Raw genomic sequence first — 115,343 nt, 5'->3', positions numbered from 1 at the left:
CCTTGGTAGCGCTCTAGTTTGGCCACAAGATCGTCCAAGCGCAGGCGACCTTGTTCATCAACCTCTATGTAGTCGACAGAAAATTTTTCCCGCCATGGCAGAAGGTTGGAGTGGTGTTCCATCCAAGTCGTCAAAACGACTTCCCGCTTATGCTTATGGTATAAACGATTGGCTAACTTATTAAGTGCCTCGGAAGCATTTTTAACGAAGATCACAACATCGGTTCGAGGATCTCCACCGACAAACTTGAGAACTTCTGTCCGGGCTTGCTCATAAATCTGGGAGGATACAACGGATTTATACCCTGCTCCTCGATGAACTGATCCATACATGGGAGCAAAGCGATTAATTTCTTCCATGACGGATCGGAGCGGCGGGGTGGTCGCCCCGTTATCAAAGTTAATTCCTGTAATTGAACTTCCCGAAGCTAGGGGGACTTGAGTATCTAGACCAAGAAAAAGATGGCCATAGTTCATTCTTTGTGCAAAAGGGAAAAACCGAAAGTTCATCCTTTAACCTCCTAAGTCATAGAATCGAATATTCATACCTTATTTCTACCACTCTAGCATTATATGAAAGTATCAAGCATTGGGTCATTGTCCGTAGAAGAGGGAAAATTATTGGAACAGTGCAGCCGAAAAAGGAAAATACCCAAACAAAAAGAAAAAGGGCAAAAAAGCAAGTTCTTTCTCATACTTGAATGAATTTCGGTACTATTTTCCTATGGTAGATAAAATTGTTCCTTGATATTAGACATGTTCCATGATATTTTGTCATAGTCAGGAGAAATGCCGCGTTTCCCTGATGTTGCGTAATAAATTCCTGGACGCAGGAATTTGTGACCAGTCTACTTCGTTACCCAAACAAGAAGTGGAGTTATGATTTTTCATAACTCCACTTCTTGTTTTTTGAATGATTAGCCCTTCTTTGGGGGAAAATATTCCTTTAAGGAGGGTTATGATGTGCTGAACCGTCGAGAATTTCTTAAGCTGGTCGTCAAAGGAGCCATTCTTGGCAACTTTATCAGCTTAGTAACCCCCGAATTAGAAAAAGCCTTAGCTCAAGGAGATATTAAAAGAAGCTACCCATTCTGATGGTAGAGACGGGAACCTGTACCGGAGATAGTATCTCTTTAGATAATATTTGGACACCGACACTATCCGATATTTTTACCAACATCACTGAATGGCGTTATGACTGGACCATGATGCAAACCCAAGGGGAGTCAGCCTATAAGGTCTTATTGGATATGGAAGAAACTCTAGCCCATGAATTCATACTTATTGTCCAAGGATCTATCGCGCGTAGAGATAATGGTCATTATAATTACGCCGGCCTCGAAAACGGCCAAATGGTCACAGGCCTGGACCTGGTTCGTAGGCTGGGTTTAAAAGCTAAATATATCGTGGCCATAGGTAATTGTGCTACTTATGGGGGGCCTGCCTCTGGGTATCCTAACCCGTCCCAGAGTACCGGTACACAAACGATCCTCCCCGAACGCCGAATTATCAATGTCTCCGGTTGCCCTGCCCATCCGGATTGGATTATGGGTACCCTTCTGCATTTGGCTCTATATGGGGAGCCTGAACTAGAAAAATTCGGCCGTCCCAAAATGTTTTACGGAGAAACCATTCATAACAACTGCCCGCGACGTCGTTACTACGACCAAGGTATCTTTGCTACAGATATCGGTCAGAAGGAATGTCTTTACCGCGTAGGCTGCAAAGGACCCGTCACCTATGCCGACTGCCCTATCCGTCGCTGGAACGACCGCTACAACTGGCCAATCGGCTGTAACTCTCCCTGCATCGGCTGCACCGAGCCCGGGTTTCCTGATCTTATGGAGCCTTTTACCAATCATTTTTCCGACATCACCTTCCCCGGAGGAACCCGCGAAACAACCGATCGAATCGGTAGAGGGGTCTTAGGCTTAGCTACCCTAGGGATTGGCGGACATTTTCTAAGCTCACTTTATAAAGGACGTCTTCATCGGAATCTAATTCAATCGACGAACCAGGTGAAGAAAAAGATCCAGCTGAAGAAAGCCAAGACGTATCATACCTATCGGCCCAAGAAATCTCAGCAATGACCAAAAGTGATGCCGCCAATCGACATGGGCGGTTGATTTTACAAGTGAACGAGGAGTGAGCTTACTGGAGAAGAAGGTTGTTTTTCCGTTTACCCGAATCCACAATCCGATGTTGGTAGAGGCCCATCTAGAAAACGGAGTGATCCAAGACGCCTTGATCGCGGATACCCTCTACCGAGGCTTTGAGCAAATTCTCGAAGGTCGATCCGCTTTTGATATGCCTTATTATACGCAGCGCATCTGCGGCATCTGCTCCTCAGTTCATGGGGTGGCGGCGTCTTATGCAGTGGAGCAAGCCCTGGGGATGGCCGTTCCACCGAACGGATTGGTCCTCCGCAATCTTATTATGGGTAGTGATTTCCTGCAGAATCATCTCCGTCATTTCTACCTTCTGAGCATGCCTGATTATTTCAAAGGCCCCGACATCCCCCCCTTCCTACCTCATTTGGAGGGAGATATTCGCCTTACTCCCCAAGAAGATCAACGTATGACTGATCATTATTTCCAAGCCATCGAAGTTTCTCGGTATGCACATGCGGCGTTCGGAGTTTTCGGGGGCAAGGCTCCCCATGGGCACGGGATTGTACCCGGAGGGTGTACCATGCACGTGGATGCCGATAAAATCAACCGCTATCGCGGTTATCTTATCACTATCCTCGAGTTTATTAATAATGTACCTAAATTCCACGTGTGTTTTTTATTAGCTTCAAAAATCACTATTTCACGAAGAATTTAGACTGCTTCTCACACATTGTAACATTATTTACAACCACCTTTCAATCATTTTTGATAAATCATTGATTTCATCTTTGCTGCAATGATACTTAATAAACTCTGCAAGTTATCCACAGAGCAACACTCAATTTTATTGATGATATTCTTATTATACCAGACATTTTTCATACACTCCCTTGTACGGATAGTTTTCCGACAACTTCATGATTACATATCTTGCGGTTTTGATTATTTTTGCTGCAAGAAATACATACTTCAAACGAAAGGTCTTTATTTGCTGTCTGTATTCTGAAGAGTCCAAGGAATCAAACTTGAACAACAAAAATAGGTTATATGAAAGCATCATCATTTGAAACACGGCTTCATTCGCCCAAAATGACTTTAGCAAGAGATGACCCACCGCCATGTCGTATTTGGCTTCTTTGATATAGTTTTCAGCATTACCACGCTTTTCATAGTATATAACTACTTTTTCAGAAAGCAAGGTAGTATTTGTTACAAAGAAAAAGTAGTCGTATTCGGAACCTTCTAAAAGTGATAATTGTGCTCTTTCTTTTTCTGGTTTCAGTACGCGAGATACGACAAATCTTCTGTCTTTTTCCCATTTAACTAATTTTGTATACAGTTCTGTAGTTTCTCTACCTTCTTCTCCTTTAACGAATACAATTGATGAATTCGTTGCTTGTGAGGTGAGTGTAGAATAACTTTTGGCTTTAATTAAATATTTGCATCCAAGAGATTCTATCGTTTCGATAATTTTTTCATCAAAGTAGCCACTATCCATTCGAAATAAAATTTCTAAATCGTCTGATTTGATGTTAGCAACAATTTCTTTGATCATTTCCGCAGCACCGTTTGCAGTGTAAGTATTGCCACTTCTTACAAATCCGGTAACATATGCTTTTAATTCGTCGCAAAATGCAAATTGGATATTGTAGCATCGGTTTCCCAGTTTCTTAGGATTATATCCTTTTGACGCACCTTCTTGATGACCTTCTACGTTAATTACACTACTATCAATATCAATCGTAATGGATGTCAATTTACTTTTAGTGAGCAGTTTTTTAAAGACTTTAAAATTAATGTCTCTAAACATTTGGGTTGTCTTGAAGTTGAAGTTTCCTAGAAACCGTGACACTGTTTCAGGTTCTTTTACGGAAATATCAAACTCGTTGACGAGGGGATCATTTTGAAGTAGCTTTAGACGTTCTAACTTATCAATGCCAATGAAGTGACCGCAGAGCATGGTCTTTATATGATTCATCTTGATTTTATTTGTTGAGTCATTATCAAATACGAGGTCATTTTCAATAAAATCAAAAATCCCATTGCTTTTTGCATTCTCAAGGAGCAGAAAAAGACCTGCATTTGATGTTAGATTCTTAGCTTTGAAATCAATTTTATTAATCATAATTAGAACCCCTTTTTACTACTTTTCTTACTATTATTTTACCATATATCGAGTCATAAAAGCTGATAATTTAACATATTTTTGAGCACTTTTCTTTCACCCAATGGGTGAAAGCTGAATTTCGAAGGAACGCATATTTATCAAGGCTTTGATTATGCTTTTTGAAGTACTGACGTAGAATCTAGGATGTAATGATTCCGGATGTGGAATTTTTGGCCGAGCGTTATTCAGAATATGTTCATTTAGGCAAAGGAAACGGCAACTTCCTCTCAGTAGGTGGCTACACACAGCCTGATGGTAGTACCTTGTTCCCCCACGGGATCGTCCTTCAAGATAACCATCACCCCTTCGAAGATCATTTTATTACAGAAGAAGTGACGACAGCCTGGTATAAACAAACCGGACCTGTGCATCCTTGGCAGGAAAAAACCGTACCCGACAAGAATCAGCCTCATGGTTACACTTGGATTAAAGCGCCTCGTTACCAAGGACATGCTCTAGAGGTAGGCCCCTTAGCTCGTGCCGTCGTGGCTAAGGAAAAAATCATCGGTTATGGGGCCATTGGACGTCATTGGTCTCGGGCCATGGAGGCCAAGAAGATCGCTGAGGCAGCGATGATCTGGCTAGAACGCTTAGTTCCCGGTGCTGAGACCCTAAACACCAAAGTAGAGCAGGAATCGGGAATGGGTATTGGCTATGTCGAAGCGATGAGAGGCTCCTTGGGTCATTGGGTAAAAATCGAAAAAGGACGCGTCAAACATTACCAAATCATCACGCCCTCTGCTTGGAACTTTAGTTCCCGAGATGAAGCAGGAAATTGCAGTGTCGGAGAATTATCCATTCGCGGGCTCAAGATTGAACATCCGGAATTAAAAGAGGCTGGGAGAGTCATTCGTTCCTTTGATCCTTGCTTCTCCTGTAGTGTCCATTTAATCGATGGCGAGCGTCTGCACACCCTCAACGTTCGAGTATAACAGCCCGGAGGTCAAGCACTTGAATAATAAAAAACATCATGCCTCTCAACCTCAGCTTCGTACACCTGTCCTTAAAGAATTACGCAAAGGAAAGCTGATAGATGCTCTAATCATGGGGTTTCCAGTCACTGTACGGATTTTTCATTGGGGATTTGCCTTTTCCCTTACTGGAATTATTCTTACCGGCCTAATTCTTCATCAACCCTTGCCCTTTCTTGCTCTCCCCTACGGCAAGGTTTTTGTAGTGCACGTGAGCTTTGGCTGGCTGGCTTCAGCCTTCTTTGTCTTTCGTTTGGTGGACATGGTCCTGCGCAAGGATAAAACCCTACTTCTCTCTTGGCAGGATATTAAAACTATCCCTAGTGTTTTTGCCTATTATTTTTATCTTCGTCAGAGCCTTCCACCCCATGGACAGTATAATCCGGGACAAAAGATGATCTTTAGCAGCTGGTTTCTCCTTTTTCCTTTTCTAGTCTTCATCTCCCTGGCTTCCTACTGGGCAGGGGAACGTCTCGACTGGGTTATAAAGCTCTTAGGAGGACTTCAAGTCCTGCGGATGGTCAAATATACGGGGGCGGTCTACTTGACCTCCACCATTCTTCTCCACGTCTACCTCAGCGTCACGCAAGATCTATGCAATCTACAGTCCATGGTTACAGGTTATGAACAGAAAAAACCGTAGGCCTAAAGCATCTATAAACTCGCCAAAAATTTCCGTGTATAAAATGATACATTTTCTGTCGCGATTGGGTATAATGGAATGTAGAGTTCGAAACTGGAAGGGAAGATGTATCTTGCCGTTACATATTCATTTTGTTGGGATTAAAGGAACAGGCATGAGTGCCTTAGCACAAGTTACCGCTCAAATCGAAGGGGCAGAGATCACGGGTTCAGATGTCTCCGAACGCTTCTTCACGGATGCGGTCTTAGAGCGAGCCAATATTTCTGTCCTTCCCTTTGCTGCCGCCAATGTTGAAAAATCAGATTTGGTTGTGGCTTCAGCCGCCTATAATGAAAACCATGAAGAAATTTCCCGCGCTAGGGAATTGAATATCCCTGTTTACTCTTATGCTCAATTTCTGGGTAGACTCATGTCCAAAAAACGTGGCATAGCTGTCTCAGGAACTCATGGTAAGACTACAACCACTGCCATGATCGGACTGACTCTGCTTCAGTCCGGAATTGATCCCACTATCGTCGTGGGTAGCGATGTTCCCAGCATCGGTGGTAACGCTTATTCCGGTCAAGGGGATTTTTTCTTGGCTGAATCCTGTGAATATCGTCGCCATTTCCTTAATTATTCTCCAGAGTACTTAATAATCACCAATATCGAATTTGATCACCCTGATTATTTTCATAACTTAGATGATGTTATCTTGGCTTTTTCGGAAATCGCCCTGAAAATTCCGCCCCAAGGCAAAGTTTTTATTTGGCATGAGGATCCGCACCGGGAGTCCATTCACTCCCAGGCACCCATCATAACCTTTGGCTTCAGCGAGGAAGCGGATATCTACGCGAAGGATATCCAGTTCCATGATGGCGGAAGCTCCATGAAAATCATGGCTCATGGTGCCTACCTTGGGGATCTACACCTCCACGTGAGTGGTAGGCACAATATCTTGAACGCCATGGCTGCCATCGCACTCTGCCTCGAGATCGGAATTCCGCCGGAGCAGATATTAAAGAAGTTGGGCCTCTTTAATGGTACTAAGCGCCGCTTTGAGCATATCGGCATGAATGCGGGCGCTCTGATCGTCGATGATTATGCCCATCACCCCACTGAAATTCGCTCCACTTTGGAGGGTGCAAGACTCTCCTTCCCGGACCGTCGTATTCGAGCTGTGTTCCAGCCCCATACCTATAGTCGTACAGAAAAGCTCCTCCGGGAGTTCTCCGAATCCTTCCAGGCCGCTGATGAAGTAGTCATTGCGGACATCTTTGCCTCTGCGCGGGAAAAAAATCTCAACACTGTCTCTGCTTCCTCCCTAGCTGACTTGATTTGCCAGCAAGGAGGTAATGCCCGCTATATTAGCTCACTTGACGGCATCAGGGACTATCTTGCTCAGACCCTAGCTCCTGAGGATCTTGTCTTAACCTTAGGTGCCGGAGATATCTATAAGGTCGGGCAAAGCCTAGTGGGCTAAAAAACAGGACTTTTTCTCTATACAAGGTATTGCTTTGGAAAACAGCTTTCATTTCTTAGGATACGCCTTGCTATGGTATACTAACCCTATTGAGAGATACTTTCGATATGAGGAGGGGTTAGTATAGCTCAGACCACCCGTGCACAACGTGAAAAAAGGACCGTTGAGGTCATGATTAAGCTCTACTGCAAAGATAACCATAAGATTGAGACTGGACTATGCCCTGAATGCCAGGAGCTCTTAGAGTATTCCCAGAAGCGAGCAGAGAACTGTATGTTTGGGGAAGACAAACCCGTATGCGGGGATTGCACCGTCCATTGTTATAAAAAGGATAGGCGTGAAAAGATTCGCGAAGTCATGCGTTACGCTGGCCCTCGGATGCTTCTCCAACATCCGATAATGGCAATCCAGCATCTAGTGGATAAGAAACACAAACCTCAGAGCAAAGATGAGCAAATCAGCTCTTTAAAGTCCGCTTCGAAATACAATAGGGAACGTTAAAGGGAAGCCAAACGGCTTCCCTTATTTTTATATTGAGGCGGATTTAGGATAGGACGACCTTTCTCTGATTTCTTTTATAATCTCATGCCAATCTTGGCAACGAGTGATTCCCGAGGGTAATTCCCCTTTGTTATAGCTGGCATCCAAAAGGAGCACAGGAATCCCTGCTTCAGAAATTGCCTGGGCATTACCAAGGTAATCTTCCAAGAAAATCTCCAGTTTCCAATGCAAAGCGTATTCTACTTTGCATTGGAAGCTGGTGAAAAGAATGTGCTCATAAGGAATTTTGTATTTTTCCAGCCAACGCACTGTATACTTTTCTTCCTCCAAGGAGCGTGCAGTAACATAGACCACCTCATGGCCTTCCCTGATGAGCTTGTCAATGCCTTCCTTTGCACCAGCCACAGGGTGTGGTATGTCAAATAGATGAGCCACATTATCATCGAAGTACTTGCCCATAGCTTCCCAAGATACCCCAAAATCCAAATGCATATCGTAATTCTTGAGTTCTAGAATATTGGTTCCAAAATGCCCGTTCAGTTCCCTGACCCAAGCCCTATAACTATCAGAAACCACACCATCGATGTCTACTCCGATTCGCAACTACCTTGCCCCCTTTTTTTGCATATCATCATCTATACTATTTAAATCTTAACAAATATGCCACAGGAAACAAGCATTTACCCAAGACCAAGGCTGAAAAACCTAAAGCTCAGTAAGTTTAGGCAAGGCAAGAGCCGGTGGCACCTGTCTCTTATGTTCGCTTCGATGATGCATGTCTTCAATCTTCGTTTGGATAGCCTCGGGAACCTCTTTCCCTAAGAGGTAACGATCGATGAGTTCATAGGTAACTCCCATCTCTTGCTCATCGGTTTGCCCCTCCCATAATCCAGCGGTAGGAACCCGATTGACGATTTTATCCGGTAGCCCTAGCTGAGCTGCCCAGGCTCTCACTTCAGCTTTGGTTAGGGAGGCTAGGGGGAGAATATCAACCCCACCATCACCATATTTCGTGAAATACCCAGTATACGACTCGGGGGCATTGTCCGTTCCGACCACAAGGTAATTAAGGGCATTGGCTACCGTATATAAGGCAGCCATGCGCAAGCGCGCTTTTAAGTTACCCTGACTTAATTTTTCCTCAAATGTATAGCCTTGTACGCTCAGTGCTGCTTTGACTGAGGCTAGGATGTCCTGGTGAGCATGGGTCAGATCCACTTCCATGGTCGGCAAGGACAAGGTCGTCGTTGTCAGGAGGGCATCCTCCCGATCCACAGAGTTCGACCCAGCAGGTAACACTACCCCAACGGAGTTGTCTGGAAAGGCACGCTTACTTAAGCCGGCCACCACAGCCGAATCTACCCCGCCAGAGACACCAATTACCAGACCTTGAGCATGAGCCTCTTGAACACGCTCCCGTAGCCACTCTACAGTCTGATTGATTCGTGCTTCTAATTCTTCAGGACTCCACATAGGTTTTAGCCTCCTCTATGTCATAATACACTTGTAATCCTGATAGCGCTCGCTCTGAGAGCGCTTATTTCATGGTTTTGCTTACCTTTTCCACTGAATTGCTAATCTCCAGCAATAAGGACTGTCTCAGCTCGAAAAGTTTAGGAGATAGGTCTACGATATAGTGATGCGGGTTAACCAAACGCTTTACTTCATCCCACAAGCTATCACATTCCCTTTGAGCATAGGTTTGAATCTCCTTAAGGTTCGGAAGATCGTAGACCCGCTTGCCTCCTCGGAAAACCGGTACCAGAAGCTCTCGAGTCTTAAAATTGGTCAGGGTCTTCCTTTTCCAGGTCTGGATGGGATCAAAGATAGTCAAGGGCTCTTGAAACTGTTCGTCTTCTAAGGCAATGAGATCAGCCATGGCTTTCCCTTGTTGATCGTAAAAACGCACGATCTTCTTAATACCCGGATTGGTAATCTTGCTGATATTCTCAGAGACCTTAAGACGCGGTTCGAATAGTCCATCTTTGCCTTCCGCAGCCAGCTTATACACTCCGCCTAAAGCAGGCGTGTCTTTAGATGTAATCAGATGGGTGCCCACCCCCCAGGAATCGATAGCCGCTCCCTGAGCTCGTATAGCCGTGATGGTGTGTTCATCCAAGTCATTAGAGCCCACAATCTTGGCATGCTTCAAGCCCGCAGCATCAAGCTTCTTGCGGGCTTCGCGGGATAGATAGGTCAAATCACCGCTGTCAATGCGGATACCTAAGAAAGGATGTCCCTCTGCCTCCAGCTCTAAACCCACCTGAATGGCGTTGGGGACCCCCGATTTGAGGACATTATACGTATCGACCAACAGCAGGCACTGATCTGGGAAGGTACGAGCATAGGCACGGAACGCAGCCAATTCACTAGGGAAGCATTGAATCCAACTATGGGCCTGGGTTCCGGAAACGGGTATCCCATACCTCTTTCCTGCTAACACATTGGAAGTCGATTGACACCCTCCGATAAAGGCGGCTCGCGAGCCCATAATTCCTGCGTCAGGTCCTTGGGCACGTCTGAGGCCAAATTCCATGACACTACCCCCTCCGGTGGCAGCCACCACCCGGGAAGCCTTGCTGGCGATCAGGGTCTCAAAATTCACGATGTTTAAGAGCGCCGTCTCAATCAACTGAGCCTCTGAAATCCTCGCTTTCACTCGCAGGATCGGTTCATAGGGAAACACCACCGTACCTTCGGGCACGGCATCGATATCCCCATGAAAGCGGAAGTCCTGTAAGACCTTGAGAAAATCCTCAGCAAATAGATTTAATCCCTTTAGGTAATCCAGATCGTCCACGGAAAACTGCAGACCCTCAATATACTCCACAACCTGCTCTAGTCCGGCAGCGATGGCATAACCGCCGCCGCTTGGAATTTTGCGAAAGTACAGATCAAAAACTGCATCCTTATCCGCATAACCATTTTGGTAATAGCCTTGCATCATAGTCAGTTGATATAGATCTGTTAGCAGCGCTACATCACGCATTTTAATCCTCCCCCTTCCTGAATTCCAACTTTTCTTCTTTTCTACCATTCTTCAATTTATAAAGAAAACACACCTTAAGTCATTATATCTCTCTTCAGTTTGTCCACAGGAAAGAAAAAACTATACAGAATTACCCACTTCAATAGGGAACTTATTCGAAGGTTATCCACAGAATTATCCACACTATGCACAGGGTAATTATGCTCTTTATTTCTTTCGGGGCCTGTACACCTGTTTTTCCAAGAGTTTTTTAATTATTTATATACCCCGTATGGGTATAATTAAGGGTTATCCACAGATTTTTGAGTTATCCACATTATCCACTTAAGAAAACTTACTTCAGCTCTCGACTGAAATCTAACCGGCTTATCCACTGAATGGACAGTTGTGCCAGGGCATCTTCTGTCCAAGCAATGGCTTGAGCGACACGTGTTGGTGAAGGACCGCCGGGAATATTCCGTTGACGAACACAATATTCAATACCGATGCTGGTAAAGAGATCTTCTTCAAACACGGGAGATTGCTCTTGAAGCTCCTCTATGGTTAGATCTTCTAAGCCACAGCTTCGCTTTGAGCAGTATAGAACCAGCTTGCCCACGATTTCATGAGCTTCTCGGAAGGGAACGTTCTTTTTAGCTAAGTAATCGGCTAAATCGGTAGCGTTGGTAAAGCCACCCTTGGCACCCTTTGCCATAGCCTCTTTATTGACCTTTATGGTTCTCAACATGGGTTCGACTACCAGGAGCGACTTTTGCACGGTATCTACAGCGTCAAAGACTTGCTCCTTATCCTCCTGCATGTCTTTATTATAGGCCAAAGGAAGGCCTTTCATGACGGTGAGTAGCGCCATTAGATCCCCGTAGACACGACCTGTCTTGCCGCGGACCAATTCTGCCACATCAGGATTCTTCTTTTGCGGCATAATGCTCGATCCGGTAGAGTAACCATCATCCATGATGACGAATTGAAATTCTCCTGTCGACCAAAGCACCAACTCCTCACAGAGGCGGCTAAGATGCATCATAATGATGGAAGCAGCACTGAGGAATTCCAAAGCAAAGTCCCGATCACTGACTCCATCAAGGGAGTTCCAAGTAATCCCGTCAAAGCCCAGCTCAGCCGCTACCATTTCCCGCTTAAGGGGAAAGGTTGTGCCGGCCAAAGCTCCGGAGCCTAGAGGTGATACGTTGAGGCGTTTACGGGTATCCCGAAGACGACCTAGGTCCCTGAGCAGCATTTGGGCATAAGCCATCATATGGTGAGCAAAGGTAATCGGTTGGGCTTTTTGCATATGAGTATAACCGGGCATCCAGGTCTCTTGGTGTTCCTTGGCTAGGTTAAGGATGGTTCGCAGAAGTGCCACCAGCAAATCCTTGGTGTGATCGATTTCTTCCCTAAGGAAAAGGCGTAGATCAAGAGCCACTTGATCATTACGACTTCTTCCCGTATGCACCTTCTTACCTACGGTGCCTACCCGTTCTGTCAGGAGTTTCTCCACATTCATATGGATGTCTTCAGCACCTATTTCAAATTCGATCGCTCCAGCTTGGATATCCGTTAAGATGCCTTTAAGGCCTTCGATAATCTCCTGCGCTTCTTCCGCGGTCAGGACCCCGATTTCCCCGAGCATCCGTGCATGAGCAATGCTACCCTGTATATCCTGCTTATATAAGCGCTGGTCAAAGGATATGGAAGAATGAAAATCCTCCACCAAAGCATCTGTGGATTTTTCGAAACGGCCACCCCAAAGTTTCATTTCGTATTCCGTCCTTTCTTAATAGGCGTCTCTCTAGTGATATTGTCGCTTGAACGCCTGGCTAACAATAATAAGGTAATGAATAAAGTGTAAAAAGCGCCCAGAGGGCGCTTCATTTCTTGATCTCTGTTATCTCAACCCTGACTTTTTCTCCATAAGTGCTCTGACTTTAAGAGGAAGGCCAAAAAGGTTGATGAAGCCTTCAGCATCCTTTTGATTATAAACGCCATCTCTTCCGAAGGTGGCAAATTCCTCACTATAGAGAGAATAAGGGGACTTAGTTCCGGCTAAGCTGCAGTTTCCTTTGTACAGCTTCAGGCGTACAGTGCCTGTGACATTTTTCTGAGTGACATCGACAAAAGCATCCAAGGCTTCCCGCAAAGGAGAAAACCAAACGCCATCATAAACGAGTTCAGCATATTTCAGGGCAATTTGTTCTTTATAATGTAGGGTTAAACGATCCAGAGTCAAGTGCTCCAAAGCTTGATGCGCAGTGTAAAGGATGGCTCCACCTGGGGTCTCATAAACACCCCGGGACTTCATGCCTACCAGCCGGTTTTCAACCATATCAACAATGCCTATGCCATGCTTGCCACCGATTGCGTTGAGGGCTTCCAACAGCTGAACAGGGCCTAGCTTCTCGCCGTTTAGGGAGACCGGGATACCTTGTTCAAAATCCAGCTCCACATATTCCGCTTGATCCGGTGCATCTTCGGGTGACACTCCAAGAAGATAGAGATCCTTCTTGGGCTCATTCCAGGGATCTTCTAAATCGCCACCTTCATGGCTGAGATGCCAAACATTACGGTCCATGCTGTAAGGGCGATCCTTAGTTACTGGCACGGGAATCCCTCTCTCCACCGCATAATCGATGGCATCTTCCCGTGATTTAATATCCCAAATCCGCCAAGGTGCAATGATTTCCAAATCAGGGTTCAAGGCCTTGACCGCTAGTTCAAAGCGAACTTGGTCATTCCCTTTTCCTGTGGCACCATGAGCGATGGCCACAGCCCCTTCTTTCTCCGCAATCTCCACTAAGCGTTGGGCGATTAAGGGGCGGGCAAAGGAGGTACCTAATAGATATTTTCCTTCATATATTGCTCCGGCCTTTAAGGTCGGATAGATAAAATCAGTAACAAACTCTTCTTGGAGATTCTCAATATATAATTTACTGGCTCCACTCTTAATGGCCTTTTCATGAAGGGGCTCCAGTTCTTCACCTTGTCCGAGATCAGCCGCCATGGCAATTACTTCATAACCATAATTTTCTTTCAACCAAGGGATAATAATCGAGGTATCTAATCCCCCAGAATATGCGAGCACTACCTTTTTCATTGAGGATAACTTCCTTTCTTAACTCAGATATAAAAACACTTAGCAATAGAAACTAGCTTCAGGTGATAATGATTCCAACTGAAGTTTTGTTGCCTTAACCGATATTAATTCTTTGCGAAACTCTAAATTCCTGCATTTAAAGCAATAATGCCATGATTGCTTTATGAGCATGAAGCCTATTTTCCGCTTCATCAAAAACAACGGACTGCGCCCCTTCTAGAACCTCTTCGGTGATTTCCTCACCCCTATGGGCGGGGAGACAATGCATGACAATGGCAGAGGATTTTGCTGCTTTCATGGTTTCACCGTTAATTTGATACCCTTGGAAATCTTTCATGCGGATTTGAGACTCTTCTTCCTGTCCCATACTAGCCCAAACATCCGTATAAAGCACATCCGCTTCCTTGGCTGCGACAAGTGGATCCTCCATCCATTCCACTAGGCCACCGTTCTTCTTGGCATGCTCTTGAGCGGTGGCTACTACTTGGGGATCTGGTTTATAGCCAGGAGGTGATGCAATTACGACATGCATACCCATTTTTCCAGCAAACATTAGAGAATGAGCCATGTTGTTACCGTCTCCAATGTAAGTCATCTTTAGGCCTTCCAGACGACTTTTATGTTCGTGGATGGTGAGCAAATCAGCCAAAACTTGGGTCGGATGGAGAAAATCACTCAAACCATTGATGATGGGAATCTGAGCGTACTGGGCTAACTCAATTACATCTTGATGGCTATGGGTCCGAATCATGATTCCATCCACCATTCGAGATAAAACTCGAGCCGTATCTTTGATAGGTTCCCCACGTCCGATTTGAATATCCCTGTTGCTCAAAAACAAGGCATGCCCTCCCAATTGAATCATACCGGCTTCAAAGGCAACGCGTGTACGTGTCGATGACTTGGTAAAAATCATGGCTAAGGTCTTCCCCTGCAGAACCGGATGGGGAATACCCGCTTTTCTCTCTTCCTTCAATGCTTTAGCTACCTTTAGCATGTGTAAAATCTCTTCTGGAGTAAAATCCTGAAGACAAATAAAATCTCGCCCGACAAAATGCTCCTTATCTAAAACTGGCATTGCATCTCCCACTTCCTAGCTTTATTTAATATGAATTATTATACTAACTAATGTATAAAAATACAATAGTCTTTTTCTTTTCGCTTCTAAACTTTCTTCCAAACTTAATTTCCAAACTAAGTTCCACCCCTTCACTTGGGAAAGTGGAATTTAATTTGGAAAGATTAAAGGGTGGAATTCACTCAGACAAATAGGTTATATTGGGATAGCTGTGTCCCGGTAGAAAGAAAGAGGGACTGACATGGCTAACCAAAAACATTTAACCTTTGATGAACGGGTGACCATCTCTTCGCTTTTGGATAAAACCTACTCTTTTAAGGCAATCGCTAAAGAATTAGATAAGGATTGCACCACCATCTCCAAAGAGGTTCGCCGCCATATCATCTTCAAACGGATAGGCTGTCAAGGCAATGCTTACAATGCTTGCCGCCACCGCTATACTTGCGATCATAGGCTGCTCTGCACACCCTGTCATTATTCGCACCGGCCCAGCTTTTGCCGCCGCTGCAAATTATGCAATGCTATGTGCCCGTCTTTTGAGTGTCAACTCTGCCCACGACATGCCAAACCGCCTTATGTTTGCAACGGATGCGATAAGCTTAATAAGTGCACTTTGGAGAAACGCTTTTACCATGCTGCACCAGCCCATACCGAATATCAGGCAGTTCTTTCCGAAGCCAGACAGGGTATATCTCTCTCGGAAGATGAGGTAAAACACCTCGACTCCATCATTTCCCCTCTCATCAAAAAGGGGCAATCCCTGAATCATATCTGTGCCAACAATAAGGATTCCCTCATGGTTAGCAAAAGCACCCTCTATCGTCTAATTGACTTTAATATTTTCACCGCAAGAAACATCGATATGCCACGGAAAGTACGCTATGCTAAGCGCAAGATAAAAAGACAGCTCAAGGTCGACAAGGCTTGCCGAATCGGTAGAACCTACAATGACTTTCAGCATTTCCTCAACGAGAATCCCCACCTACCTCTTGTGGAAATGGACACCGTAGAAGGTCGTAAAGGGGGCAAGGTTCTTCTTACCCTTCATTTCGTGAAGGCAGAATTCATGCTTGCCTTTTTACGGCAAACCAACGATTCTCAATCCGTCATCACTATCCTGGAAGACCTTCAACTCAACCTTGGCCAAGACATCTTTATGAGGGTTATGCCGATTTTGCTGACGGACAATGGTTCTGAGTTCTCTAACCCAAATGCCTTGGAGTTTGACCAACAACAAAACCGCAGAACTCATCTGTTCTACTGCGATGCCTCTTCACCTGGGCAGAAAGGCTCTGCCGAGAGGAATCACGAGCTGATCCGCTATTTTATTCCTAAAGGCACCCGTATGGATGAGTTTACCCAGGTCGACATCAGCCGCATGATGGACAACATCAATTCCTACAGTCGGCAAAGCTTGGGGAATAAATGCCCTTATGACATGTTGGCTTTCCTCTATGGGGAAGATCTTCTTAAGGCATTGGGGTGTCACAAAATTCCGCCCAATGAGGTCATCATGAATTCCTCTCTTTTTAAGGAGACTGCCGTCCATTGTCTAGGCAATCCATGGGGTTATACCGATGAGTCAGGACGGGAGACCAGTTATCTTGATGCCTATCGGGCTATTGAAGAACAACGCAAAGAAATGACAGAAAAAAATTAACCTCACCCGTTAATTTCTTCCTGTCATGACACTACCGGGAAGCAGCTTCATACCCCATTAAACCGGGTGGAATTTACTATGCGAAAAAGTCTACTAAATTCCACTCGCAGATACCTGCGCCCTTTTTCAGCTGCTTTTACACCGGATTTGGCCCTATTTTAATCCAAAACTGAAAAAAAGTCACCCTTTTCTTTTCTACAAACAAGAATGGGTGACTTTCAGTGGAATTTACCTCGATAAAGTGGAACTTACTTTGAAATTCAACCAACTTTCTTCCAACTTAAATATTCCCAGCTCTTTAATTATAGTATAAGCACCTTCTGAATCACATAAGGTAACGTAAAGTTTCTATAATGTACTATTCAAAATGTCATCCCCCATGTAAAATAATTATAAGTACTTAAAAGGTACCTGAAAGGTGGGGTTTATACTTGACTTGGACTGCCCGTATGAAAAAAACCATCGAAACCTTTAAGAGAATGACTCTCCCTCTTTTTGGCTTCTACATTATTTTTGTGATCACCACCATCCTTATAGCTGCCATATCGGTAGTGGCAGCAGTCATGCCTATCCTCCGTTCAGGTGAATTCAGTTCATCCTTCCCTTCCGACCCCTCCATCCCAGTTCCACCCGACAATGGCTCTATGACAAACTTTGGTTATGGCTCTTTCGGGGAATTAACCCCCTACTTTGAGGAATTGGAACCCTATATGGATATGGCCCCTATGTTATTGCTGGGGATCGCTCTGCTTATTGTGTTAGGGTTGCTTATGTCTTCCATATTCCAAGTCGGAATCTTTCATCTAACAAAAAAAGCCTATGTTGAAAAGGCCCAATTTCGGAATATCCGGCTTCAGGGCTTTGCTCGCCTCTTTGGTTGGTATGTCATTCTCACGATTGTATCGTTTATTGTGATTAGTTCAGGAATAGTGATGGCTATAAATTTTCGGTCCGAGTATGCCATGGCTTTGTTCGGGATCGTCTATGTTTTTGTTTTTGTTGCTCTAGGAGTCTTTCTGGCTCCTTGGGTCCTAGCTGCACCTTATAGAATGTTAACCCAGCTTCACCTTCCCTTTGGGCGAGCCTTTAGAGAAAGCTGGAGCTTCTACCGTCGCCATATGGGACCCTTGTGGGGAGCCTTTTTAACCATAATGGGTCTTCAACTTTTGATTAGCTTGTTTGACAAAAGCTCTCCAGAGATCGGGCTGATTCTCTCCTTCATTGTTACTCCCTTTTTGACGATCCTCCCCATCGTTTGGGTATTTACCCTTGAAGAAGAGGAAAAAGCAAAGCCTATCGGTAATCTATACCACAATCCAACTGCGCCAGTACTGAGACCGGAAACTTCTCCTTTTCCTGTTTCGCCTGATTCACGGTACCATCCAGCTTATGAAGAGAATAAACCTACTGAGTCACCTGCAAATGCTGCACCAGACACACCGCCCAGCCGACCTGAGGCACCCGCAGCTTCCTATCCACCGCCAAGTAATTCTTATATCCCTCCCAAGGACCCATATAGCACACCCGAATCTCCTTATGATTCCCCATACAACCCTTCTCATTCCACTACGACTTCACAGGTCGCATCAAGAGATTCAGCGAACTTCTGTCCTACCTGTGGTCAAAAAACACGCGAAGGGGCCAGCTATTGTTCTCAATGTGGAACAAAGTTATAGTGAACAGGGACACCAAAAGAGCTGCCACGAAGTGGGCAGCCCTTTTTTTATTGCTAACTCCTTGTCATAAAAGGAGCTCCGCTTGTTTGTGGTCTTTTTATGCCTTTCCTTGTTAAGCGCTAGCTTTTCTCGAGGTTTTACTATCAATGAAAACGAAAACAGCCATCAATATACTGGCGACTACTGCTACTAAGAAGGAATCTCTGCCGATTTGGAGGCCGAACAACTTACTGATACCAGCATAGATGTAGGGCTGAAAAAAGCCGCCGATGTTCATGGCGCTAACGCCAATGGATATAGCCAAGGCAACTAAGGGTGGTGGGACCGATACCGAAAGCTTGACCCAACAAGAAGGTACAAAGACACCCATAGATAAACCGATGATCGTGGTTGCGACAAAAAACTGGAGAAGTGTGTAGGAGGTATAGCCAATGCCAAAACCAACTCCGCAGATGAGGTATAGTATAGGAAAGGTGTATTCTTTTAAAATGCGCATGACTTTCCCTGCAAAAAAACCACCGATTAAACCACCAACTGTCATCAGGGTCAAGGCTACGCCAATGGATGCCGCATCGCCCATCTTTTCTCCATCAAGCATGACTGCCGCGTTGTTCATGAGGATAAACAAAATAATTTGAAAGACGAACAAGGAAAAAAAGCTGCTGTACACTCGACTGGGCATTTTCATCTTTTCACCTTGGGGGATGACTTTGCGCTGGGGTTCCGGCAAAGTCAGATGAACGGCAAAGAAGATGATAATACCGATAATATAGGCGTAGAAAGCATAATTCCAGCCATAGGAACCGAGAAAACCTCCCGCCAATTGATACATAATACCGCCGATGCTGGTAAAGGCGGATTGAAAGCCCATCATAGTCTCTCTTTCATGACCATCAAAAAAGTCTGAGATTAAATCTGCTGCCATTGGTAAGAGAAACCCAAGACCCACTCCCAGTAAACAACGCATGGCTAATATAATTGTAAAATTACTCAGGAAAGCCGGCATGATTCCACCCACGGCAAAGCACAGTGTCGCAATGGCGAGAAGAGTTTTCTTAGGTAAGTATTGAGTTAATTTTCCGTAGACCGGTGCGAAAAAAACAACAAACAAGGAGGGCAGACCAGAAATCAACATAATCGTTGTGGGATCGACATCAGGGAAAGCCTTCATAATATCAGCCAAGACTGGATTTGTGACCATGGCGCCCATGCCCATGGCACTTACGGCGAGCACCCCAAATTTCAGCGTTCGTCTACTCATAGCAGCCTCCTCCATAGATGTATGTTATTAATTAAAAAATAATTAATTCACATCGTTTACTATACCATATTTTCTCTCCATTTCCACTATTCACTTTTTATTATCTTCTATATTCAAAAAAGCTATAGCAGAATAATCTAAGGCCCTTCTAATCGACCTCTCTTTACAAATATCCTAGAAATAACTATTGGATATACTATTCGGTTTACTTTTAGATTACCTAGGGTTATTCTGAAGTATATAACCTAATGAGGAGGATATAAAATGATCAGAAAAACGATCGATGAGACAGTTTATAACGCTCGTGGGGGCGAAGGAAGGGTGGTATTCTCTCATATTCTGACTAAAGAAGAGTTAATGGGTCATGGGAATGTCTATGCCAAGGTCACCATTAAACCACATAGCAGTATAGGTTACCATCAGCATGTTGGCAACACCGAGCCTTACTATATTCTTTCCGGTAAAGGTATCTTCACCGATAATGATGGGACGAAAACTGAAGTCGGTGCTGGTGATGTCTGCGTGATTAAAGTGGGAGAACACCATGGCCTAGAGAATCTTACTGATGACGACCTTGTTATGATGGCTCTGATTATCAATGAAGGTTAACGAAGGACGCAACGGCCAAAAGTATAACCCGTGTTCAATCAATGACTCCTCTTCTGAGAAACTTAACGAAAGCCCGGCTTCGCCGGGCTTTTTTTATATACCCATACGTTCCGATCAAACTCTAATTCCCTCTCGTTAGACAAACTGTACTATAACTCGCTAAAATATACCCTAGAAATCTGTTTACATATTACTGCAACAGTGATATCATAGTACTATCGAAATAATATTTGACTTAACGAGTCAAAGGAGGCTATCCACTATGAAAGAAAAAAAAGCTTGGGTCCTCAATGGTTATCTTGCTGTGGTCATCTTTTTGGCCTTACTTGTCGGCGGCATTGCACTTCTATTCCAGATGCAGTTTATCCTGGGAGGCGTTCTGATCCTCATTGGCTTGCTTCTGTCCAGCGGGATTGTTGTGGTCCAGCCCAATAAATCCTATGTCATCACTTTCTTCGGTAGCTACACCGGGACCATTCGTGAACCTGGACTCTGGCTCACCATTCCCCTTTCCATGCGCAAATCTGTCTCATTACGGGTTCGTAACTTCAACAGTAAAACCCTCAAGGTCAATGATATAGAAGGAAACCCGATTGAGATTGCTGCAGTCATCGTTTTTAAGGTCGTGGATACTGCCAAGGCCATTTTTGATGTGGATAAGTATGAGCAGTTTGTCGAGATCCAAAGCGAAACGGCACTCCGCCATGTGACCAGCCGCTACCCCTATGACAATTTCCAAAAAGAAGGCTATTCTCTCCGAGGAAACTCTGAAGAAGTGGCCGGACAGCTCACTATTGAGCTTGAAGAGCGTCTCAAGGTTGCAGGAGTTCAAATTATAGAAGCACGTCTAACTCACTTAGCCTATGCCACCGAAATCGCCGGGGCCATGCTCCAACGTCAACAAGCTAATGCTATTCTGGATGCCCGCCAGATCATTGTCGAAGGGGCTATGGGCATGGTACAAATGGCGGTGGAACGTTTGGAAAAGGATAAGGTGGTTCAGCTCGACGAAGAGCGCAAAGCCGCTATGATTAACAATCTGCTGGTGGCTATTGTCTCAGACCGCTCTGCCCAGCCTGTCATAAACACAGGTTCTCTTTACTGATGAATCTTAGGAAACCGCGGGACAGAACTGCGGTGACAGGTCATTTGATCCCAAAGCAACGCACAATAATATTAAATCAGAGTTAAGAGAGTTTCGAATGTGCAAGTAAAATACAACCTATTGGAGAACTGCAAGTTCTGACGTTCGGCCTCGTACCATTAATTTCTGACCTCTGAGATAAGACAGGTGTTGATGAGTATGCCCAAAAAACAATTCGCCTTACGACTTGACCCTAAACTATATACTGCCCTTGAAAAATGGGCTATCGATGAATTCAGAAGTGTCAATGCTCATATCGAGTTTTTGCTTCGAGAATCCGTCCGTAAAGCGGGACGCCTGAATAAGGATAAAGAAACCGTGACACCTGACGAAGGAGGCGATGGATAATGTTAAGCCTCATGGAAGAAGTTCTTCTCCTCTCCCTCAACGAAGATAAAGGCAATTTTTCTTTTACTGCCAGTACGGTGATGAACTACTGTCTCGCCGGAGCTATCCTTATGGAGCTAGAACTCCATAAGCGCATTGCCGCGGATAAAAAGATTTTGAGCGTTCTTGATTCCAGATCGCTAAATAATTCGCGACTTAATTCAGCCCTCAGTCTACTCCATTCCGGCAAGCGCCAGCGCTCCCCCGAGCATTGGGTAGGAAAACTGAGTGGCTCCTTGAAGGGCTTAAGAAAAGGACTTCTTGAAGAAATGGTGGATAAAGCTCTGGTGCGAGAAGAAGAAAAGCAATTTTTCTTCTTTACCACTACCCGCTATCCCGTCCGAGACCCCCGGACCAAGAAAGACATTGTTGAACGAATTCATCGAGCTCTTATCAGGGGAGAAAAGCCGAGTCAGCGTACTGCAAGACTCATCGGCTTGCTTTATGCCAGTGGTCTCCTCCTTTACCTTTTCGATAAAGAAGATCGCAAAGAAGCAAAACGTCGAGCCAAAGAGATGTCTAAAGAAGATATTCTAGCAAATGCGGTTAAAAAATCAATCCAGCTGCAAAACTCCGCTGGAATTGTAGCTGTAAGCTAAGATCGTGTTACACATAGTTATAAAAAACTACTAGATAATATGGAAAACGCTCCTAGCCTCGGCTGTGGAGCGTTTACATATATGCGAGATATTCACTTCATGGGATTAAGCGAATAATAAGAAACATCCCAGTGATGCCCAGAATGTTTCTTATCGACTATGCCAAAAGTTAAGGCTGAACCCAAGTCGCCCCAACCTCTTGAAGTGCAACCTTATCCAGCTTGCCCGCCATTGCCTGATTAAAGCGTTTAATCGGCTCATCCATGGGCTCCTGGGAAATCTTAAAGGTCCCCCAATGCATGGGTAGGATCTTTTTTGCGCCTATTTCCTCTGCCATCTGAATAGCTTGCTCCGGAGTGGCATGGCGGGCTTCAAAGGATTTAGGGGAATAGGCTCCTATACCCATGATTGCCAGCTCGATATCCACTTCCCTGAGCTGCTGTTGGAACTTTTCGGTGTAGCCTGTGTCCGCACCGAAGAAGATGTTGACGCCGTTTTTCGAAAGAAGGATAGAGTTAGACTCCATTTCTTTGTTCCAAGGTAAACGAGCTCCCCAATGTTCACCCTCGATGGCTTTGACTCGGAGCCCTCCCGCGTAATCCTTTTCGTCACCCCAATTCATCTCAGCGATGCTTTTATATGCCAACCCCTCCCAAAGGGATTGGGTGCCCTTAGCCGTGATAACAGAGGTATTCAAGGACTGCATGTCCCTTATACTTGGATAGTCAAAATGATCCGTATGGGCATGAGAACATATAAGGAGATCCACATGTCCAATCTGCTCTGCCGTGACCGGACTAGCAATGTATCGCTTCATCCCGATGGTGAAGTTACCTACAGGAGTTAAGCCGATTCGCTCATAAAACGCTGGATCAATCAAGATTTTGGTTCCGTAAAAGTTTATTAAAAAACCTGCATGGCCAAGCCACGCTACGGTTAGATCTTGGTCCTTCCATTTCCCGGGGGTCAGGGTAAAAGCAGGTTTCACCATTTTATCCGTTGTATCATCCAGCGATCCCACCTTGGTGGTCAAGGCTACCCCTCCTATTGCTGCAGCCCCAAGGGCAATAAATTTGCGACGACTCATGCGTGGATTTTGAATCTCCATCAATTACCTCAACTATTCTCTGCCACCATAAAGTGTCTTTAACTCTTCTTCGTTCATAGTAAAGCTATGCTGATCAGTAGGGAAAATTCCATTTCTTACTTCGTCGGCATAGGCCTGAATACCTTGCACCATCGCTTCATTCACGCGAGCATACGTTTTGACAAATTTAGAAACCCGTTCTACTCCGTAACCGAGCAGGTCATGATAGACAAGCACTTGCCCATCCACATTGACACCTGCCCCAATCCCAATAGTCGGTATGGCGAGTATCGAGGTAATTTCTTCAGCTAGCTGTTTCGGAACACATTCAAGGACAAGCGCAAAGGCCCCTGCTTCTTGACATTTCCTTGCATCTTCGACTATTTTCCTAGCCGCTTCGGCATCTTTCCCCTGAACCTTATACCCACCGAGGACTGCCGCAGATTGGGGAGTCAGCCCCAGATGGGATACCACAGGTATCCCGGCTCTGACAAGTGCGGAGATATGGGTGAGCACTTCGTCCGCCCCTTCAATCTTCACTGCCTGCGCACCCGTTTCCTGAAGCAGCCTTGCGCCATTAATCAGGGTATCCCTAACGGAGAGATGACAGCTCATGAACGGCATATCAACCACAACAAATGTATTGCCGGCTCCCCGTTTAACCGCCTTCGCATGATGAACCATATCATCCATCGTCACATAGATGGTTGAATCATACCCCAGTACGACATTTCCTAAGGAATCACCTACAAGAATCATATCCACGTTCGCATGCTCCGCTTGCTTAGCCCCAGGATAATCGTAGGCGGTGACCATGACTATCTTTTGCCCTTGCTCTTTCATTGCCAAGAAATCTGTTGTTGTTTTCATCATTTTTCCCCCTTCTTCAGGAGAGGTATAAAACAAAAAAGTCCCTTCACAGAAGGAACTTTAAAAAACTGTTTCATCCCTCTGTCCTATTCCACATGGATACAGGCAGTAATAATTGAATAACTTGGATTCCAAGTAAAAGGTGCAGTTCTAAATGATACTGCCCAAGATGAGTATATCAAATAATACTGAGCTTGACTAGCAAAAGGGGGAGCGCGTAAGTATCATTCCAATAGGCCTTACTCCAATAGGAGTCTAAGCATTTTCTGTGGTTTATTTAAAAAGGTGCGCATGATTTGGACATGTTCCGTTTCCTCATAGCTTACTTCTTCAATTTCATCTTGTATTTGATAGATCGTAGCCTCCGGATAGGCCATGATTATGGGGGAATGGGTGGCAATAATAAACTGAGACCCCTGCTCAACTAGTTCATGCATCCTCGCAAGCATCGACATCTGTCGAGAGGGGGACAAGGCAGCCTCGGGTTCATCCAGAATGTAGAGACCTTCACCACTAAACTTATTAAGAAATACAGCAAAAAAGGATTCTCCGTGGGATTGTTCATGTAAAGAACGACCTCCATAAGAATCGATTAAAGGTGGCCCACACGATAATTCTGAATCTAGGTCATCAATATTCGAAGCGAAATTATAGAAGCTTTCAGCTCGAAAGAAAAAACCTGTGCGAGGCTTGCGGATACCTTTAACGATCTTCATATAGTTATCCAGGTCAGAATGGGTCGCACGGGATGAAAAATTGAAGTTCTTAGTCCCTCCCTCAGCATTAAATCCATAAGCTACCGCTATTGCTTCCAATATTGTCGACTTACCTGAACCATTCTCTCCAACAAAAAATGTGACCTTTGGATGCAACGATAGAGTGTCTAAATTTGTCACAGCCGGTAAATTAAAAGGATACTGAGAAAATGATGGAACCTTATCTCTAGCCAACTCAATCGATCTTATGTACTGACTTATTCTTTTGGATTCCATCACTAATCTCCTTCCAAACGATATCTATGGTTTTATATAAGCGTATCCCTCACTTTGTTTTTCTACAAGTTCAAGAACGCCAGCAGGCACAATATTAATAAAATGAAGCATGTTGTGTTTTTCGATATGATTAGCCGTCAGGGCATTATTGCAGGCAACAAATTCTATCCCTTTATCCTTTAAAACTTCCATAGTACTAATGTCAGTATCTAAATCTTGAGTAGTGTCATAATACTTAACCGCTTCCGCATTCGCCAAAACCTCAATCCGGAACTTCTTGTCTTCTATAGCATTTAATAAATTGCTAACATTTGCTAATAGAAGCTTCCACTTACCAATCTCATCAATATGAAATACAACCTTATATTCTGACACCGAATATCCCTTCTTTCTACGTTTACAATCTTTTCTCTAGTCTATCACATGTTACATTTTTCCAACAGCACCTTTGGGTCATGATGAGCGTCATAAAGGCAACAATGAGTGCAGCGCACCTAAAGCAATTATACTTTTGGAATATATGAATTATACAATACCATAATACCTAGAACAAAAGGGAAATAGGACGGTCTTTAGCCCTATGATATGCTAAAACCCGTCCTATTTTTGTATACTATTTTTCTACTGGTTTACGCTTTTTGGGCTGCGTCCAGTCCGGCGAGGTAGCCGAAAATCACTCCACCAGCGATGGGATTTCCAGGACCATGATAGGTAATTCCAGGTCCACCTAGGCCAGCTGCGTTACCAGCGGCATAGAGGCCAGGGATGACATTACCATAGACGTCGATGACTTGGGCTTTACTATTGATGCGTGCTCCACCGCAAGTTCCGCAGTTAGCCGAGTGAATCTGAATACCGTAGTATGGGCCTTTGGTCAGAGGAGCCAAAGTGCAGGCAGGATTTTCAGGGTCAGCCTGGGCCATAGCATAATCTCCGGAGGCAAAGCGATCGAAATAGCTTTCCCCACGATGGAAGTGAGGATCTGTGGGGGGAGTTTGGGAAGCATGTTTATTGAATTCGGTAACTGTAGCTTCCAAGCCTTTGGCATCAATGCCAAGCTTCTGGGCTAATTCGGCCAAAGTATCGGCTTGGGTGATATGTGCAGGGACATTATCCCCTTTAGCACCAGCAATGCCATATTTGCTCCATTGAACGGAGTCAGCGATGACAAACGCTGGCAGGTTGCGCCAACGGGTTTCACCAAAGGTATCCCGCTCATAGAAGGGATAAGCCGAGGTGTCATAGTCGCAAGCTTCGTTGAGGAAGCGCTTGCCTTCTTTATTGACGACGATGGTACCAGGTTTTCCTCTCCAAAGGAACCAGTCCCCAATAATGGTTTTCCAGGTGCTCTTTTTATAATCTTTGGCATTTTGGCGGTAATTAGCAACTTCCTCTTCCCAACCTGGGAGTAGGTAGACCATCAAACCCCAAGACTCGTTCATGTTGCGGAGATCTGCCCCTGCATCCATGGCCATTCTCAAGCCGTCGCCGCAGCCATAAACTCCGCCGCCACTGCCAGGGTTAAAGGCTACGGAAGCTTCCACTGGACCTCTTTGGAAGGTCTTCAATAAGGATTTGTCCCACTCAAAGCCGCCTGTTGCTAGGATAACACCTTTGTTGGCTTTGACACGGATTTCTTTGCCCTCTTGATGAGCGAAGACCCCAATCACCTTACCGGATTCATCTTTAATCAGTTTCTTGGCATGAGTATTGAGGGCAAATTTAACCCCTTTTGCTAAGGAATAGTCATAAAGAGCAGCCATCAAAGCTTCACCGGAGCCTTTGCCGTCGTAGGCAGGGCTGATACTGCGCCCCAGTCTTTTACCTCCTGCCCATTCAGGGTGATAATCTGGATAGCCGAACTTAAATTCAACACCCAGTTTATTGATTAGAAACTCAACAACGCTCGGTCCATTTTCCAAGTAAGCGTCGATCAGCTCTTCATCAACTTGACCATCGTTTCCCTTCAGGATATATTGACGACCTTCTTCGATGGAATCCGCGATGCCTTCCTTTTTCATCATAGGATTAGCTGGCACCCATAAGGCTCCACCAGAAACCCGCGTCGTTCCACCGGGAATGGCCATCGATTCTAGGACCAATACAGATGCTCCAGCTTCAGCTGCAGACACCGCAGCCCCACCACCAGCACAACCAAATCCAACAACCACAACATCGGCTTCAGCATCCCAAGATCCGGTAGAATCTTGGGGAGCAGGTGCTTTCGTCTCGCTACTACAACCTACGAGACCTATTCCCACTGCTGCTGCAGCAACTGCCGTAGCGAGACCTCCCTTTACGAAATTTCGTCGACTTACATTTGTATTCTCGCTCACTGAGAATTCACTCCCTTATTCAATATTGAAATCTCTTTTACTTAGCAAAAGCTTCGTCATATTTAGCCTCGATTTTCACTGCGGGTTGAGCTTGAACCCAACCAAAGAGATCGTCCCAAGTAGCCACTGGAGCAATGATAAGGTTACCACTCATCGTGCTTTGATACTGGGAGAGAATCGGGTTCTCTGCCTTTGTACCTTCACCTTCTGTTGTTTCGCCACTACCTGTCGCTTCAGGATGGATTTCTCCGCCCTTACCATCCCCTTTACGTCCATCTTCATGGCAGGGTGTACACGTGACCTGATCCTCACTCATAGAGACGAAAGCTTGAGTTTCGCTTGTTGAGCTAACCAAGATGACCAGAGCAAAAGCGACGATTAAAAAAGCACTTTTTATCAGATTCATACCTTTTTTCATGGTTTCACCTCCTCTTTGAATTCACTTTCACATTTCTGAGAGGTCCATTTCCTCCTTTGTCTATAACCCTTATCATTATAAAACAAGCCCATCTGCAGGCGCGCAGATGGGCAAACGGTCAGTATAGTTTATGTCATTAAGAGAGCATAACCCTTGGTATCAATGGATTAAAGCCCTTCTCAAGCACAGATAAGGTAGAGTATCCAGAAGGATAAGGTAGAGTGCAGGACATTATAAGGTAGAGATGATTGAGTCTCTTCAACGAGAAGATTTTTGAAGCCATTGTTCAATCTTCCTGGCAGTCTGAGAATCAGGACTTCTTCGTTCAAGTTCTAGCTTTGAAACGGTAGTCTGGTCAATTCCAATCTCTTCAGCTGCCTGCATCTGAGTCAATCTTCGCCTTAATCGCTCGTTTCTCAATTGAGGCCCAATTCCGAAGAGCATCATCTTATCTGATTGAAGGGTCTTCGCGGGGTACTTGGTTGGTGATTTAATCTTGGCATATTGATCAAAAATGGCCTGGGGAGGCTCCACGACCAGTTTTAAGTCAAGCCAGTCACGTCCATTTTTATAGACCCGATCATATTGCCAATGGGCAATAATCCCCTTATCCTTCAAAACATCCAGCACCTTCTCAAACCGTTCAATGATTTTCGCCGAACGGGATGTTTTATAGTCAAGATGAATAGCTTCGAGAAGAGTAGGGACCCGAATAGGCTTCAAATATTGGGCGCGAGACTGTCTGCTCCGCCATAGCCAAGAAAAATAACGAGAGGCTCGCTTTTCATAAGATTGCCGGTAGGGGTCGAGTTCTAAGACTCTTTTAGAAAGCAAAGCAGTTTGTCGTTTACCTTCCTGCATTTCTCGAATGAGGGGATCCCCAGGTCTCACCTCCCAGGTGTATTCCCCTTGGCTACCGACTTGCTGAAAGTCCTTAAGCTGGGAGAAGATAAAGGCCTTTTCTTCATCAAGAGGTGACCCTTCCTTATCCGGACTAATCCAGAGGTGGTCTAAAATATCCATGTGATTGGCGATGCGCTCCCGCCACTCACTCTTGTAACCTCCCCGCTGGCCTTGACCATTCTTTTGTTTACGCAAGCCACGCAAATCTAAGATATCATCAGCACGAATTAGAATTCTTGTTTGGTGGGACTGTGCTTTCTTGAGCCATAAATGACAGATGGAATCCATAACATCCACCGTTTCATCATTCATACCAAGAGGAAACTTCTCCAGGACGCTCAGATTTTCGTCCCGTCCCACTTTAAGGACTGCCTTCCCCTTAGAGCTACCGCTTTGGGTCTCGAGATTTGCACTTGGCCATATCTTTGAATCGCTATACGGAAAATCCACAATCGCTACAGCCTTGCGCAACTGCTGATACATTGCCTGACTTAGGGTAGTAAGGTAAGTCAATCGGTCATTCTCAATTTTCGGTTGTAGAATAGTCTGTAACCCTCTCGAGGGCGAATTTAAGCCTAAAAGTTCCTCAAAAGTCGTTAACTCAAAACGAGAGGGTTCAAGGTGTTTTTTACCAAAAGATTGCATATACAGGGTAACGAAGTTTTGAGCATAAATATCAAACATGTCATTAAATCGCTCAGAGCCAGCATAACAAAGGGTTTTGGAATAGACCTTCGACCAAGTTTTTTCCGACATACGAGCCTGAGCTCCTAGGCAAAACTCATGGGACATGGCTTCAATCGTCCAGGTCATAGAATTATTCCAATACCATTGAACAGCGTCTTCCCAGATGTTTTCTCGATCAAAAAGATCGATCATATAATTGCGCAGATGTTGATCCACATGGTGACTGACATCAGGACTCAGAGAAAGGTTACGGATATTGCCCTTTTCATCGGTGCAATAAATGAAGTAATACCTGTCAAGTAAGGAGCTATTTAACTCACCTGAGCTTTTGGCCAGATCAATATAGGTATTCAGAAGGGCTGGCTTGAGATGAGAAATAATGAGATACGGGATCTGGGAAAAGCGTATCCCCGTCGTCCAACTTTTCATGTTGCTAGGGTTTAAAGCATATTGGGCTTTCTCAAACCATTCCTGATTGATCCTTGTTTGCCCCTTGCCATAAACCTTGTTAGTATTTGTAAGTTCTTTCATCAACCATCCCTCCAAACAACCTCACTCTAGGCAAGTTCTTTGATTCCTAACGCTAGATAGTAAACAGACCTTATCTGCCGTGGACTAATACTTCTATTCGCCTACGAGACTCTTTGAAGTGCAAAGACCATGTTATGGACCGTATCGGTCATTTCATCAATCATCTCTGCTCTTTCGTTCTTGGACATCATCGAAGAGAACACATCAAGGATGTGTTGTGTTATCGTGTCGCATTTCACTGAAGACCTATTGAACGAATCCAGCCAGAATGTTAATTTAGTAGTAGATAGCCTGTGATAATGATAACAAATCATCAGAACAATAGGAAGGGGGCTAATGATAATTCCATAGATGAATTATAGTATATCTTTAATTCAAATCGACTAGCTCAAGGGAACGAAAAGGACTAAGTGTAAAGGTATTAATGAAATATTCCACATCTTTAGTGGGGAATTTAGTGAAGTGGATAAGCAAAAAGGGACAGGTTGTCTTCGTTCAATACGAAACACCTGTCCCTCTGCATTACGGGAACGCTTTTTGGCACTCTACCAACGTTCGCTAAAAATCTGATCCAAAATAGCTATGGCTTGATTCATCTCTTCAATGGACACATTCAGAGGTGGCAAAAACCTTAAGGCCTTCCCTCCTGCAAAATTAATGAGTAGTCCCTTGGCTCGGGCGGCTTCCACAATCTCTGGTCCTAAGCGGTCAATGGGCCAACCAAGGATAAAGCCCTGCCCGCGAATTCCTTCTCCGGTATGGTATTTGTCCGCTAGCTTTTGCAGCTCGTGCTTAAAATACTGGGCCCGCTTCTGGACATCTTCCATAAACCCTTCCTCGGTGAGAATGTCCATCACCGCACTGCCCACAGCCGTAGACAAGGGATTCCCCCCAAAAGTAGAGGCATGGTCTCCCGGCTTAAAGGTGGAAGCTACCCTGTCTGTGGCCAGCATTGCTCCGATGGGCACTCCACCCCCCAAAGCCTTGGCTAGGGTCATAATATCGGGTGTTACACCAGTCCACTCATAGGCAAAGAGTTTACCCGTTCTCCCCAATCCTACTTGGACTTCGTCGAAGATCAAGAGGGCACCCTGTTGATTGCAAAGTTCGCGGACCCTCTCGATAAACTCCACATCCACGGGAAGTATTCCACCCTCCCCTTGAATGGGCTCCAACATCACGGCGGCTACCTTTTCACTCATTTTCTCTTCCAATTGGACCACATCATTGATAGGAAGATAGGAGAAGCCTTCTGGTAAAGGAGCATAACCTTCTTGATATTTGGTTTGTCCTGTAGCGGTTAAGGTGGCTAAAGTCCGACCGTGGAAGGAATTGACCAGAGTCAGAATTTCATATTTATCCTTACCATAATGCTCTTTGGCATATTTACGGGCTAATTTTATAGCAGCTTCGTTCGCTTCGGCCCCACTGTTGCAGAAAAAGACCTTATCCGCGAAGGAGTTCTCCACTAATTTTTCAGCTAGAGCAATTTGCTTAGGAATCCAATAGAGATTCGATGTATGCAGAATCTCTTCTGCTTGCTTTTGAATGGCTTCAGCAACGACTGGATGGCTATGCCCCAGAGAGCTGACAGCTAACCCGGTCACAAAATCTAGATATTTATTTCCTTCGGCATCCCAGACATAGGTGCCCTTCCCTTTGACAAGGGCCATGGGCAAACGGCCATAGGTATTCATCACAACGGCTTGACCCCGCTGAACAATAGCATTAGTTTCGTTCATCCTTTTTTCCTCCTTCATATCGCTTTTTTGGGTTCATAAAGCTCTTGTTTTAAGGTTGGAACATGGTTCCAATCCCACCATCAGTGAATAGTTCTAAGAGAATAGCATGAGGTATGCGTCCATCTAGAATGTGCACACTTCCAACTCCCCCTTGGAGAGCTTCTTGAGCACACTCTACCTTGGGGATCATCCCCCCACTGATGACACCTTCCTCAACCAATTTAGGAATCTCTTTTTCCTCAATCACGGAAATCAAGGAATCATGGTTTTCAACATCTCGTAAAACTCCAGGCACATCCGTTAGCAAGAGGAATTTATCTGCCTTAAGAGCTTTAGCAATTTCTCCAGCTGCCGTATCCGCGTTGATATTATAAGATTCCCCATCCTCCCCGCCAGCTAGTGGTGAAATAACAGGGACGTAACCTTGTTCAAGAAGAGTGGTGAGAATCCCCGGCCGAACCTGCTCAACTTCACCTACGAAGCCCAAATCCACATCTTCTAATTCCCCTTGGGAATTTTGCATCTGCATGGGCTTCTTCACCGCTTGGAGCAGCTGCGCATCCATTCCTGAAAGTCCAACTGCCTTACCACCGAAACGGTTCAACATCGAGACGATATCTGTGTTGAGCTTGCCCACTAAGACCATGGCTGCAATCTCCATGGTTTCTTTATCGGTAACTCTCAGCCCCCGAATAAAATGGCTTTCTTTGCCGACCTTCGTCAGCATGGAATTGATCTCAGGACCTCCCCCATGAACCACCACCGGACGAATTCCTACGGAATGCAGGAGCAGAAGATCTAGCATTACTTTCTCCTTCAGATCTTGCTCCAGCATAGCGTGGCCTCCATACTTTATGACCACAGTCTTTCCGGCAAACTTTTGAATATAGGGGAGCGCCTCAATCAGCACTCTCGCTTTATCTAAACCTCGATCTAAGGGTGTCATCTTTATAATCTCCTTTTTCAGAAGTCAGAGGCCAGAAGCCAGGGGTCAGATAGTGCTGTCCGTTAATGTTAAGCATTAACTCAACATCCCCTTACTTTTCGATCTCTGTTCCAGGTCTATTCTAAATCTAATCTTATCTTAATCGCTCTAAGACAAAGAACCAGTGACTGTCCCACTCAAGGCATACCTAACCGAATCTAAAAAGTATACCCAAGGATTTTGATTTACAGGAGTGAGCGACTTTTAAGCGAGTGGAAACAAAACTTCGCGAGAAGTACGTAGCGGAGTACTTGAGCGTTAGTTTTGTCCGCGCAGCTTACTGAGCGAACGGCGCAAATCAAAATCCTGGAGACACAGCTTGAAAACTGGGACCTGTCCCCATTTCGCATCTACTCAAGCCTCAAAGCTCGTACACCCGACCTCGCTCATGTTCGATAAGACCCGTTGATGGTGACATATTCATGCGTCAAGTCGCAGCCCCAGGCAGTAGCCTGAGCTTCCCCTTCCTGAAGAACCACCCGGATGCTGATATTCTTTTGGCTGAGGACTTCCTTCGCTTCCTCTTCCGAAAAATTAACCCCTTGACCCTCCTTGGCCACAAGAACATGACCTAGAAAGATATCCACTCGGTCGGGATTAAAGTCAGCTCCGGAATACCCAGCCGCAGCTAGGATTCTCCCCCAGTTGGCATCTTCGCCAAAGACCGCAGTCTTCACCAGACTGGAACCGCAAATACTTTTGGCAATGAGGCGAGCATCTGCTAGGGTATGGGTTCCTTGAACCTTGACTTCCAGGAACTTACTGGCCCCTTCTCCGTCACGAGCGATCTCTTGAGCTAATTTTTTGCAGACTGCGAAAAACATCTCTTGGAACTTTGCCCAATCATCGGGGCCCAACTGGATTCCTGCTTGGCCATTAGCTAGAACCAACACCATATCATTCGTGCTGGTATCCCCATCCACGGTCACCATATTAAAGCTATCTTCCACGGCATTCGTGAGCAAGACTTGAAGGTCGGCAGAAGGGATATCGGCATCGGTGGTGATAAATCCCAGCATGGTGCCCATATTAGGATGAATCATGCCCGATCCTTTGGCCATAGCGCCTAAACGGATCACACCTTGCTCAGTAACGAATTCACAGGACACCTCTTTGACCATGAGGTCTGTCGTCATGATTGCCAAAGCTGCCTGATGTGCAGCTTGTCTGGATTGTTGAAGGTCAGCCTCTTGGGAAACCTCTAAGGATGCTTGCTCAATTCCCTTAAGTACCTGCTCCACAGGCATTTCTACCCCGATTACTCCAGTGGAAGCCACTAATACGTCTTCGGCTTTTATCCCTAAAGCCTGAGCTGTCGTGGTCGCCATTGCCCAAGCCGCCTCGTCGCCGGGCTTGCCCACACAAGCATTGGCATTGCCGCTATTGGCTACCATAGCCTGAGCTATCCCGTTTTCTAAATGCTTTTTCGTCAGGATAAGTGGATGGGCCTTTACTTTATTCCGAGTAAATACCCCAGCCGCTTGGGCGGGCACCTCCGAATAGACCAAGGCTACATCATATTTATCCGGATTTTTAATCTTAGCTTTAACTCCTACCGCCCTAAACCCTTGGGGAACCGCAATCCCGCCTTCAATCCAAGACCATTTGGGTTGAGTTTCTATAGCTTGAGTTAATTCATTCATCTCAATTCGCTCCCTTTTCTTTAAGCCTTATGGCCAAAGCCCTCTCATCTTAAGCCCCATACTCTCCGGCAACCCACAGACGAGATTCATATTCTGGATGGCCTGCCCCGAAGCCCCTTTGACGACATTATCAAGGGCTGAGACCAGAATGGCCCGCCCTGTGCGAGGATCGACCTTTAACTGCAGAAAGACATGGTTGCTCCCTGTGGCAAACTTCGTTTGGGGCCAGGTTCCCTCTGGCAGCACATGGACGAATTCTTCACTCTCGTAGCGTTCATGCCAGCAGGCCTTAAGGTCTTCCTCCGTAACACCAGGTGTAACTTCAGCATAAATAGTGGCTAAAATTCCACGGATCATGGGCACAAGATGAGGGGTAAAGTTAACGAAGAGCTCTGCCCCTGCAGCTTCCGATAATTGCTGCTCAATCTCAGGAGTATGGCGGTGGCTTGCGACTCCATAGGCTTTGAAATTTTCATTCACTTCGCTAAAATGATTCCCTAAGGTAGCACTACGTCCCGCTCCAGAAACTCCCGACTTAGCATCGATAATCAAGCCATCCTTTTGCAGCAGTCCTTTGCCTAGCAAGGGTGCTAGGGCTAAGATCGTGGCTGTGGGATAGCAGCCAGGATTAGCCACGAGAGTCTTACCAACCAACCGATCTCGATACAACTCTGGAAGACCGTAGACTGCTTCGGGAAGAAGCTCTTGGGCAGGATGCTCAGTCTTATACCAAGCTTCATACACTGCGGCATCCTTTAACCGGAAATCCGCTCCTAAATCAATGACCTTGATGCCACGGTTCAGCCACTCGGCTGTACGGCCCGCCGTAAGACCATGGGGAAGAGCACAAAATAAGACATCCAAATCCGGTACCTGCTCGTTTTGAAGTTGTCCTGCTCCTATCCCTGAAAACTGCGGAAACATCTCCTCATACGCCGCTCCGCTATGGCTAGATGATCCTAAATAGGCGAGCTCTATTTCAGGGTGTTGTTGAAGTAAACGCACTAGCTCTTGACCTGTATAGCCTGTTGCTCCGATAATACCGACTTTCACACCCATACCTCCTTGATTATTTATTTTTATAATTATACATCTTAATGCATAAACATTCAACAAGTTTAAAAACTTTTTTCCGGTGGAATTTAGAAAGATTCGAAAGGTCGGGATTCCTTTGGTCTAATCATTCTTAATCATTTGTGTAAAGATTATATGTTTGCTAGGATTAAAGCTAAGTTGTAAAATACTAGGGTAAGCTAATGCATTGTTTTCATCACTTTTTAATCCAATTTTAATTTTCGGCAAATATTCCTTAAAGCTTTTGGGGTTAGAATTTAGTTAATTGATAATCTAACACCAAAACAAGGAGGAACAACTATGACAACCTTAGAAAAAGTAGAAAAACTGTATTCAATGGGCAATATCACCTATGAAGAGGCTAAAACGGCTCTGGATGCAGCTAACGGTGATCTGCTCGACGCCATCATCCATCTCGAAAAACAAGGCAAAATCCATGCCCCTTCCGGTGGCGGTTACTACAGCAGTGAAAAAACTGTTGACGCCGATGTGGTATCCTATCCAGCAAAGGACTGGAAAAATCACCAATATAGCAGCGCTAAGGAGAATCCTTTTATTTCTTTCGGCAAGAATGCTTGGGACGCTTTCTCAAAACTACTTGGTAAGGGCAATGCAAATACCTTTGAAGTGCTTAAGGGAGAGGACGTTAAGGGCTCATTTCCCATCACTGCTCTCGTCATACTCTTAGTCTTCACCTTTTGGGTTGCCATTCCCCTGATGATTATCGGACTGTTCTTCGGCTTTCGCTATCGTTTTGTGGGGCCTGATTTTAAAAGCACCAAAATCAATGACGCAATGGATAGTGCAGCCGATGCCGCTGAAAACCTCAAAACCTCTATGAACAAATAAATTTATCGAAATGGTGGGACGTCTGATGAGCCCAAAAATCCTGATTATTGAGGACGAGGAAAAAATCGCCCGCTTTGTGGAACTTGAACTTAGTTATGAAGGGTACACCGTAGCCAAGGCCTATGATGGGCGAACGGGCCTTGAACTTGCGGAGACGGGTGACTTCGACTTGGTCCTGCTAGATGTTATGCTACCAAAATTAAGCGGTACGGAGGTTCTGCGGAGAATTCGCCGGACCTCTGCCGTCCCCATCATTATGCTAACTGCCCGGGATAGTGTGATGGATAAAGTCTCCGGTCTTGATAGCGGGGCAAATGATTACATCACTAAACCTTTTGCCATTGAGGAACTTCTCGCTCGTATCCGTAACACCCTCAGAACGACCACAACGTTAAGCTCCACAGAGGTGTTATCTGCTTCTGGCCTGAACCTTGATACGGACCGTCATACCGTAACGATGATGGGAAAGGCCATAGATTTAACGAAACGGGAATTTGACCTATTGCACTTCCTCCTCAAAAACAAGGGAATCGTGGTGACACGGGAAGCACTCCTTGAACATGTCTGGGGCTACGACTTCACAGGGGATACCAACTCCGTCGATGTCTACATCCGCTTCCTCCGCGGAAAAATTGACGAGGTATTTGATATTAAGCTCATTCACACCGTCAGAGGAGTAGGATATGTGATTAAAGATGAGAGATAAGGCACGGTCTTCTATCGTATGGAAGCTCAATACGAAGCTCTTCTTGCGGCTGTTGAATATTTTTGTCAATCTCAATTTTTGCCTGGCTTTAGTTTGTGTAGCCGGGCTATTTCTGCATGCAGAGCATATTGCTGGGGATGCAGCCGAGAAATTAGCTAGGACAGGATTACCGTCTCTAGAATCGACCGAGTGGCTTGACCTCAATGGGATCGAGATTTCTCCTCATACGGTCGAACCGGAAGGCTTCCACCTTCCTCTCAGCATACAGCCCTACTTCTCCTCATTAACTGCGGCAGAAATCAGAAGCATCGAATTGCCTGATCCGGGTAATTTGACGATGTTAGAGCGCATAAGAGATGTGACCTATAATGTGACGGTCGAACTGGACAATCGTTCCTATATTATCTCCTATCGTCCTCAAAATACCCTGCAGATTCTTATCACACTGTTTGGAATTATCGTGTTGATCGAATTCATCATGCTGCTCAGCAATATTTCCTCCAATGGGAGAATGATTCGGCAAACACTCCGCCCTATTGAACAATTGGCAGAAGCAACTCGAAGTCTTAGCCACGACGGAACGTTTTCACCTGAACAGCTTAAGGATTTGGCCGGGAAACTGGATGATATCAATGCTACCCGCCTCGACACAAGAATTTCCGTAGGTGAAACCCAAAGCGAACTGAAAAGCCTTGCCTCAGCAATTAATGGGATGCTGGACCGCATCAATGATTCCTACCGTTCTCAGGTGCGTTTTGTTTCTGATGCGTCTCATGAACTTAGGACGCCTATTTCTGTAATTCAAGGATATGCCAATCTTTTAGATCGTTGGGGTAAAAAGGATGAAAAAACCCTTCAGGAATCCATCGATGCCATCAAGCATGAAACAGAGAATATGAAGGGCTTGGTGGAACAGCTTTTGTTTCTCGCGCGGGGAGATAATAACACCACGGCTTTGCAAATGGAGCGTTTCGAATTATCCGCCCTCGCCCATGTAGTTCTACAGGAAACCCAAATGATCGATGGTGGCCATGAGTATGCTTCCACTCTCACTTCCGTTTATATCAATGCGGACAAAGGCCTTATTAAGCAGGCCACGCGGATTCTTATTGACAATGCCATGAAATATACTCCTTCGGGAAAGCGAATTACTCTATCCGTTTCCAGAGAGAAGAACTTTGCCCGCCTCACCGTTCAGGACGAAGGTATCGGCATCGAACCGCAAGCGGTTCCTTTAATTTTCGAGCGATTCTTTCGTACCGACGAGTCCCGAACCCGAACCACTGGCGGCTCAGGATTAGGTCTTTCCATTGCCCAATGGATTACCGAGCGGCATGGCGGACACCTGGAAGTTCTTAGCCGACTAGATGTCGGTACTCGAATTTCTATCATCCTTCCACTTGTCCCCGAAGCTGAAAACCAAACATGAAAGGACCTACAGCATGATTAAGATTTTGTAAATTCCCAAGGACCTGTGCTATCATATTAGCTAGTTAAAACCTTTGACGAGGAGGACCTTTGCATGAACGCAGCCCTTGGAGAGGTTATGGAAGTCTGTCTCCTGGCCGGTAAAATCATGCTGCAAGGCGGTGCAGAAATCTATCGCATCGAAGATACGATGAATCGCATCGCTCGTAGCTGTGCTGTTAAAGAAGCTAACAGTTACGTTACGCCCACAGGAATTTTCCTCTCCCTTCAGGGACAGGAGCGGGATCAGGAGCAGACAAAATTTCTGAGAATCTATGATCGACAAATCGATTTAAATAAAATCGTCAGCGTCAATGATGTCTCACGTAAATTGGGCGACGGTGAGCTTACCCTACAGCAGGCTCATGACGTTCTCTTATCCCTTGAAAAATCCAAATTTCTTTATCCCTTCTGGCTACAACTCTTAGCCGCTGCTCTGACTAGTGGCTTTTTTAGCTTGACCTTCGGGGGAACAGGCATAGACTTTTTACCATCCGTAGCAGCGGGAGGGCTAGGCTTTTTGCTTTACGCCAAAGCTTCACGACGGATTGCCGTAAAGTTCTTCGCCGAAATCTTTGCTGCCTTTACCATCGGCTTTATAGCTTACTTTTTTTATTACCTTGGGCTCCATATTCAGATTGATAAAGTCATTATCGGTTCGGTTATGCCCTTAGTACCCGGGGTGCTCATCACCAATGCAGTCCGTGATCTGATGGCAGGAGATCTGATTGCAGGACTTGCCCGAGGCACCGAGGCCTTCTTAACCGCCTTTGCTATCGGCACCGGAGTTGCAGTGGTCTTAGCTGTGCTCATGTAGGGAAAAGGAAGGGGTAACATTATGAGTTGGACCGCACTTTATGCCAGTTTTTTTGCCACCATGGGTTTCGGAGTGTTATTTAATGTTCCTCGCAAAACCTTGCTCCCGATTGGTCTCGTCGGAATGATAGGTTGGATGATTTATGTAGGACTTACCCTGAATTTGCAGATAAATCTCATCACGGCTACCTTGATTGCATCCTTCAGCATTGCTACTCTTAGCCAAATTCTTGCCCGTCGGTTTAAAATGCCCGTCACGGTGTTTAGTATCGCTGGAATCATACCTCTCGTTCCAGGGGGTATGGCCTATGATACTCTTCGACAATTCATTGAGAATAACTATATGGAAAGCGTTCGCTTGGGTTCCATCACCCTTCTCATTGCTGGTTCAATCGCCTTTGGCTTAATCTTTTCTAGTGTTATTACGGAGACCTTTAGCCAAAGAAAGGTATTCCCTAAATCAGATTGAAAAACGCAAGAGGCCTCGTTTGCGGTACCCTTGGTAGATGAAAATCAATTAACTGACTTCGATGGCTACTTTACTACCGCCTAACCCCGCCTTAGCAGGAGTTACTATGAGTTTGACCGGAACGCGATTCTTGATGGATTCTACATGACTGATGATCCCAATGGATAATTTGTCATGATGGATTCTTTCCAAAGTATCCATCACCACTTCTAAAAGATTGTCATCTAAGGTCCCGAATCCTTCATCTAAAAAGAACAATTCTAAGGGTGCGGTCCCTTTTAATTGAATCTGAGCTGATAACGCCAAGGCTAAAGCTAAGGATGCCAGAAATGTTTCTCCACCGGACAAGGTGCTCGCATCCCGTTGCGCCCCTCCGTTTTTGTAATCTCGGATGATGAATTTGCCATTCTCATCCACTTCCAGCCCATAATTTCCGCCCGTGATCTCTTTTAATTTCTTATCGGCTTCGATGGATACATATTTCAGTTGATGGGCTGCCACATACTCGACGAAGCGCTTGCCTTTAAATAGCTTTTCTAAATCATTTAATAGACCCAGCTGATAATCCAACTTTTCTTGGTCCTTTAACAGTTTGGTCTTTTCGGCATATTTTGCTTTGATGAGGGTGATGCTGGACTCTAGTTTAATTTTGCTTTCCTCTAGGCCTTTAAGAAGGCTATTTTTTTCGTCCTTGCCGGTTTGCAAAACCTGCCACTGCTCTGCGGATAAGCTTTGTCCATCCATTTTGGCTTTTAAGGTTTCGATGGTCCCGGCTAATTTCGTGAGGAGTTCTCGGTATTCCCTGACTTGGGTTTTGAGTCTTTCGATCTCCGCTCGTTCGATTAGGTAGCCTTTGACTTCATCACTATCCTGGAATTTCTCCTCTCTCAGGACCTTAGCTAACGCTTCTTGATTCTTCTTCATTCGCTGTGCTAAATCGCAGAGACTATTTTCGACTGATCGATAATGGGTGTGGCTCTCGTTGTATCGCTGATCAAAGAGCTTCTTCATTTCTTCTGCCTCAAGGTATTCTCGATCTATCTTAATAATTGAATCCGATATTTCCTGCTGGTAGGCCGCTAAATCCTCTACCCCACCTACCTTCGCCTTGATACCGGTTTCCTTCTCTTGAATGCTATTTTCTTTTTCCGCTAGGGTTGCCTGTTTTTCTTTGAAGACCTCCCGTAGCTCTGCTAATTCATTATTGAGAGCTTCTCTTTGCTCCTGAGCACCTTTTAATTGTTCCCTTACTTGCTTTAATTCAAGCTCTAAACTTGCTTTCTGCTTGTCCTTCTGGATCATGTCGTCCTGTTTGCTCTGGAAATCCTCGACACCTAATTCTGCCTGATACTTCATCAGTTCGGCATGAGCTTCTTCGTATTTGACTTGGATGGGGCTTAGATTTTGTTGGCGACTTTCCAGCTGGGCTTTATTCTCACCAGTGATAGTCGATTCCGTATTCAGCTTCATCTTTATTGCATTTTGTTCCTCTTTTAAGAGAATAGTTTTCTGCTCTAAATCACCCTTTTGTGTATGGAAGAGGGTGATTTTTTCTTTTAACTGCTCGAATTGCTTTTGAATTTCCTCTAGGTTGTATGCCTTATACTCTTCTCCTAGCCCCTCGAGTTTCTCTTGATACTCCTTACAAGTGCTTTCTTGGATACGAATACTTTCCTGTCGGGTGGCAACCCGATTGGAACTTAGCTGCTGAGCGGCTTGCTTTTCATGCAATAGTGCACTTAGTTGCCCAAGCTCACGACCGATTAGAGTTCCACCGTCAATCCCCCTGTTGATTGCGCTGTCCATTCCAGAGGGAAATTGTAAAGCTTCCAAAAAATGCTCTTTTGCACCACAAACCGGACAGGCTTCCCCATCTCTGAGCGCTTCTCGCAAAATATGAGCCCTATTTTCGTTTTCAATCGTCTTGATCTCGCTCTCCAGCCTACCGACTTCCAGCCCTAGGGTTTCATTTTCTAGCTTAGACTTTTGCAATTCTTGTTCTTCTTTGGCAATCGTTTCCTGAGCCTTGGCGATGGCACTCGTGTACTCCGTGTGTTTACTCCACTTATCATTAATTTGATTTACCTTATCCTGCAGCGCCATCAAGGTATCTTGATCCCCAGGTGAGGCTGAGATCAGGTTTTGCAAGGCTAGATTATGGTTTTCCACTTCTTCATCTTTCGTTGCTAATTGCACAGCTAGCTCTTCTGCCCTGGTTTGTGCAACTTGGATTGTTGCTTTAATCCGCTCGATGACCTGGCTTTCGTCATTCACTTGCTTCTTCGCATGATTATAAGTATTAAGGACGACAATCGCATCATTGATCTTTTTCTTGTATTCTTGGTCTAGGGTTAGATCCTCCGCCTTCTTCTCCTTAGCTAGAATATCGGCATTCAAGGCCTCCGCTTTTGCCGTGATTTCTTCGGCCTTTTTCCGCTTGTCGACACCTTCTTTAGCTATTCCATCTAAACTTACTTGAAGAGCACTCTTTTCTTGAAGCAAGGTATTTAGCTTCTTCTTCTCCTCTATAGCCTCGGCAACACTCTGTTGGCGAAGCCTTAAAAGTGGAAGTTCCTGATCCTTTTGGAACCGCGCCTTTTCTAAGCGATCTGCTCCCTGCTTTTGACTCTGGGCCAAATCAGTGACGATTTTTTGGAGGTCGTCTACTTGCTTCTGAGTAGTAGCAATGGCACTCAGTGTTTCTTCATAATGATCGAGATAAGGCCTGACTCGAAGAGCACGTTCGCCCTGTTCAGCCTTGTTTTCATTTTCCTTGATTTCATTTTCCCTTTTTTCCAAATCTGCTTTCTGCAAGATGTGTTGCTCTAATTCACTCTGGAGATTCCAAAGCTGCTTCCCCTTGGCGTAATCCTCCTCTGCTTTTTGGGATTCCGCTTGAGATAGGACCAGTTTTTCTGCCAAGTCGCTTAATTCATTCTTTCTCTCTTGCAATAACTCTGCACTGTATTCCTCATAAGTCTTCAACTCGCCCGCCAGGTTCTGGGCTTTGTCCTTCTCTTGCCTAATTCTTCCCGCTAAGCGAATCGACAGGTCATCGCCGTAGCGTTGCAGATTGAACAGCCTCTCGAGCATTTCCCGGCGTTCTTTCCCTTCCAGCTTGAGAAATTCACTGAATTTTCCTTGGGGCAAGACTACGGTCCTCGTGAAATCCTCGAGTTGTAGACCCAAAATCATTTCACATTGCTCGGTAACTTTGGTGGCTTGTTCCTCTAAAACCACCTCACCCTCATCCGTAATATGAACGATTTTGGCTGATTTACTTCTCACATGGCCTGTTTTGGAATCTCTACGGAATTCTCGGTCCACCCTATATCTTCTTGTCTCTTTTTCCGAGATTTGAAACTCATAGCTTACATTCAGTCCATCGCTGTTGGTATTCATGTAATTGGAACTTCCTCTAGCTACGGCACCATAGAGGGCTAAGGTAATGCCATCAAGTATGGTCGATTTGCCGCTACCGGTCGGGCCGAAAATACCAAAGAATCCTTTATCAGTCAGCCTTAAGAAATCAACTTCTTGGAGATCGGTAAAGCTATTTAACCCTCTGATTTTAAGCCTGATGGGTTTCATCGTCCTCTTCCTCCTCCTGTAGTATGGATAACAGAAAATCGATAATCTCTTGCTGAGGTTCCACTTTACGCTCCTTGAGATAAAATTCCTTAAAGATATCCTCAAAGGACCTCTCTGTAAAGCTGTTGACGGCTAGCTCGGCCTCCGTCCCGCTGATAATCGGAGAAATTTCCAGGATATCCTTTTTAATACTTCTCATTTTCTTGATTTCATCTTCACGGATATACCGATCCGTCGACACTTCGAGGTAAACCCAGCATTCCCTATCTTGGTTGGCTTCACAACGCTCGAGGGCCGCTTCGATACTCTCACATTTCCAGACTTCAATCGGCTTATAGACTTTAAAATCTATTTCCTTGATGCTGCATTCTTGTTGGGGTTGCAAGTCGACGAGGAAACATTTCTTGGTATAATTGATTTCTTTTTTATTGTAATGAAGAGGAGATCCGGCATACCTTGCTCTTCTCTCTGTGCCGGGTACAATTTGTGGTTTATGAATATGACCCAAGGCAATATATTGCGCGTTCTCAGGAAAACAGCTGCCATCGACGATAAAGCTTCCTCCTAATTGGATACTTCGTTCGGAGCCTGCTTCTTCACTTCCCATGGCAAATAAATGAGATACGACAATATTGATGGTGTCCTCACAGAACCGTTCACTCAAATTGGTAAATAGCAGATTAATCCGTTCACTGTAGGACTTTAATTTCTCCTCTTCCTCTGCCATGGCATCATAGAGAACTTCATTCAATCTTCTTTCACTGGGATAAGGAACAGTCAGAATGACCGCCTTTTCCCCTTTAATAACTACTTCCACATAACCTTCTCCGGAAGCAACAACCTGATGATGACCATATTGACCTTCGGCAACAACGGTTTTTGGTGTGCCCACCATGATAATGCCATGATCCCTAGCCAGCGGACCTGCTGCAACCAAGCGCTCAGGGTTATCATGATTTCCGGCGATGACTAAGGTGAGTCTTTCGCCATTGGCAGCTAACTTTTTCAAAGTATCATAAAACATTTTCTCGGCTTTAGCCGGTGGATTCGGACTGTCATACACATCACCGGCGATGACGATAAGATCCACCTGATTCTCCTCGACGATTTTGATGAAATCGTTTAAAAATAATTCTTGCTCATCCATACGACTATAGCCCTCTAGGTTCTTGCCTAAATGCCAATCGGCTGTATGTAAAATTCTCACTCGCTCCACCCTTTCGCACTTACATGCCTGACGATTTCTATAGAATCAAACGCTAGGCCTAAACCCCGTCCATTATCTTTTCGCAATTCAATTATAACCTAGAATAGGACAAAAGAGCGCAAAAAAAGGAACAACACAGGAGTTGTCCCTATACATTAAAATGTAAGAAACAGCCCCTGTGCCGCTCCGCAATGATACACCCTACCCGCGGTAGGCTTTCAATTCCCGCTTGGCATGATTCAATAGCACTGGATCACTCAGGATATCCCAACCTGTGAGAGCCAGGGATTGAATGGCCAGCAAAAGCAACCTCTCCCCAGAGGAAGAAAGGCAGGCACGGCTAAATTCCCGAGTATGAGGAATATCCATTCCTTTACCAAGCACTAGATAGGGATGGATGGCCGGGACGACCCGGCTGACGTTGCCCAGATCCACCGATCCCATGGCAGATTGAGGAGGAGATATTGTGTTTACTCCCAACTCACGCAAGTTCTTCTCAAATGCGTTGGCTAAAGTGCGGTTCGTCAACAGCTCATCATAGGAGTGCTCGAAATTGCTCCAGGTAACTTTAGCTGAGACCACCGATGCCGCATCTTGAGCACAGCGTATCACCAGTTTTCGCAAAGCATTGAGCGTTTTACGTTGACGTGCCCTGAGATAGAACCGGGCAACTGCCCGCTCCGGGATCACATTCGGTGATGCTCCACCTTCCGTAATAATCCCATTGATGTATAGATCAGGGTCCATCTTTTTCTTCAAAAGATTGATGCGGTTAAAGAAATCAATGAGGGCATCCAAAGCATTAATACCATGATGAGGAGCAGCAACCGCATGAGCTACCTTGCCCTGAAACACAAACTCCAAAGCATCCAAAGCCAAGGAGGATATCTCTGAGACATTCTGGCTTCCCGGATGAAACATCAAAGCGGCATCCACTTTGTCAAATACCCCATGATTTACCAAAGTCACTTTGCCCCCGCTGGTTTCTTCAGCGGGGCTCCCTACAACCCAGATCTCGCCCGGGAGTTCTAAGCTTTTACTTAAAGCAATCGCTGCGCCCACGCTGGCTGCTCCAATCAGATTATGGCCGCAACCATGTCCGATTCCCGGCAAGGCATCGTATTCGGCAAGAAAAGCTAGGCAGGGACCGGGCTGATGTCCTGTATAGCGAGCAATAAAGGCCGTTTCCAGATCTGCTGCCGGCCGTTCAATCGCAAAGCCATGGTTCTTGAGCAATTGGGTTAAGGTCTCTACCGCAAAATATTCTTGATAACCAAGCTCTGGATTCGTGCCAATCTTATGTGCTGCCTGCCAAGCTTCTTTCCAGACAATCTGAGCTTGATCTCTAAAAAACATCTTAACGGCATCCATTGAAACATCTCCATCTCTTTAGGAATTCTAATCGATCACTCTGTGGTTCAATTTAGAACGCAACCCTTCAAAGAGCACCCACACGAAGAGGATACCCATAATCGAAAAACCATACTGTCCCCACAGAAACTCAAAACCTAATTTAATATTGGCAAGGATTTCTATTGTGTCAATCAGCCAATCCCACCGGCCGAGGAAATATCCTAGGAAGGGAACATTAGCAGTAAGCCACAGCCCGATTGTTTTCAGCCCCTCACTTAGCCAAGGACCAAGGAACCAATTCAGCAGGAAAAGGCTGAACGAAAGGGTGACTACGGTGCCCAGGAAGATGAAGCCCACTTTGCGACGCTGAGCAAGCAAACGCTGTTCTTGAAAATTCATGGGGGCAGCGAGAATCTGATCCATGATACCACTACTCATCCTCTGCAAAGATTCTTGAGCTATTGGCTTATCTTGGAATACTTGCTTGAGCATATCATCCATTTCCTTCATGAATCGTCCTCCTTTCCATGATCTGACGAAGTCTTTCCTTACCCCGATGCAGATGGGTCTTCACCGAACTGATGGGAATATCTAAAACCGTGCTAATCTCCTCATAACTTAGGTCTTGTTGATAACGCAGATAAAGAGCTTGCCGGTATGCCTCTGGCAATTCAGCCATTATGGCTTGAACATCTAAGGCCTGCTCCTTGGCTAACCAAGTGTCCTCAGGTCCCAGCTGCCGGTCAACCAAGTTCTCATCAATCGCTAAAGGAATGACTCGCTTCCTTTTTCGCATCAGGTCGATAGCTTTGTTCTTGGCAATAGCATAGAGCCAAGCCCGAAACGTGTGCGCAGGAGAATAGCGCCAAAGATTACGATAAGCGGCTAAAAAGGCTTCTTGAGCACAGTCAAAAACCTCATCTTCTGTGCCGAGAATTCCACGTAAAAAATGAATCAAGGGTTCTTGATAGCGCTGAACGAGTAAAGAGTACTGTTCACGCTTTCCCATCAGAACCTGCTGAACTAATTCAGCATCTTCCATAATGACAAGCCGCTCCTATCTCTTTGATCTACCTCTCATCATGATTTACGGTTCATCTATCTAAAAAGTTTCAATAATATCATTGTAATTCTTATTAGATTATTCTGCAATCACCAGAGAATACCCTACAATCTTGACCTTCACATTTGTCGCTTCTCCGCTCTTTACTCTTTACACTATAAAAACATTAGTCCGGCACAACAAAGATAGACTTTCTGACACTATAAGCAAAAACAGTCTGTCGGTTTTAGAACGACAGACTGTCACTCGAAGAAGCTCATTGAATAAGCTGATCTAGAATTTCTTCAGTGTTCATTTCCTGACTTAATTCATAACTTCCGGCGCGGAACTTACTAGCAAGACCGCCCTCTTTAACAAGATTGAGAAATTCCTCTTTAGATGCTATCCATCCTTCAGCGAGCAATAGGTCGGCGATTCTATCAGCAGTGGAGCCTGCCGGAATCATGAAGGGTGCCGTAGCATCTTTAGACTCCACCTTCGGGGTATCCTCTGTGGGGGGCTTGGCTGATTCTTCTCCCTCACTTTCCGAGGTATTCTGATCTTGGCTACTTTCAGCACTCGGATTCTCACTCTCTGATACATTTGGGTTGGGATTCGTCGTTTGCTGTGCCGGCGGTGTGTCTTCAGATAAATTAATGCTCAGAGGAGGCATAACCATGGCAATCAAAGCACTTAAAATAAGGCCGGAACCCAGTCCTAAGACATAGGAGCGGGATATTTTCATCGTTCCAGCCCCTTTCCCTTGGAGGCTGTTCTCAAGACCATATTGACTGCATCACGGCTAATGGCTAAATGACCCGCTATATCAGCGACCGACCACCCCTGCTGGTGCAACTCCACGACCCACTGGTATTTTTCCGGGAGCACCTGGGGAGCCAACTCCTCTTTGCTGGGTTGCTCAATAACCCCACAGAAGGGTGTTGTGGTTTGCGGTCTGTTACCTCGTTGGAGAGAGTATTCCTGTGTAAGAGGGGATGGCTGTGCGGCAAGATTACTAATATTAATCTTTTGGGCGTTGACCTCTGTGCGCAGATCGGCTTGAACATTCTCATTGCGCATCAATCTTAATTCGTGGTCCCCCAATTGACTCTCAACTTCGCGGAGACTTCTTTGAGCTTGGCTGATTTCTTTTTTTACCCCGGCAAGTCCTTGCAGGATGGTTAGAATCTCCGGGCTAGATTTACCTGAGGAATTCCCCATTCTCATAGCCCATATAAGACAAATCACTCCTAAGACAAACAAAAGGATGGGTAATAGAGTCATCTGATAATTCCCTCCAAATTCTTAGCACCATGGCCTGTGGATATTCACGAGCCAAAGTAGATTATTCGGGATTATACCCATCATTTCCTTCTTTCTCACTCGGTCATTCCGACAGGAGGCAACCCTTCCTTTTGCAGTTTACGACAATATTCAGAAAGTCCCTGATAAATCGCTACACTCAAATTGTGTTGGTAATCTGTCTCATTAAGTTTTGCTTCTTCTTGGGGATTGGAAAGAAATCCGACTTCAATAGTGACAGCCGCTTGATCTGCCTTTTTCAAGATAAATAGATCTTGATTATCTTTAGCCACTCTTTTAGTGCCGGCGAGCTTATTTAATTCAGCCTGAATCGCTTCGGCCAGCATCTTTCCCCCCGGTAAGTTGGTGTGATAGAAAACCTGGGGTCCCGTTAAAGAATGGTTGGGGGAGCTGTTGACGTGAATACTTAAGTAGACATCTGCTTTGGAATCCTTTGCTAACTGAATTCGCTGGGCTAGATCCTCTCTTTTTCGCTTAGCCAGACCCTGAGAAGTTCCCAGATCGACATCGGTCACACGAACCATGACCGGGTTTCCACCAGCCTGTTGAATCAGGAGTTGTAGATGCTTTGAAATATTCAATGTGATATCCTTTTCCAAACTGATCTTACCCACTGCCCCCGGATCAACCCCACCGTGTCCCGCATCAATCAGGATCACCTGGTTACCAATGCTCCAACTCCAGCTTTTTTCATCCTCTGGACTATACTGCCAAAAAAAGCTGCCAGCGGCAATAATAATCACCACCACTGCTCCAAGCCCAATTTTTATCCATCCTTGACGCTTCCTGCCCCAATCTCGTCGCAATCTCATGGATTTCCTCCCTTCCCGCCCACGGGCAGGATGCTTTCTCTGCCCTCTAAAAACTTTATGGAAGAAAGGCTTGGAATTATTCCTTTAGTACAAGCCTTTTCCAAGAATTCGAAGAAATTATAGATTAGACTAAAATCTCAATAGCTCTCTCCATAATTCCATTCAGATATGCCAAAACAATTCCATAATTGGTGATGGGTATTCCCTTTGTTCTACAGAGTTGGATTCTGGAGTCCATGGTCTTCTTATTCACCATACAGGAACCACAGTGAATCACCAGATCATATTCCTCCAAGTTCTCAGGAAAGTCTTGGCCCATCTTATAATCGAAGCTAAAGGTTTTCCCTAATCTTTTCGTGATAAGGTTAGGGATTTTAATGCGGCCAATATCCTCATGAGAGTGGTTATGAGAACAGCTTTCCATCATGAGAATTTGTGCCCCTTCCTGTAAGCCTGGCAGGCGAGAAGCTCCGCGAATTAACTCCTGCAAATCCCCTTTAAGTCGAGCAAAGAGAATGGAAAAGGAAGTTAACTTGATGGTTGAAGGAACTATCGCACTTACTTGTTTGAAAGCTTGGGAATCTGTAATGACTAAATCCACTTTAGGTAATTCTTGCAAAGCAGACTCCAGTTCCGCATCTCTCACCACATGACATTGGAGGCCATGATCTAAGCAATCCCGAATGACTTGGACTTGGGGCAGAATCAGCCTGGCCTTGGGGGCCGCGGAATCGATGGGAACCACGAGCACTACCGTACTATTATAGGGTAATAAGTCCCCGACGATAGCGGGATCCTGGGCTGAATCCTGAAGAATCTTAATCAATTGCTCGCGTAACTCAACAATACCAGTGCTCTTTAGCGAAGAGACATAAACGGACGAATCTTCATTCTCAACTCCTCGGTCTTTATTGTCCTTAATTTCTCCCAGTCTCTCTTGGCAAACGCTGTCTATCTTATTGATAACTCTTAAATAAGGGGTATTGGTTTTGGTGAAGCTCGCTTTCGCCGCCTCAAAGGAAGGGTCATCCATATCGTTAATATCCGATACATAAATGGCCAAATCGGCTTTCTGCAGGACCTTAAGGGATCGTTTCACTCTGAGTTCACCGAGCTCCCCCTCATCATCCAGACCCGCCGTATCGATAAAAACTACTGGCCCGAAGGGGATTAGCTCCATGGTCTTTTGCACCGGATCCGTGGTTGTCCCTTTAATCGGGGAGACCAGTGCCAAGTCTTGACCCAGCAGAGCATTGAGCAGGGAGGATTTTCCTGCATTCCGATTACCGAAGATGGCTATATGAGGAAGATTCGCTGTAGGAGTCTGGTTCATGCTCATATGTCTCACGACCTTATATTATAAATAGTTTTAGCGGAGGAGCGATACATCAAACTAAGCTTCTATGGGATAGCGACGCAATGGTTCGCTTGCAGAAAGCAGAAGGGTTGTGGCATAGCTCTTGTTAGAAGCGCGTTCGATAGCTCCGGAGCTACCGAGGACGTAAAGTCCGAAGAGGAAGGCCTCCGGTGGATGGTTTCAGGAGTTCACGCCCGAAGGTCCGGTTGCGCGAAAAACTACTGACCCCAGCCGTCTATAAAAACAGATCTCTCTCTCCCTGTCTGATGAGCTCCAGATTCTTGCGCACAAGGGCTTGGATGTCAGAGCGGGCGATCTTCTTCACTTCTCTAGTGATAAGTTTTTCCCCTTGCTCCAAAATTTCTTGATCCCCGTAGTCCTGAATGAATTCCATAAGGGTCATAAGAGCGTTGGGGCCACAGACATTTTGAATCTGTCCTGATTTCGCTAGCTGCATGAAGCGATCCCCTGTTCGTCCTTGCCGGTAACAGGCTGTGCAATAGCTAGGTATAAAATCGTTCTTCATCAGGTCTTTAAGCACTTCCAAAGGAGTTCGGTGATCTCCGACTTCGAACTGAGCTGTCCCTTTGCCCTCCGCCTGTTCTTTATAGCCCCCTACTCCCACCGTAGAACCAGCACTGATTTGGGATACTCCATAATGAATGACTTCTTTGCGCAGCTCGGCGGTTTCCCGAGTGGAAAGGATAAGCCCTGTATAGGGTACGGCTACCCGGAAAATGGCGACAATCTTCTTAAAGGTGGCATCATCCACCAAATGAGGGAATTCTGCCAGATCCATTCCCCCGGCTTTTTTAAGCCGCGGTACAGAAATCGTATGAAAACCCACCTTATACTTCTCTTCCAAATGATCGTTGTGGAGAAGGAGTCCCATGACTTCGTATTTATAATCAGCAAGGCCGAAAAGGATACCGCCCCCCACATCTTCAATCCCGGCCTCCATGGCACGATCAAAAGCGGTGGTATGGTAATCATAATCACCTTTAATGCTTTGGGGATGGACCCTCTCATAGGTGGGGCGATGGTAGGTCTCTTGGAAGAGAATATAGGTGCCAATATTCCTCTCCTTAATCTCACGGTAATTTTCCACCGTGGTGGCCGCGATGTTCACATTGATGCGGCGAATAGCGCCGTTTTTGTTTTCTGTGGTGTATATAGCATCGATGGCCCCTAGGACATAATCCATATCACAATGAAGCGGATCTTCGCCGGCCTCTAAAGCGATCCGTTTATGCCCCATCTTCTCAAGGAGCTTGACTTCCTCTTGGATCTCGGCGATGGACAGCCGACGCCGGGGAAAGGAATTATCCCTGCGGTAGCCGCAATAGACACAATTATTGACACAGTAATCACTGATATAGAGAGGAGCAAATAGTACGATTCGATTGCCGTAAATCTTCTTTTTAATTTCTCCGGCCACTTTGAAGAGCCTTTGTAGAGTGTCTTCACTCTCAATCTGCAATAGACTTGCGACTTCTTGGTGGGTTAAGCCCTTTGCCGCTTGAGCCTTAATCAAGATATCTTCAATCTCTTTAAGACTGGGGGACTTTGTCTGCATCAGCAAAGTCTCAATATATTTCTGATCGATAAAATCTGCCTTTACCTTCTCCACGTTGGATGATCACCCCTTCCCATATTGACCTCAAAGCCTGCACCGATAATGCGCTTTTCAATACACCCTCGGCAATGAGCCGATTCGTCACCGGTCCAGATCTTGCCATCATAGAGCTCATATTTGTCCCTAACTTTAACCGGTGAGAGATTGGGCATGACCACATTGGCCCCGACTTTAATAGCCTTCTCCCATCCCAAAGAATCCAAAGTTCCCATGGCCGTCGTGGAAGGAAGCAAGACCTCCGGCAAAAGCAGCCGAGTTAAAGCAAGCATTATCAAGGTCTTTTCAACTGTCCCGCCCTTAATCCTACCAAGAGGGGTCTGCCCATGGGGTATAAAGGGTCCAATGCCTACCATTTCTGGCTCTAGAACTTTCAAAAACATTAAGTCCTGGACAAGATCTTCGTTGGTCTGGCCCGGCAAACCTACCATAAACCCCGCTCCCACCTGATAACCAATATCCTTTAAATGCTTGAGACATTGGCGACGGTTGTGGAAATTCGAGTCTGGGTGTAAGCGTTGATAAAGACTCTCGGAGGCGGTTTCATGGCGTAATAAATAGCGATTGGCACCTGCCGCAAAAAGTCTTTGATAGCTTTCATAGGGCCTTTCTCCAAGGGATAAGGTAACGGCGGCATCGTGAAACTCGGCTTTAATAGCGGTTATAAGCTCAACTAAGCGTTCATCGGTATAGTAGGGGTCTTCCCCACTCTGAAGGACATAGGTACGATAGCCGAGGATATGCCCCTCCCGACAGCAGTCCAAAATTTCTTCCTGAGTAAGGCGATAACGATCCACCTTTGGGTTATCTCTGCGGATTCCACAATAAAGACAATTACGGATACAGACATTAGAGAACTCGATAAGTCCCCGAAGATAGACTTGCCTTCCGTAGTGCTTTAGACGAGTTTGGTGACTATACGTAGACAAGAGCTCTTGAGCTTCAGAATCCAGATGATCCAGAAGGTAGAGGAGCCCTTCCGGAGAGCTAGTGTTTTTATGGTAAAGCTCATCGAGAATGGGCTTCACTATCGAAATGACTTGTGACGATGTTTTTATAGCCGTAGCGGAGCCCTCCTTACTAAGAATAGCGTTTTGTCTTTATCATTGGGTAAGAGAATGACACTATGCTTGGCTCTGTCTTGCTGAACACAGTAAAATCTGACCCCATTCTATTTTTGCTATCACATAATGAGTATGCAGTTGCTGATGGGAGTGATGACAAGATGGTTCACCATGTAGGCGAAAAAAATTTCTAACCAGCCTAAACTATAGAACTCAGTATTGTTTACTTGAACTTGGGCAATCTAGATGAGGTTGTACATCTTTTATTTCGAGGAGGTTAATCATGACTATTAAAAGAACTGCTCCAGGATTAGAAAGCCTAGTCGGACTGAAAACAGAAATGGAAGTAGCGGAAGAATTAAGCACTCTAAAATCACAGTATGAACAAATGCAACAATCTATTTCTAGCTTGCAGTCCAATCTTAGTTCACAAAATAGCGCTACGGGACAAAGCCAAAACCAAAGCCAGCAACTAACTCAACTGTTTGATCAAATGACTCAGTTTAAAAGTCAATCCAAACAAGAACAATCCCAAAGTTTAAATCAGTTGCAGACAGCCCTACAATCCGCAACTCAATCCATAAATCAGGCAAGTCAAGCGATCCAATCCTCCAAGGCCTTGTCACAAATGAACGATTTCATCGAACAGGCTCAATCTCAACTTCAGAGCATGTCTCCAAGCAGCCAACAGATGTCTCAAGGTTCTCAAATGGGGCAGGGTTCTTCGCTGCAGATGAGCCTGAGCTCTAGTATGGGGCAGGGAACGACCATGGGAGGATCCTCTATGGGAACTTCTATGGGAACTTCCATGGGACAAGGAACTTCCTCGCCGATGGAGCAAAAGATTCAACAAAACGGCCAAGATTCCCAGATGGGTCAAAGCCTCCAGTAGTAATTAAAAATTATTTTAAAAAATCCCCCAGCCGCTGTGTGGGGGATTTTTTAATATAGTCAAAAAACCCCCAAACCATATAGGTTTGAGGGTTCCAATATCTTTGAAAGATTAACGTTTTGAGAACTGTGGAGCTTTACGAGCTTTTTTCAAGCCGTATTTACGACGCTCTTTCATACGTGGGTCACGGGTGAGGAACCCTGCACGTTTCAGAGCTGGGCGCAAGCTGATATCTGCTTTCAGAAGAGCACGAGCAATTCCGTGACGCAGAGCACCTGCCTGTCCTGTGGTACCGCCTCCATGAGCGAGAGCGATGACATCATATTTACCAACAGTATCGGTTATCCCGAACGGTTGTTGAACGATCATTTCTAAAGTTTTCTTGCCGAAGTATTCAGCAAGTTCTCTTTTGTTAACGATAATTTTTCCTTCTCCAGGAATTAAACGAACACGAGCTACCGCATTTTTACGGCGTCCTGTACCTTGATATTGTAATTGTGCAGCCATGATTTAACTTCCTCCTTCCCGTTATTGTTGAATGGTCCAAACTTCGGGTTGTTGCGCTTGATGCGGATGGTTTTCATTACGATACACTTTAAGCTTCGTATACATCTGTGCACCCAGCTTATTATGAGGAAGCATTCCTTTTACGGCATGCTCAACAGCTCTTTCAGGCATGTTTTGCATTAGCTTTCTGTAAGGGGTTTCTTTCAAACCACCAGGATAGCCGGAGTGACGGCGATACATTTTCTGATCTAATTTCTTACCAGTTAAAACAACTTTATCCGCGTTGATGATGATCACATGATCTCCTGTATCAACATTAGGAGTAAAGGTTGGTTTATGTTTACCTCTAAGGATACGAGCAGCTTCAGTAGCCAAACGACCCAAAGAGAGATCTGCAGCGTCAATGACATACCATTTACGCTCCACCGCATTCGCTTTCGCAAAGAACGTGGACATGATATTCCCTCCATCAATTCCGTATTTCAGTCCGATCCGCTTCGTGGGGCTCAGGCACTAGGCAGTTATGCAGATTTATGGGGCTCAGGCACAAATAACAGCATAAAGACTCATATTGGTATTTTATAAAACGTGACAGTAAATGTCAAGGAAATAATGTATTCCAGCAATTTTTTCTAAAAAAGTTTCTCGTCAGAGCATTTGCTGATAAGATTATTTGCTACTCAAAAAGAATAACCTACTCTCTTTAAATTTACAAGGGAACTAGGCACTAAGATAAAGTCAATTTTGCCAAACTTAATTTCCAAACTAAGTTCCACCCCTTCACTTGGGAAAGTGGAATTTAATTTGGAAAGATTAAAGGGTGGAATTCACTCAGACAAATAGGTTATATTGGGATAGCTGTGTCCCGGTAGAAAGAAAGAGGGACTGACATGGCTAACCAAAAACATTTAACCTTTGATGAACGGGTGACCATCTCTTCGCTTTTGGATAAAACCTACTCTTTTAAGGCAATCGCTAAAGAATTAGATAAGGATTGCACCACCATCTCCAAAGAGGTTCGCCGCCATATCATCTTCAAACGGATAGGCTGTCAAGGCAATGCTTACAATGCTTGCCGCCACCGCTATACTTGCGATCATAGGCTGCTCTGCACACCCTGTCATTATTCGCACCGGCCCAGCTTTTGCCGCCGCTGCAAATTATGCAATGCTATGTGCCCGTCTTTTGAGTGTCAACTCTGCCCACGACATGCCAAACCGCCTTATGTTTGCAACGGATGCGATAAGCTTAATAAGTGCACTTTGGAGAAACGCTTTTACCATGCTGCACCAGCCCATACCGAATATCAGGCAGTTCTTTCCGAAGCCAGACAGGGTATATCTCTCTCGGAAGATGAGGTAAAACACCTCGACTCCATCATTTCCCCTCTCATCAAAAAGGGGCAATCCCTGAATCATATCTGTGCCAACAATAAGGATTCCCTCATGGTTAGCAAAAGCACCCTCTATCGTCTAATTGACTTTAATATTTTCACCGCAAGAAACATCGATATGCCACGGAAAGTACGCTATGCTAAGCGCAAGATAAAAAGACAGCTCAAGGTCGACAAGGCTTGCCGAATCGGTAGAACCTACAATGACTTTCAGCATTTCCTCAACGAGAATCCCCACCTACCTCTTGTGGAAATGGACACCGTAGAAGGTCGTAAAGGGGGCAAGGTTCTTCTTACCCTTCATTTCGTGAAGGCAGAATTCATGCTTGCCTTTTTACGGCAAACCAACGATTCTCAATCCGTCATCACTATCCTGGAAGACCTTCAACTCAACCTTGGCCAAGACATCTTTATGAGGGTTATGCCGATTTTGCTGACGGACAATGGTTCTGAGTTCTCTAACCCAAATGCCTTGGAGTTTGACCAACAACAAAACCGCAGAACTCATCTGTTCTACTGCGATGCCTCTTCACCTGGGCAGAAAGGCTCTGCCGAGAGGAATCACGAGCTGATCCGCTATTTTATTCCTAAAGGCACCCGTATGGATGAGTTTACCCAGGTCGACATCAGCCGCATGATGGACAACATCAATTCCTACAGTCGACAAAGCTTGGGGAATAAATGCCCTTATGACATGTTGGCTTTCCTCTATGGGGAAGATCTTCTTAAGGCATTGGGGTGTCACAAAATTCCGCCCAATGAGGTCATCATGAATTCCTCTCTTTTTAAGGAGACTGCCGTCCATTGTCTAGGCAATCCATGGGGTTATACCGATGAGTCAGGACGGGAGACCAGTTATCTTGATGCCTATCGGGCTATTGAAGAACAACGCAAAGAAATGACAGAAAAAAATTAACCTCACCCGTTAATTTCTTCCTGTCATGACACTACCGGGAAGCAGCTTCATACCCCATTAAACCGGGTGGAATTTACTATGCGAAAAAGTCTACTAAATTCCACTCGCAGATACCTGCGCCCTTTTTCAGCTGCTTTTACACCGGATTTGGCCCTATTTTAATCCAAAACTGAAAAAAAGTCACCCTTTTCTTTTCTACAAACAAGAATGGGTGACTTTCAGTGGAATTTACCTCGATAAAGTGGAACTTACTTTGAAATTCAACCTCAATTTTGCCAATAGTATCTAGTTTACTGATAGGGTTTAGTTAGTTCCGTCTTAAAACTAACTAACTTACTCGCTTGCTATGCTGGCTTACAGGATTACGGAGCTCTAAGATATACTCTACAGCGCGTTCTGCTGCATGACCGGGCAATACCCTTGAGGCAGCTATCCGCATCCCTTCCCTTACCTCCAAGTTCTCTAGGAGGATAGCGATGATCCGGTTGAGCTGCTCCTCTGTGTAAGCGATGCGGCCGGCACCCTTTCTCAGCAAAAATTCGGCATTCTCTTCTTCTTGACCCGGTATGGGTTTATAGGTAACGATGGGCAAATGTTTCGTTAAGGCTTCTGTGACCGTTAAGCCCCCGGTTTTGGTAATCACAAGATCGGCCACGGTCATGAGCTCCTCCACATTGCGCACGAAGCCGAAAAGTAGCACTTGATGCTTGGAGGCCGAGGCCAAAGGCTTAAGGGAACGATAAAGCTGTTTATCTTTTCCACAAACAATGATTACCTGGACGGGATTTTCTCTTTGAACGAGCATCTGACAGACACTTACTGCACTGCCCAAAACCCCATAAGCTCCGCCCATAATCAAAACTGTGGGGACCTGTTCATTCAGACTGAATTGCTTCATTAAGGCTTGACGATCCAACTGCTGTTCAAATCTTATACTTACAGGTATTCCCGTAATTTTAATGCAATCCCGATGGATGCCACGGTTGACTAACGCTTCAAGTACTTCTTCTGAACCCACCAGATATAAATCAACGTCCTGATGCACCCATTGACCATGAATGCCATAATCCGTCACCACCGTAGCCAAGGGGACATTAAGCCGCCTTTCTTTTTTAAGCTGGGAAAGAACACCGGCAATGACCGGATAGGTGCAAACGATGAGATCAGGCTGTAGGGAATGAATGTATTTTAAGAATTGACGACGCCCAATACCATTGAGGAAGCGTTGAAACAAGGAACCTTCTGAAATATCAGCGGTCTTATAATAGAATTTCCCCCAGAGCTTGGGGGTGTACTTTATCATATCGATATAAGTAGTTTTAAGGGTTGAGTTCAAAGGCCTATTAATGAATTCGCCAAAATCGACATGAATAACTTCGGCCTCCGGGTTCTTCTGCAAAAATCCTTCGATTACCGCTTCAGCAGCTTTTACATGTCCTGCTCCAAACGCAGCCGAAATGACTAATACCTTTAAGCTCATAACCGGCCTCCTCAAAAAATTATGCTCTTTTGCATCTTTGCTACCCTATTCTATCAAGGAAAAGTTAATATCTTATTTATGAAACGTTAAATTTCTATTAAATTCTTTTTAATTAATGCTTACTACTTGTCTCTACTTTTAGAACCTCGGAAATCAAGCTTTTAGAACCTCGCCTATTAATGAGTAAGGCCTTCCACAAACAGCAGCCTCCTGGATAATCGGCAATCACCATAGTTGGCGAATAATTTACCACAATAATGCAAATCTATAAGGTATTAAACAAAGGCATCATTATTGAAACGAGTCTTGTTCATCAAAGGAGGGTTGCTAATGGCCGAAGATACCTATTATCAATGGGCTCGCCGTAAAGGAATATCCCGTCGTAACTTCTTAAAATTTTGTACGATGACCGCTGCTATGTTGGGCTTAGACTCTACTGCCGTACCCAAAATTATTAAAGCTCTTGAAACTAATCCCCGACTTCCCGTTATCTATTTAAGTCTACAGGAATGCACCTGTTGCGCAGAATCCTTTATCCGCAGTGCACATCCGCTTGTTTCTGATCTAATCTTTGACATGATATCCCTTGACTATATGGAAACCTTGCAAGCAGCCGCGGGGACCCAGGCCGAATCTGTTCGCTTAAAGACCATGAAAGACTATTATGGCAAGTATATTTTAGTCGTCGAAGGAAGTGCTACCTTAGGTGACGGCGGGGTATATTGCACAATTGGCGGAATGACTGCCAATGACCTTTTAAAGGAGTGCGCTGACGGAGCTGCTGCAGTCATCGCCTATGGATCTTGTGCCACCAATGCCTGTATCCAGGGCGCTTATCCCAATCCCACGGAGGCTGTTCCTATCCGGCATATTGTCAAAAACAAACCGATTATCGATGTACCAGGTTGTCCACCCATCGCCGAGGTTATTACCGGAACTATTGTCCATTACATTACCTTCGGAGAGATTCCTGAGCTGACCAGCCTCGGTCGCCCCAAAGCCTTTTATTCCAAGCGTGTTCATGATGGCTGTACTCGACGAGCCTTCTTTGATGCCGGTCAATTCGTCGAGCAATTCGATGATGAAGGAGCAAAGAAAGGTTGGTGTTTATATAAAGTAGGCTGTAAAGGTCCTGTGGCCTACAATGCTTGTGCCGTAACCGAATGGAATAATGGGGTAAGCTTTCCTGTCAAATCGGGTCATCCTTGCATGGCCTGCTCTGAAAACAATTGGTATGCCACGAGTACGCCGTTTTATACTCACCTAGCGGACATTCCCAATAACGCTATAGGCAAAAATCCCGATGAACTGGGCATGGTTGCTGTTGGAGCTGCAGGGGTTGGTGTCGTCGCTCATGCTGTAGCAACAGCTGTCACGAAAAACAGCGAAAAACGCCATAAGGAAGATTAGGGGGAAACACTGAATCTATGGCTAATAGAATTGTTATCGATCCCTTAACTCGGATAGAAGGTCATTTACGCATTGAAGCCGTTGTGGAAGGCACTAAAATTACTGACGCCATGAGTTCGGGTACAGTATTTCGGGGTATTGAGAAAATCGTTGAGAATCGAGATCCCCGTGATGTTTGGTCTTTTGTCCAAAGAATCTGTGGGGTTTGTACTCATATTCATGCCCTAACCTCGATCCGTGCTGTTGAAGATGCCCTGGATTATCGAATTCCCAAAAACGCCAACTTTATCCGCAACATTATGACACTTTCCCAGATGGTTCATGACCATGTGGTGCATTTTTATCACTTACATGGTTTTGACTGGGTCGATGTTCTAAGTGCTCTTAAGGCTGACCCTAAAGCAACCAGCAATTTAGCAATGTCTATCTCCGACTGGCCTAAATCATCCGCAGGTTATTTCCGCGATATCCAAACCAGAGTCAAAGGCCTTGTTGAAAGCGGACAGCTGGGGATTTTCGCCAATGCCTACTGGGGACATCCAGCCTATCGTCTCCCACCCGAAGCCAACTTGATGGCCGTAGCCCACTATATTGAAGCCTTGAATTGGCAAACTGAGATAGTCAAAATCCATACCATTTTTGGTGGAAAAAACCCTCATCCCAATTATCTCGTGGGTGGCCATGCCTCGACTATTAACTTAAATGATGTACATGTCGTCAACATGGAGCGTTTAAACTTAGTAAAAGCGAAAATTGATGAAGCACAGGTTTTTGTGGACAAGGTATTGATTCCAGATGTTATGGCAATCGCCAGCTTCTACAAGGGCGACCTCTGGGGTGGCGGAATCGGCAACTTCCTTTGCTACGGTGGCGTTCCACTTACCGATATTCGCGACTCGGATAGCTTTCTCTTTCCCAAGGGGGCCATTCTAAACGGTGACCTCACCCAGCTCTATGACGTAGATCTTAAAGACCCTGAGCATATAAAAGAGTTTGTCAACCATTCTTGGTATCACTATGCAGATCCCAAGGCTGGCTTACATCCTTGGCAGGGACAAACCGATCCAGCCTATGATGGCCCTCGGCCACCTTATCATAATCTCGATGAAAATAAAAAATACAGTTGGATTAAGACACCCCACTGGAAGGGCCACCCTATGGAAGTGGGACCTCTCGCCCGAGTTATGGTAGCTTATGCCGGAGGCAATCAGGAAATCAAGGGTCTCGTTGATGACGCCTTAAAGCGTTTAGAACTCCCGCCCAAGGCCTTGATTTCAACCCTTGGTCGAACCTTGGCTAGAGCTTTAGAAACCAAATACTCCGTGGATCATCTCGCCGGTTTTTACGCCGACCTCATTGCCAACATTAAGTCAGGTGATACCCAGACCTTTAATCCGGAAAAATGGGATCCCAGCCGTTGGCCGGCAACGGCACAGGGAGTTGGGTTTGCCGAGGCCCCTCGGGGAGCTCTTGCTCATTGGATTAAAATCCGCGATGGCAAAGTTGAAAGCTACCAGGCCGTTGTTCCAACCACTTGGAATGCAGCTCCCCGAGATGAAAAAGGGGGCAAAGGGCCTTACGAAGCCTCTCTCCTAGACACGCCGGTAGCAGTCCAAGATCAGCCCTTAGAGTTATTGCGGACTATTCATTCCTTTGACCCTTGTCTAGCTTGCGCCACCCATCTTATCTCTCCTACAGGGGAGGAATTAGCCAAGGTAAAAGTTCTCTAAAGGATGTGTTTTTGCCTATGAATGAAACATTCAAAAAGCAACCCAGCAGTACGAGGCCTTCAAGCTTGCGCCAACCCACCTATGTATGGCAATTGCCTATACGACTTTTTCATTGGATCAATGCTACTGCCATCGTCATTTTGTTTATTACAGGCATGTATATCGGCAACCCCATCCTCGTGGCACCCGGAGAAGCTGTCGGAAACTTTGTCATGGGTAACATGCGTTACTGGCATGGCATCACAGCCTACATCTTTACCGCCAACCTTCTTTTTCGTTTGTACTGGTTTATAGTGGGTAACGAGTTCGCAAAGATGCGTTTCTGGCGCAAAGAATTTTGGCAGGATGCTGTCGCTACTTTAAAATACTATCTATTTATGACCCATGAGCATACTACTCATGTGGGCCATAATTCGATGGCCCAGCTCATGTACCTTATCTTCATTTGGTTTGCAAGCATGGTTATGATCCTCACCGGTTTTGCTATGAGGGCTACAGCCACTCCCGAGGGTGTACTCGGAGTTTTCTCTTGGGTCATCCCTGCTATGGGCAGTGAAAATCTCGTCCGCATGTTTCATCATCTATTCGCTTGGGGCTACGCAGCATTTCTCCTCGGCCATCTCTATATGGTCTTCCGGCAGGATATCTTAGATGATGACGGCACCGTCTCTTCCATGATCAACGGGTACAAGTACGAGCTGGAGGTCAATATTAAGCCTGATGATCTTGAGAATACATCAGAGAGTAAGAAGAGGTAGGGTACTTGAAGCCTGCAATCGCTGGTTAATCCACTCGCGTCCAACCTGAGCAAGCCACATTTTGAATGGTTCAGCAACGTTTTCCATCTGCAGCTTTCAATTTCAGTTGCTTACAATTTGTAAGCAACTGAAATCCTTCCTCTCGAAATACAAGCCAGTCCCAAATACGAAGGCACATTCGTATTTGGGGCTGGCATTTGTTTTACCGCTAAAGCCACACATAACCATGTGTGGCTCTTCTTTATTCCGATGGACCGTCTTCCTCTTTTATGGCGATGACTTTGATTCCGGGAGACGGCTCTCCAGCCATGAATTCCGCTTCTCCCTCCTGCTGAGCTTTTGAAAGGATATCCATGGCATCAGCGACTTTTGCTGCAAGTTGAAAGTACATCTTTTTATAATCCGGCATCCTGTTCTTTTCCCCCTATCTCAAGCAGCGGCAAGGCTCACGGTAATGGTCCGTCCTGCCGTCTTCTTTTATAGGGGAAATTAAAAAGCGCATGCGAGGCTTTTTCTTCCTACACATGCGCTATGCTTCGTTAATTACTGAAACCTAAAGACCCAACCCCGTCAAGCAGAAACAAACCAACAGTTCCTTTCTTGCCCGGGTCAGGAATAGGCTGAATATCCGGCTGCGTGAAGCCGCACAATCTGCTCCCTGCCAACATCCCATTACATTCGCTCAACCCGCAGCACAGGCGCCTTGCTTGTGCATAAACGGGCAGCATTGTTCGAGGGTTAAGCGTCTGTTAATGAGATTGCCCGTATCATCGCCATAACCACCAGTGTAGAAACGGTATATAAATATTGCATCCGTCATAGCTAATGCACCCGTTATGGTGTCGGCCTCCAAACCGCCCATCGACCCGCTTTGTCGAGTATAAAAATCAGTTCTGTTAACCCTTTTTTCATCGCCACGTTCTCCTTCAAAGTTTTAGTGTGACTTCATTCTAAACTTTTCTGAGGGGCATATGATCGCTTCCAAAGCGACAAATCTCACCTAAAATAATGAGCAACTTCGTAGCCAATATATCTTGAGGCTAACGGCAGACGGGACGGATGGCGAGGATGTCCTTCAACAGTCACACAATTGATTATTTCACCCTCTTCCTTGCCAAATGCAATCCAGCGGCAAGAATATTTAATAGCAAGATCATTTATATCCCCTAAACACTCTACAAGGTATTCCCGCGTCATTATTGGTTTTCCCCAAGCCGCCCACAGACTTAAGTTACCGCACTTCAAAATCGTCGTTATGTGTTGTAGATTTTGAATATGCCACTCTTCGTTTCTTATCTGATCTAAACCATTCGGGTCTGTCGTGCGTTGTGGGTAGATATTTAGCATCAACCACCCATCATAACCATTGAGGTTTGCTATTTTTTCGACCATATGTAGCGTCTTGTCGGCGTATTGGTTATTTGCGGTACTTGGATTTATTCCAAAACAAATAAGTGGATTATTTCCAGATACACCTAAGACAAAACGTTTATGAATATCATCGCCTTCATAGACATTCGTAGTAATGCCCCAGTTGTAGTTTCTCATACCTATCCCTCCAACAGCGGCTGATCGTACTCGATCAGCACTTCATTTATCTCAAAAACGTCGTATTTACCGTTTGTTATAAAATATTCTACATTAACGTCGAACTTGACTGTACGGGAGAGGGCATATATCGCACGCTCCAAAAGGTCGTCGGCTTCTCCAGTGCAATGGCGAGGGCAATCGCAGTGCGCTTACTTGGCACATAGCCTTTGAATTCTTCTAATCTTAGATAACAATTTTCGGTCAAGGTTGGCGCGTTTATAAATTTTGACATCCATCATTTCCTTGGCATCAATAAGACTAAGTAGCATGTGGGGAAACGGCTCGTCAAGTTGCCGACCGAATCATCAAGTGGGACAGGCGCACCAACGGATGGGGCGAGCATATCTTCAAAAATAGACTCGTTGTATTTGCTAACATCCTTGTCAGCTTCGTATAAGGCATCCCGCTCTACATCAAGTAGTTGCCGCCGACGGATATGGTGTTCTGCGACATAATGATCGTACATGTAGCTTTCATCTGCTCCAAGCAGTTCACTGCTGATGGTGAATGCTGACTTGTCAAACACTACAAGAATCACATCAAGGTCGCGGTTTGTAAGTAAATCTTGAATTCCGAGGTAACTTATTTTCAAAGTCTCTTTTCAATGAGTTCATATAGGTGACACGGAGGTGCTGCTCATTCAGCTCCTTGTTCCACTGCCGATGGGCGGGACCAGCAGCGTGGATGACGAAAATTTTGCCGGGAGGTTGAAGCCCAGCGTAATAACAGCTCACCCGTGTTAATCGCGGCTAGTTTATAACAAGCAGCTTGAAGTTGTGCCGCTCCCACCGCTTTAAATATAGCTCCGCAAACCCAATCGCACATTTGCAAATCGGTGTTGGCGGCGTTGACGATGCTGCCAACTTTCATTTTTGTGATGTCCTGTCGGACGATAATAGAGGCATAAAGCCACCTTAAATGTTTTTAACTTGATTCATTGCTTGAATTATTTTTTCTGTAAAAGACCGCGGTGAATTAGCGTAAAAATAGGGACCGTTTCCAAGATACGCTTTTATTTCTCCACCGGCATCCACTACCAGTCTGGCCATGTTGTTTGTTTTCCCGGAAGACGATTTATACCAATACTCCAAAGTGTCACCGTTAATTACCGCTTTCACACCACGGTAAGTATTTTTAACTATATCATCAATGGTACTTTGAGAAACTCCGGCAAACGACCCCTCCGCTTTTTGTGTAACATCAGATACCGTGTTCACAGCATCGACCACCATTTTTGTGGACGGTACAGGGGGTTTTCCCTTAATGAACAAATAACCAAGGATCGATGTTGCCACCGCAGCCGCCGGAATAATAGCTTTAGAAATTTTCATGCCTTTTTCTCCCTTTCAGTTTAATTGAATCATGGTTGACACCTACTTCTCATCGGTTATATCTATAAAACCACCGCCGAATAACCAACTGTGTGTCTCTATAAAACGGATAAACATATAGCAAAACTGATCACACGATATGGCGGGGTGCATCTCAGCGGCTCCATTAATCTCCTCTAAACGACGGTCCGGAATTACATCAGCACACGGCAATGCGTCTGAAGTCGATCGGTAGCTAGTTTGTATCTTTGAATCCGCAATTCATCTTCCTTGCTTGGATTTTGGATACGGTCAAGTCCATATTATCTATTAAATCCGCCAGTTTCACACGTCAAGCGTATTCATTTGGCATAATACGACCATTTGAAATCATCATAAGATTCGCCTTTTCGCTTTGTCAAGCAGTCTAGAGCAGTAATAATCTCATGGCCAAAACCCTCCAATTTTAGATCCTTAAAAGTAATATTTATGTCCTCTATCACATCATGTAGAACAGCACAAACCTTCGCATATTCGCTTCGTAATTTATCATTACTCAAAGCGGATGTAGAATATACGAATTTCCGCCTTGGTCAACCTGACCATCATGTGCTTTCGTGGCGATCACAATCGCTTTGAAGTATCTGTCATATGCTAGTACACAGCCAAGCGATCCCATTAACGCTGTCGATCAGCTTCTCGTGACCGAGCTGGTCGTCCGTGCTGGATCGCATCGAAGTCACGTCGTGTCCAGACACCAGCTCCTTGACGTACATTTTGTCATTCAGGGCATAGGCGAGAGAATATTCATACCTAGATTCTACGTCAGTACTTCAAAAAGCATAATCAAAGCCTTGATAAATATGCGTTCCTTCGAAATTCAGCTTTCACCCATTGGGTGAAAGAAAAGTGCTCAAAAATATGTTAAATTATCAGCTTTTATGACTCGATATATGGTAAAATAATAGTAAGAAAAGTAGTAAAAAGGGGTTCTAATTATGATTAATAAAATTGATTTCAAAGCTAAGAATCTAACATCAAATGCAGGTCTTTTTCTGCTCCTTGAGAATGCAAAAAGCAATGGGATTTTTGATTTTATTGAAAATGACCTCGTATTTGATAATGACTCAACAAATAAAATCAAGATGAATCATATAAAGACCATGCTCTGCGGTCACTTCATTGGCATTGATAAGTTAGAACGTCTAAAGCTACTTCAAAATGATCCCCTCGTCAACGAGTTTGATATTTCCGTAAAAGAACCTGAAACAGTGTCACGGTTTCTAGGAAACTTCAACTTCAAGACAACCCAAATGTTTAGAGACATTAATTTTAAAGTCTTTAAAAAACTGCTCACTAAAAGTAAATTGACATCCATTACGATTGATATTGATAGTAGTGTAATTAACGTAGAAGGTCATCAAGAAGGTGCGTCAAAAGGATATAATCCTAAGAAACTGGGAAACCGATGCTACAATATCCAATTTGCATTTTGCGACGAATTAAAAGCATATGTTACCGGATTTGTAAGAAGTGGCAATACTTACACTGCAAACGGTGCTGCGGAAATGATCAAAGAAATTGTTGCTAACATCAAATCAGACGATTTAGAAATTTTATTTCGAATGGATAGTGGCTACTTTGATGAAAAAATTATCGAAACGATAGAATCTCTTGGATGCAAATATTTAATTAAAGCCAAAAGTTATTCTACACTCACCTCACAAGCAACGAATTCATCAATTGTATTCGTTAAAGGAGAAGAAGGTAGAGAAACTACAGAACTGTATACAAAATTAGTTAAATGGGAAAAAGACAGAAGATTTGTCGTATCTCGCGTACTGAAACCAGAAAAAGAAAGAGCACAATTATCACTTTTAGAAGGTTCCGAATACGACTACTTTTTCTTTGTAACAAATACTACCTTGCTTTCTGAAAAAGTAGTTATATACTATGAAAAGCGTGGTAATGCTGAAAACTATATCAAAGAAGCCAAATACGACATGGCGGTGGGTCATCTCTTGCTAAAGTCATTTTGGGCGAATGAAGCCGTGTTTCAAATGATGATGCTTTCATATAACCTATTTTTGTTGTTCAAGTTTGATTCCTTGGACTCTTCAGAATACAGACAGCAAATAAAGACCTTTCGTTTGAAGTATGTATTTCTTGCAGCAAAAATAATCAAAACCGCAAGATATGTAATCATGAAGTTGTCGGAAAACTATCCGTACAAGGGAGTGTATGAAAAATGTCTGGTATAATAAGAATATCATCAATAAAATTGAGTGTTGCTCTGTGGATAACTTGCAGAGTTTATTAAGTATCATTGCAGCAAAGATGAAATCAATGATTTATCAAAAATGATTGAAAGGTGGTTGTAAATAATGTTACAATGTGTGAGAAGCAGTCTAAATTCTTCGTGAAATAGTGATTTTTGAAGCTAATAAAAAACACACGTGGAATTTAGGTCATATACAACGTTTAAAATTCAACTTTACCCCTACACTGATAGGACAGTCCGTAAATCATCCAGTGATAAACTTCCTTATGGTACTTTTGACTATCCCCAACGCTTTAAACTAGCATCCTCCGGACTGGTGTAAAACGACGTCTGAAATTTGGCGAAAAACTCCGAGGGCACCGTTCCAATATCCACAGTGGAAGACATCGGCAATATTATTTTCTTCGCTCCCGCATCAAAACAAACCTACAAAGTATTTTCCAGTTCCTCAACTTTGCTGATCGTACTACAGATGCTCATATTATGCTTTTATCAGTTTCACACCTTTAACCACGCGTATGTCAAGCAAAAGCCGAAATATTTTGACCTTTGAAGCAAAATCAAATTAATATTTAATGTATCTTTACACATATATGGTAGAGGCATGTGGTTTTACCTGATCGGTTATGGGTTGTTGTCATAAACCTGATGTCGGAGTATGAATAATCCTTATCCGCATTTATATTTGATGAGATAAGCATTACTGGATAGGCATGCTTTCCAGCATGGTCGCAATACTTATCCCAAAAAGAACCAAAATCTTTCACTTTGACATATGACAAGCATACATTAAATGCATTTCCTGCTGTGTCATAAGAATATATTTTGTCAAGATGAGTATCAATGTAACTAGTGTTTAAGCTATCTAAATTGAGAGCTTCGATAAGAGTAAAAGGCATACCGTTTTTTTCAACAAAAATATCAACTTCGCCAGACAATTTTCCAGTGGCAGAACTTCCTCGTCGAGATTGATCTTTTATGCAGTGTCCGCTTGTTTCAAGTAAATCAACAATAAAGTCATTACGCTCATCTTCTGTAACATTCACATAGAGCTTGCGCGCTTGAAGCTTAATACAAGCCAAGTAAAGATCACGAATAAATAAATCGGCTTGTGACTCTGTATTCTGCGTAGGTTTGAAGTAAATGTCGCTTGCAACCTGTTTAACTTTGATTGCATAAATATTTTTGCCATCAATTGTAAGACTCCCGAAGTCTATTCTCGGCTGCTCAGACAATAAGCCTAGTGCCCGCTTGATGGGTTCATCTATCTTAAATTCAGGACTTATTCCATTCACGGAATACTTATCTGCATTTTTGCTTGCTCCGATTACGATATACCCATATTCATCTGTCGTATTTGAGAGCGCAGCAATAAACAAGGCTAAATTTTGTGGTCTGAATTCTAATTCTCTGCAAATAAGGTTTTTTGAAGTTGGCTCCCTCAACAATTGTTGCACTTCGGTAATATCAACCATTCTCTCTTATGCTCCTTAATAGAATTTTGTTAACGCCAGTTAGCTTTAATATTTTGCCAAATGTAATTTTTTGTGGATTGCTTTTCCCATCTTCAACCCATAATTCACAATCTTTCTCGTAATCAAGAAGATCCAACTCAGAATCATAATATAAAATTATTTGTCCATAATCAGATGGGCGCGCAATTATGTAAATTTGAATATCATGCTTTTTGACAATAAAAATCGTTTTACTGATTTCAATGCATTCTGAAACATCGTACTCAGCTTGTTTACTTAAATATTCGATAACATTATTTTTCGAACGTGCGAGAATTTCTTTTACATAGTTAAATATTCCAAAATCAGGTTTAGAGTTATGTATAAAATCTGCGCCGAGTACATTATTAGATAATGCTCTACTTAACTCATCTTCTGTTGCTATTCCCCATTGCGCAAGAAGTTCCTTCGAGATTTCCACCGCTTCTCTTGAATTACATTCAATGGCCGAACGAGACAATATCCTTTCTAATTCTTGCATTCCGGAAACACCATATTTTTTTAACATGTCGTTATATTCATCCACTTTGAACATATTTTCGGCGATATCATTATCGTTATAAAACCAATGTAGATTAGTTAATAATTCTTTAAAACAATTTTTGACTGTTTCATTGGCCAAATTCTCTCTAAGCCAAAGATATGTTTTTTGAAAAACCTCTTTCTCCTCGGAATTGTTCCGCCCTATATTGTTTTTGTTCTCCTTCACATACTTGGTGATCTTCTCGGAAATATCTTCTAAATAAACAGTTCTATTTTTAGGTAGCTTCAAATAAACGTCTTTTAATAACAATGTTTCACGCACATCATATCCGGCATATTTACATGCATCTTTAAGAATTTCTTCAATTTCGCCTGAATCAAGAGACAACTCTGCACACTTCTTAAAACTACCATATTGATCAGGCAATATAGCGATTCTATCAAGTAAATTTTCTTGCTCATATTTAACTAATATTTGAATGAACCTTGACAACCAAGTAACTGCCTTTTGTTCATTAGAAAAACAACTTCGAGAAGTAAAGTTTTCAACGCATTCATACGATCCTATCTGCTTGCTTATTTTCTCTCTCCAAAATTTTAATGCTGCCTTAAGAATCTCCTTTGAATGTTTTGATACTTTATTTCTTTTCCAAGAATCTTTATTAAAGAGGTTCAAAAAATCATCTTGTTCTTCATTTTGTTCAGCTTGCAAGCAAATAATTCTTTTATAAAAATCCTCTGCTTTCGGATTGGGAGTATGTAACTTCTTTTCAATTTCTGAAAAAACATCTTCTAATGTAAAATTCTTAACAATAGGCAAGAATTCATATTTAATACTGCTATCCAATAATTTGCTTTTGAAATCGAGCTCAATAATCTCTGAAATTGTTTTGTAGATTTCATCAATATCGCAATCAAGTGCAATTGCATCTATAGTGCAAAATTTACCATGTTGATTTGGTACAATACATGGGTTTCTAGAAAAACAGTTTTGAAAAGCATTTTCTTTTGTGTAGAATAGCGCCAATAATTCATTTAGCCAATCGCTTACATCATTTATAACATTTTTCGACAACTCATCTATGTTGTCGAACGTTTCTACTCGTTCAATTAAGTCGACTATACTATAGGTGCGACACTCCTCCCATAAAGAATTGTACCAGCACTCTAATTCTTCACGTTTTGTAATCATATGAGGAATGATTTTGCTTGATAGTGCCCACACTTTGTCCCTTACAGTTTTATCTGCATCTTTTGGAATAAGTACGCAGGGGTTGCCCCAGTCATCAAACAGAGTTTTTTTCTCACCACTCTGCGTACACACGAGTGGGATTTCTTTAATGCGGGATTTTAATGAATCGATTACTTCTTGCTCAAACCATTCTTTTGATATCCAATCTTTATCAGGCTGCACAGGAATTTTTACAATGTTGTAAATGCCTTCATAATCTTTTTCCAGAAAATAGTCCAACATCTCAATATAGAGCTTACAAGCTTCCACCAACTTTTGCTTGTTTTCCGTTGTATGTTCATGTTCTATATTCGTTAGATGAATTCCATTTCGAGGTTCTGTTGGATTGAACAGTGAACTGTTTACTACTACCGGAAATGAAAAATCATTCGTTCCCAAAAGTGGAAAGTCACAAAATATTCTTGGTAGCTGAGAATCGTATTTTGCTATGAAATTATATTTTTCATGTGCTTCAACTTCCACAGCGATAGATAAATCATTCGTTCCCAAAACAAAAATATATCTATCTTTATTTTTGCCCTCTGTTGTGATCGTGGTTCTTGTTGCCTTCGCATTTCTGAGATTGGTTTCAATTATCTCTTCCCGGCTAATTTTTTGAACATATTGGCCGCTTGTGACTATTATTGAACTTATTTCGGGAACAAAAGCAAATACATATGGAGCAGAAATAAGTAGGTTTTCCAGCCCTTTTTTTGCGGTTAACACTCCCGATTCATTCAAAACGTAAGTAAAACAAGTATTAAAATCGTTTTCATTTATTTTTTTAGCATTATCAATTAAGGTAGTGCTTTTATCTAACTGAAAACAACTTTCTTGTATCGCATATATTATTGATTGTTTATTCGTACCGGATCGGTCTAAAACAACACTAAAAGAACATGGGGATTCACCAACATCCTGCAAATATCCAGATACCCTTACTTCTTCTGATAGCAAATGCGTAGTTAAGAACCCAGTTCCAAATTTTCCTGTAGTCCTCTTGTTCTTTTCATCAGTTATTGTGCGATCTTTTGTAGAAACTTGCTCTATCAGGAAAACAATATTCTCTGTTGAGAATAGCTTGCCATTATGTTTGAATTCAATCAATTTGTTGCTTTCGTCAAAGTTAATAAAAATGTCAACTTTTCCTCTGGAGTTAACAACATCCTTTGCATTTTGAATGAGTTCCCAAATCCATCGGTAAGAAGTTGTACTATCATTCTTTAATTTCAATTGTATCAACATGTCAATGATTTTATTTGCAGCTTGTGATTCTTGAGCTCTATTCCGCAATTCTTGTATTTTCTTTGAGAATTCCATCTATGTCCCCCTATTTTAATTATTCAACAGCATATGCCATGTTTTTTGTTACAGGATAACAAAAAGTTCTACATTTTGCAGAGTATTTATTCCCTATCACTCATGTTTCCATGATCTAATTGCACTTCGAGGGATTAAAAACTCTATAGCACGAGTCGCTGAAATGTGGAATATAACCCTAAACGGTTTTTACGAATTTTGATGAATAAAAGCATCCTCTCTGCTATTCGTACTCAGAAGTATAACTCATATCCTCCCTCCAATTAAAAATATATGACCCTAAGGGAGCTTGTCCTTCACCCGCTCATAATGGAGAATAAGTTCTTCCTGCTCCATCACGTTTTGCAAACGTATTCTCTCGATCACATCCGGGAAAACTTCCGCCAACTCCGGGTCATCCAAATTATGATGGTTGGAGGCGACATAATCCCCTTTGGCCAAATCCAGTTCACAGGCTGACATCAGAACAGGCTTAACCTCAATATCATACTTCCGCACTTTTTTGATAATATCCAATGTTAACCCCAGCCCGTCCGCATCCAGATCGCTCCATATATATACGGGGATTGGCTTGGCTTGAAGAATCTTATCAATTAGCCGTTTCTTGGGGGAGGATAAGTAACCGGCACCCCACAGAAGCAGCACATCGGGCCTTTCCTGATATTTGCGAACAAAGACTTCCTGAAACACCGCATAATTTTCCACAATAAGCATTTTTTCAGCGCCGACTTGCTTTATTTCCAGCCCTTTTATTGTTCCTTCTGTTAGCACATAGGGACTTCCCGCCATCAACGATGATAAGTATCCCTGAAAGCGGTACGAGACATCTCCATAAACAAATGTTACTTCAGGTATGCTCGTTAGGTTTAAGCGATTAAGGGATTGCCCCGCAACCCGCGCGATATCTTTTTTATACCGGTCAAGTATCTTGCTTTTACCCCAGATTCTTTCTGATAGAACCCGTAGAGGTTCTCTTTTTTCTTGTTCTAATAAAACAATGGCATAGGCCAAAGTCAACGCAACAGATCGAAATTTAACCCAGGCCTTGGTCCCACAAACCACATCCCTATTCGGACTCGTCAAGACTTTTTCATTGAGGCATCGCTGCAGATGGGTTTTGAGTGCGGAAGGCTTGGTCTCCGTAATAAGCTGATCTATTTGGTTTTTCAAATGCTGATATTTCTCTACCAACGGTTCTTCAGTCTGGGAAAAGGTCTCCTGTGCCCGGGGATCAAGAGAGATGATTTGCAAGTCCCATTCCAAATCGCTTTTATTGGGCTTCTTGTTTTTGCTTTTCGTTTGCAAAATACCGTCAATAACTAGGATATCAATTGCTTTGGCAATATCGCTGGAAGAATAGGATTTTGCAAGCTTTCCAGCCAATGGAGTATAACGTTTGGCTCCTTTGCTGACTTCCCTGATTATTTGGGTCATCAAATCCTGAAGACCGTGGGGTTTATTCAGGGTGGACGGAATTCCTCTGAAATTCTGTCCGGATTCAATTTTATAGCTCGGATATCTTTTTTCCGGACTTCTTTCATAGTCTGTTTTCTTGATTCCGCTCATGCAAAACTTCTCCTAGCCCGTTTTTTCAGGATTAACGGATTAGCAAAATCATGATCGGACCGACATGCACTGCAGGTAAAAGCATGGTCGATCCAATCGATGCTCTTCAAGGATTCTCCCTGTTGGTGGGTAATAAAATACTGAATATCCGTAACTTGCAGAAGTTGCCCGATTTCATTGCCGCGATCATCGTCTACCCTCGCCTTAGGTTCATCCAAAAACATAATCGGGGTTGTTTTGCCGTTTTTATTGTCGCCCAAAGCTGCCAGCAAAATCATGAGACTGGTGCTGGCCTTTTGACCGGAACTGAGATGTGGTCCGTCCACTGGGACCGGTTCCTTGCCGTCATAGCCGATATACAACTTTATTTCCCACGTCTCCGGATCCGGTGTGACTTCTACCAATTTCCCTTTGGCTGACGCTTTGAGCAAATCCGCAAAATTCTCGAATTCAGAGATATAATCCTTCATAATTTCCTTGATATGCTCCCGGAATTGAAACAGTAAATCATCACAGGTTCTCTCCAATTCCGTTCTGTCCTCTTTTAAGCTGCGCAGATTTTGGGCCAGCAGTTCCACCTGCCCCTCTTGCGCCTCGACTAAACGAGCAACTTCTTCATTGACCGAAGAGTCATAAAGCTTTTCCTTTTCGGCAAGAAGGGCGTTTAATTTATTGTTCATTTCCTTTGCTGTAGTCCGATTTCCTTGAGAATCTGAAAAAGCGCTGCCTTGCATTTCATAAGAGATAAATTCAATATCATCTTCCGTTAACCCCAGCACTTTTACTTCTTCTATTGCCAGTTTAAAATCTAACCCAAGCCCTTCTTGTTTTTTCTGTAAATCTGAATATTTTCTCGAGAAAATGGTCATGTTTTGTTCAGCTTGTTCTTTGTTTACAATAAATTCTTTTTGGTCCTCTCCTGCACTTCGTTGTAGGCGCCGGACTCCTTCTTTTTTATCCTTTGCTGCTTTTTTCTGTCTTTCTGCTTCGTTGAGTAAGTTGGATAGCTTTCCAGTTTCCTCAAGTAAGGAACTGTAGTTTTGTTCCAGATCAGATAGTTTTGCTAATCGCTCTTGCATTTTAATCGTCTCTTCGGTTTCGTTCACATCTTTTTGGAGCAACTGAACAGCGGCTTGGAGTTTCTGAACCAGGCATTCCTTTTGCGGCAGCATTTCTTTAGTTCGTTTTTTCTCTTCTTGGAGAGCTAGTTTACCGCAGCAGAGCGTATGGTATTTCAAATGAATAGCCCCGTCATTGTCTTGAAGCAAGCCGCCCAGCGTAATGCTCTCAATTCCCCGGGCCTGAAGGGCATGACCTTCTTCGACCGTTTCCACCAGATATACATTGTTCAACTTGTCCAGATATCCCTCAACTTTTTCCCGGTGACTTATATTGATAGCCGAGCGCAAGCTGGGATAGTTTATACCCTCACACGCCAGCAGTTCTTTTCCGGTTTTAGGCAAGGATACCCTAGCTCCATATCTGGCCTTTTCTTGTAATTTCTTGGCCTGAAGGTATTGTCCCTGTTCCACAATCACCCGGTAACGATTATTGCCGATATATGCTTCAATTGCTTCCTGCCATCTGCTCATTTCCGGCTTAACACTAATCGCGTCGGCAAGCATAAGATAGGAAACATGGTTTTCTTCAAGAGCATTTCTGAATCTTTTGGCCTCGTCTTTATAAGGAAGACGATTATTCTCCAGATCAAGAAGCTTTTGCTTCAGCTCATTAAGCGCAGTCTTCGCTTGAACATAATCCTGCTTCTTCTGATCCAAATCATCAGTGAGAATACTTTTGAGTTGTCTTAAATCTTCAATATTTTGCGGTTCTATTTTTTGCAAATTCTCGATTTCTTGAGCCAGTGTTTTAAGTTCGTTATCCTTAAATCTTTTAGTACTTGTAATTTCCGTTTTCTCCTGATTGGCCCTTTCCTCTTCCTCATATAACCTATTGTACTCCGTTTCCAAATGCACAATTTCTGTTTCTTTGGCGGTGATTTTTACCGTAAGTTCATTAACCTTATCCGCTTCTATCCGTCCTTGTTGCTCAACGGAGGTCATTTCTTCTTCCGTAGATTTTAGCATCTCCTGGCATTCGGCGTACTCCAGTTTTTTCAGCTTTACTATAGTACTTTCGACTTCCTTTTCTTTGACCTTATATTGCCGAAATTTCTGGGCTTTTATTTTGGTTTCTTCAAAGCGAATCCGAGCTTGCCCCATTTCTTCCGCCGCGCGTTCAATGGCGATCTCTTGTTCATTCAAGCGCTGCTTGCTCTCATCATAACGTTTTTTATAACCTTTCGCGCCTTTGAGGTCAAAGATCAAATGGAACAGGGTATGAGGTGAAGAGTTAACCACTTCCCTTACTGTATCGGGACTCATAGCCATTAAATTGCGGAATTCTTTGGTTATGCCCAGACATTGCTCCAAAACACCCAGATACTCCCCCACACTTAAAGCCGCTTCGCTATATGCTTTGGTATTAAAATGAAGATCTTTGAGATCATGAAATTCACCATCGAATAAATAATAGTCCCTAGCCCAGGAACTCTGCTCGTTTTTATAAATCCTGCAACAAGCGGTTACTTCGTCCGCAAATTTACGAACATTTTCAAAGGGGCGGACACCATTCACAGGTTTGTTATCAAAGGCGACCCGGACCACCGCCCAGTTGCTTTTTTTATGAACATAAAAGGAAAATGTCCGTTTGCTCTCATAATGACTTGCCCCCAACATCAGCCGCAGTCCGTCCCAGATAGTTGTCTTCCCATGACCGGACGGACCGATGAAAGCATTGACTTTCTCATGAACCTTATAGGGTTCTTTGGTGGACGGTAGGTATCCCCAATATACGGTTGAGAAATCTTTAATCATTGCCATCTTCCTCACTCTCAGTCGTTTCCTCTTCATCAATTTTAGGGATTGCACTTAAATTAGCCGTCAATCCCTGAATGACATAATCGCAGATGTCCATAAGAAGATCGCTGTGGAGCATATACATCGCTGGTCCGACAGTGATCTTGGCCTTGCCTTTTTCAAAAAGAATGTAATGATGTTTTTTCAAGGGCGCCAGCAAGGTTTCTATAGTTTTGCGCGGGTTCTGTTTTCCCTGCTGAAACTTGGCGCCATAGTTATAAACAAGCTCGTCAACTGTCAGACTCAATTCAGTTTCCGGATCCACATGGCGAAGCTCCTTGGGCAGAACAAGATTCGCATAAATAATCGTCAGCAGGGCCATATGCCTCCGGTCTATCCCTTTGACCTTTTTCAGGAAATAATCAAAGGAAGCTGAATCGTATTCTTTCTTTAAACGGATCACATACCATTCAGTTCCAGGTGGGTTCAGCAATTCATAGCCCATCAGCGAAAGATAGGTTTGCACATCCCGAAACAACTTAAGATCCCGTTCAATTGGGCCGGTTTCCTTTTTAGAAACCCAGCCGTAATGAAACATAGAGCATAATTTTTGCGCTTCAGGATTGATCTTGATTCCCTCAATCTGATCCATGACTAACCCTCCTCGTCAAGCAATCTGTGACCAGTTCCACCGGACCTTCCTTCAATTCTTTATAGGAATCGTTGACGATCAATTCAAAGACTTCTTTTCCCTGAACCTCAAGACCCTGATTTCTTAATTCTCCCGTTAACTTAAGCAACTGACCTGTTTTATACAAGGCCTGACCGAATTGTTTAAGATCTTGAAAAAGCAGTTCATCCATAGGGGCATCGTCTTTCCCTTTCATTTTCAGAACAAGTTCCTGATAGAAAAGCTCCATGGGGCTTTGCGTCCGATCCACAATCATTTCTTCTTCCACAATATCAACCGGTTCAGGGGCAGGTGTGGCTATAATTTCTTCTTTCTCATTTTCAAAAAAAGCCTTGCTTCTGCTTCCCAGCACTTCTTCTCTTAGTTGATAGACCTGTTTGGGGGCCGAAAAGTTCTTCTCGGCAAATCCAGCTAATATCTCTTTGCTTGCCTCATGAAGCGCCACCTCAATCATCTCGGGGGAAATAAATTCACCCAGACCTTTTTGGCTTTCCCGCTGGAATTGAATGGCCATGGCTAAGATTTGCGTCGTTAAATCCAAAATACTGCTAGTTACATCGAAAAATTCATCATATTTAGTCCGGGAAAAGAGCTTACGGTTACTGTTAAGCGTCCTCTGCGTTTCTTTGATCACCTTGATTATTCCCTGTGTCTGTTTGCCGATTTCTAAAATTTCCCGCCGCGACTTTTTCTGAATGACACGCTTCAGATATCCTTGCCAAACCGCCAATTCCCGAAATCCCATGTTTTTAATGGACTCAGTTTGTTCTTCATCCATATTGAATTCATCGACAAATTCTGCCAGCATAACGGTGGTTTTGATCTGTTCTTCCATACTAAGATTTTCTTTCGCAAAGGCTAAAAACATGGAAGATAAAAAAGAGCGCACCTTACCGGGGACTTCGTAATCAAATCCGTCAAATACTATCCAGCCTTTTTCCTGCAATTCTCTCAGCACCTTATCCCGGGTTCTTTTGCTCATATAACCCAGATACTTATGGGCTTCTTCCAGAGAAAACCTTCCGGCTTCGCTGGCCAAAGTTTTGGCGCCAGCTAGAATTAAAACAATCATCTGGGAGTTTCTCAACTTAAAGATTTCGAACAGCTTAAGGTGTTTTTCAATATTTCTAACCATTACAATATCTTTATGCGCCAAATCATAATCGTTTTTAGCGCTGCTGATATCGGGAAGATCATTACTAACGGCGAGTTCTACGATGGATGCGGTCCGATAACTGTTTCTTCCACTTAAAGGGTTGCTCAATTATAATCACCCGCTTTCAGGCTGGAAATGGATCAATTACATTTCTCTTTGTAAATTCCAAGTCAGCCTCTTCATTGTTTTTCATCATCTCCTAGTGCTTAGCCAAATGACATAAAAGTTGACCGCAGTTATCTCACTGCGCGTGTTGTAATAAAGCGAACGACTTCCTCCGTTTAATTTCCTTCTCTGTTAAATTATTGATTTCGACAACTTACATCTATTTCCTTTAAAATGCCAATTATTTTAGACTCTCCTAGCCCCTACCTACTTGCATCACCGCCATCCTGATCGATCAGCATTTTACAAGGGCAAGCCAAACAAGCGACGCCCATGGCCCCGCTCACTTGAAGACTAGCATTAATCCTGCCTCCTGCCGGCTTTACATCTGCCCCTTTAACCCGTCTGTCAAGAAATCAACGATCTTCTTCTTATACACTTCATAGGTGTCCGGTTCCTTGTCCTCGAACTCCTTCAGCTCACTAAGCAGGTCCTTGAAATTCCGATCCATACTCTCATATAAAAAAGCAATCCGATTAGCTTTGGCCTTGTGATAGGCTGCTGTAAGGTTGTTGGTCATTCTTGTAAGGGCCTTGGCCGAGGTATTCTGCTTCTGAGATTTCAATTCTAGGCTCAGCCTCTCAGCTTTAGCCATGGCTTCTGCATGAGACTTGCTCAATTCCTGAGCCTTCGACTTCAGACTTGCCAGCTCCTTGGCCATCCTGTCGATCTGCTCCTTCTGATCCTCCAGTGTCATTGAGAGATCTCCTTTTTCCCGCACGGCCAGATCCCGTTCCTCAATCACTTGGCATCGCTCCTGAACTGTTTTTTGCAGTTCACGGGTGGTCATGCTTTCTAGGTCCAGCTCAGCAATGAACTGAGCCCGCTCTTCTTCCGGCACTCCCAAGAGGATAAGCGCTTGGGTATAGTTTAGGATAGGCTGTGCTTGAGCTTGGGCTGTAAGGGCTGATGGCACTACTCTGCGTGAGGCAGTGTTCAGCGAATCCGCGTTGGGGTCCTGAGCGTTCAGAGAGGCCGCGTCGGCAGAAGCGAGCTGTTGGCTCCCATAGGCATCGAAGATGCGTAGCAGCGTCTGGGCCGTTCTTTCTGTATAATTTACGGATTCCTCCAACCAATTCAGCCATTCCCCATGGGGAAGCAGGCCCTTGGCCTCCTTCAAGCGGCGGCCAACCTCTATGGCACTGGTTAAAAGGATTTTTCCAGTTTGATATTTAATGGTATTGATTTCAGACGCGATAACGAGTGGCGTTCGTTCTGTCAGTAATTCACCCATACTTACTTCACACCCTTTTATTGGTGAATTTATTTTCATTATATGGAATCATGTCCACGAGGGTGAAAGCTCGTTTATAATAGCCTGTCCCAAATACGAAGGCGCCTTCGTATTTGGGACAGGCTATACCGAACCGCCGTCTCTAAACCTCCCTATATTTTTCTGACCCCGTTTTTATGGAACCTTAGCCCCCTGCCCGTACATATGATAGACAGACAGGCTATCTAAGGCCACCGTCAATCAATGGGAGAGGAAGTGACGATATGGCAGTTAATGCTACCCCTTTGGGATCCACTGTGGTTATAAAATATCAAGCTGGGGAAACTCCGGCCGGTGCGCCGGTGATCAAGCAGAAGAGCCTAAATGACATTAAAGCTGACGCCTTAGATCAAGACATCTATGATGTAGCGGCCGCTTTATTCAGCTTGAGCATTCATCCTGTGATCCAGACAATCCTTAGGAAAAACTTTGACTTAGTCGAGGAGTAATCCTCCACTTGTATTAAACCTTAGGGAGGTGATACCAATGGCAATCACTACGACGAAAGTGCTTCAGTTGGCGTTTACCACGACCAGTGGGAAAAGCGTCACTATCACCGTGGCCAATCCCAAGGAAGACCTGACGAAAACTGAGGTGGAAGCTGTGATGAACACGATCCTCGCGAAGAATATTTTCATGACTTCCAGTGGCGAGCTAGGCTCCAAACGAGATGCGCTGATCGTAGGCACCTCGACGGAAGACCTTTATGACCCCCCTCTGAACTAGGATGGGCAAAAGAAAAACGAGACTGAGGTCTCGTTTTTCTCACTTTAAAGTTTTGTACTGCCTTGTCGTCATGCCTGCCCATGCTTTATTAATCTCATCTGTGAGGATCCCATTGGACATCGAAGAAAACAAAGAATTTGTTCCCCTATCAAGACACCATGACATCATCTTTAACAACCGGCGCTTCCTTGCCCACCGGTACCTTATTGCCTCGTACCGCTCCCTTATCGCATTTGTTGCCCCAAGCATCAATCAACTCGTCATTCCTATAAACACAGATGACCTCACAGTTATTGGGGCACCCCTGACATTCTACCCCACGAGTATCAAATTGCATCTCGGTCATACTGAAGTTAAAATCCTGCTCTTGGCCGGAGCTTCTAGCAAGCAAGGCGACCCCTAAGGCTCCCATTAAGTGTGCATGCTGATCCACATGGATCGTCTCTCCCGTTGCTTCCTCAAAGGCTTTAATCACCCCGACATTTTTACTGACTCCCCCTTGGAAAACAATCGGGGCTTTGGTGTGTTTGCCCTTGCCCACATTGTTCAGGTAATTGGCCACGACCGCTTTGCACAACCCAGCTACAATATCCTCTTTCTTATGCCCGATCTGAGCCTTGTGCACCATATCGGACTCAGCAAAAACCGTACAGCGGGCCGCAATTTTGGTGGGATTCTGGGAGCGCAAAGCCAACTCGCCAAATTTCTCAACTTCCAGCCCCAGACGCTTGGCTTGAGAGGACAGGAAGGAACCTGTTCCGGCGGCACATAAGGTATTCATGGCATAATCCACCACGATACCGTCTTCAACAAGAATAATCTTAGAATCCTGACCGCCGATTTCAAAAATAGTCCGGACCTCGGGATAGACGGATAAGGTTCCCACAGCATGGGCGGTAATTTCATTTTTAACCACTTGAGCATTGAGTAAAGCACCGACCAAGCGTCGAGCCGATCCGGTGGTGCCCACGGCTTTAACCCGGATATCCTTGCCCTCGATTTGAGTCTGGAGACCCCCGATTACTTCTTTCACAGCCTCCACCGGATTCCCTTCCGTCCATAGGTACTTCTCAGCCAATATCTTATTGTTTTGATCAACGATTACACCCTTTGTAGAAATGGAGCCACTGTCCACTCCTAAATAACATTTTGCCATGTGTTCGCTTCCCTTCTCATCATCAGCATGTCATGGAACGCTTCTAGCCTTGTGTGCACACCGGTTTCCGAAGTCTGGGCATCGAAGCTAAAGTACAGGACCGGCATCTTATAATCATTGCTGATATTCTGCATCATGGGCATGGAGTTGACCTCTGGGGTGCACCCGAAAGGCTTGATATGGATGACTCCATCATACCCGGCTTCAGCCAGCATTTTCGCCCGGGCCACACTATCTGTGCCATCGGCACCGATTTCATACTCTAGGTATTTCCCCGCCCACTTCAGCAAATCACTTGATTTGGGATGATGACGCAGTAAATAGGATACGGTGATGAACCGGGTGACTTGGATGCCTTTTTTAGCCAGTTCCTTTTCGATAAAACAGCTACTGAAAGGCTCCATGAGGGTATAGAGCTCTCCGACGATTCCGACCCTGATGGGATTTGCAGGTTTATTGACCTCCAGCTGGCGGAATAGAGCATGGTAATGGCGATAGATCCTGTCCAAACTTCTGAAGCCATTCACTGAGGGAAGCTTCTGGAGGAATTCCTTTTGCAACTTTTCAAAGCTACCTTCTTGGACCGCAAAACCAATGTTGGCCCGAATAGTGGCATCGATGGTATCCATTGCCTCAATCATTTTAAAGGTCAAGTAAAAGTAGTAAGCGAATCGGGCAAAAGACAGCTGGGGATTCAACCGCTTAAAGCGGCTGAAAAAGGCCAAGGGATTGACATTTTCGTTGTCGATAATGCTAATGAACTCAAAATCATAGCCCAGATCTCTTAAGATCTGTTCCTGGATTTCACCATAATACCCAAATCGGCAGCCACCGCCGGACTGCACCAAGAGATTAGCTCCTCCATCAAGGGCTTCAAGATAGTTGCCCAGGTTATATTTAAAGGGCACACACACAAAATCCGGACTGTGCTTGGCTCCCAGTTCCAGGGTTTTTTTGGTAATGGGGGGCGGGGTTAGAACCTGAATGTTTTCTAAGACATGTCTGATTAGAAATTCGATGGCGATATGATAATTTCCCATATGAGGAAAGCTTATGATCTTTTCCTGGCTAGCCAATGTGCGCTTCCCTCCCGGCTTTTTTCCTCTCCCTGATGATATCGACAAAGCTTTCAATTCTTGTTTGTAAGCCCGCTTCTCCTTGCAGCTCATCCACGATGATATTGGCCATGGGAACTCCTTTAATTTTCCTCAGGCACAATTCATTGACCAGAGAATCAGGACCGCAGGGGAAGGTCGAAATAAAAACTATCCCATCTACTTCCTTCTGATAATGATGGATCGCACCAATGAGCTCCTTGTTGAAGGTCCAGTACAGGGCGTCTGAGATGAACCTTGACTTTAGGGAGGTTTTCTTTTTGTCGGCGGCATTGGCATAGATAGGCACACTGTCCAAGCTTTTAAGGCACTTGATAATAGGATAACCCACCACCTTGTCGTAGGTATTATAATCATGGGAAATGATCAGGATCTTCAGCTTGTCCTCTGTCCGGATTAGGCTCTCCTGCTCAGCAGTCAACTGGTGTTCCTGCTTGGCTTGGATTGCTTTGGCTTTAAGATAGGCCCTTAATACCTGGACAGGGTTTTTGCCCAGTTCCCTGCCCATCTTCATGAAGCCTTTCCATTCACTTTCACGGTTAGCCATATCTACGTTATAGCTGAGCAGGTTTACATCTTTAAAAGTATTTTTGACGATATCGTAGAGAGCATTGAATTTGGTACAAACGACTTCATTTTTGCCAAAGCCGACGATCCGAGGAACCAAGATGTAATCGGCTTTCCCTCTTAGGTAGGAGAGATGGCCCATATAGATCTTCGCGGAAAGGCAGCTTTCGTCGATGGAAGAATCAATGCCGTCTTTCAATATTCTCTTGTTTGTTTCCGGGCTTATAATCACCGGGCAGTTTAATTCTGCAAAAAAAATTTGCCAAAGGTATTGGTATTTAAAGAATAAAAAAGCTCTAGGTATTCCTATGGTGATTTCACCTTTCAATAGTCTGTCACTTCTTTCATGTCTGTTCTATCGGTCCGGGTCATTGCTAGCAAGAGGCGATTATTTACGGTTTTTGCATCTGTAGTCAACTCCCCCATGGTAATTCTAACCATTTACGCAAAGAATTCTACATTTCTCCATGAAACTTGTCCTTTCTAATAAAGAAAACTTGGCTGGCGCCGAAGACACTGTCTTCGACCTTATTAGCCTCTGGCGAAAGCGGCTGCCTAGTTGCACTTATGCAGAAGGAAGGTATGCAACGAAGTTATACTTTCTGACTGAAAAATTAAAAACGCCGGCCAATGCCGACGTTCCTTAAAAGAGTCTTTAGGTTATATTCTATTTAAACTAGGGTATAAATCGGGATATATGTCTCCTGCGGCAACTGGTTTTAAGGAATTTGTAGTGAAGAGGGCTAATGATACAAGGTGAAAAGTTATACTTGCAAAAACTATTGACAAAATAGTAAAAAATGCAGTCTAATTGTTGTATTATTCTGATATGAGGGGGATTCTGAGATGGCTGCTGCAAAGTTATTGATTGTATTCGTAATAATGATGATTCTACTTTGGCGAAAGATTCCTTTAGTTTACGTTGTCATCGGAGCTTCTGCGGTTTTAGCGTTTCTTTTCGGCACTGATTTGCCTGGATTTGCAAAAATTGTGTGGGATGCAACGAAGGATCCATCCACCATAGAAATCGAAGTTATTTTGGCCTTAATTATGATTCTCGAGCTTATTTTACGTCGACAGGGTTATCTAGAACGTATGCTCAATGCTCTAACATCCTTAATAAAGGATCGTCGGATTGTAATGGCTATCATTCCTGCCTTTATCGGACTCATGCCCAGCGCTGGAGGTGCCCTTTTTTCGGCACCCTTAGTCGAACAGTCCGTTGGCAAAAGCGTCTCTGCTGTTGATAAAACCTTCATTAACTTTTATTACCGTCATATCTGGGAGTACTTTCTCCCTATCTATACGGGCGTTCTTCTTGTCTCCAATATTACGGGCATTCCACTCCCTCGTGTACTTTTAGGGCTTATGCCCTTTGGACTCCTCGTCATTCTTCTTGGACTTCCCTTTCTCTTCCGCATCAAGGTTGATGAGGAATTAACAGCGGTTACCGAACCAACTGGTGCGACAACATCTCAAGATGGTGCCAAGGGTAATCGGCAGAAATTAATCAAAGATGTATTCTTTAGCACTCTACCCGTCCTAGCTGTCGTTAGCCTTGTTATGGCAAAAGCACCCATTACCTTAGCCATAGCTTCTGTACTTGTTGTACTCATTCTAAAGCATCGATTTACTTTATCTGAGCTCCTCGAAATAGTTCGCAAAGCAATAGTAATTAAAACTTTGGTTATGATTTGGGGAATTATGCTTTTCAAACAGGTCATGGAAACAGTCGGTTCCTTCGATGAATTGCCGGCCTTATTAGGCACACTTCCTGTGCCGGAATTTCTCATCTTCGCTTTAATTGCTTTTCTCATCGCTTTCTTAACCGGGCAGACCGGCTCTTATATCGGTATCGCTTTTCCGGTTGTGATGGCTGCCGCCGGAGGACAGGTAAGTCTACCGCTGGTAACTCTGGTTTTTATGGCTGGCTCAGCAGGAACGATGTTAAGCCCCATGCACCTCTGCCTATCCCTAACCGTTGATTATTTCAAATCCGATCTAAGCAAAGTTTTGCGTATGCTGATTATCCCCGAGTCCATTATTGTTGGGGTAGCTGTTCTTGCTTATCTCGTTCTAACTTAAAAGCATAACGACTCAGGCTCTTTAGAGGCTCTTATGCACGAATGCATGAATGCACGAATGCATGAATCCATGAAATCTCAGAGTCGAGACTCTATATATTTAGAATATCGTCCCAAATTATTATGTTGACACCTACTTGTACAGGCAGGTACAATGTAAGTAATAACATTCATCCCTGCTAAGGCCTATCAAATGAAGTGCTTATAAGCTCTTTGTAATAATCTACAACAAATAGCCCAGTTCTTTGTAATTTTCTACAAAAGACTGGGCTTTTTCGTTCCGTATAATAGCCTCATATTTGTCTAATCTTGCTTTAATTTCTTTTATCTATTCTTACTAAAAGATCCTTGTCCCCTTTGGCGGATAATAAAAAGTGGAGGGTCTCGTGAGACGCAATGTAGGAGTGGGAGCAGTCAGCCTTAAGAGCTTATCGGTTGGATTGCCATAAATCTCCCGTAGCTGTAGTGCACCCGTCACACAGGCCTGAACACAATGGGGCAGATTTCCCCGATCGATCTGCTCATAGCAAAGCTGGCACTTGCCAGCCTTTTCAGTCTGTGGGTTGATCTGTGGTGCGCCAAAAGGGCAAGAGGCCACGCAGGATTTACAGGAAATGCATTTGTCAGGATAATGCAGCACGATCCCATCACGCCGTTTGGCATAGGCACCGGAAGGACAAACCCTCATGCACTCGGGGTTCGCGCAGTGATTGCAAGATGTGGAGAGGAAAAAATGCGAAATCTGACCCTGGTCAACTTTTGCATCTTCCATTTGCCTTAATTTGCGCCATGTTAAGGGGGTTGGCAAACGGTTAGCACTAGCACAGGCTTTGATGCATGTTCCACAACCCAAACAGCGATTCACATCCAGGAAAAAGCCCAATTGCTTCGCCATATCTCCCCTCCTCATCTCAATGCGGTAATTAAGCCCTGCGAATCCCCACAAAAATATCATTCAAAGCTAATCCATAGGCCCCTGTAGCGTAGTTTCCCATATCCGTTAAGGCTCCAAGGTTGAGAAGGTTTGGATGTGAGGCTTTTACATCACAGAGATTCTCCTGATAGACAATCACAACCCCGGTCGCCATACTCTGCTCTATTTCTATGGCTACGGGTAAAGTCCCCCCTTGATTCCATAAGACTGCCCTATCTCCGCTTTTCAAAGAATACATCCCCGCAGTCCCAGAACTAAGCCTCGCTATCAATGGTGGTTTATCTTCGGCATTGCTTCCCTCGGCGGCGTCAAAGCGATACCCCTGAGAGTTCAGCCCCGAGCTATGATGGGGGGTAAGAAGTCGCAGCGGAGTTTCTAGTGGAGGTTTGCGAGGTAATCGGCAAACGGGTAGAGCCGGTAATCCTTGCTCTTTTGCCTTTTCAGAATAAAACTCATACTTTCCTGAGGGAGTCCGGAACTTCCGCTCCTGCCAAGCTGTCGCCGGAAGGTTTACTCTTAGGGGACCTTTTAGTAGTTCCATAGGAGATTCGAGGTCAAGCATTTCTAGCATCTCTGCCCCTAATGCCTGGAGTACAACCTCTTTTTCCGAGCCTTCTGTAGGGAAAGCTGAGCTTCCTGGGGCAAGCTGGTTAAGCCGTTTGGATAAATCCCAAGCTATTTGCAAATCCGAATGAGCTTCTCCTACGGGTTCAATAGCCGGTTCATTAATTCCGACGTAATAATGCCAGTAGCTTGCATTTAGATCCCAGTGTTCATAATGAGTAGTCACCGGGAGAACTATATCCGCTGCCAAGGTCGTCCGGGTATGAAAGAGGTCACTAACAACCACTAGATCCAGTCCCTCAAGAATCTTCTGCCACTCGGCTTGGTTGCCATCTTGCTGAAGAGGGTTGCGACCGGCAAGCCAGAGCATTTTCACGGGAGGATCAGCCTTTAAGGCAAGTACGGGGAATTGGTTAATATCCAGATTCCGATCCTGAGGATGGCCGCATCGGGCATGGGATAAGGGGCCGGAAAAACGCCAAGTTTCCATTTGCCCATACTGAACTCCACCACCTGAGCAGCCAACATTCCCGGTTAAGGCTCCGAGAGCATCGATGGCCCGAAGATTCTGTCCTCCGTTGGCATAACGTTGGAGCCCAAAACCTACCCAGATGCATACGGGCTTAGTCAATCCATATTCTAAAGCCAATTCTTCGAGAGTGCGTAAAGGGACCCCCGTGATTTGAGAACATTCCTTAATATCTATTTCTTGGTTAAGGTAATCGATAAACTCCTTATGCCCCAAGGAGTATTCCGGCAATGAACGGTCGAGGAGGTCATGGTCAGCTAAAATCTTGGCCATGCCCAAAGCCAGCAGTCCATCCGTTCCGGGATTGACTTGGACAAACTGGTCAACCCGAGCTGCAGTGGCTGTGAAATGAGTGTCGAAGCAAACCACCTTAGCACCTTTGTCCATAGCTCGAAAGACAATGGGCATCTGGTGGACGGCATTCCAAGCTGGGTTTGCTCCCCATATCCAAATCAGTTTTGCCTGTTCCATATCTAGAGGATCCGAGCAAAAAAAGGCACCGAAGTCAAAAGCTTGGGCATCTACTCCTGCCGACCAGCAGGGTGAACCTACCGCTCGTGTCGTAGGACCAAGACCTGTCATAAAAGCCTCTAGAGCATTGTGCATGACTCCAAAGTTGCCAGAGTATTTATTATGGGCAATGGGTAGAGTCGTCCCATAGTCTTCTTTGATGGAGAGAATCTGCTGACTAATGGTATCTAATGCTTCATCCCAGCCAATCCGCTCCCATCGGCCAGAATACCTCTTGCGTTGTCGCAGGGGGTATTTGATCCGGTGAGGGCTATAGACTTTCTGAACTTCATCCATAACCTTCGAACAGAGCTTTCCTCGGGTATAGCCCTGGGCAGGGTTTCCCTCGATCGATACCAGCCGGCCATTGCGGGTTGTACTTATGATGCTGCAGGTATCGTAACAATTTCGGGGACAAATATGATGGTGTAAAAAGTCCATGCTGAATTCCCCCTCATGAAAGCAAAGTCACTCATAACCCTATTTTCGCAAAGGGCAGGAGATTTCCTGCTTTAATAATTCCCATATCACTTCCGCTCATCAGCCAATGGTTCCGCCTCATGCTCACACTTCTTCCCACTCTTCAACGCCTGCAGTTGATACAATTATCCTTCTCCTTTTTATCTATCGGATCATATAACTTGCAATTCAACTGCATCACCGCCTGAGCAATTACCATATTGTAGACAAAGCATACTATATACTATCTTAATGTAAAGACCAGCTAATTAAAGTCAAGGTGTAATGTAAAAAAGATTAGTTTCAAGGTCCAAGAAAAAATGGGTACAGGAAACCAAGCCATTGAAAAATCCGAACAATGACCAAATCGATGTATGAGGGAACGAAACGCTCGGCGCTTGCCAGGCAAACTCTCTTTAATATGGGGTAATACTTTGGGGCTTAAGAGACTTTGCCGTCTTCAAGCTTCTGGTGTTGTTCCGTGTCAATGGGATGATGGCGAGCATATCCTCGGCCTAAGGGCCTCCGGTATTCCTCGCATCACCCTTGACACGGGCAAACTTACAACCATGTAACAAAGAGATGTTTAAGCCGCAGGTGCTTGACTGAGCTTTGTATTTCTCCAGGATTGATGATCCTTAGGTTGCCTGATCTCAAAGGGTTTCTGGTCACGAAGAACAGCAAAGATGTAGTGGAGAAGTTTATGCATTACGGCTACGAGAGCTACCTTTTTCTTCTTGTTAACGCATTTTGCCGCGTAGAATTCTCGCAGAACCGGATTAATCTCATCACCTTTGCGCGTTGTACGAATGGAAGCCATAGCGATGGTAAACAGAATTCTTCTCCCTATCCGTGTGCCACGCTTAGAGATTTTGTTTCTGTCACCTTGGAATTTTCCAGACTGATTGACAGATGGATCAATCCCAAAGAAGGCTGTAAAGGCCTTAGCAGACTTGAAAAGACTGAAGTCTCCCATCTCCGCAATGAGCGTAGCAGCCGTTAGAAAGCCAATACCGGGTATGCCATCAAGAAGCTCAATATTCCGCTTGGCATCAGCAGGAAAGAGCTCAGAGTCTATCATCGCATGAATTTGCTTTACAATCCCGTCTAAACTGGCCTGCATGCTTTTGATCCCATCGATATGGACTTTGATCTTAGCATCCAGCAAAGAGAACTCATGAGGCATGGATGAGGCAAGCTGCGCGCAGTCCTTGAGTAAGTTCACCTTCTTTTCGGCCCAAGCCGTACCCTTACGACTGATTTTCGAAATAAGCGAAGTTAGCGATTCTGTATCAGCCGCCTGAATGGCTCGCGGTGAAGGGAACTTTTTCAGAACGGTTAAAGCTGTTTTGCCAAAGATATTAGAGAACACATCAAGGAATCCTGGGAAAAGAAGATAGAGATCGGTGCATAGCCTATTCTTCATCTCAGTGAGGGTATCCGACAAAGCATAATATTCTCGGGTCATCATGCGTAGAGCCAGAATTTGAGGCTCAGGAACCAGAGAAAACTTAACATCTTGGTATTTAGCAAGCCTAGCAATCGCTTCAGCATCTTTTTGATCATTTTTCACTTTTCTTAAGTCAAAGTTTTTGATAGAATGAACACTCAAGGGGTTGAGCACAAAACCTTGGAGGTCATTCGACCTCAAGAAGAAGAAGAGTGGTAAATGAAAGATACCCGTAGATTCTACGAAGTAGATGGGCTTTCGTTCTAACCGCTCTTCTTCTTTTTTTAGGATATCGAGCAGTTTATGAAAGCCAGCAGGATTATGATCAATCCGAAAAGGTTTGCGGATTAGTTCCCCGGAGGGAGCGAGCATTGCAACGATTGAGAATTCAGAAGAAACATCGATTCCAACAACAAAATCATGAAGAAACTGGGACAAATTAACACAACCTTTCAACAGATGAATCAGAGCATCCACTAAAAAAGAATGTCAACAACCTTGCATTTGAAACGGGTAACACGAGAACGTGACCCAACCAGCTAAACATCGAACCATTCTTGTGGAGTGACACGCTTTTTCACGGATAAGCCTCAAAAGAGGGATCCAGGAGGAACGCACATCTATCTCTCTGACCAAAAATGATTATACCAGAGGTTTAGCGATATTGGTTACGTAGAGTGTCAGCTCATTCATCTGAACAATAAGGATTATGGTTTCAAAGAACGTTCGGGTAGGTTTTATAACCTTAACCCAATATCTATCTTACAAGGAGGACATTCAAATGGTATATGGTGTTGGCTGTGAACGTCATGAAGAGAGATTCGAAGGTATTGCAATAGTAGTTGCAATCATTCTTTTACTCATCGCTATGGGCATCGTGTTCTAAGCTTAACTAAATTAAAAGTTGGTAGGAGGTCATGTTATGTACGGAATGGGTTCTTATGGAATGGGCGGCGGCTGCGGCAGATATGGTAGTTTTGTCGGCGTTGGGATCATTGCAATTGCGATTCTTATCCTGATTGCTCTTGGTGTATCTCAGGAGAAGACATGTACGTTACTCCCTATTACTTTGTCGACTGAAACTGAGAAAGCTTCCCAGATTTGTTTCTCTTCTGCAAGCTGCTTTTGACCTTTACTCGTTATTTTATAATACTTACGTTCTTTGCCTGTCTCGCCTTTAGTCATATACTAGGTGATTAAGCCATTGTTTTCAAGCTTATGGAGCACAGGATAAAGAGTCCCTTCTTTAAATTGAAAGGTTTTATCAGAACGTGCTTCCTGCTCTTTATTAATTTCATAACCATATCGATCCTACTCGCTTAACAACGATAGAAGCAAGAGATTGGTACTCCCACAGATTAAACCTTTATCCATTTTCATAAAGCTACCTCCCTATAAATATACATTGATTTTCAAGGTAAATTAGACATAGAAGATCAAGGTATAACAAGAGATACTTTTGAATATTTCGGAACTCGATGTCTTAACCCACAATCTTATAATACGTCCTCGCCAAGACGTAAAAAACGGCGAAGACCGGGGCCGTTATGGCCGTCCAGAAAGCGAAAAGCGGGATATTAGTGGAGTTACCCATCCTCGCTTACACTTTTTCCGGCAGACTTACATTCTAGTAAGGTTTTTTTGACACAGCTACTCTTGGAACATTGATAAGTACAGGAAGAATGATAAGAGTCAAAATTTCTAGCGCAAAAGCTATTGCGACTGGGCCCAATTCGATGTTACGCTAGCCATAGGGTTCAGTATAATATTTCTAATAATAGTGTGATCTCATAACAAACAAAGAATTCAATTTATATACTTAATTCACAATTTGGGCTATAATCAATTATATTCCACTAAAAACAATTATTTTATCAGTGTTTTACATTCTAGGAGGATGTATATGATTACAATCCAAGATGTCCTTAAGTCTGACGTTTTTCAAAAATATAATATTTTAGCTGGTGAGAATGGTTTGTTACGTGAGGTCACAACGATTACTATCGCAGAAGTTCCTGATTCCGCCAACTGGTTAAGGGGAGGCGAACTCGTCTGTTCAACGGCCTTTTTTATTAGTAACACTGAGTTAGAACAAAATCGGTGGATCGAATCATTAATAGCAAACGGCGCATCTGCTTTGGCTATTAAAACGAGTCGTTTTCTCGGGGTATTGCCAAAAAATATTATTGAATGCGCTAACAAGCATAATTTCCCTATCATTGAACTTGATCATGAAGTTACTTGGCCGGTAATCATTGAATCATTTATGAGTTTCTTAACAGATCAGCGCGTTAAAATAATGGAACTAATTGAAGACATCCAAAGGAATTTAATTAACCTTGTTTTGGAAAACAACACTGTACAAACCCTTGTGAATAAAATCTCTGAATTAGTTGGCAATACTATCATCATAGAGGATGCCAAACTCAACGTAATTGCTTTCGGTAATGTCGAAGGTGATATCCAGTCTCATCTCGACTCCCCTCTTCTCAAGGAACGAATTAGCAATGATTTTAGGCAAAATGTGATGAAATCAAACTTTTATAAAAAAATTAAAAGCGGCGATAAAAAACAAACTCTTGAAACCTATATTGATAGACCTGAATTAGGAAATATCAGAAATTATATGATTCCAATCTTTTCAAACAAAACAATATACGGGTTTATTTCCTTATTAGAAAGTCATCAAATGTATTCAACGAAAGATTTAATGATATTGAAAAACTCTTCAACTGCCATAGCGCTTCAACTAATGAAACAGTATCTCAATCAGCAAACCTATAGAAAAAAGAACTTGGCCCTTATTGAAGACATTATTCACGGACGAATTCACACGCAAATTGTATTCGAATATGATTTTCTTAATGTAAATCTATCGAACCCCATGATTGCCATACTTGTAGATTATACTGAGCCTAATCTTGAAAATAATTATTTTTGGGAACGTTCAGAAGATCTCATAACCATGATCATTAAGAAACACTTAAATAAATACTTTAACCAGGTGCTGATTGGCAACAATGGATCGTTATTCACATTATTAGTTTCTTTTCAGCCCAATCAGATTAAGGGAATAACATCACTAGTCAAACAAACCATGTTTAGCGCCCTGGAAGAATTATCGAATCAATTTGGAGTGAATAAATTTAGCATTGGAATTGGGGGAGCCTTTCCTAGCCTAGAAATGACAGGAAAAAGCTTTAAACAAGCAAGCACTGCTTTGTCTGTAGTGAAAAAATGTTATGGCAGGAGAGGTAACTTACTTCATTTTGAGGAAATTGGTATTCATCGCATTCTTTCCATGATTCAGGATACCACTAAAATTAAGGATTTTTGCGATGATTTCCTCCTTGATCTTAAAAAATATGATGAAGAAAATGGAGATGTATTAATAAACACCCTCCACGAATACCTTATATGCGATTGTGTAGTGAAAGAGACCGCTAAAAAAATGTTTGTCCACCCTAACACTGTAAGTTACCGGATAAAGAAGATTAAAGAACTCATAAAGCATGATCTAGACATCCCAGAGTTCAAGTTTGCCTATTTATTTGCTTTGGAATCCTATGACTTATTAAAATAATTACTTTTTTGAGTGAGACTAAGAACTGCCTTCACATCCAATGTTTACATTGTGAAGGCAGTTCTTGTTTTAATTGTTTTGAGTTAACTTTTCATAATGACCTGGAATCCGATCTAGAACAATATGAGTACCAGGCACTACTGCTTTTAAGCGTGCATTGCAGAAATTACAGTAAGTACCTGTGGCATGAAGCGACTTACCAAGCAAAGTTGATGCAATGATACCTCCTGACGGATCAACGATAAAACTTGCTGCACTTGAAGAATTACCAAGAACGTCGGAATAAACTGCAATAATGAAAATCCGATTCTCCGCGGCCCGAGTCCGAGCTAAAGGGGCGGCCTTTTCAAAGGACATGCCATGCTGCCAAATGACGGCATCGGCCCCACTAAGCATTAAACAACGGGCAGCTTCAGGTAACAACATTTCTTTTTCATGAAGAAAGCCTATATTACCAAAGGGCAGGCTTTGAACTAAAGGAAAACTATTTTCTGGGTTAATAGCATCACTTTGTGGAACTGAATCCATGGTGCCATAGCTACCTAAAACTTCCTTGTTACTGATTAAACAGGTTCTTGTTCTTCCATCGGCAGAGCCGGTCATTATAATATATTGATTATCACTTAATAAACCTTGATAGGAAGTAGTATCATCTTCACCACTAATTGCAGGTAGAACAATGAGATTTGGCTCTTGTTCTAAAAGACGTTTAACATGTCTAACTCTAGCGTCTTTAAAATCAACATTCTTAAAATCATCATTATCGAAAGAACTGCTTACGGTGATGTATGGTGTTAAAAGTTCGGGTACAACAGGTTCTGTCAAGCAGTTGTAAATCGGTAATTTTTTTGTTTCAGTCGTTAATACAGTATATAGATCCGGGCGTCTGAGGGGTAGATCCTCCTCAACAACACATTCAATCTGGCCCTTAGCATCTGTTGGGATCTCTACTGAAACGATCATATTCTGATCTGATGGGGCCTGCGCAACACAGATTCCATCCGGACTATAAACAGCAGAACGGCCTGCATAGGTCACTGTTTCTGCTTCGACACCCCATTTATCGGAAACAGCCAGCCAGACTTTATTTTCACGAGCTCTTGTAGCAAGCATATAGTCGCTCTGAGCATTACTTAGCTTTTTTATCTCTGGTCCAGTTGCCGTAAGGTTTGCCAAGTCAATAACTAGTTTTACATTCTCCAAGGCAACGCACCGCACCAACTCCGGTAAACGTGCATCTGCACAGATAACGATACCTACTTTACCAAATTCAGTATCTGCTGTTACGACTTCAGCCCCTTGACTAAACCATCTCTTATCAAAGTGCCAGAGATTGCTTTTCGATTTTCTGGCAATTTCGTCTCCTTGAGGGTTAATAAGACTAGCTAGGTTTTCATTATTGTAGGCGTAGCCAAAAGCAATATACGTCTTTGTTTGCTTACAGATTTCTTTTATCTCATCCAGAATCGTTTCGATGGTTTCCTCAACTTCCGGCTTTTCATAAGAAGGTAAAAAGTAAGCTGGAAAAACACTTTCTGGAACTATAAGTAGATCATGATTTTGGGAGGCTTCAACGATTAATTTTTTTATTTCAGCCCAGGCTTTTCCAGACTCTTTCCAGTCTTGAGCTTCTACCTGCAAACATGCTAATCTCATACTAACCCACCCTCACTTTATAAATATTTTATTTACTTTACTTTGATATGGTCTTAACTAATCAACTGAATTTTGCGCTCTAAAATAGAATTAATTCCACATCTCACTGATGCAACAGATCGATCTATTAGTTCCCTTTCGTCAGGCAGTAGCTCAATGGATAATATTTTTTCAACTCCATTTTTTCCGATAACAGCAGGAACACTTAGTACCAAATCTTTATACCCTAGTTCTCCTTCTAAGTGTACCACACAAGGCATTACACGATGCTGATCCAACAAAATCGACTCTACTATTGCTGTTAAAGCAGCAGCAGGCGCATAATATGCACTTCCATCGCCTAACAAATTCACAATTTCCGCACCGGCATGACGAGTTCGTTCGATGATTTTTTTAATTTTTTCCTCACTAAGCAATTGCTGAATTGGTATTCCATGGACAGAACAATAGCGTACAAGTGGTACCATGTCATCGCCATGAACCCCTAGAACAAATCCTGTCACATCTTCGGAAGACACTTTAAGCTCATCCGCTACAAAGTACCGAAATCGTGCTGTATCAAGTACACCGGATTGACCGATAACCCGATTCCGAGTAAAACGTGACGCTTTTAGAGCAATGTATGTCATTATATCAACTGGATTACTTAGAATGATAAGAGTGCAATCCGGTGAATAACGTACAACCTGATGAACTACATTTGTGATAATCTCAGCGTTAATATCGCATAGTTCGTCACGAGACATACCTGGCTTACGTGCAATGCCGGCAGTAATAATAACAACATCCGAATCGGCTGTACTTTTATAATTCGAAGTACCTGTTATCTGAACACTAGAATGGATCAAAGGGCTAGCCTCCATTATGTCCAGAGCTTTCCCCTTCGTCGGATTCTCTTTTGACGGCGTATCCAGTAAAACGATATCTCCTAACCCTTTCATGGCGAGCATAAACGCGGTTGTAGTACCGGTGAATCCAGATCCAATTACTGTTATTTTTTTAGTCATGCTTTTCATCCTCCTTATAGATAATACTTCAAACCACCTACCGCTATGGGACGTGGTTTGAAGTGTTATGTCTACTTGAATATTTTAAGCACGCTTCACGTATTTTCCGTCCCCAGGTTTTCCTAGTAATTGACCCTCGGACATAATGACTTGACCTCTTAACAACGTCATGACAGCCTTGCCGATGCATTCAAAACCTTCGAACGGCGTCCATTTAGCTTTAGACTGGATTGAATCCTCTTGAATAGTCCACTGTCTTTCCATATCAACTAAGACTAGGTCCGCATCTGCTCCCACGCGAATACATCCTTTTTTCGGGTATAAACCGAGAGCCTTCGCTGGATTCTCAGAATACATTTGCACAAATCTTTCTAAGGAAAGTTTACCTTTATTAACCGCTGTTAGCATTACTGAACTCGTGGTATCGATACCCGGTAGTCCGAATGGTGTTTTCCATATTGATCCTGAAGTTTTATGCTGTTTTGTTGAAGGAGCATGATCCGAAGCCAGAATATCGAGATCGCCATTACCAACCAGTTCCATTAATTCCTCAGATTCTTGGGCTGAACGTGACGGTGGCGTAAACTTCCCAAAGGATCCCCTCTCTGCAAGAGTATTTTCCTCGAGGTATAAATACTGTGGGCAAATCTCTGAGAGAACATTAGCGCCACTTGCCTTTGCTTGCAGAACTGTACGAACTACATCTGGATGACTCAAATGGGCAATTGTTACACGGGCTCCCGTTTCTTTGGCAATAAAACATACATTGGCTACCGAAACAGCTTCAGCATCTTTGGAGCGCCATTCTTGAATCACATGACCATCTTCACGATTGTTTTCCTTAAGAATTTTTTCGTTTTCTGCAGTTAATGCTTCATCTTCACAATGAACTAAGACGCTCCCACCAAAAGAAGCAACTTTTGAAAAAGCACCATAGATGCTCGCATTATCTTGCCCAGGAACACCATGTGTGGTGCAGGTAAACATCTTAAAATAAGATACTCCTTCCTGCCAGAGCTTTTCTAACTCCTCATACTGACCTGGCCATATATGTGCTGCGAAGCCAAAATCGACTAAAGCCCTTTGCTCAAAATATTCCTTATACTTCGAGAAATCTTCAACTTTAAGGATTGGGCGACTATGAGTATGCTCAATTACCGTTGTCACTCCAGCCATAGCAGCCGCGGTAGTACCATGGATGTAATCTTCACGCTCGCTTTCCCCTAGATCCATAAAATGAACGTGTTGATCAATAAATCCCGGTAAAACGAAAAGTCCTTTAGCATCAATCGTTTCCTTTGCGTTGACGAGAGGCGTAGAGCTTATTGCCTCAATTTTTCCGTTGTTAATCGTTATACAGCCATCAATCTTACCTTGTTCAGTTACAATTTTTGCGTTGACGATCTGAAGGTCGTACATAAGTTACACTCCCTATAAATTATTATCATATCTTTACATCTGAGTTCTTTAAAAAGTTAAATAAACTAGGCCACGTAGAATTCACATAGAGTCCTAATTCTAGGAGTTTCCGAGAATTTTTAGGCACAGCAAAGCAAACGTTTACTAAGGGATATGTTTACCTTTCTGAACCCGAAATTCTTACAGTGGTAAACCTTCCATGTTTAACGTATCAAGATATCCTGGGTTATTTCGCTCCACCTACTAGATGTAATAGGTGGAGCTGTAGAACTTCATTCTTAAATAATTGTTAATCCGCGCGGATGCTTGGTCATACGTTTTGCTCCATCGGCAGTTACCACGAAATTGTCACCAATCTGAACAGAAGCACCCTTAGCCTTTACTGTGGGATGGATAGCAAGATACATGTTTTCTTGGAGCACCATGTCATCAAAGGCATCAAAATAGGGGCGCTCTACCAGCCCGTAACCTTGACCATGTCCGCACAAACGGATTTCAGGATCAAATCCATGCCTGGTAAGCCATTCGTTGCAGGCTGCGAAAACTTCTTTCCCTCTAACACCTGGTCGGCAAAGGTCTGCCAGATAATCCTGAAGTACTTCTCCAGCTGCCATAACCTCCACCATCTCAGGAGCAGGTGTGCCAACATTAAAATAACGATGAAGATCTGCGTAATATCCGACAAGATTAGGTACCTCAAACAATACGTTGAGAGCGTCACCCTCTTGAATAATCTTGTTTTGATAATGAATATGATACATAGGTCCTGCAAGACGTGACGAACAAACGAAAAGGTTGGAAAGGTATTCGTCAGCACCCATTAATAATGCTAGGCGATGAAGGTCGGCACCGAACTCCCGCTCTAAGCGTCCTGCGTACACAAGTGAAGGAATAGCATAAGCCGCAGCATCGTGTAAATCGCAGGCATCCTGCAAGAAGCTCATCTCTTCCTCTGATTTAACAGCAACTAGGTAGTCAAACTCGTCAGTCACATCGACTGTCTCAACTCCTGGAAGTCCCTTAAGTAGGTTATTGTAGAAACCTGCAGTGATAAGGTTCATTCCAATAAATCCAAGCTTTTTGCAGCCTTTCTTTTGGATGACTTCCACAGCTTTTTGAGCGCCAAAGGAATCGGCGTAACATGCATTATTGAAAACAGGGATTGCAATGTTATTGGTTAGACCAACTTCCCATGGTACAGCTTTGCCACCTGTTCCTCCATGACTAATCATGGTCATACCCCCGTCTTTGTCGAAAAGGAGGTAAGTGTAATGAAGAGAACGCACCTCAGCAAACCAGCGGACATATTGGCAGAGCACGCCTTCATTGGCTTGGGTAACAACGTAATCTAATCCGCGCTCTTTCATGAATTCCTTTGCTAGATTCCAACGGCGTTCCATCTCCACCTTGGAAGGCCTACCCTGATAGCGGACGTTATGTTCAATTTTAACCATTTCAATTTCCCCTTTACCTTAAAATTTAACTACTTGCATTGCTTTGAATACTGCTTCAGCCACCTCGAAAGTATTTGCACTTCCTCCAAAATCTTTCGTTTTGGGGCTACCGGTCGTTAAGTTATATTCCACAGCCTTCTGGATGAGTTTGGCACCCATGCGTAAGTTGTCATCGCCACAATCATTACCGATTGTATCCAGCAATAGGCTACCCGTAAGGATGCTAGCAAAGGGATTAGCAAATCCCTTACCCACTGCACGTGGGAATGTGCCATGGTTCGGTCGGAACTGCGGAGTCACCCCTCCAACATCTGCCGTGGGAGTAATACCCATGCCGCCAGTAATATAGGCTCCGATATCACCAATAATATCGCCAATCATATTCTCACAGGCGATGACATCAAATCGATCCGGGTCCTTAATAAGATGCTCCGCCAAAGCATCCACTTGCGTGAAATGCAATTCAATATCTGGATAATTTGCACTGATTTCAGTGAAAATCTTTCGATAGAAGTCGAAACAAGTAACATTTCCATGCTTATTTCCCAAGGTCACCATCCTTTTACCGTCACTACGACGGCCATTGCGTCCACGAGCATACTTAAAACAAGCATCGGCAAATTTTTCTGTGGTGCTACGAGTGACCACGATAGTATCATAAGCAGCATCCTCACCAATCATATGACCGGGTCGAATATAAAAGCCCTCCGCAAGCTGACGAACAAGAAGCACATCAATCTCTTCTTTATTTTTCAGCGGGCAGTCAATGCCTTTTAGTAATTTTAAAGGACGCAAACCAATACTGTTACCCATACCACTGCGTAAAAATTGAAGGACTTGCATTCCAGTCTTGTATCCTGGATATTCAGATTTCGACATTTCTACATCATAGTGACCTGATGAACCACAGAGCATAGCATGTGCCTTAGCAACTTCTTCCCCTAGGTTTTCCTCGCACATCTTGCCGGTTTTGACTGCATACTCGACGCCTGCATCATAATATTGAAAATCCAATTCGAAGCCACTAAGAATTTGCTGTGCCAGTTGCATTGCTTTGGCGCCCAACGGAATCACATCTTTACCGACTCCATCCAAAGGGATTACCGCAATGTTATATTTTTTCATAAAGCTCTCTCCTCTCCTGGTGCTGGATATCTAGAGTTTACCTACTAATTCAACTAAAAAAGCTTCAATAGATTTGGCAACCACATAGCTACTCCTGGTATATATGTGAAAATCAACAAGCTTATCAAACTAAGGATAACAAAGGGCATAAGTGCTCTTACCATAGTAAGATAGCTAACATTGAATTTGCTCACTCCAGCGAAGATGTGAATACCAAAGGGCGGAGTATTGGTTCCAATGGCAGTGTTTAAAACAATCAGCACGCCAAATAGTGATGGATCCATTCCCATTCTTTGAATAACGGGGAAGAGGATAGGCACCATGATGACCATTGCCGAGAAGCCATCAATAAACATACCTAAGACAATAAACACTATGGTAATAATGAGTAAAACCATGGAGTCTGGGACATTTAAGAGCAACTGCCCAACGGTTTGCGGAATCTGCGCAATGGTCATAACCCAAGACATAATTGTTCCGGCAGAGATTAAAACCAAAATCATAGTGCTGGTCTTAGCAGATTGAATAGCAATTCCAAATATCTCTTTAAGCTTAAAGGAGCGATATACAAACACTTCGATGACTAAGGCATATACGACGGCCAAAGCAGCAGCTTCAGTGGGGGTCACAAACCCTCCGTAAATACCACCTAAAATAAGCACTGGTGCCAAAATGGTCCAAAAACCTTCTTTTAAGCTCTTTAAACAAGCCCTGGCGTTAAATTTACCAATGACGGGAATCTTATTTTTAATGGCATAAAAAACACCATAAGCAGCAAGGATGACACCGAAAACTATACCCATACTCAGTCCGACTAAAAACACGTCCTGTACTGATGTTCCAGTAATAGTAGCATATAAAATCATTGCAACTCCGGGGGGAATCAATGAAGATAGACTACTGCTAGTACTGATAAGTCCATACGAAAAAATATCATCATAATTTCCTTGCCGTAAGGCGACCAAAAAAACACTGCCCAAGGCTAACATGGATGCTGTTCCCGACCCTGATATTGCACCAAAAACAAGAGAAGCAAGAACTACTGTTATGGCAATCCCACCTTTAAAATGGCCTACCATATCCTTTGTCATATTGATGATTTTATCGCCCATGACGCCCCTAGCAATAATATCTGCCAAAAGAACGAACAGAGGAAGACTTAATAACGTAAAGGAGTTAACTCCTGAAATCATCCTTTGAACCACAATGGTCGGTTCTACACCTGATAAAAATAAGAGAACAGCCAAGGTTGCAGGCATAGACAGCGCTACAAATACAGGAAAACCAATGAATAACAAGGCAATCATCAATATTACTAAAAAAACACCTGTTGTCAAGTTATTTCCCCCCTCATTGCTTGTCTTAACTTAATAGCGACAAGCTTTAGCGCATTAATAGCCATAAGAAATACACCAACCGGGAAACCTAGGTAAACCCATGCCATGGATGCGTTGATGGTGGACATTGATTGTCCAGTCATATACACATCTAAAGTCATATTCCAGCCAATATATGATAGATAAGCCAAAAAAACACAAACAATAGTGTAAATAAAAACATCCAAATACAGGACCACTTTTTTTGAAATAAATCTCGCAATTAAATCCATGGTTACATGTCCTGTGGATCTCATCAGAAGGCTAGCCCCAATAAATATGACCCAAACCATAATGTATTGTGTTATCTCGGATGCCCAAGGCACTGTTGTTCCGGCAATAGCGCTATACAAAATATTTAGAAATAAGATTAATGTAGCAAATATGAGACCTAAGGATACTACTCCCTTTTCAATCTTAGTCTGGAGATTATCGAGGGTAATAAGGACTTTATATTTGGAAGTGTCTTTTGCAGTATCACCCATTGTAGTCACTCCTTCCTTAATTTTAGAGGGTTGGGATGAAGAACTCCCAACCCTCTATGAGAATTTTTAATTAATTTAGTCCTTGAATCGCTTGCTTAATACCATCTAGAATTTGCTTGCCCTTGTCACCATTTATTTTCACGTACTCTTCTTCCATCTTGCTGGTTTGCTCTTTAAGTTTCTCAACTAAATCCTCAGAAGGTTGAAGGAATTGAACACCTGGCATGTCAGTTCTAGCTTTTGCAGTTGTATCGTCAACGACACCTGCTGCTGCAGGTGCTGCCACTTCTGCACCATCAGTAATAATTTTTTGGAGATCTTCAGGAAGAGCATCATACCAATTTTTGTTAACCATTATAAAACTTGTCAACGCAAAATGTTTGGTCTCTGTCATGTTTTCACAGACTTCATAGAACTTATTTTCATACATTTGAGAGATAGGGATATCTAATGAATTGATTCGACCCGTTTGTAATGAAGTATAAACTTCGGAAAATGCAATAACATTGGGCGGGACGCCTAAGTTTGTATAGTAAGTCTTAGCAATGTTACTACCAATGATTCGAAGTTTCATATCTTTTAATTGATCTGCCTCAGTTACTGGATCCTTAGATGAGATGGTTGAATAGCCCTCAAACAAAGTGGCTAAGGCCTTAAAACCTTTTTCATCACCTGTAGCCATAAATGCTTTGAATTCATCCGTTTTATAAAGTTCTAATAGTTTCTGTTGATCAGTTGGGAAAAGGTAAGGAATATCAGGCAAAGTAAAGATTGGTTGGAAATCCGTTACAGATGTGGTTGGAAAAACAACCATCTCTATTGACCCTGTTTGTAAACCTTCGACTTGTTCCTTGGAGTTACCTAGTTGTGAATTTGGATAAATTTGAACTGCGATTCTGCCATTACTTTCTTTTTCTACATACTCTTTAAACTTTAAGGACACTGCATGACGTGGGCTCTGTTCGATCTGGGTATGTCCAATTTTCATTACAATTTGTTTTTCACTTGACCCTGCGTTACTGGAGTCTCCACCGCTATTCGTTTTTGAAGCGCATCCAGTTAAGGTTAAGGTAACGGCTAGAATCAACCCGATTACTTTTTTCATTTGAATTTACCTCCTAAAACTTGACCTTAAGACTGAAAAACTAAAAATCACTGCATCAAGGCTAAAAACAATTTTACCCGTGAGTAATTTCGAGACGTCACATCCCCCCTTAACTGGATTTGTTTAGGCAGCCAACCCAAACAGTTCAAAGCCTGTTGGGTCACTCTGTCGCTCCAGCAAATGAAACATCAATTGCTGATTGTGTGTATTTCCTCGAATTTTCTTATCTTTCACACTTTGATTATACAACAAAGTACCTCTGATTCATTTATCGCTAGCAAACAAATATGTGCTCAAATAATTGTTAACGATAACTAGCATAGGTGGCAAAGGTCCTAGCAGTCGTTAGTCTTGTATGTTAAAATTACCCATTGCCTTGTCCATAGCTGCAGTCCTTGTCTTACTTGGAACTGTCAATAAAAACTGGACACAAAGGGACTTTTTTAAGTGTCCACTTTACGGGGTCCATTTTAATATTCTTGAAGTGCTTTGCATTTGATTATACAGAAAAAAAAACCTAAAGATATAGACTCTTTATAAAGGCGTCTATTCTTTAGATTCCCGCTCAGTGGCAATTCCAGCTTTAGCACCACCTACTATTTTTTTGTTAGCATTTCCCTAAGCATCCCATTGACGGCACCTGGATTGGCCTGCCCTTTGGTGGCCTTCATGACTTGACCAACCAAAAAGCCGATGGCTTGTTCCTTACCGGATTGGAAATCCTCCACGGACTTAGGGTTCTTAGCGATAATCTCCGTAAGAATCTCAGTTAATTGTCCCTCGTCAGAGATCTGAACCAGACCCTTTTCCTCCACGATTTGCTCCGGCTCTTTACCTTCCTTAAACATCAGCTCAAAAACCTCTTTGCCGATTTTGTTGCTAATGGTCCCTTTCTTAATCAGCGCAAGAAGTTTAGCTAATCGATCTGGTGTAACCTTAGCCTCACTCAGCTCCAGATTTTGGGCATTCAATAGACGTAAGAGCTCCCCCATAATCCAGTTGCTGATTAATTTAGCATCTGGAAATTGATCCAATGTGGCATCAAAAAACTCAGCCAAATCCAGTGAGCTGGTAATGACGGCCGCATCATAAGCCGGCAGCCCGTACTCTTCAACTAGCCTTTTCTGACGAGCATCGGGTAATTCCGGAAGGGAAGCTTTTACCCCTTCGATCCACTCCGGTGTCAGCTTGATATGAGTAAGTTCTGCATCAATGAAGCATCTATAATCAGGGTTTTCCTTATTGCGCATCGATAGGGTGATCCCCTTATTCTCATCCCAACCCCTAGTCTCTTGAATGATGGCCTCCCCATCTTGCACTACAGCAATCTGCCTCTCCACTTCATATTCAATAGCGCGCTGGACAGCACGGAAGGAGTTCATATTCTTAATCTCTGTCTTTGTACCTAGAGTGGTGGTCCCTACCGGGCGAATGGAGACATTGGCATCGCAGCGTAGAGAACCCTGCTCCATCTTCACATCGGAAACACCCGTATATTCTAAGATGGCCTTCAGCTTCTCGAGATAAACTTTAGCCTCTTCACCTGAGCGAATTTCTGGTTCGGAGACGATTTCAACAAGAGGGATTCCTGAACGGTTATAGTCCGCACTAGAAGAATGAGAAGTAGTAATCGAGGCGCCGGAATGAACTAGCTTACCAGGATCTTCTTCGATATGAGCCCTAGTAATGTTAATCCGCATCTGCTGATCCTCAACCTCAATATCTAAATATCCTTTATAGGCAATGGGCCGGAAGACCTGTGAAACCTGATAGCCTTTTGGCAAGTCGGGATAATAGTAGTTTTTGCGATCAAACCAGGTATGGGTGCCTATTTCGCAATTTAAAGCCAGTCCAGCCTTGGTGGCCAACTCTACGACCTTTTTATTTAAAACCCCTGCACTACCAGGTAGTCCAAGGCAAACCGGACACACTTGCGTATTGGGCTCTTTGCCAAATTCAGTAGAACAACCACAAAATAACTTGGACTGTGTTTTTAACTCTACATGAACCTCTAAACCAATAACTGCTTCATATGTACTCATTTTGACCCCCTATTAATAATTGTCCTCTTCGACAAACTCCATCTGAAGCTAAGAATCACTTGATACTGAACTAGCCACGGATTAGATTAGGTTTCAGACGAGTTTGATCAGTATTTTGTTCCAAAGCATACCCAACCCTCAGTAAGGTTTTATCGTTGAAGTGACTGCCGATCAATTGCAGGCCTACGGGCATTTGATCTACTAATCCAAAAGGCAGAGACATTGCGGGCAAACCAGCCAGACTAGCGGGTATTGCACAAACATCAGACCTATACATGGCCAAGGGATCCCCAGCCATTTCACCACTTCTATAGGCAGTTGTAAGGGTGGCAGGGGTCAAAAGACAATCCACTTTTTCAAAAGCTTGCGCAAAATCCTCTTTATTAAGAGTCCGAACCTTAAGAGCCTCTGTGTAATACTCATCATACTTTCCAGTGCTCAACACATGGGTACCCGTTAAGATTCTTCTTTTCACTTCGGCACCAAAGCCCTGACTGCGGGTCTTCATAAACATGCTCAGGACATCTTCCCCATCGACTCTTTGACCATAGCGCACTCCGTCATAGCGTGCCAGATTAGAGCTAGCTTCGGCACAGGAAATGATGTAATGAGCCGTTACGGCGTATTCGGTATGGGGTAAAGAAATCTCTATACAGCTAGCTCCTAATTCCTCTAGTTTCTTAATGGCTTCTTGGAACTTCGCTGCCACCTTGGGTTCCACCCCTGCCGCAAAATACTCCTTGGGTAAACCTATTTTTAAGCCTTTCACATCATTGATGAGGCTTTTTTGGAAATCGGGAACAGCCACCAAAGCTGATGTTGAATCATAGGCATCATGACCACAAATCGTGTTGAGGATCAGAGCCATATCGGTCATATCTCGGGAAAAGGCACCCATCTGGTCAAGCGAGGATGCCGTAGAGATCAGACCGGTTCTTGGCACATAGCCGTAAGTAGGCTTAAAGCCTATTACTCCGCAAAATGCCGCCGGCTGACGGATATCCCCTCCCATGTCTGAACCTAAGGCAAAAGTAGTTTCCCCAGCTGCTACTGCAGCTGCCGAACCTCCACCGGCTCCTCCAGGAACCGATGTATAATTATAAGGATTTTTGGTAGTAAAGAAGGCTGAATTCTCCGTAGAAGAACCCATACCAAACTCATCCATATTGGTTTTACCGATTAAGATAGAGCCGGCTTTCTTTAACCGAACAATCGCAGTGGCATCGGTAGGAGGAATATAGTTATTGAGCATTTTTGACGCACACGTCGTCTTAACTCCACCTGTGCAAATATTGTCTTGAGCGGCCATCGGTATTCCTGCCAGGGAAGATAGTTCTTCCCCCCGCATCCGTTTCTCATCCACTAGCCTAGCCTGATCTAAAGCCTCCGTTTCTGTAATCGTTACAAAAGCTTGAAGGTCATTGTCCATTTTCTTAATTCGGTTCAAATAATCCTGGGTTATTTCAAGACTGCTGACTTCCTTCTTCTCTAGAAGTCCACTCAGTTGCTGAACTGTTAATGTATTGAGTTCCATGAAAAGCCTCCTGTCTAGATAATACGAGGTACTTTAAAAGTCCCTTCTTCTTCCTCTGGGGCATTAGCAAAAACCAGTTCCTTGTTCATTCCAGCTTGTGGCACGTCTTCTCGAAACACGTTAATTATAGGGAGTACCAGGGAGGCCGGCTCTGTGGTTCCTAGGTCCAGTTCTTTCAAGCGATCCATATAGCTTAAGCTTTCCTCAAGAGACTTAGTGTAGGTGACTTCTTCCTTAGGAGTCAGTTCCAGGCGACTCTGCAAAGACAAACGCTTCATATCCTTTTCAGTAATCTTCATGGGTTCACATCCTCTACAAGCAAAATCATACTTAAAAACGAATTGCACTATTTTCCCATTAATTTATAGCATAACACAGGATTTTCGCCAATATTCACATTTCAACAAATTACTGATAATCCTTCTTGAACAAGCAAAATTCACACTCAATATTGACCAGACTGCAAGCAATTATTTCCTATTCTTTTAAAAAGTTTTCAGCCTCCCAACAAAAAATTCCCACAAACGAATAGTTGAGGGAACACACTATAATAACTCACACGTAAGATTCAATTTATTCCAATTTCCCCGAAACCGTTTTTAAATTAAGCCAGTTCAATTAAAATATCTTTAGCCCCTTCCCAAAGGATTTCTCGTCCAAGACCTTGCAATAGTTCTGTCCCTTCAATGATTGTCACGAAGTGATTGCCTGCAAGTTGTCAACTTTACTTGAAAAGCTTGTACTTCCATAGGGTAATAATATTTCAGTCTCACTTATTCCTCCTGGATAAAGCGATACCTCCCTTTGGAGGGATGACTTGTATGATTCTCGTATCCTACTCCAAAGTTTAAGACCCCCAATGGGATCGAGGTCGCCTCACCACTCCACCTAACATGGATTATTTACTTTTAAAAGGTAATGACCTAAGAAACACCGAGCAGGTTTCGGGAGCTCTTTGTTCCTCCATTTTTGCTTTGAAAATATAATTTTCGATAGTTATCTTCAATAAAGTAGCATCAATAATTCTCCACCATTACTCCATAAAATGACTTTGCTTAGAATTTCTATTGTGCTAATGTTTGGCCTCATATTGGAGTGAATAATACTCCCAGTCCTTTTCAATATGTTTTCGAATGACCTTTTCTACCTTGTAAGGGTCTTTGTCCTTAAGGGCATCAATGATCTCTTTATGTTCATCAAGATACTCCCTTGATCGTGAATAAAGCTTCACTTCCCTGTTTCTCGATAAGATACTTAGCGAACGAATCTTTTCAACAATTTCGATCAATCGGCTATTTCCGCTAATGCTAACGATTTTATCATGAAAGGCCGTATTTAAGGCAACAACTCGCTCAGGATCATCTTTCCCATAGGCGATTTCTGCTTCATTCACAAGGTGTATCAATTCAGCGATTTCATCATCATTTATCTTCTGTACCGCTAAAAAACCCGCATAGGCTTCGGATGCAATCCGGCATTGGTAAACTTCTTTAATGTCGTCTATATCCATCGGGTTGACTACTGTGCCACTATCGAGGTTAACAACAAGCCCGTCCTGCTCTAACATGCGCATTGCTTCCCGAACCGGACTGCGACTCACCCCTAATTGTTGTGAAAGCTTAAGTTCACGCAAACGTTCGCCCGGTTGTAATTTCCCAGATAAAATGGATTCCCTTAAGATTTGATATGCTTGTAAATGAAACGGAATCGTTTTGATTACACTCTCCATTATCTCACCTCATCATTTCTATATTCATTCAGTAGCGTCTCAGATGTTTATCTGACGTTGGCAGACCTACCTAGACTCCATGATTAGCATGATGGTAGATGGCATCCGCTAAAATGTTCACCCCCTTTAACGAAGAGCTTATCCAACAGGGTTCATAATCTCCCTCCGTTTACTAATCGTCGACTGCATATTGCTTTTTGAATTCAACAATGCGGGAGTAAAATCCTTTATTGCATAAAGGAAAGAGAGTCTTGCTAACTCCTTTAAACAAGTTGTTTTGCAATGCCCCCATCTTATCACTTCCTTGTAGCTCTTCTAAGATAGATCGGTAGATTTAAGTAATCTTTGTATGGAGGGAACTCAATCCTGGAATCTAAAGTCTTGATGACAACTAAGATGAGAACGACGAGCAACATACGGCCAAGCAGTTTAATTATAAAAATTGTTAATCGGGGTGTCAGGCAATTATGGACTGCACCCCGTCAAGTAGACAATTGAAAAAGTATAAATCTTTTCTGCCAGCGGGTTACACCTACTGGCAGTTTTTATGCTGCTTGTAAATAACTTTCATGTTTCTCTATTGGTGTTAATACGCCAAGATCCCTTTGTAATCGTTTGTTGTTATAGTAATTAATACCTAGATTCTACGTCAGTACTTCAAAAAGCATAATCAAAGCCTTGATAAATATGCGTTCCTTCGAAATTCAGCTTTCACCCATTGGGTGAAAGAAAAGTGCTCAAAAATATGTTAAATTATCAGCTTTTATGACTCGATATATGGTAAAATAATAGTAAGAAAAGTAGTAAAAAGGGGTTCTAATTATGATTAATAAAATTGATTTCAAAGCTAAGAATCTAACATCAAATGCAGGTCTTTTTCTGCTCCTTGAGAATGCAAAAAGCAATGGGATTTTTGATTTTATTGAAAATGACCTCGTATTTGATAATGACTCAACAAATAAAATCAAGATGAATCATATAAAGACCATGCTCTGCGGTCACTTCATTGGCATTGATAAGTTAGAACGTCTAAAGCTACTTCAAAATGATCCCCTCGTCAACGAGTTTGATATTTCCGTAAAAGAACCTGAAACAGTGTCACGGTTTCTAGGAAACTTCAACTTCAAGACAACCCAAATGTTTAGAGACATTAATTTTAAAGTCTTTAAAAAACTGCTCACTAAAAGTAAATTGACATCCATTACGATTGATATTGATAGTAGTGTAATTAACGTAGAAGGTCATCAAGAAGGTGCGTCAAAAGGATATAATCCTAAGAAACTGGGAAACCGATGCTACAATATCCAATTTGCATTTTGCGACGAATTAAAAGCATATGTTACCGGATTTGTAAGAAGTGGCAATACTTACACTGCAAACGGTGCTGCGGAAATGATCAAAGAAATTGTTGCTAACATCAAATCAGACGATTTAGAAATTTTATTTCGAATGGATAGTGGCTACTTTGATGAAAAAATTATCGAAACGATAGAATCTCTTGGATGCAAATATTTAATTAAAGCCAAAAGTTATTCTACACTCACCTCACAAGCAACGAATTCATCAATTGTATTCGTTAAAGGAGAAGAAGGTAGAGAAACTACAGAACTGTATACAAAATTAGTTAAATGGGAAAAAGACAGAAGATTTGTCGTATCTCGCGTACTGAAACCAGAAAAAGAAAGAGCACAATTATCACTTTTAGAAGGTTCCGAATACGACTACTTTTTCTTTGTAACAAATACTACCTTGCTTTCTGAAAAAGTAGTTATATACTATGAAAAGCGTGGTAATGCTGAAAACTATATCAAAGAAGCCAAATACGACATGGCGGTGGGTCATCTCTTGCTAAAGTCATTTTGGGCGAATGAAGCCGTGTTTCAAATGATGATGCTTTCATATAACCTATTTTTGTTGTTCAAGTTTGATTCCTTGGACTCTTCAGAATACAGACAGCAAATAAAGACCTTTCGTTTGAAGTATGTATTTCTTGCAGCAAAAATAATCAAAACCGCAAGATATGTAATCATGAAGTTGTCGGAAAACTATCCGTACAAGGGAGTGTATGAAAAATGTCTGGTATAATAAGAATATCATCAATAAAATTGAGTGTTGCTCTGTGGATAACTTGCAGAGTTTATTAAGTATCATTGCAGCAAAGATGAAATCAATGATTTATCAAAAATGATTGAAAGGTGGTTGTAAATAATGTTACAATGTGTGAGAAGCAGTCTAAATTCTTCGTGAAATAGTGATTTTTGAAGCTAATAAAAAACACACGTGGAATTTAGGACATATATGGCGTAAAGAAGTTATTTGTTTGGCTTTGGAGGCAGTATCGATGAGAAGTATGGTGTTTGAGAATGAGATTTGGGATTTTTTAAGGACGATTAGTGAGAGTATGGCCAATGCTTTCCGCCCGATCGTTGAAAAATACGATTTAACTTTGATGCAAACTCGTATTTTGGTTGAAGTTAAGGAAGGTGGCCCCCACACTGTAGGTACTTTAGGAAGTATCATCGGCCTTTCCAGTGGTAATGCGTCATCAATGTGTAAGAAATTAGAATCAGCTGGCTTCTTAAGGCGTGTACGAGATCCTGAAGATGAGCGTTATGTAAAAATAGCTCTTACCAAGCATGGAGAAGAGACCATTTTTCAGATAGAAAAAGCCCTCGAACATCGCTGTGGTGCGTTTCTGGAAACCAAGGGTGAAGAGGAATATCAGCGCTTTGCCGAATGCATGGGTCAAGTGCGGTTGTTTATTAAAGAAATGTATGAATTTGACTCCCAAAAGTAAATTTAAGTTACTAGGCTAATACCAAGAAAGTTAGGACGGCAGATATGAGAAAAGAGAAGAAGGAAAGGCATTCTTGGAAAACGGGATATACCACAGGAAGCTGTGCAGCCGGAGCAGCGAAAGCCGCGTGTCTATGGCTCCAAGGAATAGACCCGGGTCCGAAGATCGAGATTACTCTGCCTCGAGGAGAACAGCTTCCCCTACCAATTCACAATAGAGAAAAGGAGAATGATTGGGCGCGGGTAGGAATAATAAAGGATGCAGGAGATGATCCGGACGTTACCCATGGTCTAGAAATACAAGCCCAGGTGCGAATCCTTTCCGACCAAGGAAAAATCCATATCTGCGGTGGTCGGGGAATAGGTGTCGTCACCAAAAAGGGACTTCAAGTCCCTCAGGGAGAGCCTGCCATCAATCCTGTGCCACACCAAATGATTGAAGCGGCTGTACGTGAAGTTTTTCCTCGGGAAGAAGTCCAGGTTGTGATTGAAGCGCCTGAAGGAGAGAGTATTGCCCAAAAGACTCTCAATCCCCGTTTAGGAATCATCGGGGGAATATCTATCTTAGGAACCACAGGGATTGTTCGCCCGATGTCAGAAGAAGCGTTTAAGAATTCGATCCTTCCGGAGTTGGATCAAGCGATGGGCTATGGTCATAAAGCTATTATTTTGACCCCAGGCAACTATGGGTTTAAGGTAGCCAGCGGACAACTGAGGGTGCCCGAGGAAGCTATTGTGCAGATGAGCAACTTTGTGGGTTTTTTATTGGAAGAAGCCGCTTATCGCAAGTTTGAGAAGGTGGTACTTTTGGGCCATATCGGAAAGCTTATTAAAGTTGCTGGTGGAATATTTCATACCCATACCCATGTGGCCGATGCTCGCATGGAGATTCTTGTGGCACATGCGGCACTGGCCGGGGTTCCCCAAGAGTCATTGCTAAAGTTCGCTGAATTTCCTACAGTTGAAGGGGCTGCTGAAGAAGTACTGGCTCAGGGATGGGGCGATTTGCTCTTCCATTTAGCGAATCGGGCAAGTGAGCGGGCTCGGGAGCATGTTCGTGGGGATTTGCTGGTGGGTACAGCATTCACCTTGCTTAATGGTGAGATTATTGCTTGGGATGCTCGAGCTGAGGATATTATCAAGGAATTTTGGTATTGGCCGGAAGCCAAGCAGGATTTACGGGAAAAATAGAGAATTCAAGGATAAGGAATAGAGAAAAGAGTCAGAATTAAATAAAAGTTCAAGGTTCCTCTTTGAGGATGAAAAGGGAAGTCGGTGAAAATCCGGCGCGGTCCCGCCACTGTGAACCATGAGTGCCCCTCAATAACCCACTAGATAATTCCGGGAAGGGAAGGGGCGTGATGACTGGAAGCCAGGAGACCTGCCTTGAATTGTTATATTCACACCTACGAGCGATGGGTGTTGTAAAAGAGCCGCTCAAGGCTCTTTTTATTTTTATACGGAAGGGAAGATAAGGGATAATATATTTCTCAATCATTTCAACTACAGATTCTCTGCTAGTAAATCTCTTTCCGTAATAACGCTCTCTTTTGATGATCCCCCAAAAACCTTCCATTGGGCCATTGTCAATACACTTAGCTACTCTTGACATACTATGGATCATTCCAGCCGCTTCAATCTTCGCATGAAATACTCGGTTTGTGTATTGGAATCCCCTGTCGCTATGGAAGATTGGATGTGCATCCGGGTTAGCTCCAATAGCAGCATCAAATGTATCGAAGACCAAAGCGTTATTATTTGAATCACGTATAATATATGAAACTATGCGTCTATCGTATAAATCTAGGATTGCACTAAGATATACTTTGTGCTTTACCATTCCTACATAATACTTGACTTCTGTTACATCTGTAAGCCACTTTTCATTTGGAGCTTCAGCGGTGAATTCTCGATTTAGTATGTTTTCTGCTATATACTGCGGATTGGCCGCCTGACGTGTACACCCATTGTTCGAATACTTAATGGTAGATTTTATATCTAGCTTGCGACATATGCGCAAAACAAGCTTGTCATTCGCCTTAATGTTATGATATCGTTCAAGATCATCCCTGATTCTTCTATATCCTTTATCCGGGCTTTCTTCATGAATTTTTTCAATCTCATCAGCGATACGGAGATTTTCTGCTTCGTTTTGAGGTATTTCTCTATGCAGCCACTTATAGTATGCTGCTCGTGATACCTTGCCGAACTCACATAGTGTGCTGATTGGATAACTATGCTCTTGGTTTTCTTCTTTTATAGCCTGATATATAAATTCATGGCGAACCAGGCTTAGCGCCGCCTCCTTTCTATCTCCTTGAGTTTTTTAAAAAAGATGCCTCCATTTCAGCTCGTTCTTTCTCTGCTCTTAAAATCTTATTCTCAGCTCTCAGCTTTTCTAATTCGCTCATCTTATCCTGAGACTTTCTCTTGCCCCGATTGTCTCTTAATGATTCAACTCCGTAAGCTTCATATTTAAGGGTAAAGTTACGTGCCTGCTGATAGGATACTTGATATTTTTTAGATGTTTCTGCGTAGTTATGATCATGTGCAATACAGTACTGCACGATTTCAACTCGTTCATCAAAAGTGGTTTTTCTTCCTTTGGTCATGATGGCGCTTCCTCCTGTTCCAGAAGACTTTAGTCCTTCATGACCATTATACTTTTTATCCACCTTCTAAGTTGTGTTTCTGACCTGATTTTATATTTTTCAGTATTTCAGGAGCTGTAAGTTTTCCAGACAGGTAATCATTAACAGCTGCCTGCTTTAATTCAGATGAATAATGACGTGCCTTGCTGCTTGTTCTTAATCCTTCAAATCCAAAGGCATTGTATAAGCGAATCCAACCTTTAAGCGCTCCTTGGCTCATTCCGTATATGCGACATATTTCCCGAAAACCATGAGTGTTATTGAGATATTCAATAATAATTTTCTCTTTTTCTGAATAGGAGTATTTGTGTTTAAACGCCATAAAAATATGCTCCCCCCTAAGTGACAAGTTTTTATTATTTCACTTGTCTACCTAGAAGGGAGCATATCATTAGCGTGACACCCCGATCCATTATTTAATAAAAAACGAGCTACCTAAACCTATCCTCAGGTACCCGTTTTAAATCACATAAAGTTGATTAATGCATTTAAATTATTTTCCTTGTAACGGCTGAACCGCGCTAAGATTAGCCCTCCGCAAACCGTATATCCGAGAAATCGAATAGACAGCTAAGGCAACCCAAATGAATCCGAAACTCCAGGCATGGGTAGACGTAAATTCTTCATGAAAGACGAGAACACCAAGTAAAAGGTTTAACGTAGGCGATAGGTATTGGATAAAGCCAATCGTTGCGAAAGGAACGCTCTTTGCTGCATTGGCAAACCATAGTAGGGGGATAGCCGTTACGATTCCCGCTCCCATCAATAACAACAGCTTACTCATTCCATAATCACCGATTACACCACCACTCTTTGTCCCTACCCAAAGATAAATTAGTGCAATAGGCGCGACAACCGCCGTCTCTAAGGCCAAGCCCAGTAAGGAGTCCACATTCACCAACCGTTTCGCCAAACCATATAAAGCGAAGGTTACCGCCAGCCCTAATGATATCCAGGGAATTCTTCCATATTCAAAAGCAAGTATGAGAACCCCGATGGCTGCTAAAGCAAGCGATGCGATTTGCCAGCGATCGATTCGTTCTCCTAAGACGATAATTCCTATCAAAACCACGAGCAAAGGATTGAAGTAATAGCCAAGGCTTGCCTCAACAACTTTGTTGCTGTTCACTGCCCAAATATAGATATACCAATTGGCAGTGATCAATAAAGCACTTAATACCAGCCCTAACAATTTCGATCGATCACGGAGGATACTACCCACTCTACCCCATTGCTTTTTTAGTACTATTAACATCGTGACAAAAGCAAAGGACCAGACAATCCGGTGCGCTAGAATTTCAAGTGCTGGGACACCTTGCAAAGTCTTCCAATAGATAGGCAGCAGTCCCCAGACTATGTATGCCGCAAAGGCGTAAAGCACCCCAGTTTTCGACGATTTTACTTCCATTTTAACCTCACCAATTTCTTCTAAGACTAAGGGCACTGGATAACAAAGCC

General features: G+C 43.6%; 98 protein-coding genes, 4 pseudogenes and 1 riboswitch (1 of these 103 running past the window's edge). Of the genes and pseudogenes, 32 read left to right on the top strand and 70 right to left on the bottom strand.

All coding sequences use genetic code 11. The annotated features are described in order from the left end of the window. Positions 1 to 509, bottom strand: the 5' portion of a protein-coding gene (locus DESDI_RS02845) for an aminotransferase class V-fold PLP-dependent enzyme (RefSeq protein ID WP_015261126.1). The gene continues 850 nt to the left of window position 1, outside the view; the window shows 509 of its 1,359 coding nt (coding positions 1-509); it begins with the start codon at positions 507 to 509; its stop codon lies beyond the left edge, outside the window. A 453-nt stretch (positions 510 to 962) separates the two neighbouring features. Here DESDI_RS02845 and DESDI_RS02840 point away from each other — a divergent pair. Continuing rightward, positions 963 to 2,089 (top strand): annotated as a pseudogene (locus DESDI_RS02840) (hydrogenase small subunit). Positions 2,090 to 2,144: 55 nt separating this feature from the next. Further along, positions 2,145 to 2,765: pseudogene (locus tag DESDI_RS02835) on the top strand (nickel-dependent hydrogenase large subunit); the annotation flags it as partial. Between the two features lie 207 nt (positions 2,766 to 2,972). On the opposite strand, the gene DESDI_RS02830 reads toward DESDI_RS02835, so the two are convergent. Continuing rightward, complete coding sequence (locus DESDI_RS02830; RefSeq protein ID WP_000608644.1) at positions 2,973 to 4,235, bottom strand: IS1380-like element ISEcp1 family transposase; 1,263 nt, start codon at positions 4,233 to 4,235, stop codon at positions 2,973 to 2,975. Positions 4,236 to 4,426: 191 nt separating this feature from the next. Between DESDI_RS02830 and DESDI_RS02825 the strand changes: the two genes are divergently transcribed. The 4 genes from DESDI_RS02825 (at position 4,427) to DESDI_RS02810 (ending at position 7,854) form a co-directional block, all read left to right on the top strand. Further along, a complete protein-coding gene (locus DESDI_RS02825; protein ID WP_242825432.1) occupies positions 4,427 to 5,209 on the top strand; it encodes a nickel-dependent hydrogenase large subunit in 783 nt (260 codons plus the stop codon). A gap of 19 nt (positions 5,210 to 5,228) precedes the next feature. Continuing rightward, the gene (locus DESDI_RS02820) at positions 5,229 to 5,891 is read left to right on the top strand and encodes a cytochrome b/b6 domain-containing protein (RefSeq protein ID WP_015261124.1); all 663 of its coding nucleotides are present in this window, start codon (positions 5,229 to 5,231) and stop codon (positions 5,889 to 5,891) included. 112 nt (positions 5,892 to 6,003) lie between these two features. Continuing rightward, positions 6,004 to 7,353: a UDP-N-acetylmuramate--L-alanine ligase gene (gene murC / locus DESDI_RS02815; protein WP_015261123.1), complete on the top strand. Its 1,350-nt coding sequence runs from the start codon at positions 6,004 to 6,006 to the stop codon at positions 7,351 to 7,353. Between the two features lie 123 nt (positions 7,354 to 7,476). Further along, positions 7,477 to 7,854 (top strand): nitrous oxide-stimulated promoter family protein, encoded by a 378-nt coding sequence (locus DESDI_RS02810; protein WP_015261122.1) that lies wholly within the window; start codon positions 7,477 to 7,479, stop codon positions 7,852 to 7,854. A gap of 27 nt (positions 7,855 to 7,881) precedes the next feature. Here the strand turns inward: DESDI_RS02810 and DESDI_RS02805 are convergent, their stop codons facing one another. The 6 genes from DESDI_RS02805 to argF all read right to left on the bottom strand — a co-directional run bounded on the left by DESDI_RS02805 (position 7,882) and on the right by argF (position 15,012). Next, positions 7,882 to 8,457 carry a 5' nucleotidase, NT5C type gene (locus DESDI_RS02805; protein WP_015261121.1) on the bottom strand — a complete coding sequence of 192 codons (576 nt, stop codon included), beginning with the start codon at positions 8,455 to 8,457 and terminating at the stop codon, positions 7,882 to 7,884. A 102-nt stretch (positions 8,458 to 8,559) separates the two neighbouring features. Further along, positions 8,560 to 9,327: an NAD(+) synthase gene (gene nadE, locus DESDI_RS02800; RefSeq protein WP_015261120.1), complete on the bottom strand. Its 768-nt coding sequence runs from the start codon at positions 9,325 to 9,327 to the stop codon at positions 8,560 to 8,562. 64 nt (positions 9,328 to 9,391) lie between these two features. Beyond that, positions 9,392 to 10,843 (bottom strand): nicotinate phosphoribosyltransferase, encoded by a 1,452-nt coding sequence (locus tag DESDI_RS02795; protein WP_015261119.1) that lies wholly within the window; start codon positions 10,841 to 10,843, stop codon positions 9,392 to 9,394. A gap of 334 nt (positions 10,844 to 11,177) precedes the next feature. Then, a complete protein-coding gene (argH, locus tag DESDI_RS02790; protein WP_015261118.1) occupies positions 11,178 to 12,599 on the bottom strand; it encodes an argininosuccinate lyase in 1,422 nt (473 codons plus the stop codon). Positions 12,600 to 12,728: 129 nt separating this feature from the next. Continuing rightward, the gene (locus DESDI_RS02785) at positions 12,729 to 13,934 is read right to left on the bottom strand and encodes an argininosuccinate synthase (RefSeq protein WP_015261117.1); all 1,206 of its coding nucleotides are present in this window, start codon (positions 13,932 to 13,934) and stop codon (positions 12,729 to 12,731) included. Between the two features lie 136 nt (positions 13,935 to 14,070). Continuing rightward, complete coding sequence (gene argF, locus DESDI_RS02780; RefSeq protein ID WP_015261116.1) at positions 14,071 to 15,012, bottom strand: ornithine carbamoyltransferase; 942 nt, start codon at positions 15,010 to 15,012, stop codon at positions 14,071 to 14,073. 241 nt (positions 15,013 to 15,253) lie between these two features. Here argF and DESDI_RS02775 point away from each other — a divergent pair, with 241 nt between their 5' ends. Both DESDI_RS02775 and DESDI_RS02770 read left to right on the top strand, forming a co-directional pair. Then, on the top strand, positions 15,254 to 16,672 hold the full coding sequence (locus tag DESDI_RS02775; protein WP_015261079.1) for an IS30 family transposase: 1,419 nt from the start codon (positions 15,254 to 15,256) through the stop codon (positions 16,670 to 16,672). 449 nt (positions 16,673 to 17,121) lie between these two features. Further along, on the top strand, positions 17,122 to 18,348 hold the full coding sequence (locus tag DESDI_RS02770) for a zinc ribbon domain-containing protein (RefSeq protein WP_172635876.1): 1,227 nt from the start codon (positions 17,122 to 17,124) through the stop codon (positions 18,346 to 18,348). A gap of 112 nt (positions 18,349 to 18,460) precedes the next feature. Here DESDI_RS02770 and DESDI_RS02765 read toward each other — a convergent pair whose 3' ends face one another. After that, positions 18,461 to 19,609 carry an MFS transporter gene (locus DESDI_RS02765; protein ID WP_015261114.1) on the bottom strand — a complete coding sequence of 383 codons (1,149 nt, stop codon included), beginning with the start codon at positions 19,607 to 19,609 and terminating at the stop codon, positions 18,461 to 18,463. Positions 19,610 to 19,873: 264 nt separating this feature from the next. On the opposite strand from DESDI_RS02765, the gene DESDI_RS02760 reads away from it, so the two are divergent. The 4 genes from DESDI_RS02760 (at position 19,874) to DESDI_RS02745 (ending at position 22,348) form a co-directional block, all read left to right on the top strand. Continuing rightward, on the top strand, positions 19,874 to 20,218 hold the full coding sequence (locus DESDI_RS02760) for a cupin domain-containing protein (RefSeq protein ID WP_015261113.1): 345 nt from the start codon (positions 19,874 to 19,876) through the stop codon (positions 20,216 to 20,218). A gap of 262 nt (positions 20,219 to 20,480) precedes the next feature. Beyond that, entirely contained in the window at positions 20,481 to 21,323 is an 843-nt protein-coding gene (locus tag DESDI_RS02755) for an SPFH domain-containing protein (protein ID WP_015261112.1), read from the top strand. 192 nt (positions 21,324 to 21,515) lie between these two features. Further along, a complete protein-coding gene (locus DESDI_RS02750; RefSeq protein WP_015261111.1) occupies positions 21,516 to 21,710 on the top strand; it encodes a type II toxin-antitoxin system antitoxin in 195 nt (64 codons plus the stop codon). Continuing rightward, positions 21,710 to 22,348, top strand: coding sequence for a GOLPH3/VPS74 family protein (locus tag DESDI_RS02745; protein ID WP_015261110.1), 639 nt, complete (start codon positions 21,710 to 21,712; stop codon positions 22,346 to 22,348). The genes DESDI_RS02750 and DESDI_RS02745 overlap by 1 nt, the downstream gene beginning before the upstream one ends. A 169-nt stretch (positions 22,349 to 22,517) precedes the next feature. On the opposite strand, the gene DESDI_RS02740 is transcribed toward DESDI_RS02745, so the two are convergent. From DESDI_RS02740 to argC, 11 genes are all read right to left on the bottom strand, one after another. Further along, positions 22,518 to 23,456, bottom strand: coding sequence for an MBL fold metallo-hydrolase (locus DESDI_RS02740; protein ID WP_015261109.1), 939 nt, complete (start codon positions 23,454 to 23,456; stop codon positions 22,518 to 22,520). A 12-nt stretch (positions 23,457 to 23,468) separates the two neighbouring features. Continuing rightward, positions 23,469 to 24,305 (bottom strand): 3-methyl-2-oxobutanoate hydroxymethyltransferase, encoded by an 837-nt coding sequence (gene panB / locus DESDI_RS02735; protein WP_015261108.1) that lies wholly within the window; start codon positions 24,303 to 24,305, stop codon positions 23,469 to 23,471. A gap of 239 nt (positions 24,306 to 24,544) precedes the next feature. Further along, entirely contained in the window at positions 24,545 to 25,297 is a 753-nt protein-coding gene (locus tag DESDI_RS02730) for an AAA family ATPase (RefSeq protein ID WP_015261107.1), read from the bottom strand. 24 nt (positions 25,298 to 25,321) lie between these two features. After that, complete coding sequence (locus tag DESDI_RS02725) at positions 25,322 to 25,672, bottom strand: DsrE family protein (protein ID WP_015261106.1); 351 nt, start codon at positions 25,670 to 25,672, stop codon at positions 25,322 to 25,324. A gap of 254 nt (positions 25,673 to 25,926) precedes the next feature. Further along, positions 25,927 to 27,633, bottom strand: coding sequence for an FAD-dependent oxidoreductase (locus DESDI_RS02720; RefSeq protein ID WP_015261105.1), 1,707 nt, complete (start codon positions 27,631 to 27,633; stop codon positions 25,927 to 25,929). Between the two features lie 37 nt (positions 27,634 to 27,670). Further along, entirely contained in the window at positions 27,671 to 28,051 is a 381-nt protein-coding gene (locus DESDI_RS02715) for a hypothetical protein (protein ID WP_015261104.1), read from the bottom strand. Positions 28,052 to 28,309: 258 nt separating this feature from the next. Then, positions 28,310 to 30,172, bottom strand: a complete 1,863-nt coding sequence (locus tag DESDI_RS02710; RefSeq protein WP_015261103.1) for a helix-turn-helix domain-containing protein — start codon at positions 30,170 to 30,172, stop codon at positions 28,310 to 28,312. 545 nt (positions 30,173 to 30,717) lie between these two features. Next, entirely contained in the window at positions 30,718 to 31,914 is a 1,197-nt protein-coding gene (locus DESDI_RS02705; RefSeq protein WP_015261102.1) for an aspartate aminotransferase family protein, read from the bottom strand. 49 nt (positions 31,915 to 31,963) lie between these two features. Next, entirely contained in the window at positions 31,964 to 32,860 is an 897-nt protein-coding gene (gene argB / locus DESDI_RS02700; RefSeq protein WP_015261101.1) for an acetylglutamate kinase, read from the bottom strand. A gap of 425 nt (positions 32,861 to 33,285) precedes the next feature. Next, positions 33,286 to 34,542 (bottom strand): bifunctional glutamate N-acetyltransferase/amino-acid acetyltransferase ArgJ, encoded by a 1,257-nt coding sequence (gene argJ, locus DESDI_RS02695; RefSeq protein WP_015261100.1) that lies wholly within the window; start codon positions 34,540 to 34,542, stop codon positions 33,286 to 33,288. A gap of 27 nt (positions 34,543 to 34,569) precedes the next feature. Next, positions 34,570 to 35,595 carry an N-acetyl-gamma-glutamyl-phosphate reductase gene (argC, locus tag DESDI_RS02690; protein WP_015261099.1) on the bottom strand — a complete coding sequence of 342 codons (1,026 nt, stop codon included), beginning with the start codon at positions 35,593 to 35,595 and terminating at the stop codon, positions 34,570 to 34,572. Between the two features lie 321 nt (positions 35,596 to 35,916). Here argC and DESDI_RS02685 point away from each other — a divergent pair, with 321 nt between their 5' ends. From DESDI_RS02685 to DESDI_RS02665, 5 genes are all read left to right on the top strand, one after another. Next, the gene (locus tag DESDI_RS02685; RefSeq protein ID WP_015261098.1) at positions 35,917 to 36,465 is read left to right on the top strand and encodes a hypothetical protein; all 549 of its coding nucleotides are present in this window, start codon (positions 35,917 to 35,919) and stop codon (positions 36,463 to 36,465) included. Positions 36,466 to 36,490: 25 nt separating this feature from the next. Beyond that, a complete protein-coding gene (locus tag DESDI_RS02680) occupies positions 36,491 to 37,171 on the top strand; it encodes a response regulator transcription factor (protein ID WP_015261097.1) in 681 nt (226 codons plus the stop codon). Continuing rightward, a complete protein-coding gene (locus tag DESDI_RS02675; protein WP_015261096.1) occupies positions 37,161 to 38,600 on the top strand; it encodes a sensor histidine kinase in 1,440 nt (479 codons plus the stop codon). The genes DESDI_RS02680 and DESDI_RS02675 overlap by 11 nt, the downstream gene beginning before the upstream one ends. Before the next feature lie 93 nt (positions 38,601 to 38,693). Then, positions 38,694 to 39,455, top strand: a complete 762-nt coding sequence (locus tag DESDI_RS02670; protein ID WP_015261095.1) for a threonine/serine exporter family protein — start codon at positions 38,694 to 38,696, stop codon at positions 39,453 to 39,455. A 21-nt stretch (positions 39,456 to 39,476) separates the two neighbouring features. After that, the gene (locus tag DESDI_RS02665; RefSeq protein ID WP_015261094.1) at positions 39,477 to 39,923 is read left to right on the top strand and encodes a threonine/serine exporter family protein; all 447 of its coding nucleotides are present in this window, start codon (positions 39,477 to 39,479) and stop codon (positions 39,921 to 39,923) included. Between the two features lie 48 nt (positions 39,924 to 39,971). On the opposite strand, the gene DESDI_RS02660 is transcribed toward DESDI_RS02665, so the two are convergent. The 11 genes from DESDI_RS02660 to hydE all read right to left on the bottom strand — a co-directional run bounded on the left by DESDI_RS02660 (position 39,972) and on the right by hydE (position 53,269). Next, positions 39,972 to 43,514, bottom strand: a complete 3,543-nt coding sequence (locus tag DESDI_RS02660) for an AAA family ATPase (RefSeq protein ID WP_015261093.1) — start codon at positions 43,512 to 43,514, stop codon at positions 39,972 to 39,974. Next, complete coding sequence (locus tag DESDI_RS02655; RefSeq protein WP_015261092.1) at positions 43,495 to 44,721, bottom strand: exonuclease SbcCD subunit D; 1,227 nt, start codon at positions 44,719 to 44,721, stop codon at positions 43,495 to 43,497. The genes DESDI_RS02660 and DESDI_RS02655 overlap by 20 nt, the downstream gene beginning before the upstream one ends. Before the next feature lie 201 nt (positions 44,722 to 44,922). Continuing rightward, entirely contained in the window at positions 44,923 to 46,092 is a 1,170-nt protein-coding gene (locus DESDI_RS02650) for a M20 family metallopeptidase (protein WP_015261091.1), read from the bottom strand. Between the two features lie 27 nt (positions 46,093 to 46,119). Next, positions 46,120 to 46,584, bottom strand: a complete 465-nt coding sequence (locus tag DESDI_RS02645) for a hypothetical protein (RefSeq protein WP_015261090.1) — start codon at positions 46,582 to 46,584, stop codon at positions 46,120 to 46,122. Then, positions 46,568 to 47,116, bottom strand: a complete 549-nt coding sequence (locus DESDI_RS02640; protein WP_015261089.1) for an RNA polymerase sigma factor — start codon at positions 47,114 to 47,116, stop codon at positions 46,568 to 46,570. The genes DESDI_RS02645 and DESDI_RS02640 overlap by 17 nt, the downstream gene beginning before the upstream one ends. 277 nt (positions 47,117 to 47,393) lie before the next feature. Beyond that, positions 47,394 to 47,861: an endolytic transglycosylase MltG gene (locus DESDI_RS02635; protein WP_015261088.1), complete on the bottom strand. Its 468-nt coding sequence runs from the start codon at positions 47,859 to 47,861 to the stop codon at positions 47,394 to 47,396. Continuing rightward, positions 47,858 to 48,400, bottom strand: a complete 543-nt coding sequence (locus DESDI_RS02630; protein ID WP_015261087.1) for a DNA-directed RNA polymerase sigma-70 factor — start codon at positions 48,398 to 48,400, stop codon at positions 47,858 to 47,860. Before DESDI_RS02630 ends, DESDI_RS02635 begins: the two co-directional genes overlap by 4 nt. 95 nt (positions 48,401 to 48,495) lie before the next feature. Next, positions 48,496 to 49,251 (bottom strand): N-acetylmuramoyl-L-alanine amidase, encoded by a 756-nt coding sequence (locus DESDI_RS02625; protein ID WP_015261086.1) that lies wholly within the window; start codon positions 49,249 to 49,251, stop codon positions 48,496 to 48,498. A gap of 124 nt (positions 49,252 to 49,375) precedes the next feature. Beyond that, on the bottom strand, positions 49,376 to 50,584 hold the full coding sequence (gene hydF / locus DESDI_RS02620; protein WP_015261085.1) for a [FeFe] hydrogenase H-cluster maturation GTPase HydF: 1,209 nt from the start codon (positions 50,582 to 50,584) through the stop codon (positions 49,376 to 49,378). Positions 50,585 to 50,843: 259 nt separating this feature from the next. Beyond that, the gene (gene hydG, locus DESDI_RS02615; protein ID WP_015261084.1) at positions 50,844 to 52,238 is read right to left on the bottom strand and encodes a [FeFe] hydrogenase H-cluster radical SAM maturase HydG; all 1,395 of its coding nucleotides are present in this window, start codon (positions 52,236 to 52,238) and stop codon (positions 50,844 to 50,846) included. After that, positions 52,226 to 53,269 carry a [FeFe] hydrogenase H-cluster radical SAM maturase HydE gene (gene hydE, locus DESDI_RS02610; RefSeq protein WP_015261083.1) on the bottom strand — a complete coding sequence of 348 codons (1,044 nt, stop codon included), beginning with the start codon at positions 53,267 to 53,269 and terminating at the stop codon, positions 52,226 to 52,228. The genes hydG and hydE overlap by 13 nt, the downstream gene beginning before the upstream one ends. 319 nt (positions 53,270 to 53,588) lie before the next feature. Here hydE and DESDI_RS02605 point away from each other — a divergent pair, with 319 nt between their 5' ends. After that, a complete protein-coding gene (locus tag DESDI_RS02605) occupies positions 53,589 to 54,197 on the top strand; it encodes a hypothetical protein (protein WP_015261082.1) in 609 nt (202 codons plus the stop codon). A 111-nt stretch (positions 54,198 to 54,308) separates the two neighbouring features. Here DESDI_RS02605 and rpsI read toward each other — a convergent pair whose 3' ends face one another. Continuing rightward, on the bottom strand, positions 54,309 to 54,704 hold the full coding sequence (gene rpsI, locus DESDI_RS02600) for a 30S ribosomal protein S9 (protein ID WP_015261081.1): 396 nt from the start codon (positions 54,702 to 54,704) through the stop codon (positions 54,309 to 54,311). Positions 54,705 to 54,725: 21 nt separating this feature from the next. Next, on the bottom strand, positions 54,726 to 55,160 hold the full coding sequence (gene rplM / locus DESDI_RS02595) for a 50S ribosomal protein L13 (protein WP_015261080.1): 435 nt from the start codon (positions 55,158 to 55,160) through the stop codon (positions 54,726 to 54,728). A 434-nt stretch (positions 55,161 to 55,594) separates the two neighbouring features. Between rplM and DESDI_RS02590 the strand changes: the two genes are divergently transcribed. Further along, positions 55,595 to 57,013 carry an IS30 family transposase gene (locus DESDI_RS02590; protein WP_015261079.1) on the top strand — a complete coding sequence of 473 codons (1,419 nt, stop codon included), beginning with the start codon at positions 55,595 to 55,597 and terminating at the stop codon, positions 57,011 to 57,013. A gap of 328 nt (positions 57,014 to 57,341) precedes the next feature. Here DESDI_RS02590 and DESDI_RS02585 read toward each other — a convergent pair whose 3' ends face one another. Further along, the gene (locus DESDI_RS02585) at positions 57,342 to 58,493 is read right to left on the bottom strand and encodes an MGDG synthase family glycosyltransferase (RefSeq protein WP_015261078.1); all 1,152 of its coding nucleotides are present in this window, start codon (positions 58,491 to 58,493) and stop codon (positions 57,342 to 57,344) included. A 330-nt stretch (positions 58,494 to 58,823) separates the two neighbouring features. Here DESDI_RS02585 and DESDI_RS02580 point away from each other — a divergent pair, with 330 nt between their 5' ends. The 3 genes from DESDI_RS02580 to cybH are packed head-to-tail and all read left to right on the top strand — an operon-like array spanning position 58,824 to position 62,391. Next, positions 58,824 to 59,903: a hydrogenase small subunit gene (locus DESDI_RS02580; protein WP_015261077.1), complete on the top strand. Its 1,080-nt coding sequence runs from the start codon at positions 58,824 to 58,826 to the stop codon at positions 59,901 to 59,903. A gap of 17 nt (positions 59,904 to 59,920) precedes the next feature. Then, positions 59,921 to 61,633, top strand: a complete 1,713-nt coding sequence (locus DESDI_RS02575; RefSeq protein ID WP_015261076.1) for a nickel-dependent hydrogenase large subunit — start codon at positions 59,921 to 59,923, stop codon at positions 61,631 to 61,633. 17 nt (positions 61,634 to 61,650) lie between these two features. Then, complete coding sequence (cybH, locus tag DESDI_RS02570) at positions 61,651 to 62,391, top strand: Ni/Fe-hydrogenase, b-type cytochrome subunit (RefSeq protein WP_041219226.1); 741 nt, start codon at positions 61,651 to 61,653, stop codon at positions 62,389 to 62,391. Between the two features lie 241 nt (positions 62,392 to 62,632). Here the strand turns inward: cybH and DESDI_RS18005 are convergent, their stop codons facing one another. The 6 genes from DESDI_RS18005 to DESDI_RS02550 form a co-directional block, all read right to left on the bottom strand. Further along, positions 62,633 to 62,800, bottom strand: a complete 168-nt coding sequence (locus DESDI_RS18005; RefSeq protein WP_015261074.1) for a hypothetical protein — start codon at positions 62,798 to 62,800, stop codon at positions 62,633 to 62,635. 273 nt (positions 62,801 to 63,073) lie between these two features. Further along, the gene (locus DESDI_RS18155) at positions 63,074 to 63,253 is read right to left on the bottom strand and encodes a hypothetical protein (RefSeq protein WP_083879832.1); all 180 of its coding nucleotides are present in this window, start codon (positions 63,251 to 63,253) and stop codon (positions 63,074 to 63,076) included. A gap of 134 nt (positions 63,254 to 63,387) precedes the next feature. Next, positions 63,388 to 63,939: a DUF1643 domain-containing protein gene (locus DESDI_RS02565; RefSeq protein ID WP_015261073.1), complete on the bottom strand. Its 552-nt coding sequence runs from the start codon at positions 63,937 to 63,939 to the stop codon at positions 63,388 to 63,390. A gap of 277 nt (positions 63,940 to 64,216) precedes the next feature. Continuing rightward, positions 64,217 to 64,573 carry a hypothetical protein gene (locus DESDI_RS18225; RefSeq protein WP_242825430.1) on the bottom strand — a complete coding sequence of 119 codons (357 nt, stop codon included), beginning with the start codon at positions 64,571 to 64,573 and terminating at the stop codon, positions 64,217 to 64,219. A 44-nt stretch (positions 64,574 to 64,617) separates the two neighbouring features. Next, positions 64,618 to 64,851: a macro domain-containing protein gene (locus DESDI_RS18220; protein WP_015261072.1), complete on the bottom strand. Its 234-nt coding sequence runs from the start codon at positions 64,849 to 64,851 to the stop codon at positions 64,618 to 64,620. 44 nt (positions 64,852 to 64,895) lie between these two features. Continuing rightward, complete coding sequence (locus DESDI_RS02550) at positions 64,896 to 65,312, bottom strand: hypothetical protein (protein ID WP_015261071.1); 417 nt, start codon at positions 65,310 to 65,312, stop codon at positions 64,896 to 64,898. 977 nt (positions 65,313 to 66,289) lie between these two features. Between DESDI_RS02550 and DESDI_RS02545 the strand changes: the two genes are divergently transcribed. Then, positions 66,290 to 67,552: an IS1380-like element ISEcp1 family transposase gene (locus tag DESDI_RS02545; RefSeq protein WP_000608644.1), complete on the top strand. Its 1,263-nt coding sequence runs from the start codon at positions 66,290 to 66,292 to the stop codon at positions 67,550 to 67,552. Positions 67,553 to 68,144: 592 nt separating this feature from the next. Here the strand turns inward: DESDI_RS02545 and DESDI_RS02540 are convergent. The 7 genes from DESDI_RS02540 to DESDI_RS02510 form a co-directional block, all read right to left on the bottom strand. Then, positions 68,145 to 69,047 (bottom strand): RNA-binding domain-containing protein, encoded by a 903-nt coding sequence (locus tag DESDI_RS02540; protein WP_015261070.1) that lies wholly within the window; start codon positions 69,045 to 69,047, stop codon positions 68,145 to 68,147. Further along, complete coding sequence (locus DESDI_RS02535) at positions 69,040 to 72,120, bottom strand: ATP-binding protein (protein WP_015261069.1); 3,081 nt, start codon at positions 72,118 to 72,120, stop codon at positions 69,040 to 69,042. Before DESDI_RS02535 ends, DESDI_RS02540 begins: the two co-directional genes overlap by 8 nt. 279 nt (positions 72,121 to 72,399) lie before the next feature. Then, positions 72,400 to 73,686 carry a Wadjet anti-phage system protein JetD domain-containing protein gene (locus DESDI_RS02530; protein ID WP_015261068.1) on the bottom strand — a complete coding sequence of 429 codons (1,287 nt, stop codon included), beginning with the start codon at positions 73,684 to 73,686 and terminating at the stop codon, positions 72,400 to 72,402. Continuing rightward, a complete protein-coding gene (locus tag DESDI_RS02525) occupies positions 73,683 to 76,562 on the bottom strand; it encodes a coiled-coil domain-containing protein (RefSeq protein ID WP_015261067.1) in 2,880 nt (959 codons plus the stop codon). The genes DESDI_RS02530 and DESDI_RS02525 overlap by 4 nt, the downstream gene beginning before the upstream one ends. Further along, positions 76,555 to 77,196: a hypothetical protein gene (locus DESDI_RS02520; protein ID WP_015261066.1), complete on the bottom strand. Its 642-nt coding sequence runs from the start codon at positions 77,194 to 77,196 to the stop codon at positions 76,555 to 76,557. The genes DESDI_RS02525 and DESDI_RS02520 overlap by 8 nt, the downstream gene beginning before the upstream one ends. Beyond that, entirely contained in the window at positions 77,183 to 78,499 is a 1,317-nt protein-coding gene (locus DESDI_RS02515) for a hypothetical protein (protein ID WP_015261065.1), read from the bottom strand. The genes DESDI_RS02520 and DESDI_RS02515 overlap by 14 nt, the downstream gene beginning before the upstream one ends. A gap of 379 nt (positions 78,500 to 78,878) precedes the next feature. Beyond that, positions 78,879 to 79,790 (bottom strand): DUF3102 domain-containing protein, encoded by a 912-nt coding sequence (locus tag DESDI_RS02510; RefSeq protein WP_015261064.1) that lies wholly within the window; start codon positions 79,788 to 79,790, stop codon positions 78,879 to 78,881. 263 nt (positions 79,791 to 80,053) lie between these two features. Here DESDI_RS02510 and DESDI_RS02505 point away from each other — a divergent pair, with 263 nt between their 5' ends. Together DESDI_RS02505 and DESDI_RS02500 are read left to right on the top strand one after the other, a co-directional pair. Continuing rightward, positions 80,054 to 80,278, top strand: coding sequence for a DUF1659 domain-containing protein (locus tag DESDI_RS02505; protein ID WP_015261063.1), 225 nt, complete (start codon positions 80,054 to 80,056; stop codon positions 80,276 to 80,278). Positions 80,279 to 80,315: 37 nt separating this feature from the next. Beyond that, positions 80,316 to 80,555: a DUF2922 domain-containing protein gene (locus tag DESDI_RS02500; RefSeq protein ID WP_015261062.1), complete on the top strand. Its 240-nt coding sequence runs from the start codon at positions 80,316 to 80,318 to the stop codon at positions 80,553 to 80,555. Positions 80,556 to 80,703: 148 nt separating this feature from the next. On the opposite strand, the gene DESDI_RS02495 is transcribed toward DESDI_RS02500, so the two are convergent. The 3 genes from DESDI_RS02495 to DESDI_RS02485 are packed head-to-tail and all read right to left on the bottom strand — an operon-like array spanning position 80,704 to position 83,721. After that, positions 80,704 to 81,711 (bottom strand): acyl-CoA dehydratase activase, encoded by a 1,008-nt coding sequence (locus DESDI_RS02495; protein WP_015261061.1) that lies wholly within the window; start codon positions 81,709 to 81,711, stop codon positions 80,704 to 80,706. After that, positions 81,693 to 82,787 carry a 2-hydroxyacyl-CoA dehydratase gene (locus DESDI_RS02490; protein ID WP_015261060.1) on the bottom strand — a complete coding sequence of 365 codons (1,095 nt, stop codon included), beginning with the start codon at positions 82,785 to 82,787 and terminating at the stop codon, positions 81,693 to 81,695. The genes DESDI_RS02495 and DESDI_RS02490 overlap by 19 nt, the downstream gene beginning before the upstream one ends. Beyond that, entirely contained in the window at positions 82,780 to 83,721 is a 942-nt protein-coding gene (locus DESDI_RS02485; RefSeq protein WP_015261059.1) for an acyl-CoA dehydratase activase-related protein, read from the bottom strand. Before DESDI_RS02485 ends, DESDI_RS02490 begins: the two co-directional genes overlap by 8 nt. A 518-nt stretch (positions 83,722 to 84,239) precedes the next feature. Here DESDI_RS02485 and DESDI_RS02480 point away from each other — a divergent pair. Beyond that, positions 84,240 to 85,478: a DUF401 family protein gene (locus tag DESDI_RS02480; RefSeq protein ID WP_015261058.1), complete on the top strand. Its 1,239-nt coding sequence runs from the start codon at positions 84,240 to 84,242 to the stop codon at positions 85,476 to 85,478. A gap of 336 nt (positions 85,479 to 85,814) precedes the next feature. Here the strand turns inward: DESDI_RS02480 and DESDI_RS02475 are convergent, their stop codons facing one another. Together DESDI_RS02475 and DESDI_RS02470 are read right to left on the bottom strand one after the other, a co-directional pair. After that, positions 85,815 to 86,372 (bottom strand): 4Fe-4S dicluster domain-containing protein, encoded by a 558-nt coding sequence (locus tag DESDI_RS02475; RefSeq protein ID WP_015261057.1) that lies wholly within the window; start codon positions 86,370 to 86,372, stop codon positions 85,815 to 85,817. A gap of 28 nt (positions 86,373 to 86,400) precedes the next feature. Continuing rightward, positions 86,401 to 88,455, bottom strand: coding sequence for a molybdopterin-dependent oxidoreductase (locus DESDI_RS02470; protein ID WP_015261056.1), 2,055 nt, complete (start codon positions 88,453 to 88,455; stop codon positions 86,401 to 86,403). 392 nt (positions 88,456 to 88,847) lie between these two features. On the opposite strand from DESDI_RS02470, the gene DESDI_RS17775 reads away from it, so the two are divergent. Beyond that, positions 88,848 to 89,048 carry a hypothetical protein gene (locus tag DESDI_RS17775; protein WP_156801096.1) on the top strand — a complete coding sequence of 67 codons (201 nt, stop codon included), beginning with the start codon at positions 88,848 to 88,850 and terminating at the stop codon, positions 89,046 to 89,048. Between the two features lie 11 nt (positions 89,049 to 89,059). Here DESDI_RS17775 and DESDI_RS02465 read toward each other — a convergent pair whose 3' ends face one another. Then, on the bottom strand, positions 89,060 to 90,361 hold the full coding sequence (locus DESDI_RS02465) for an IS110 family RNA-guided transposase (protein ID WP_015261055.1): 1,302 nt from the start codon (positions 90,359 to 90,361) through the stop codon (positions 89,060 to 89,062). Between the two features lie 484 nt (positions 90,362 to 90,845). Here DESDI_RS02465 and DESDI_RS02460 point away from each other — a divergent pair, with 484 nt between their 5' ends. Further along, a complete protein-coding gene (locus DESDI_RS02460) occupies positions 90,846 to 91,052 on the top strand; it encodes a hypothetical protein (protein ID WP_041219225.1) in 207 nt (68 codons plus the stop codon). On the opposite strand, the pseudogene DESDI_RS17490 reads toward DESDI_RS02460, so the two are convergent. Further along, positions 90,959 to 91,303: pseudogene (locus DESDI_RS17490) on the bottom strand (PadR family transcriptional regulator). The gene DESDI_RS02460 and the pseudogene DESDI_RS17490 overlap by 94 nt on opposite strands. Before the next feature lie 523 nt (positions 91,304 to 91,826). On the opposite strand from DESDI_RS17490, the gene DESDI_RS02455 reads away from it, so the two are divergent. Then, entirely contained in the window at positions 91,827 to 93,506 is a 1,680-nt protein-coding gene (locus DESDI_RS02455; RefSeq protein ID WP_015261053.1) for a PucR family transcriptional regulator, read from the top strand. Positions 93,507 to 93,575: 69 nt separating this feature from the next. Here DESDI_RS02455 and DESDI_RS02450 read toward each other — a convergent pair whose 3' ends face one another. From DESDI_RS02450 to DESDI_RS02395, 12 genes are all read right to left on the bottom strand, one after another. Continuing rightward, a complete protein-coding gene (locus DESDI_RS02450) occupies positions 93,576 to 95,162 on the bottom strand; it encodes a nitrilase-related carbon-nitrogen hydrolase (RefSeq protein WP_015261052.1) in 1,587 nt (528 codons plus the stop codon). Between the two features lie 53 nt (positions 95,163 to 95,215). After that, positions 95,216 to 96,169 (bottom strand): malate dehydrogenase, encoded by a 954-nt coding sequence (mdh, locus tag DESDI_RS02445; RefSeq protein WP_015261051.1) that lies wholly within the window; start codon positions 96,167 to 96,169, stop codon positions 95,216 to 95,218. Positions 96,170 to 96,253: 84 nt separating this feature from the next. Then, a complete protein-coding gene (locus DESDI_RS02440; RefSeq protein WP_015261050.1) occupies positions 96,254 to 97,588 on the bottom strand; it encodes a dihydroorotase in 1,335 nt (444 codons plus the stop codon). 278 nt (positions 97,589 to 97,866) lie between these two features. After that, entirely contained in the window at positions 97,867 to 99,042 is a 1,176-nt protein-coding gene (locus DESDI_RS02435; RefSeq protein WP_015261049.1) for a M24 family metallopeptidase, read from the bottom strand. 18 nt (positions 99,043 to 99,060) lie between these two features. After that, positions 99,061 to 100,167, bottom strand: coding sequence for an isocitrate/isopropylmalate family dehydrogenase (locus tag DESDI_RS02430; RefSeq protein ID WP_015261048.1), 1,107 nt, complete (start codon positions 100,165 to 100,167; stop codon positions 99,061 to 99,063). Positions 100,168 to 100,220: 53 nt separating this feature from the next. Beyond that, positions 100,221 to 101,504 (bottom strand): TRAP transporter large permease, encoded by a 1,284-nt coding sequence (locus tag DESDI_RS02425; RefSeq protein ID WP_015261047.1) that lies wholly within the window; start codon positions 101,502 to 101,504, stop codon positions 100,221 to 100,223. After that, positions 101,501 to 102,028: a TRAP transporter small permease gene (locus DESDI_RS02420; protein WP_015261046.1), complete on the bottom strand. Its 528-nt coding sequence runs from the start codon at positions 102,026 to 102,028 to the stop codon at positions 101,501 to 101,503. Before DESDI_RS02420 ends, DESDI_RS02425 begins: the two co-directional genes overlap by 4 nt. A 70-nt stretch (positions 102,029 to 102,098) precedes the next feature. Next, positions 102,099 to 103,133, bottom strand: a complete 1,035-nt coding sequence (locus tag DESDI_RS02415) for a TRAP transporter substrate-binding protein (RefSeq protein WP_015261045.1) — start codon at positions 103,131 to 103,133, stop codon at positions 102,099 to 102,101. Positions 103,134 to 103,729: 596 nt separating this feature from the next. Further along, positions 103,730 to 105,175: an Asp-tRNA(Asn)/Glu-tRNA(Gln) amidotransferase subunit GatB gene (gene gatB, locus DESDI_RS02410; protein WP_015261044.1), complete on the bottom strand. Its 1,446-nt coding sequence runs from the start codon at positions 105,173 to 105,175 to the stop codon at positions 103,730 to 103,732. A gap of 70 nt (positions 105,176 to 105,245) precedes the next feature. Continuing rightward, complete coding sequence (gene gatA / locus DESDI_RS02405) at positions 105,246 to 106,709, bottom strand: Asp-tRNA(Asn)/Glu-tRNA(Gln) amidotransferase subunit GatA (protein WP_015261043.1); 1,464 nt, start codon at positions 106,707 to 106,709, stop codon at positions 105,246 to 105,248. 14 nt (positions 106,710 to 106,723) lie between these two features. Then, a complete protein-coding gene (gene gatC / locus DESDI_RS02400) occupies positions 106,724 to 107,008 on the bottom strand; it encodes an Asp-tRNA(Asn)/Glu-tRNA(Gln) amidotransferase subunit GatC (RefSeq protein WP_015261042.1) in 285 nt (94 codons plus the stop codon). A 773-nt stretch (positions 107,009 to 107,781) separates the two neighbouring features. After that, positions 107,782 to 108,438 (bottom strand): GntR family transcriptional regulator, encoded by a 657-nt coding sequence (locus DESDI_RS02395; protein ID WP_015261041.1) that lies wholly within the window; start codon positions 108,436 to 108,438, stop codon positions 107,782 to 107,784. 822 nt (positions 108,439 to 109,260) lie between these two features. Here DESDI_RS02395 and DESDI_RS02390 point away from each other — a divergent pair. The 3 genes from DESDI_RS02390 (at position 109,261) to cbiD (ending at position 112,425) form a co-directional block, all read left to right on the top strand. Next, positions 109,261 to 110,523, top strand: a complete 1,263-nt coding sequence (locus tag DESDI_RS02390; protein WP_000608644.1) for an IS1380-like element ISEcp1 family transposase — start codon at positions 109,261 to 109,263, stop codon at positions 110,521 to 110,523. 256 nt (positions 110,524 to 110,779) lie between these two features. After that, on the top strand, positions 110,780 to 111,235 hold the full coding sequence (locus DESDI_RS02385; protein ID WP_015261040.1) for a MarR family winged helix-turn-helix transcriptional regulator: 456 nt from the start codon (positions 110,780 to 110,782) through the stop codon (positions 111,233 to 111,235). Between the two features lie 44 nt (positions 111,236 to 111,279). After that, complete coding sequence (gene cbiD, locus DESDI_RS02380; protein ID WP_015261039.1) at positions 111,280 to 112,425, top strand: cobalt-precorrin-5B (C(1))-methyltransferase CbiD; 1,146 nt, start codon at positions 111,280 to 111,282, stop codon at positions 112,423 to 112,425. A 35-nt stretch (positions 112,426 to 112,460) separates the two neighbouring features. Then, a riboswitch (cobalamin riboswitch) is annotated at positions 112,461 to 112,637 on the top strand. A gap of 62 nt (positions 112,638 to 112,699) precedes the next feature. Here the strand turns inward: cbiD and DESDI_RS18520 are convergent. From DESDI_RS18520 to rarD, 4 genes and pseudogenes are all read right to left on the bottom strand, one after another. After that, a pseudogene (locus DESDI_RS18520) lies at positions 112,700 to 113,506 on the bottom strand (IS3 family transposase); the annotation flags it as partial. 37 nt (positions 113,507 to 113,543) lie between these two features. After that, positions 113,544 to 113,846, bottom strand: a complete 303-nt coding sequence (locus DESDI_RS17770; protein ID WP_156801095.1) for a helix-turn-helix domain-containing protein — start codon at positions 113,844 to 113,846, stop codon at positions 113,544 to 113,546. Positions 113,847 to 113,901: 55 nt separating this feature from the next. Further along, the gene (locus tag DESDI_RS17765; RefSeq protein WP_156801094.1) at positions 113,902 to 114,207 is read right to left on the bottom strand and encodes a helix-turn-helix domain-containing protein; all 306 of its coding nucleotides are present in this window, start codon (positions 114,205 to 114,207) and stop codon (positions 113,902 to 113,904) included. 171 nt (positions 114,208 to 114,378) lie between these two features. After that, positions 114,379 to 115,293, bottom strand: coding sequence for an EamA family transporter RarD (gene rarD, locus DESDI_RS02365; RefSeq protein ID WP_015261038.1), 915 nt, complete (start codon positions 115,291 to 115,293; stop codon positions 114,379 to 114,381). Between the last annotated feature and the right edge of the window lie 50 nt (positions 115,294 to 115,343).

Origin of the sequence: Desulfitobacterium dichloroeliminans LMG P-21439 (assembly GCF_000243135.2) — a bacterium.
GTDB lineage: Bacteria > Bacillota > Desulfitobacteriia > Desulfitobacteriales > Desulfitobacteriaceae > Desulfitobacterium > Desulfitobacterium dichloroeliminans.
The sequence above is the reverse complement of the archived record's forward strand: the minus strand, read 5'-3'. Positions and strand labels throughout refer to the sequence as shown.

Excerpts from the sequence above, each read along its gene's own strand:
- DESDI_RS02830 (WP_000608644.1), bottom strand. The coding sequence starts at position 4,235 with ATGATTAATAAAATTGATTTCAAAGCTAAGAATCTAACATCAAATGCA.
- DESDI_RS02825 (WP_242825432.1), top strand. The coding sequence starts at position 4,427 with ATGATTCCGGATGTGGAATTTTTGGCCGAGCGTTATTCAGAATATGTT.
- nadE (WP_015261120.1), bottom strand. The coding sequence starts at position 9,327 with ATGTGGAGTCCTGAAGAATTAGAAGCACGAATCAATCAGACTGTAGAG.
- DESDI_RS02795 (WP_015261119.1), bottom strand. The coding sequence starts at position 10,843 with ATGCGTGATGTAGCGCTGCTAACAGATCTATATCAACTGACTATGATG.
- argH (WP_015261118.1), bottom strand. The coding sequence starts at position 12,599 with ATGAAACTTTGGGGTGGCCGTTTCGAAAAATCCACAGATGCTTTGGTG.
- DESDI_RS02785 (WP_015261117.1), bottom strand. The coding sequence starts at position 13,934 with ATGAAAAAGGTAGTGCTCGCATATTCTGGGGGATTAGATACCTCGATT.
- argF (WP_015261116.1), bottom strand. The coding sequence starts at position 15,012 with ATGCCAGTTTTAGATAAGGAGCATTTTGTCGGGCGAGATTTTATTTGT.
- DESDI_RS02775 (WP_015261079.1), top strand. The coding sequence starts at position 15,254 with ATGGCTAACCAAAAACATTTAACCTTTGATGAACGGGTGACCATCTCT.
- DESDI_RS02770 (WP_172635876.1), top strand. The coding sequence starts at position 17,122 with ATGAAAAAAACCATCGAAACCTTTAAGAGAATGACTCTCCCTCTTTTT.
- DESDI_RS02765 (WP_015261114.1), bottom strand. The coding sequence starts at position 19,609 with ATGAGTAGACGAACGCTGAAATTTGGGGTGCTCGCCGTAAGTGCCATG.
- DESDI_RS02760 (WP_015261113.1), top strand. The coding sequence starts at position 19,874 with ATGATCAGAAAAACGATCGATGAGACAGTTTATAACGCTCGTGGGGGC.
- DESDI_RS02755 (WP_015261112.1), top strand. The coding sequence starts at position 20,481 with ATGAAAGAAAAAAAAGCTTGGGTCCTCAATGGTTATCTTGCTGTGGTC.
- DESDI_RS02750 (WP_015261111.1), top strand. The coding sequence starts at position 21,516 with ATGAGTATGCCCAAAAAACAATTCGCCTTACGACTTGACCCTAAACTA.
- DESDI_RS02745 (WP_015261110.1), top strand. The coding sequence starts at position 21,710 with ATGTTAAGCCTCATGGAAGAAGTTCTTCTCCTCTCCCTCAACGAAGAT.
- DESDI_RS02740 (WP_015261109.1), bottom strand. The coding sequence starts at position 23,456 with ATGGAGATTCAAAATCCACGCATGAGTCGTCGCAAATTTATTGCCCTT.
- panB (WP_015261108.1), bottom strand. The coding sequence starts at position 24,305 with ATGAAAACAACAACAGATTTCTTGGCAATGAAAGAGCAAGGGCAAAAG.
- DESDI_RS02730 (WP_015261107.1), bottom strand. The coding sequence starts at position 25,297 with ATGGAATCCAAAAGAATAAGTCAGTACATAAGATCGATTGAGTTGGCT.
- DESDI_RS02715 (WP_015261104.1), bottom strand. The coding sequence starts at position 28,051 with ATGAAAAAAGGTATGAATCTGATAAAAAGTGCTTTTTTAATCGTCGCT.
- DESDI_RS02710 (WP_015261103.1), bottom strand. The coding sequence starts at position 30,172 with ATGAAAGAACTTACAAATACTAACAAGGTTTATGGCAAGGGGCAAACA.
- DESDI_RS02705 (WP_015261102.1), bottom strand. The coding sequence starts at position 31,914 with ATGAACGAAACTAATGCTATTGTTCAGCGGGGTCAAGCCGTTGTGATG.
- argB (WP_015261101.1), bottom strand. The coding sequence starts at position 32,860 with ATGACACCCTTAGATCGAGGTTTAGATAAAGCGAGAGTGCTGATTGAG.
- argJ (WP_015261100.1), bottom strand. The coding sequence starts at position 34,542 with ATGAATGAATTAACTCAAGCTATAGAAACTCAACCCAAATGGTCTTGG.
- DESDI_RS02685 (WP_015261098.1), top strand. The coding sequence starts at position 35,917 with ATGACAACCTTAGAAAAAGTAGAAAAACTGTATTCAATGGGCAATATC.
- DESDI_RS02680 (WP_015261097.1), top strand. The coding sequence starts at position 36,491 with ATGAGCCCAAAAATCCTGATTATTGAGGACGAGGAAAAAATCGCCCGC.
- DESDI_RS02675 (WP_015261096.1), top strand. The coding sequence starts at position 37,161 with ATGAGAGATAAGGCACGGTCTTCTATCGTATGGAAGCTCAATACGAAG.
- DESDI_RS02670 (WP_015261095.1), top strand. The coding sequence starts at position 38,694 with ATGAACGCAGCCCTTGGAGAGGTTATGGAAGTCTGTCTCCTGGCCGGT.
- DESDI_RS02665 (WP_015261094.1), top strand. The coding sequence starts at position 39,477 with ATGAGTTGGACCGCACTTTATGCCAGTTTTTTTGCCACCATGGGTTTC.
- DESDI_RS02660 (WP_015261093.1), bottom strand. The coding sequence starts at position 43,514 with ATGAAACCCATCAGGCTTAAAATCAGAGGGTTAAATAGCTTTACCGAT.
- DESDI_RS02650 (WP_015261091.1), bottom strand. The coding sequence starts at position 46,092 with ATGGATGCCGTTAAGATGTTTTTTAGAGATCAAGCTCAGATTGTCTGG.
- DESDI_RS02645 (WP_015261090.1), bottom strand. The coding sequence starts at position 46,584 with ATGAAGGAAATGGATGATATGCTCAAGCAAGTATTCCAAGATAAGCCA.
- DESDI_RS02640 (WP_015261089.1), bottom strand. The coding sequence starts at position 47,116 with ATGGAAGATGCTGAATTAGTTCAGCAGGTTCTGATGGGAAAGCGTGAA.
- DESDI_RS02635 (WP_015261088.1), bottom strand. The coding sequence starts at position 47,861 with ATGAAAATATCCCGCTCCTATGTCTTAGGACTGGGTTCCGGCCTTATT.
- DESDI_RS02630 (WP_015261087.1), bottom strand. The coding sequence starts at position 48,400 with ATGACTCTATTACCCATCCTTTTGTTTGTCTTAGGAGTGATTTGTCTT.
- DESDI_RS02625 (WP_015261086.1), bottom strand. The coding sequence starts at position 49,251 with ATGAGATTGCGACGAGATTGGGGCAGGAAGCGTCAAGGATGGATAAAA.
- hydF (WP_015261085.1), bottom strand. The coding sequence starts at position 50,584 with ATGAACCAGACTCCTACAGCGAATCTTCCTCATATAGCCATCTTCGGT.
- DESDI_RS02605 (WP_015261082.1), top strand. The coding sequence starts at position 53,589 with ATGACTATTAAAAGAACTGCTCCAGGATTAGAAAGCCTAGTCGGACTG.
- rpsI (WP_015261081.1), bottom strand. The coding sequence starts at position 54,704 with ATGGCTGCACAATTACAATATCAAGGTACAGGACGCCGTAAAAATGCG.
- rplM (WP_015261080.1), bottom strand. The coding sequence starts at position 55,160 with ATGTCCACGTTCTTTGCGAAAGCGAATGCGGTGGAGCGTAAATGGTAT.
- DESDI_RS02590 (WP_015261079.1), top strand. The coding sequence starts at position 55,595 with ATGGCTAACCAAAAACATTTAACCTTTGATGAACGGGTGACCATCTCT.
- DESDI_RS02585 (WP_015261078.1), bottom strand. The coding sequence starts at position 58,493 with ATGAGCTTAAAGGTATTAGTCATTTCGGCTGCGTTTGGAGCAGGACAT.
- DESDI_RS02580 (WP_015261077.1), top strand. The coding sequence starts at position 58,824 with ATGGCCGAAGATACCTATTATCAATGGGCTCGCCGTAAAGGAATATCC.
- DESDI_RS02575 (WP_015261076.1), top strand. The coding sequence starts at position 59,921 with ATGGCTAATAGAATTGTTATCGATCCCTTAACTCGGATAGAAGGTCAT.
- cybH (WP_041219226.1), top strand. The coding sequence starts at position 61,651 with ATGAATGAAACATTCAAAAAGCAACCCAGCAGTACGAGGCCTTCAAGC.
- DESDI_RS18005 (WP_015261074.1), bottom strand. The coding sequence starts at position 62,800 with ATGCCGGATTATAAAAAGATGTACTTTCAACTTGCAGCAAAAGTCGCT.
- DESDI_RS18155 (WP_083879832.1), bottom strand. The coding sequence starts at position 63,253 with ATGGGCGGTTTGGAGGCCGACACCATAACGGGTGCATTAGCTATGACG.
- DESDI_RS02565 (WP_015261073.1), bottom strand. The coding sequence starts at position 63,939 with ATGAGAAACTACAACTGGGGCATTACTACGAATGTCTATGAAGGCGAT.
- DESDI_RS18220 (WP_015261072.1), bottom strand. The coding sequence starts at position 64,851 with ATGAAAGTTGGCAGCATCGTCAACGCCGCCAACACCGATTTGCAAATG.
- DESDI_RS02550 (WP_015261071.1), bottom strand. The coding sequence starts at position 65,312 with ATGAAAATTTCTAAAGCTATTATTCCGGCGGCTGCGGTGGCAACATCG.
- DESDI_RS02545 (WP_000608644.1), top strand. The coding sequence starts at position 66,290 with ATGATTAATAAAATTGATTTCAAAGCTAAGAATCTAACATCAAATGCA.
- DESDI_RS02540 (WP_015261070.1), bottom strand. The coding sequence starts at position 69,047 with ATGGTTGATATTACCGAAGTGCAACAATTGTTGAGGGAGCCAACTTCA.
- DESDI_RS02535 (WP_015261069.1), bottom strand. The coding sequence starts at position 72,120 with ATGGAATTCTCAAAGAAAATACAAGAATTGCGGAATAGAGCTCAAGAA.
- DESDI_RS02530 (WP_015261068.1), bottom strand. The coding sequence starts at position 73,686 with ATGAGCGGAATCAAGAAAACAGACTATGAAAGAAGTCCGGAAAAAAGA.
- DESDI_RS02525 (WP_015261067.1), bottom strand. The coding sequence starts at position 76,562 with ATGATTAAAGATTTCTCAACCGTATATTGGGGATACCTACCGTCCACC.
- DESDI_RS02520 (WP_015261066.1), bottom strand. The coding sequence starts at position 77,196 with ATGGATCAGATTGAGGGAATCAAGATCAATCCTGAAGCGCAAAAATTA.
- DESDI_RS02510 (WP_015261064.1), bottom strand. The coding sequence starts at position 79,790 with ATGGGTGAATTACTGACAGAACGAACGCCACTCGTTATCGCGTCTGAA.
- DESDI_RS02505 (WP_015261063.1), top strand. The coding sequence starts at position 80,054 with ATGGCAGTTAATGCTACCCCTTTGGGATCCACTGTGGTTATAAAATAT.
- DESDI_RS02500 (WP_015261062.1), top strand. The coding sequence starts at position 80,316 with ATGGCAATCACTACGACGAAAGTGCTTCAGTTGGCGTTTACCACGACC.
- DESDI_RS02495 (WP_015261061.1), bottom strand. The coding sequence starts at position 81,711 with ATGGCAAAATGTTATTTAGGAGTGGACAGTGGCTCCATTTCTACAAAG.
- DESDI_RS02480 (WP_015261058.1), top strand. The coding sequence starts at position 84,240 with ATGGCTGCTGCAAAGTTATTGATTGTATTCGTAATAATGATGATTCTA.
- DESDI_RS02475 (WP_015261057.1), bottom strand. The coding sequence starts at position 86,372 with ATGGCGAAGCAATTGGGCTTTTTCCTGGATGTGAATCGCTGTTTGGGT.
- DESDI_RS02470 (WP_015261056.1), bottom strand. The coding sequence starts at position 88,455 with ATGGACTTTTTACACCATCATATTTGTCCCCGAAATTGTTACGATACC.
- DESDI_RS17775 (WP_156801096.1), top strand. The coding sequence starts at position 88,848 with ATGAGGGAACGAAACGCTCGGCGCTTGCCAGGCAAACTCTCTTTAATA.
- DESDI_RS02460 (WP_041219225.1), top strand. The coding sequence starts at position 90,846 with ATGTACGGAATGGGTTCTTATGGAATGGGCGGCGGCTGCGGCAGATAT.
- DESDI_RS02455 (WP_015261053.1), top strand. The coding sequence starts at position 91,827 with ATGATTACAATCCAAGATGTCCTTAAGTCTGACGTTTTTCAAAAATAT.
- DESDI_RS02450 (WP_015261052.1), bottom strand. The coding sequence starts at position 95,162 with ATGAGATTAGCATGTTTGCAGGTAGAAGCTCAAGACTGGAAAGAGTCT.
- mdh (WP_015261051.1), bottom strand. The coding sequence starts at position 96,169 with ATGACTAAAAAAATAACAGTAATTGGATCTGGATTCACCGGTACTACA.
- DESDI_RS02440 (WP_015261050.1), bottom strand. The coding sequence starts at position 97,588 with ATGTACGACCTTCAGATCGTCAACGCAAAAATTGTAACTGAACAAGGT.
- DESDI_RS02435 (WP_015261049.1), bottom strand. The coding sequence starts at position 99,042 with ATGGTTAAAATTGAACATAACGTCCGCTATCAGGGTAGGCCTTCCAAG.
- DESDI_RS02430 (WP_015261048.1), bottom strand. The coding sequence starts at position 100,167 with ATGAAAAAATATAACATTGCGGTAATCCCTTTGGATGGAGTCGGTAAA.
- DESDI_RS02420 (WP_015261046.1), bottom strand. The coding sequence starts at position 102,028 with ATGGGTGATACTGCAAAAGACACTTCCAAATATAAAGTCCTTATTACC.
- DESDI_RS02415 (WP_015261045.1), bottom strand. The coding sequence starts at position 103,133 with ATGAAAAAAGTAATCGGGTTGATTCTAGCCGTTACCTTAACCTTAACT.
- gatB (WP_015261044.1), bottom strand. The coding sequence starts at position 105,175 with ATGAGTACATATGAAGCAGTTATTGGTTTAGAGGTTCATGTAGAGTTA.
- gatA (WP_015261043.1), bottom strand. The coding sequence starts at position 106,709 with ATGGAACTCAATACATTAACAGTTCAGCAACTGAGTGGACTTCTAGAG.
- gatC (WP_015261042.1), bottom strand. The coding sequence starts at position 107,008 with ATGAAGATTACTGAAAAGGATATGAAGCGTTTGTCTTTGCAGAGTCGC.
- DESDI_RS02395 (WP_015261041.1), bottom strand. The coding sequence starts at position 108,438 with ATGGAGAGTGTAATCAAAACGATTCCGTTTCATTTACAAGCATATCAA.
- DESDI_RS02390 (WP_000608644.1), top strand. The coding sequence starts at position 109,261 with ATGATTAATAAAATTGATTTCAAAGCTAAGAATCTAACATCAAATGCA.
- DESDI_RS02385 (WP_015261040.1), top strand. The coding sequence starts at position 110,780 with ATGAGAAGTATGGTGTTTGAGAATGAGATTTGGGATTTTTTAAGGACG.
- cbiD (WP_015261039.1), top strand. The coding sequence starts at position 111,280 with ATGAGAAAAGAGAAGAAGGAAAGGCATTCTTGGAAAACGGGATATACC.
- DESDI_RS17770 (WP_156801095.1), bottom strand. The coding sequence starts at position 113,846 with ATGACCAAAGGAAGAAAAACCACTTTTGATGAACGAGTTGAAATCGTG.
- DESDI_RS17765 (WP_156801094.1), bottom strand. The coding sequence starts at position 114,207 with ATGGCGTTTAAACACAAATACTCCTATTCAGAAAAAGAGAAAATTATT.
- rarD (WP_015261038.1), bottom strand. The coding sequence starts at position 115,293 with ATGGAAGTAAAATCGTCGAAAACTGGGGTGCTTTACGCCTTTGCGGCA.